The sequence below is a fragment of the Sphingobacterium faecale genome (assembly GCF_016746095.1).
GTDB lineage: Bacteria > Bacteroidota > Bacteroidia > Sphingobacteriales > Sphingobacteriaceae > Sphingobacterium > Sphingobacterium faecale.
Genome location: NZ_JAERTY010000004.1, coordinates 230687 through 346029, shown reverse-complemented (window position 1 = coordinate 346029; position 115343 = coordinate 230687). Strand labels below are relative to the sequence as shown.

At 42.1% G+C, this 115343-nt stretch carries 111 protein-coding genes (2 of these 111 running past the window's edge); 61 read left to right on the top strand and 50 right to left on the bottom strand.

The genetic code is table 11. The features are described 5' to 3' along the window. Positions 1-173: the 3' portion of an asparagine synthase (glutamine-hydrolyzing) gene (gene asnB, locus JKG61_RS09505; protein WP_202102732.1), read on the top strand. 1780 nt of this gene lie to the left of the window's left edge; the window shows 173 of its 1953 coding nt (coding positions 1781-1953); the start codon falls outside the window, past its left edge; it ends in the stop codon at positions 171-173. 51 nt (positions 174-224) lie between these two features. Here the strand turns inward: asnB and JKG61_RS09500 are convergent, their stop codons facing one another. The 3 genes from JKG61_RS09500 to JKG61_RS09490 form a co-directional block, all read right to left on the bottom strand. Beyond that, a complete protein-coding gene (locus tag JKG61_RS09500) occupies positions 225-1073 on the bottom strand; it encodes a universal stress protein (protein WP_202102731.1) in 849 nt (282 codons plus the stop codon). An 18-nt stretch (positions 1074-1091) separates the two neighbouring features. Next, the gene (locus tag JKG61_RS09495; RefSeq protein ID WP_202102730.1) at positions 1092-2789 is read right to left on the bottom strand and encodes a BCCT family transporter; all 1698 of its coding nucleotides are present in this window, start codon (positions 2787-2789) and stop codon (positions 1092-1094) included. A gap of 263 nt (positions 2790-3052) precedes the next feature. Further along, positions 3053-3589 carry a DUF4142 domain-containing protein gene (locus JKG61_RS09490; RefSeq protein WP_202102729.1) on the bottom strand — a complete coding sequence of 179 codons (537 nt, stop codon included), beginning with the start codon at positions 3587-3589 and terminating at the stop codon, positions 3053-3055. Positions 3590-3781: 192 nt separating this feature from the next. Between JKG61_RS09490 and JKG61_RS09485 the strand changes: the two genes are divergently transcribed. The 3 genes from JKG61_RS09485 (at position 3782) to JKG61_RS09475 (ending at position 5663) form a co-directional block, all read left to right on the top strand. After that, complete coding sequence (locus JKG61_RS09485) at positions 3782-4438, top strand: OmpA family protein (RefSeq protein ID WP_202102728.1); 657 nt, start codon at positions 3782-3784, stop codon at positions 4436-4438. Positions 4439-4456: 18 nt separating this feature from the next. Next, positions 4457-5062 carry a PRC-barrel domain-containing protein gene (locus tag JKG61_RS09480; RefSeq protein ID WP_202102727.1) on the top strand — a complete coding sequence of 202 codons (606 nt, stop codon included), beginning with the start codon at positions 4457-4459 and terminating at the stop codon, positions 5060-5062. Between the two features lie 238 nt (positions 5063-5300). Next, positions 5301-5663 (top strand): response regulator, encoded by a 363-nt coding sequence (locus JKG61_RS09475; RefSeq protein WP_202102726.1) that lies wholly within the window; start codon positions 5301-5303, stop codon positions 5661-5663. Between the two features lie 76 nt (positions 5664-5739). On the opposite strand, the gene JKG61_RS09470 is transcribed toward JKG61_RS09475, so the two are convergent. Then, complete coding sequence (locus JKG61_RS09470; RefSeq protein ID WP_202102725.1) at positions 5740-6210, bottom strand: PA2169 family four-helix-bundle protein; 471 nt, start codon at positions 6208-6210, stop codon at positions 5740-5742. Positions 6211-6366: 156 nt separating this feature from the next. Here JKG61_RS09470 and JKG61_RS09465 point away from each other — a divergent pair, with 156 nt between their 5' ends. Continuing rightward, the gene (locus JKG61_RS09465; protein WP_202102724.1) at positions 6367-7107 is read left to right on the top strand and encodes a DUF72 domain-containing protein; all 741 of its coding nucleotides are present in this window, start codon (positions 6367-6369) and stop codon (positions 7105-7107) included. A 139-nt stretch (positions 7108-7246) separates the two neighbouring features. Further along, positions 7247-7978: a DUF421 domain-containing protein gene (locus JKG61_RS09460; protein ID WP_317192402.1), complete on the top strand. Its 732-nt coding sequence runs from the start codon at positions 7247-7249 to the stop codon at positions 7976-7978. A 2-nt stretch (positions 7979-7980) separates the two neighbouring features. On the opposite strand, the gene panD is transcribed toward JKG61_RS09460, so the two are convergent. Genes panD through JKG61_RS09445 form a run of 3 tightly spaced genes read right to left on the bottom strand, consistent with a single transcriptional unit; the run spans position 7981 to position 10368 of the window. Continuing rightward, positions 7981-8349, bottom strand: coding sequence for an aspartate 1-decarboxylase (gene panD / locus JKG61_RS09455; protein ID WP_202102723.1), 369 nt, complete (start codon positions 8347-8349; stop codon positions 7981-7983). Between the two features lie 2 nt (positions 8350-8351). After that, positions 8352-9407, bottom strand: a complete 1056-nt coding sequence (locus JKG61_RS09450; protein WP_202102722.1) for a DUF6695 family protein — start codon at positions 9405-9407, stop codon at positions 8352-8354. Next, complete coding sequence (locus JKG61_RS09445; protein WP_202102721.1) at positions 9394-10368, bottom strand: cysteine synthase family protein; 975 nt, start codon at positions 10366-10368, stop codon at positions 9394-9396. The genes JKG61_RS09450 and JKG61_RS09445 overlap by 14 nt, the downstream gene beginning before the upstream one ends. Positions 10369-10555: 187 nt before the next feature. Here JKG61_RS09445 and JKG61_RS09440 point away from each other — a divergent pair, with 187 nt between their 5' ends. The 4 genes from JKG61_RS09440 to JKG61_RS09425 all read left to right on the top strand — a co-directional run bounded on the left by JKG61_RS09440 (position 10556) and on the right by JKG61_RS09425 (position 13108). After that, positions 10556-10939: a YidH family protein gene (locus JKG61_RS09440; RefSeq protein ID WP_202102720.1), complete on the top strand. Its 384-nt coding sequence runs from the start codon at positions 10556-10558 to the stop codon at positions 10937-10939. A gap of 59 nt (positions 10940-10998) precedes the next feature. Beyond that, positions 10999-11982: a YihY/virulence factor BrkB family protein gene (locus JKG61_RS09435; RefSeq protein ID WP_202102719.1), complete on the top strand. Its 984-nt coding sequence runs from the start codon at positions 10999-11001 to the stop codon at positions 11980-11982. A 118-nt stretch (positions 11983-12100) separates the two neighbouring features. After that, a complete protein-coding gene (locus JKG61_RS09430) occupies positions 12101-12733 on the top strand; it encodes a YciE/YciF ferroxidase family protein (RefSeq protein WP_202102718.1) in 633 nt (210 codons plus the stop codon). 120 nt (positions 12734-12853) lie between these two features. Continuing rightward, positions 12854-13108 carry a hypothetical protein gene (locus JKG61_RS09425; RefSeq protein ID WP_202102717.1) on the top strand — a complete coding sequence of 85 codons (255 nt, stop codon included), beginning with the start codon at positions 12854-12856 and terminating at the stop codon, positions 13106-13108. Here the strand turns inward: JKG61_RS09425 and JKG61_RS09420 are convergent. From JKG61_RS09420 to JKG61_RS09410, 3 genes are all read right to left on the bottom strand, one after another. Then, positions 13105-14211 carry a sensor histidine kinase gene (locus JKG61_RS09420; RefSeq protein ID WP_202102716.1) on the bottom strand — a complete coding sequence of 369 codons (1107 nt, stop codon included), beginning with the start codon at positions 14209-14211 and terminating at the stop codon, positions 13105-13107. The genes JKG61_RS09425 and JKG61_RS09420 overlap by 4 nt on opposite strands. Before the next feature lie 99 nt (positions 14212-14310). After that, complete coding sequence (locus tag JKG61_RS09415; RefSeq protein ID WP_202102715.1) at positions 14311-16557, bottom strand: ATP-binding protein; 2247 nt, start codon at positions 16555-16557, stop codon at positions 14311-14313. A gap of 37 nt (positions 16558-16594) precedes the next feature. Further along, positions 16595-16750 (bottom strand): hypothetical protein, encoded by a 156-nt coding sequence (locus JKG61_RS09410; protein ID WP_202102714.1) that lies wholly within the window; start codon positions 16748-16750, stop codon positions 16595-16597. A 189-nt stretch (positions 16751-16939) separates the two neighbouring features. Here JKG61_RS09410 and JKG61_RS09405 point away from each other — a divergent pair, with 189 nt between their 5' ends. Together JKG61_RS09405 and JKG61_RS09400 are read left to right on the top strand one after the other, a co-directional pair. Beyond that, positions 16940-17140 carry a hypothetical protein gene (locus tag JKG61_RS09405; protein ID WP_202102713.1) on the top strand — a complete coding sequence of 67 codons (201 nt, stop codon included), beginning with the start codon at positions 16940-16942 and terminating at the stop codon, positions 17138-17140. A gap of 259 nt (positions 17141-17399) precedes the next feature. Continuing rightward, positions 17400-17663: a hypothetical protein gene (locus JKG61_RS09400; RefSeq protein ID WP_202102712.1), complete on the top strand. Its 264-nt coding sequence runs from the start codon at positions 17400-17402 to the stop codon at positions 17661-17663. 13 nt (positions 17664-17676) lie between these two features. On the opposite strand, the gene JKG61_RS09395 is transcribed toward JKG61_RS09400, so the two are convergent. Next, positions 17677-18177, bottom strand: coding sequence for a hypothetical protein (locus JKG61_RS09395; RefSeq protein ID WP_202102711.1), 501 nt, complete (start codon positions 18175-18177; stop codon positions 17677-17679). A gap of 266 nt (positions 18178-18443) precedes the next feature. Here JKG61_RS09395 and JKG61_RS09390 point away from each other — a divergent pair, with 266 nt between their 5' ends. Then, positions 18444-18662: a hypothetical protein gene (locus JKG61_RS09390; protein ID WP_202102710.1), complete on the top strand. Its 219-nt coding sequence runs from the start codon at positions 18444-18446 to the stop codon at positions 18660-18662. A gap of 57 nt (positions 18663-18719) precedes the next feature. Here JKG61_RS09390 and JKG61_RS09385 read toward each other — a convergent pair whose 3' ends face one another. Then, positions 18720-18881, bottom strand: coding sequence for a hypothetical protein (locus JKG61_RS09385; RefSeq protein WP_021072029.1), 162 nt, complete (start codon positions 18879-18881; stop codon positions 18720-18722). Positions 18882-18908: 27 nt separating this feature from the next. Further along, positions 18909-19523 carry a hypothetical protein gene (locus tag JKG61_RS09380; RefSeq protein ID WP_202102709.1) on the bottom strand — a complete coding sequence of 205 codons (615 nt, stop codon included), beginning with the start codon at positions 19521-19523 and terminating at the stop codon, positions 18909-18911. Between the two features lie 180 nt (positions 19524-19703). On the opposite strand from JKG61_RS09380, the gene ligD reads away from it, so the two are divergent. Continuing rightward, complete coding sequence (ligD, locus tag JKG61_RS09375; RefSeq protein ID WP_202102708.1) at positions 19704-22124, top strand: DNA ligase D; 2421 nt, start codon at positions 19704-19706, stop codon at positions 22122-22124. A gap of 2 nt (positions 22125-22126) precedes the next feature. On the opposite strand, the gene ku is transcribed toward ligD, so the two are convergent. Then, a complete protein-coding gene (ku, locus tag JKG61_RS09370; protein WP_202102707.1) occupies positions 22127-22882 on the bottom strand; it encodes a non-homologous end joining protein Ku in 756 nt (251 codons plus the stop codon). Between the two features lie 93 nt (positions 22883-22975). After that, a complete protein-coding gene (locus JKG61_RS09365; protein WP_021072025.1) occupies positions 22976-23482 on the bottom strand; it encodes an RNA polymerase sigma factor in 507 nt (168 codons plus the stop codon). A 278-nt stretch (positions 23483-23760) separates the two neighbouring features. Here JKG61_RS09365 and JKG61_RS09360 point away from each other — a divergent pair, with 278 nt between their 5' ends. Then, positions 23761-24285 carry a hypothetical protein gene (locus JKG61_RS09360; RefSeq protein ID WP_202102706.1) on the top strand — a complete coding sequence of 175 codons (525 nt, stop codon included), beginning with the start codon at positions 23761-23763 and terminating at the stop codon, positions 24283-24285. A 167-nt stretch (positions 24286-24452) separates the two neighbouring features. On the opposite strand, the gene JKG61_RS09355 is transcribed toward JKG61_RS09360, so the two are convergent. After that, entirely contained in the window at positions 24453-24782 is a 330-nt protein-coding gene (locus JKG61_RS09355; protein WP_237249424.1) for a four-helix bundle copper-binding protein, read from the bottom strand. Positions 24783-24994: 212 nt separating this feature from the next. Between JKG61_RS09355 and JKG61_RS09350 the strand changes: the two genes are divergently transcribed. Then, a complete protein-coding gene (locus JKG61_RS09350; RefSeq protein WP_202102704.1) occupies positions 24995-25210 on the top strand; it encodes a hypothetical protein in 216 nt (71 codons plus the stop codon). A 16-nt stretch (positions 25211-25226) separates the two neighbouring features. Here the strand turns inward: JKG61_RS09350 and JKG61_RS09345 are convergent, their stop codons facing one another. From JKG61_RS09345 to JKG61_RS09330, 4 genes are all read right to left on the bottom strand, one after another. Next, complete coding sequence (locus JKG61_RS09345; RefSeq protein ID WP_202102703.1) at positions 25227-26315, bottom strand: DNA topoisomerase IB; 1089 nt, start codon at positions 26313-26315, stop codon at positions 25227-25229. After that, positions 26296-26634, bottom strand: a complete 339-nt coding sequence (locus JKG61_RS09340; protein WP_237249423.1) for a DUF7218 family protein — start codon at positions 26632-26634, stop codon at positions 26296-26298. Before JKG61_RS09340 ends, JKG61_RS09345 begins: the two co-directional genes overlap by 20 nt. 162 nt (positions 26635-26796) lie before the next feature. Next, positions 26797-28602: a glycoside hydrolase family 15 protein gene (locus JKG61_RS09335; RefSeq protein ID WP_202102702.1), complete on the bottom strand. Its 1806-nt coding sequence runs from the start codon at positions 28600-28602 to the stop codon at positions 26797-26799. Between the two features lie 69 nt (positions 28603-28671). Then, positions 28672-30858, bottom strand: a complete 2187-nt coding sequence (locus JKG61_RS09330) for a bifunctional alpha,alpha-trehalose-phosphate synthase (UDP-forming)/trehalose-phosphatase (RefSeq protein ID WP_202102701.1) — start codon at positions 30856-30858, stop codon at positions 28672-28674. A gap of 228 nt (positions 30859-31086) precedes the next feature. Between JKG61_RS09330 and JKG61_RS09325 the strand changes: the two genes are divergently transcribed. Next, the gene (locus JKG61_RS09325) at positions 31087-31974 is read left to right on the top strand and encodes an SDR family oxidoreductase (RefSeq protein ID WP_202102700.1); all 888 of its coding nucleotides are present in this window, start codon (positions 31087-31089) and stop codon (positions 31972-31974) included. Positions 31975-32032: 58 nt separating this feature from the next. On the opposite strand, the gene JKG61_RS09320 is transcribed toward JKG61_RS09325, so the two are convergent. Beyond that, the gene (locus JKG61_RS09320; protein ID WP_202102699.1) at positions 32033-32530 is read right to left on the bottom strand and encodes an RNA polymerase sigma factor; all 498 of its coding nucleotides are present in this window, start codon (positions 32528-32530) and stop codon (positions 32033-32035) included. A gap of 414 nt (positions 32531-32944) precedes the next feature. On the opposite strand from JKG61_RS09320, the gene JKG61_RS09315 reads away from it, so the two are divergent. Both JKG61_RS09315 and JKG61_RS09310 read left to right on the top strand, forming a co-directional pair. Beyond that, on the top strand, positions 32945-34009 hold the full coding sequence (locus JKG61_RS09315) for a hypothetical protein (RefSeq protein WP_202102698.1): 1065 nt from the start codon (positions 32945-32947) through the stop codon (positions 34007-34009). Between the two features lie 4 nt (positions 34010-34013). Further along, positions 34014-34679, top strand: a complete 666-nt coding sequence (locus JKG61_RS09310; RefSeq protein WP_202102697.1) for a response regulator — start codon at positions 34014-34016, stop codon at positions 34677-34679. Between the two features lie 59 nt (positions 34680-34738). Here the strand turns inward: JKG61_RS09310 and JKG61_RS09305 are convergent, their stop codons facing one another. Then, the gene (locus JKG61_RS09305; protein WP_202102696.1) at positions 34739-35206 is read right to left on the bottom strand and encodes a PA2169 family four-helix-bundle protein; all 468 of its coding nucleotides are present in this window, start codon (positions 35204-35206) and stop codon (positions 34739-34741) included. Between the two features lie 211 nt (positions 35207-35417). Between JKG61_RS09305 and JKG61_RS09300 the strand changes: the two genes are divergently transcribed. The 7 genes from JKG61_RS09300 to JKG61_RS09270 all read left to right on the top strand — a co-directional run bounded on the left by JKG61_RS09300 (position 35418) and on the right by JKG61_RS09270 (position 42960). Next, positions 35418-35588, top strand: coding sequence for a hypothetical protein (locus tag JKG61_RS09300; RefSeq protein ID WP_202102695.1), 171 nt, complete (start codon positions 35418-35420; stop codon positions 35586-35588). A 9-nt stretch (positions 35589-35597) separates the two neighbouring features. Then, on the top strand, positions 35598-36803 hold the full coding sequence (locus JKG61_RS09295) for an NAD(P)/FAD-dependent oxidoreductase (protein WP_202102694.1): 1206 nt from the start codon (positions 35598-35600) through the stop codon (positions 36801-36803). A 150-nt stretch (positions 36804-36953) separates the two neighbouring features. Beyond that, positions 36954-38102, top strand: a complete 1149-nt coding sequence (locus JKG61_RS09290) for a porin (protein WP_202102693.1) — start codon at positions 36954-36956, stop codon at positions 38100-38102. After that, a complete protein-coding gene (locus tag JKG61_RS09285) occupies positions 38077-39558 on the top strand; it encodes an anion permease (protein WP_237249422.1) in 1482 nt (493 codons plus the stop codon). The genes JKG61_RS09290 and JKG61_RS09285 overlap by 26 nt, the downstream gene beginning before the upstream one ends. A 13-nt stretch (positions 39559-39571) precedes the next feature. Then, on the top strand, positions 39572-40228 hold the full coding sequence (locus JKG61_RS09280) for a succinate dehydrogenase cytochrome b subunit (RefSeq protein ID WP_202102692.1): 657 nt from the start codon (positions 39572-39574) through the stop codon (positions 40226-40228). 17 nt (positions 40229-40245) lie between these two features. Continuing rightward, positions 40246-42162, top strand: a complete 1917-nt coding sequence (locus JKG61_RS09275; protein WP_202102691.1) for a fumarate reductase/succinate dehydrogenase flavoprotein subunit — start codon at positions 40246-40248, stop codon at positions 42160-42162. A 51-nt stretch (positions 42163-42213) separates the two neighbouring features. After that, positions 42214-42960, top strand: a complete 747-nt coding sequence (locus JKG61_RS09270; RefSeq protein ID WP_202102690.1) for a succinate dehydrogenase/fumarate reductase iron-sulfur subunit — start codon at positions 42214-42216, stop codon at positions 42958-42960. A 284-nt stretch (positions 42961-43244) separates the two neighbouring features. On the opposite strand, the gene JKG61_RS09265 is transcribed toward JKG61_RS09270, so the two are convergent. Then, complete coding sequence (locus JKG61_RS09265; protein WP_202102689.1) at positions 43245-43628, bottom strand: hypothetical protein; 384 nt, start codon at positions 43626-43628, stop codon at positions 43245-43247. A 165-nt stretch (positions 43629-43793) separates the two neighbouring features. Next, a complete protein-coding gene (locus JKG61_RS09260; RefSeq protein WP_202102688.1) occupies positions 43794-44072 on the bottom strand; it encodes a DUF4342 domain-containing protein in 279 nt (92 codons plus the stop codon). 184 nt (positions 44073-44256) lie between these two features. On the opposite strand from JKG61_RS09260, the gene JKG61_RS09255 reads away from it, so the two are divergent. Continuing rightward, on the top strand, positions 44257-45489 hold the full coding sequence (locus JKG61_RS09255; RefSeq protein WP_202102687.1) for a DEAD/DEAH box helicase: 1233 nt from the start codon (positions 44257-44259) through the stop codon (positions 45487-45489). Positions 45490-45497: 8 nt separating this feature from the next. After that, the gene (ispE, locus tag JKG61_RS09250; protein ID WP_202102686.1) at positions 45498-46304 is read left to right on the top strand and encodes a 4-(cytidine 5'-diphospho)-2-C-methyl-D-erythritol kinase; all 807 of its coding nucleotides are present in this window, start codon (positions 45498-45500) and stop codon (positions 46302-46304) included. 17 nt (positions 46305-46321) lie between these two features. Here ispE and JKG61_RS23165 read toward each other — a convergent pair whose 3' ends face one another. Next, positions 46322-48454: an ATP-binding response regulator gene (locus JKG61_RS23165; RefSeq protein WP_202102685.1), complete on the bottom strand. Its 2133-nt coding sequence runs from the start codon at positions 48452-48454 to the stop codon at positions 46322-46324. A 138-nt stretch (positions 48455-48592) separates the two neighbouring features. Here JKG61_RS23165 and JKG61_RS09240 point away from each other — a divergent pair, with 138 nt between their 5' ends. Genes JKG61_RS09240 through JKG61_RS09230 form a run of 3 tightly spaced genes read left to right on the top strand, consistent with a single transcriptional unit; the run spans position 48593 to position 50215 of the window. After that, a complete protein-coding gene (locus JKG61_RS09240; protein ID WP_237249421.1) occupies positions 48593-49159 on the top strand; it encodes a YeeE/YedE family protein in 567 nt (188 codons plus the stop codon). A gap of 4 nt (positions 49160-49163) precedes the next feature. Continuing rightward, on the top strand, positions 49164-49574 hold the full coding sequence (locus JKG61_RS09235; protein ID WP_202102684.1) for a DUF6691 family protein: 411 nt from the start codon (positions 49164-49166) through the stop codon (positions 49572-49574). A gap of 8 nt (positions 49575-49582) precedes the next feature. Next, on the top strand, positions 49583-50215 hold the full coding sequence (locus JKG61_RS09230; RefSeq protein ID WP_202102683.1) for a Crp/Fnr family transcriptional regulator: 633 nt from the start codon (positions 49583-49585) through the stop codon (positions 50213-50215). Between the two features lie 27 nt (positions 50216-50242). Here JKG61_RS09230 and JKG61_RS09225 read toward each other — a convergent pair whose 3' ends face one another. Continuing rightward, on the bottom strand, positions 50243-50821 hold the full coding sequence (locus tag JKG61_RS09225; RefSeq protein ID WP_202102682.1) for a PhnA domain-containing protein: 579 nt from the start codon (positions 50819-50821) through the stop codon (positions 50243-50245). A gap of 163 nt (positions 50822-50984) precedes the next feature. Between JKG61_RS09225 and ypfJ the strand changes: the two genes are divergently transcribed. Next, entirely contained in the window at positions 50985-51848 is an 864-nt protein-coding gene (gene ypfJ / locus JKG61_RS09220) for a KPN_02809 family neutral zinc metallopeptidase (RefSeq protein ID WP_202102681.1), read from the top strand. A gap of 2 nt (positions 51849-51850) precedes the next feature. On the opposite strand, the gene JKG61_RS09215 is transcribed toward ypfJ, so the two are convergent. Together JKG61_RS09215 and fabG are read right to left on the bottom strand one after the other, a co-directional pair. Beyond that, entirely contained in the window at positions 51851-52828 is a 978-nt protein-coding gene (locus tag JKG61_RS09215; RefSeq protein ID WP_202102680.1) for a LuxE/PaaK family acyltransferase, read from the bottom strand. A gap of 692 nt (positions 52829-53520) precedes the next feature. Next, the gene (gene fabG / locus JKG61_RS09210) at positions 53521-54264 is read right to left on the bottom strand and encodes a 3-oxoacyl-[acyl-carrier-protein] reductase (protein WP_202102679.1); all 744 of its coding nucleotides are present in this window, start codon (positions 54262-54264) and stop codon (positions 53521-53523) included. A gap of 390 nt (positions 54265-54654) precedes the next feature. On the opposite strand from fabG, the gene JKG61_RS09205 reads away from it, so the two are divergent. The 4 genes from JKG61_RS09205 (at position 54655) to JKG61_RS09190 (ending at position 58838) form a co-directional block, all read left to right on the top strand. Next, positions 54655-55068 (top strand): CBS domain-containing protein, encoded by a 414-nt coding sequence (locus tag JKG61_RS09205; protein WP_202102678.1) that lies wholly within the window; start codon positions 54655-54657, stop codon positions 55066-55068. Between the two features lie 361 nt (positions 55069-55429). Beyond that, positions 55430-56977 carry a malate:quinone oxidoreductase gene (locus JKG61_RS09200; protein WP_262896197.1) on the top strand — a complete coding sequence of 516 codons (1548 nt, stop codon included), beginning with the start codon at positions 55430-55432 and terminating at the stop codon, positions 56975-56977. Between the two features lie 179 nt (positions 56978-57156). Next, positions 57157-57759 carry a nicotinamide riboside transporter PnuC gene (pnuC, locus tag JKG61_RS09195; protein WP_202102677.1) on the top strand — a complete coding sequence of 201 codons (603 nt, stop codon included), beginning with the start codon at positions 57157-57159 and terminating at the stop codon, positions 57757-57759. A gap of 2 nt (positions 57760-57761) precedes the next feature. Continuing rightward, positions 57762-58838 carry an acyl-CoA dehydrogenase family protein gene (locus JKG61_RS09190; RefSeq protein ID WP_202102676.1) on the top strand — a complete coding sequence of 359 codons (1077 nt, stop codon included), beginning with the start codon at positions 57762-57764 and terminating at the stop codon, positions 58836-58838. A gap of 2 nt (positions 58839-58840) precedes the next feature. Here JKG61_RS09190 and JKG61_RS09185 read toward each other — a convergent pair whose 3' ends face one another. The 7 genes from JKG61_RS09185 to JKG61_RS09155 are packed head-to-tail and all read right to left on the bottom strand — an operon-like array spanning position 58841 to position 65122. Continuing rightward, positions 58841-59635 carry an integrin alpha gene (locus JKG61_RS09185; RefSeq protein WP_202102675.1) on the bottom strand — a complete coding sequence of 265 codons (795 nt, stop codon included), beginning with the start codon at positions 59633-59635 and terminating at the stop codon, positions 58841-58843. A 10-nt stretch (positions 59636-59645) separates the two neighbouring features. Continuing rightward, on the bottom strand, positions 59646-60635 hold the full coding sequence (locus JKG61_RS09180) for an LLM class flavin-dependent oxidoreductase (protein WP_202102674.1): 990 nt from the start codon (positions 60633-60635) through the stop codon (positions 59646-59648). A gap of 53 nt (positions 60636-60688) precedes the next feature. After that, positions 60689-61870 (bottom strand): THUMP-like domain-containing protein, encoded by a 1182-nt coding sequence (locus JKG61_RS09175; RefSeq protein WP_202102673.1) that lies wholly within the window; start codon positions 61868-61870, stop codon positions 60689-60691. Next, on the bottom strand, positions 61863-63131 hold the full coding sequence (locus tag JKG61_RS09170) for an aspartate kinase (protein WP_202102672.1): 1269 nt from the start codon (positions 63129-63131) through the stop codon (positions 61863-61865). Before JKG61_RS09170 ends, JKG61_RS09175 begins: the two co-directional genes overlap by 8 nt. 41 nt (positions 63132-63172) lie before the next feature. Continuing rightward, positions 63173-63976, bottom strand: a complete 804-nt coding sequence (locus JKG61_RS09165; protein WP_202102671.1) for a DUF3298 and DUF4163 domain-containing protein — start codon at positions 63974-63976, stop codon at positions 63173-63175. Continuing rightward, positions 63977-64432 carry a GNAT family N-acetyltransferase gene (locus JKG61_RS09160; RefSeq protein WP_202102670.1) on the bottom strand — a complete coding sequence of 152 codons (456 nt, stop codon included), beginning with the start codon at positions 64430-64432 and terminating at the stop codon, positions 63977-63979. Further along, the gene (locus JKG61_RS09155) at positions 64433-65122 is read right to left on the bottom strand and encodes a YggS family pyridoxal phosphate-dependent enzyme (RefSeq protein WP_202102669.1); all 690 of its coding nucleotides are present in this window, start codon (positions 65120-65122) and stop codon (positions 64433-64435) included. Between the two features lie 162 nt (positions 65123-65284). Here JKG61_RS09155 and JKG61_RS09150 point away from each other — a divergent pair, with 162 nt between their 5' ends. Genes JKG61_RS09150 through JKG61_RS09140 form a run of 3 tightly spaced genes read left to right on the top strand, consistent with a single transcriptional unit; the run spans position 65285 to position 68742 of the window. Further along, on the top strand, positions 65285-65875 hold the full coding sequence (locus tag JKG61_RS09150; protein WP_202102668.1) for a DUF4296 domain-containing protein: 591 nt from the start codon (positions 65285-65287) through the stop codon (positions 65873-65875). Beyond that, a complete protein-coding gene (locus tag JKG61_RS09145) occupies positions 65876-68257 on the top strand; it encodes an endonuclease MutS2 (protein ID WP_202102667.1) in 2382 nt (793 codons plus the stop codon). Between the two features lie 50 nt (positions 68258-68307). Then, positions 68308-68742: a hypothetical protein gene (locus JKG61_RS09140; protein WP_202102666.1), complete on the top strand. Its 435-nt coding sequence runs from the start codon at positions 68308-68310 to the stop codon at positions 68740-68742. Positions 68743-68744: 2 nt separating this feature from the next. Here JKG61_RS09140 and JKG61_RS09135 read toward each other — a convergent pair whose 3' ends face one another. The 4 genes from JKG61_RS09135 to JKG61_RS09120 all read right to left on the bottom strand — a co-directional run bounded on the left by JKG61_RS09135 (position 68745) and on the right by JKG61_RS09120 (position 72006). Beyond that, entirely contained in the window at positions 68745-69596 is an 852-nt protein-coding gene (locus JKG61_RS09135) for a helix-turn-helix domain-containing protein (RefSeq protein ID WP_202102665.1), read from the bottom strand. A gap of 69 nt (positions 69597-69665) precedes the next feature. Continuing rightward, positions 69666-70340: an ankyrin repeat domain-containing protein gene (locus JKG61_RS09130; RefSeq protein WP_202102664.1), complete on the bottom strand. Its 675-nt coding sequence runs from the start codon at positions 70338-70340 to the stop codon at positions 69666-69668. A gap of 10 nt (positions 70341-70350) precedes the next feature. Beyond that, positions 70351-71682 (bottom strand): amidohydrolase, encoded by a 1332-nt coding sequence (locus tag JKG61_RS09125; RefSeq protein ID WP_202102663.1) that lies wholly within the window; start codon positions 71680-71682, stop codon positions 70351-70353. Between the two features lie 105 nt (positions 71683-71787). Continuing rightward, positions 71788-72006 carry a hypothetical protein gene (locus JKG61_RS09120; RefSeq protein ID WP_202102662.1) on the bottom strand — a complete coding sequence of 73 codons (219 nt, stop codon included), beginning with the start codon at positions 72004-72006 and terminating at the stop codon, positions 71788-71790. A 286-nt stretch (positions 72007-72292) separates the two neighbouring features. Here JKG61_RS09120 and JKG61_RS09115 point away from each other — a divergent pair, with 286 nt between their 5' ends. From JKG61_RS09115 to JKG61_RS09075, 9 genes are all read left to right on the top strand, one after another. Beyond that, entirely contained in the window at positions 72293-73024 is a 732-nt protein-coding gene (locus JKG61_RS09115; RefSeq protein WP_202102661.1) for a histidine kinase, read from the top strand. Further along, a complete protein-coding gene (locus JKG61_RS09110) occupies positions 73014-73742 on the top strand; it encodes a LytR/AlgR family response regulator transcription factor (protein WP_202102660.1) in 729 nt (242 codons plus the stop codon). The genes JKG61_RS09115 and JKG61_RS09110 overlap by 11 nt, the downstream gene beginning before the upstream one ends. A 117-nt stretch (positions 73743-73859) precedes the next feature. Next, the gene (locus JKG61_RS09105) at positions 73860-76130 is read left to right on the top strand and encodes a cation:proton antiporter (RefSeq protein WP_202102659.1); all 2271 of its coding nucleotides are present in this window, start codon (positions 73860-73862) and stop codon (positions 76128-76130) included. A gap of 125 nt (positions 76131-76255) precedes the next feature. Continuing rightward, the gene (locus JKG61_RS09100) at positions 76256-76837 is read left to right on the top strand and encodes an RNA polymerase sigma factor (RefSeq protein ID WP_202102658.1); all 582 of its coding nucleotides are present in this window, start codon (positions 76256-76258) and stop codon (positions 76835-76837) included. Positions 76838-76920: 83 nt separating this feature from the next. Next, complete coding sequence (locus JKG61_RS09095) at positions 76921-78093, top strand: FecR family protein (protein WP_202102657.1); 1173 nt, start codon at positions 76921-76923, stop codon at positions 78091-78093. Positions 78094-78183: 90 nt separating this feature from the next. Further along, on the top strand, positions 78184-81864 hold the full coding sequence (locus tag JKG61_RS09090; protein WP_202102656.1) for a SusC/RagA family TonB-linked outer membrane protein: 3681 nt from the start codon (positions 78184-78186) through the stop codon (positions 81862-81864). Positions 81865-81885: 21 nt separating this feature from the next. Continuing rightward, positions 81886-83334 (top strand): RagB/SusD family nutrient uptake outer membrane protein, encoded by a 1449-nt coding sequence (locus JKG61_RS09085; RefSeq protein WP_202102655.1) that lies wholly within the window; start codon positions 81886-81888, stop codon positions 83332-83334. Between the two features lie 75 nt (positions 83335-83409). Then, complete coding sequence (locus tag JKG61_RS09080) at positions 83410-84606, top strand: thioredoxin family protein (RefSeq protein WP_202102654.1); 1197 nt, start codon at positions 83410-83412, stop codon at positions 84604-84606. Between the two features lie 22 nt (positions 84607-84628). After that, positions 84629-85774, top strand: coding sequence for a TlpA disulfide reductase family protein (locus tag JKG61_RS09075; protein ID WP_202102653.1), 1146 nt, complete (start codon positions 84629-84631; stop codon positions 85772-85774). Positions 85775-86262: 488 nt separating this feature from the next. On the opposite strand, the gene JKG61_RS09070 is transcribed toward JKG61_RS09075, so the two are convergent. The 11 genes from JKG61_RS09070 to JKG61_RS09020 all read right to left on the bottom strand — a co-directional run bounded on the left by JKG61_RS09070 (position 86263) and on the right by JKG61_RS09020 (position 98985). Further along, complete coding sequence (locus JKG61_RS09070; protein ID WP_202102652.1) at positions 86263-86937, bottom strand: LytR/AlgR family response regulator transcription factor; 675 nt, start codon at positions 86935-86937, stop codon at positions 86263-86265. Continuing rightward, complete coding sequence (locus tag JKG61_RS09065; RefSeq protein ID WP_202102651.1) at positions 86934-88358, bottom strand: sensor histidine kinase; 1425 nt, start codon at positions 88356-88358, stop codon at positions 86934-86936. Before JKG61_RS09065 ends, JKG61_RS09070 begins: the two co-directional genes overlap by 4 nt. 171 nt (positions 88359-88529) lie before the next feature. Beyond that, the gene (locus JKG61_RS09060) at positions 88530-89306 is read right to left on the bottom strand and encodes a glycerophosphodiester phosphodiesterase (protein ID WP_202102650.1); all 777 of its coding nucleotides are present in this window, start codon (positions 89304-89306) and stop codon (positions 88530-88532) included. A 147-nt stretch (positions 89307-89453) separates the two neighbouring features. Next, positions 89454-90005 (bottom strand): hypothetical protein, encoded by a 552-nt coding sequence (locus JKG61_RS09055; RefSeq protein ID WP_202102649.1) that lies wholly within the window; start codon positions 90003-90005, stop codon positions 89454-89456. Between the two features lie 9 nt (positions 90006-90014). Further along, on the bottom strand, positions 90015-90551 hold the full coding sequence (locus tag JKG61_RS09050) for a collagen-like triple helix repeat-containing protein (RefSeq protein ID WP_202102648.1): 537 nt from the start codon (positions 90549-90551) through the stop codon (positions 90015-90017). 20 nt (positions 90552-90571) lie between these two features. After that, the gene (locus JKG61_RS09045; RefSeq protein WP_202102647.1) at positions 90572-91033 is read right to left on the bottom strand and encodes a collagen-like triple helix repeat-containing protein; all 462 of its coding nucleotides are present in this window, start codon (positions 91031-91033) and stop codon (positions 90572-90574) included. 4 nt (positions 91034-91037) lie between these two features. Next, on the bottom strand, positions 91038-92093 hold the full coding sequence (locus tag JKG61_RS09040) for a metallophosphoesterase family protein (RefSeq protein WP_202102646.1): 1056 nt from the start codon (positions 92091-92093) through the stop codon (positions 91038-91040). A 10-nt stretch (positions 92094-92103) separates the two neighbouring features. After that, positions 92104-93639: a SusD/RagB family nutrient-binding outer membrane lipoprotein gene (locus JKG61_RS09035; RefSeq protein ID WP_202102645.1), complete on the bottom strand. Its 1536-nt coding sequence runs from the start codon at positions 93637-93639 to the stop codon at positions 92104-92106. A gap of 11 nt (positions 93640-93650) precedes the next feature. Then, positions 93651-97127: a SusC/RagA family TonB-linked outer membrane protein gene (locus tag JKG61_RS09030; protein WP_202102644.1), complete on the bottom strand. Its 3477-nt coding sequence runs from the start codon at positions 97125-97127 to the stop codon at positions 93651-93653. Between the two features lie 117 nt (positions 97128-97244). Then, positions 97245-98360 (bottom strand): FecR family protein, encoded by a 1116-nt coding sequence (locus tag JKG61_RS09025; protein ID WP_202102643.1) that lies wholly within the window; start codon positions 98358-98360, stop codon positions 97245-97247. 46 nt (positions 98361-98406) lie between these two features. Then, on the bottom strand, positions 98407-98985 hold the full coding sequence (locus JKG61_RS09020) for an RNA polymerase sigma factor (RefSeq protein ID WP_202102642.1): 579 nt from the start codon (positions 98983-98985) through the stop codon (positions 98407-98409). A 311-nt stretch (positions 98986-99296) separates the two neighbouring features. On the opposite strand from JKG61_RS09020, the gene JKG61_RS09015 reads away from it, so the two are divergent. The 13 genes from JKG61_RS09015 to JKG61_RS08955 all read left to right on the top strand — a co-directional run. Further along, entirely contained in the window at positions 99297-100478 is a 1182-nt protein-coding gene (locus tag JKG61_RS09015) for an N-acetylmuramoyl-L-alanine amidase (RefSeq protein WP_202102641.1), read from the top strand. Positions 100479-100606: 128 nt separating this feature from the next. Then, a complete protein-coding gene (locus JKG61_RS09010) occupies positions 100607-101347 on the top strand; it encodes a dienelactone hydrolase family protein (RefSeq protein WP_202102640.1) in 741 nt (246 codons plus the stop codon). A gap of 4 nt (positions 101348-101351) precedes the next feature. Further along, positions 101352-101741, top strand: coding sequence for an acyl-CoA thioesterase (locus JKG61_RS09005; RefSeq protein WP_202102639.1), 390 nt, complete (start codon positions 101352-101354; stop codon positions 101739-101741). 256 nt (positions 101742-101997) lie between these two features. Next, on the top strand, positions 101998-102588 hold the full coding sequence (locus JKG61_RS09000) for an RNA polymerase sigma factor (RefSeq protein WP_202102638.1): 591 nt from the start codon (positions 101998-102000) through the stop codon (positions 102586-102588). 44 nt (positions 102589-102632) lie between these two features. Next, complete coding sequence (locus JKG61_RS08995) at positions 102633-103751, top strand: FecR family protein (protein WP_202102637.1); 1119 nt, start codon at positions 102633-102635, stop codon at positions 103749-103751. Between the two features lie 215 nt (positions 103752-103966). Continuing rightward, positions 103967-107413, top strand: a complete 3447-nt coding sequence (locus JKG61_RS08990; RefSeq protein WP_202102636.1) for a SusC/RagA family TonB-linked outer membrane protein — start codon at positions 103967-103969, stop codon at positions 107411-107413. A 40-nt stretch (positions 107414-107453) separates the two neighbouring features. Beyond that, positions 107454-108881 carry a RagB/SusD family nutrient uptake outer membrane protein gene (locus JKG61_RS08985; RefSeq protein ID WP_202102635.1) on the top strand — a complete coding sequence of 476 codons (1428 nt, stop codon included), beginning with the start codon at positions 107454-107456 and terminating at the stop codon, positions 108879-108881. A gap of 17 nt (positions 108882-108898) precedes the next feature. Next, entirely contained in the window at positions 108899-109648 is a 750-nt protein-coding gene (locus JKG61_RS08980) for a DUF4843 domain-containing protein (protein ID WP_202102634.1), read from the top strand. 11 nt (positions 109649-109659) lie between these two features. Continuing rightward, positions 109660-111150 carry a PKD-like family lipoprotein gene (locus tag JKG61_RS08975; protein ID WP_202102633.1) on the top strand — a complete coding sequence of 497 codons (1491 nt, stop codon included), beginning with the start codon at positions 109660-109662 and terminating at the stop codon, positions 111148-111150. A 37-nt stretch (positions 111151-111187) separates the two neighbouring features. Continuing rightward, a complete protein-coding gene (locus tag JKG61_RS08970; RefSeq protein WP_202102632.1) occupies positions 111188-112255 on the top strand; it encodes a TlpA disulfide reductase family protein in 1068 nt (355 codons plus the stop codon). A gap of 1 nt (position 112256) precedes the next feature. Continuing rightward, positions 112257-113525: an amidohydrolase family protein gene (locus JKG61_RS08965; RefSeq protein WP_202102631.1), complete on the top strand. Its 1269-nt coding sequence runs from the start codon at positions 112257-112259 to the stop codon at positions 113523-113525. Positions 113526-113958: 433 nt separating this feature from the next. Next, complete coding sequence (locus JKG61_RS08960) at positions 113959-114471, top strand: RNA polymerase sigma factor (protein WP_202102630.1); 513 nt, start codon at positions 113959-113961, stop codon at positions 114469-114471. A gap of 77 nt (positions 114472-114548) precedes the next feature. Continuing rightward, positions 114549-115343: the 5' portion of a FecR family protein gene (locus tag JKG61_RS08955; RefSeq protein WP_202102629.1), read on the top strand. Its footprint extends 213 nt past the window's final position; only the first 795 of its 1008 coding nucleotides appear in the window; it begins with the start codon at positions 114549-114551; its stop codon lies beyond the right edge, outside the window.

Here is a 115343-nt window from a genome sequence, read left to right as displayed (position 1 = left end):
CTTATATGAACGAAGAAAGTATAAGAGAAGTAGGGGTATTCGATATAAAGAAACTGAATACTTTTGTGGATCTGTACAAAAAAGATAAAAATCCGGTTTCGTTGACCCGAAAGGATGCTTTATTGAACCATATCCTTGGACTTCACATCCTTTGGCATAAGTTTGTGAAATAGTGGTATCCTTTAGCTATGTGTTCTGCACATAGCTAAAGGATATATTAAAAATTACTTGACTACATAGATCGCTGACTGAAAGGGCTCTTTGTTGATCAGTTCATTGGTGGTGCTACCTAGAAAAATAGAGGGAATACTGTTACTGCCTTTAGCAGCTAGAACGACTAGGTCTGCCTGAAATAACCTGCTCTCCCTAGCGATGATATCGGCGACACTCTTTTCTTTTCGATATTGGGTTTTTAATTGCCAATCCGGTGGTATGTTTAGTTTTTTGCTGAGCTCTGCATACTGTGTCTTTGCGAGCTTTTCGGCTTTCAACTGTGTTGCCTCATCATCGATGAAGGGGAAGAATACACTCGGTATGTTGTATACTTTCAATATCTGTACCTGGCTGGCGCCCAACATTCCGACTTTATACTTTACTTTGGAAAAGGTAGCACTGAAGTCACTCGGTATAAGCAACCGCTCTATAGCAAAAGTATGCTCCTTGGGTACCAATAGAATATCGGCCTGAGATAGTCGTATAAGCTTTTGTGCCATGGCACCAGTGCCGTTTTCGGCAGTCTTCCATCCCAATAGAACCGTCGCTGTTTCCTTATGCTTTTTTACCCATTCGTTGATCCCGAATTCAGTATTGTCGCCCTCTAAGAGGGTGAGAGTGTATGTGGTCTCATCGTGGAATACCTGCTGTACTTTGTGTTCTAGATTGCGCTGTATAATGGGGGCGATCTGTATGTCTTCGAGCATCTCGGTGAGGAGTTCGTCCAATTCGGATACTTTGATGTTGTGTATAAAATGGATGTGTCCGATATTATAGTGGGACTGCAGCTGTCTGGCGTAGCGTATCAATGTGTGGTCGTGATCCGTAAGGTCTAATGCGACGACTAATATCTTGTTCATGTTTCTGTCTTTTTTTAATTACTTGTTATCGCTATCCGTAGAAGGTGTTGTATCTAATCGTGCTACAGTTCCATTCGATAGTTCGATGTCTTTTTCTTCTGCAGGATTGATGGCCTGTTCTTCGCGCATGATCTTGGTGATGGAAGCTTTGTACGATTCGGTCTGCTTCATCTTGGCGCGTCGCTGTTCCATGGTATAATCTTCGCGTATACCGATAAGAAGGGATACACACATGATAACCAATAGAATGGCAAATGGCATACCCGATATCGTAACAGCAGCCTGTAAGGTATTGAGGCCGCCACCGGTCAGTAGTGCTGCGGCGATAATCCCGGATAGGGATGCCCATAACACACGCTGTATGGCAGGTGTACGGCGCTGCCCACCGGAGGTAATGCTGTCTACAACCAGGGCGCCTGAATCGGCGGAGGTGATGATAAAGCTACAGATCAGGAGCATGCCTAGGATCTTGAAGATAATGGCGAAAGGGAACTTTTCGAAGAATACAAACAGCGCGGTAGAGATGTTTTCCTTGACGGCATCTACAAGTGCATAATCACCGCCGATCAACCCCTGCATGGTGGTGCCACCGAAAGCGGAGAACCAAAGGAAGGTAACTAAGGCGGGTAGGAGCAGTACGCCTAGGACAAATTGCTTGATGGTACGCCCTCGGGATACACGGGCGATAAAGGTTCCTACGAAAGGAGACCAGGAGGCCCACCAGCCCCAGTACATCAGCGTGACATTATTGTGCCAGTCGCTTTCGCCATAATTACCGGACCATGTAGCCATATCCACAAAGTTGTGAAGGTAGCTTCCGATATTCTGGATATACCCTTTCAGGATAAAGGCGGTAGGACCGAGGAATAAAACGAGAAGGAAGAGGACAACGGCAATGCCGATGTTGAGTTCGCTGAGGAATTTGACCCCTTTATTGACGCCAGAGACTACTGATATAGTAGCGATCCCAGTGATAGCTAGGATAATGCCGTATTGGAATAACAAGGAAGTAGGGATACCAAATACGTGGCTCATACCAGCATTGATCTGGCCTACACCAAAGCCCAATGTCGTAGCAAGGCCGAATAGGGTGGCTACTACGGCGACGACATCAATGGCATCGCCCATCCAACTGTAGATACGGTCGCCAAGAATAGGATAGAAAACCGAACGTATCGTAAGAGGCATCTTACGGTTGTAGGTAAAATAAGCCAATGCCAGACCGATTACAGAATAGATGGCCCAGCCATGGATACCGTGATGCAGAAAGGAAAAGTTGATCGCCTCCTGGGCGATGAGTGAAGGATCGGCATCAGGTGCAAGCCGGGGCGGATCGATAAAATCCCGTACAGGATCCGCAATACTGAATAAGACAAGTCCATTCCCGATTCCGGCACTGAATAACATGGCAAACCAGGCTATTCCTTTGAACTCGGGCTTGGCGTCAGGGCCACCGATCCGTACATCGCCATATTTGCCAAAAGCTAGATACAGACAGAATAGAATAAAGGAGTTGACAGAAAGGGTGTAGATCCATCCTCCATTTTCAGAAACAAAATCCTGCATGCGCGCAAAGGCGACTTCGGATTCTTTGTGGAATAATAAAGCGAGGGTCACACTGACGACAATAATGATCAGCGTGGGGATGAAGACTGGTTTGTGTACAACAAATCTTGATGTTTTTTGGGGTGTTGATGATGTTTTTTTTGCAGACATAGATTCTATTTTATTAAACTCTCGGCATAGAAAACACGAGTACCGTAGGTAGATCAGACTAAAAAAAATATATTCCCGTATGGCAGCATACAGAAAAACACTTTTGTAAAGCAGTGATGAAACTCGGTTTAAAAAGAATGTCTAGATCACTAGCAATCTAAACATAATAAGAGCATGCCAAAGGCATTTTAATATAGTTCGTCAGCAAATATAGGCTTTTCGGGGCTGATTGTCAATTATAGGTTAGAGATTAACCCTATAGGCTACTTCTGCGCTAAGATCTCTTTTGCTTCACTGAGGTGTGATTCGAGCACAGGCAGGGTTGCTCGGGCAAATGTTTGTATATCGTAGTCGTAGACTTCATTCTCGTTTACACTTGCGATTCGGAACAGATTGACGGCTTCCTCATGCGAGCTCACCATCAGTTTTGCAAAAGCGAGATCAAATTCGGAAACTTCTTGCTGCTGCAACTCACTGAATTGTTTCTGATGGCTAGGCAGCAGCTCTTCAGAAACTATCCAGCTATTGGCAACGGACATTTCTTTTATCTCTTCGGAGGTGCCGTTGTGTTCTTTTACGATCTCTTCACCATAGTCCTGTACATTGTCCGCTTGGCCTTTTTGTACGGCTAGATTGCCAGCGGCGATCTTGAGTTGTAAGGAACTGTGCGCTTTATTGATAAAACCTTGGTTATCGTTGTAGGTACTATTGTCGTCGTGGCAGCCATAGAATAGGCCAGATGCCGTCAATACGACCGTAAAATAATAGATGATCAGTTTTGTCTGGAGAATCGTATTCATAGTTCTGCAGTTAGTGTGCTATTCTAGAACAGCTATGTACTAAAAAAGTTCACAATTGATTATCAGTTTGTTAAATATGAGGTTGGACTAGAGAACGCAGAGTGGATTTCTGCTTTAAATTAAAAATTGGTTTTGAACTTTTGCGGTCGGCTCCTGTTCACTTCAATAAAATAACGCTAAAAAGAAAATGATATGGCACATTTAGAAGTACAAAGAAAGAATCGGACGGGCTGGTGGCTATGGTTGTTATTGGCAATAGTCGCACTGATTGTCGTCATCATGTGGATACGGGGGCATAATACCGAAACTACTAGAGATACTGCAATAGTGGATAGCAATGCAGACCTCACTTCGGATCAGGTGGAAGCTATTGCGATCACCGAGCCCGATTGGAACAGCATTGATTTCAATGCTCCGGCAACGACGGATACAGAGATTACAGATCCGGATATTTCTATACGGAAGGGTACGGATTACACCATTTATACCCTGGGAGAGAATATACTGTTCCCAAAAGATCAAAAGAATATACAGTCTGCTTCGGAACCGAAACTGAGAGCGATCGCCACAATTCTTAAAAAGCGATTTGATGGCGCGTACGTAGGAGTATATGGAAGCGCAGATGCTACCGGTAACTCTGCCCATAATAATACACTGGCGGCCGATCGTGCAGCGGAAGTTAAAAACTGGCTGGTCGACCATGGCGGGATAGATTATGGGAAAATTTCTGTCCATTCTATTGGTGAACGACAGCCTATTGCAAGCAATAAGACGGCGGAAGGCAGGGCGCAGAATCGCAATGTGCAGATTGTGGTATTTGAAGATGCAACACGAGAAAAGGGAAATTAACTAAAAACGACTATGGATATGGAACATCAAGAAATAAGAAATAACCACCTGATCGAATTGACAGGCAGTGATTATGAGATTGTAGATGCAGAGCCTGATATCAGGGGCTGGGATGTCAAAGACTTACAGGGAAAGAAAATCGGCGAAGTAGATGAGCTTTTATTTGATGAGGTGTCGCAGCTTGTGCGTTATATCGTGATAGAGGTGGATTATGACAACTATTCCGCGGGTTTGGAGAAACAGATTCTGATACCGATCGGAATAGCAACATTTAGCAAGGAAGAGACCAACGAGGTAGACCATACGCCATCTGCGATTGTAGACGATTCAGTGCATCCTGAGAATATCCCGCTACATGATGGCAGCAAGGTGACATACGACCCAGATGCGGATGTGGTAGTCGTACCGATTACCCTGCAACAGGTGATGCAACTGCCGTCTTACGATCCGGATTTTGTAAGTCCGAGCGATGAAATTGCTATTCGAAAGGTGTTGGAGAACACAGCCGTACAGAATTTTGTGATTACAGCAGGCGATTATGACCCAGAGGTATTCTATGACCACCCCCATTTTAATGGACAGCGGCTATCAAATATAGGGCGTATCGGTCCAGGACATTATTAGACGAATTGACCCATCATCCTGCTTCGCTACCTATTTAGCGGAAGTGGGATGATGTTTAAACACGTATAGTAGTGCAGTACTATCGCGTATTTTTACCCTTTTTAATTAAAAAGAAATATTTTTTTTAAACCAATTCACCTGTTTTACGATCTATACTTAATAATACAAATCATCCTGCTCTTTAAGATGAATCTTTTATATCGGGTTGAGATATTTTTAGCGCTGAATCCGAACTAAGATGGACAATAAAATACTGATCTGCGATACGAACCGAGACTTGGTACAAGTGCTCAAAACCATATTGTACGAACTCACACCTGCTCATGTGCTATCCGAAGCCACGATTAAAGATGTTTACCAGCGAATACTTTTAGACCGGCCGGATGTACTGATTGTAGATCTGGGAATGCCGAATAGAAATGCGGATAAGCTGATGCAGGATATACGACATGAAGCTGGGAAGATTGAGCTACATATCATCTCGCTATCGGCTACGGCAGAAGGGATGCGGTTAGCTTTAGCTGCTGGGGTTGATGTATCTTTGGCGAAACCTCTGGATTTAGAGGAATTATTGGGCGAGGTAAACCTCGCGCTCCAATAATTTGCGTTGTTCGATGGCTAGATTGTCTGATTGAGTTGTCCGGTGCCTATAAATAATAAACCGGATCATAGCAGAGTTATTCTGAGATGCTGTTATCTTTCCATTCTTTCAGCTTATTATAGGTTTCTTGCTGAAGATTTGATTGCCGCTCCATAATCGTCACTAGCTCTAGTGGTGCGCCTGTAGATTCCTCTAGGGCCTGTCGGTATACTTCGCTGAATTCCTGTTCTCCCTGATCGCAGCTATCTAGGATAGAAGCTAGAGTGTGGGACGAAAGGGTCGATTTTAAGGTCATCCAGGCGCGGAACAGTTTGCCGCTATCCCGGGTGTTCTCTGTGGGCTCGCTACCACTTTGTACTACCAGCGGTGCTAGTTCGTTTTTGAAGGTCAGGGATTGGTCCCTTAAGAATTCAAAAGCCTGACGTAGGCCAGTCGCTTCTTTATTAGGGAGCAGGGCGATGGCCGTTTCATAGCCCTCAATACGGTCATTGTTGATTTCGATCAATCTGTTGATTAAGGCTGTGTGATTGTATAACGTATTTTTCATGATGTTTTTTTATAAATGAACAGTTCTAATCCAGAATCGTTGTCATCGTATACTTGCATAATCCTAAAGGACGTAAATGGGAACAGTTTTAAATAGTTCTGAACCAAGCAGTGATTGGGGTGTTAGATGGGAAGGAATAAGGTTTATTAACAAAAAATGAAGAAAGTGAAAAAAGAGGATTGGCATATTGGTTGTTCGGGGTTCTATTATAAGGATTGGAAAGGTAAATTTTATCCCAAGGATCTACCACAGAAGGACTGGTTGGATTATTATTGCAGGCATTTTGAAACCTTGGAGTCAAATGTGACTTTTTACCGCTTTCCACAGCTTACTTTTTTACAGAACTGGTATAAGCGGACACCGGAAAAGTTCCGTTTTGCGGTTAAAGCACCGCGCTTGATTACGCACTATAAGAAATTTGTAGATACCCAGACTCTGATGGCGGATTTTTATAATACGGTGCAGCATGGCCTAGCTGAAAAGTTAAAGTGTGCGCTGTTCCAGCTCCCTCCCAGTATGGCATACGATGATATGATACTCCAACGGATTATAGATGCTTTGGATAGTAATTATCCAAATGTATTAGAGTTCAGGCATGCGAGTTGGTGGCGACCGGAAGTATATGAAAAGCTAGGAAAGCACAACATCACTTTCTGCGGGATGAGCCACCCTAAACTGCCGAACGAAGTGGTCGTGAATACATCTATGGTCTATTACCGGATGCACGGTAGTACCAAGCTGTATGGATCTAGCTATACGGATGAAGAACTGAAGGAGTTGATCAAAGCGATCGAGGTACACCCAGAAGTGCAGGATAGCTATATCTATTTTAATAATGATATGGATGGACACGCGATAGAAAATGCAAATCGACTAAAAGAACTGCTTTATAAGTAAATGATAATAAAATAAAAATAGATATGAACGTTTAGCGATTAGGGCTGTTCTATCTGCAGGAGTGATCGATATACCGGTTATTCTCCTAGAACTTACTAATACGCAATGTTAGCAAGGTTTAAAACAGTATTAATGATTGGTGGTGTTTCTTATAGGGACACCACTTTTTTGTACAGAAGCAAATGTTATGATTGAAATGGACGACCTTATAGGCCCTGATTCTCAAGGGGACTTTCTGATAGAGATAGCTATCCGAACGGTAATCATGTTTGTACTGATTCTCACGATCCTCCGTCTCTCAGGAAGAAGGGGCGTACGCCAGCTTACGGTTTTTGAGGTGGCTATTATCATCAGCTTGGGATCGGCAGCGGGTGACCCTATGTTTCAAAAAGATCTACCGATTGTATACGCTGTTATTGTCTTTGCCTGTGTGATGCTGGTGTACAAAACCATTACCTGGCTGGCATCTCGTTCTGAAAAGCTGACCCATGTGCTGGAAGGCAAGGTATTATCGATAGTCAAGAACGGCACATTCGACCTGCAGCACGAAGATGATAATAATTTTTCCAAAATGGAGTTTTTTGCGGAGTTGCGCAACCTCAATGTGGAGCATCTCGGACAGGTCCGTGACGCCGTACTGGAGGTAGACGGTACGCTGAGCGTATTGTTCTACGCCGATGAGGAGGTGAGGTACGGGTTGCCCTTATTTCCGACATCTTATAAAAAGGTAAATGTCAGCACGACAGAGGGACCTTTTGCCTGTATGTATTGTGGTTGTATAGTTGGCGAGCACAATAAAGATTTTCCGCAATGTAAACGTTGCGGAAAATCGAAATGGGCTAAAGCCTTAAATACAAAAAGATACAGTTAATTTCAATAATCGTATTTTTCTATGGATTTAATCTGGTTGTTACCCTCGGTGAATACTAAAGTTGGCTGAAATGTGTCTGCTTGTTCTGGAGCCATGCTTACGAACGAAAGTATATGTACGGTATCACCAACTTGAGCATGTAGAGCAGCGCCACCATTCATGCACACTTCGCCACTACCTCTTTTTCCGGGAATAACATAAGTCATAATCCGGCTGCCGCTTATCGCATTGTTTATATATACCTGTTCATATTTTTTGATCCCGGCTGCGTCTAGCAGATCGGCATCGATGGTGATAGATCCGTTGTAAGAAACGTTTGCTTCGGTAACTTTGACCGTGTGTATTTTGGCTTTTAATAGGGTAAGTTCCATGTTTAAATTACTTTTAAGGTTTTGTTATAATAAGTGTTTTCTCTTCTTTTTAATAAGTGTTTAATCCCACATTGTATTATGGTAAAATAGCTTCCGTCCATTTGCATGGTTATCTCAAAAGGCCGTTTTAAATTTAAGGACCGTTGTGGGCACCAGGTACTTAACCGATTGATCAATAGCCCTTCTGCATTGTAACTTTCTACCAGGTAAGATTGCTCGTCTGCGGTATTCAGAACTTGGAACCACATGCCTTCACCAATTCCTCCGAGCCACTGGGCGTTATCTTGGAGATGAGATGGGCGATTGGGGCGATCTAATTGTCCATTGTTTGTGTCACAGCCTAAAGTATCGGACTGTGTCAGAGAGAAGTTATCTTTTAACAATTGCCAGTGCAGGCGAAGAGATCGAAAACGATTGGTCCTCCACTGCTGTAGTTTGCCGTGCTCATAGCAGTAGATAAAGCTCTCATTATGGGTATTGACGATGTTGCTGATAGGACTTGGCTTTAATGTTTCCGGATATTTCAATTTGTGTATCCGACTGTCATTGAATACCATTCCTGCTAGGAGCACCTGAGCTACAAAGCGTGAGCAACTGTTGTTACCCGGAGCAAAGGCTCCATATGGCACTGGGCCTTTGCTGGTCATCTGATCTGCATATTGTTTGGAAGCTAAATAGGAAATACCGGGTACAATCGAAAATAGTAACCTACCACCACCATGTGTTGCATCTTCTAAAGTAGTAAGCTCTGTGAGGATAGAGATGATATTTTCAATGCTGCCCTTCGCGAACTTTGCTTGGGTATGTAGGTGTAATCGCGAATCAAAAATCTTCGATCTAGCACGCCCATCGCCACGCGGAGTCACATAACGTCCGAAATCATAATAGTCGATTTCGCCAGTACTACCTGATACCAATAGAATGGCGGCATGACCTACTTTGAAATTTAGATTTTTGACAATACCGCATTTTTTTAAAAATGCCATCCAACGTTCATCACCGAATGCTGTTTTATCTGGCCATGCCAACGGAATTGCAAAATCATTAAAGCTTATCATACTGTACTTGTTTTTCTTTTAAGTTAGGGTAAAGGCTATTCAGATAACGATCGCCATAATCGGCGAAGAGTAGTACAATATCTTTCGGGGGATGTAGGTCGGTATGCTGAAGGTATTTTTCAAGTCCAACGAGAACCGCTGCGCTGGAGAACCCCAATAGTGTACCGGTCGCTTCATAATAGTCGTGAGCACATGATATGGTCTCTTGACGGCTCACCTGAAGAATGTCATCGACATGACTGGCCGTAAATGTACCTGGAATGAATCGACGACCTATCCCATCTATTTTGTCCATAGTGGACGTTTTTAGCGATGCGGTGCCATGTACCTTATAATATTGAAGTATAGAACCTTTCGGTTCGATACCGCATATTTGGATATTATTACTTTTACTTTTTAAGTATTTACCCACTCCCGATATCGTACCGCCTGTACCGATCCCCGCAAAAAAATGGCTGATTTTACCATGACATTGTTCCCAGATCTCAGGACCTGTTGTCCTATAATGAGCTATTGGATTTTGCGGATTGTTATATTGATCGGTAAAAAAAGAAAAGGGCGTATTGGCGGCGTATTCAGCTGCTTGGTATTGTGTCGATAGCAGATCATCGATTCCGTTTGAATTGTCACACGTAAAAATTTGTGCATCAAGCTGCCGTAGAAGTTTAAGTTTTTCGCGGGCGCAATCTTTGGTGACAAAAATACAGCATGGGTATCCTAATTGCTGTGCTATTTGCGCAATACCAATGCCTGTATTTCCGCTACTTGCTTCAACAATAGTGTAACCAGATTTAAGTCTACCGCTTTTAATTGCATTTTGAATCATATGCCAAGCCGGGCGATCCTTGGAGGTTTTATTGAGATTATAGTATTCTTTTTTGATCAGTATATTGCATTGATGTCTTTCTGAGAGATAAATGCATTGTTGTAGGGGGGTATTTCCTATGGTGAATGTATCCAAATGTTGTCGGGTTAAGTATTTACATTTTTTATAATTATAAACGATTTAGTATAGGATCTAGTATGTAGTTCCTGTCAGTTTATAATTTCTTAACAGTTGGCCAGTATAAACGTTTTGAAAACTTAATGTAACATTATATGTTCATTAAACGGTTTCATCTATAAAAAACAAGCAATTCTGAAAATGTATGACAAATACGGATAGTTCTAAGAAAGTAAACGATCACCTAGCCAATGAAAGAACATTTTTATCCTGGATACGGACCAGTTTAGGAATAATGGGTTTCGGATTTGTAGTCGTTAAATTTTCACTGTTCATGCGGCAGATTACGGCTATGCTGAGTCCGCAGACGAGTGAGCCAGAATCTCACGGGTACTCCAGCGAGGTCGGTACGGCAATCGTAATCATCGGAGCCGTCACCGCATTGTTGGCTTACCTCAAATACCGAAAGATCGGAAAGCAGATAGAAGAAGGAGAATTTGTGCCCATTTCCTCTATTATCAGTGTTATAGCGATATTGATTGCAGTGATCGGTTTTATACTGAGCTGGTACCTCGTCGATAGTTTTTAATTGTTTGTGAACTATTCAGGACCTTTAGTGGTTCTGTAAATGACACACCTGGGATAATTATGGCAAAAGAACAGAAAAATATAATCAAGACACATTTTACAATATTGAAGAATACCGTACTGGGATTTATGAACGAGTCGGCTTTAAAGTACAGCGCTTCTCTAGCGTATTATACGGTCTTTTCCGTCGGACCGATTTTAGTGCTGATGATTTCGCTAGCCGGTATATTTTTGGGCGAGGAAGCGATTCAGGGAAAGGTATTTACGGAGCTCAGGGGGCTGATCGGGAGTAGTGTCGCCCTACAGGTGCAGGATATTATCAAGAACCTGTCACTCTCCGGTAAGTCGAATATGGCGCTGATCATCAGTGTGGTCACCCTATTGATAGGGGCTACAACGGTATTTGGCGATATCCAGAATTCCATTAACAATATCTGGCATGTGCGACCAAAAGTCAAAAAAGGATGGCTGAAGATTGTAAAGGACCGCTTGCTATCCTCCTCACTGGTCATCGGACTTGGCTTTTTACTGGTGGTGACGCTGATCGTCAATGGTATCGTGATGGCATTGACCGACCGCTTGCAGCATTTCTTTCCGGATACTTCGGTACAATTGTTTAATGGGATTAATTTCCTGGTGTCTTTTGGCATTATATTCCTCATGTTCTGTATCGTATTTAAGGTGTTGCCGGATGTGAATATCAAGTGGCGGACGGTTCGTTCGGGTGCCTTATTTACGGCTGTTCTCTTTGTTATCGGCCATTTCCTTATCGGTCTGTATATCGGAAATTCGGATACGGAAAGTACATACGGTACAGCCAGTGCGATTGTGCTGATTTTGCTATGGGTGTATTATACCTCAGCGATTCTCTATTTTGGTGCAGTATATACCCGGGAATATGCGATCTGCAAAGGAACACCCATAGAGCCTTCGGAATTTGCGGTTTATGTAGAGGTGAGAGAAATAGAACGGGAAGTGCGTGTGGTACCGCCAGCGCCTTTGACTGAAGGTGATAAGGAAAAGGGCAAACGGGATGAGGTGTAGGTGTTTGTACGTAATCTGTCGTAAATAATACGGATTTGCGCCGGTCTGGCTCAACGCCGTGGACTGTTGGGTGTTCTCCAACTAATTATAAGCATTAAATATTTAAAAATTGAGAACTATGGCTACGACAACAAAGACCCCGACAAAAACTCAAACCAAGACTGGGACTAAGAGTGCAGACACTAAAGCAAAGACAACGGCAAGTACTGCAACTGGTAAAAATGCTCCAATGAAAGAGGGACAAAAGGAAAAAGCAAAATCAGGCGCGGCAAAGAGCTTACAGGACTTATTTGAAGATGGACTGAAGGATATATTCTGGGCCGAGAAAGAACTGTTGAAAGCATTGCCTAAAATGGAGAAAAATGCAACTTCCGAGCGATTGAAAAAGGCAATTACGCAGCATATCGAAGAGACGGAGATGCATGTACAGCGCTTGGAGCAATGTTTTGAGAGTATGGGACAAAAGGCAAAAGCAGAGAAATGTGATGCTATGGCCGGGCTGATTGACGAGGGAAAGAGTATCATGGAGGAAACGGAGGTAGGGGCTGTGCGTGATGCCGGCATCATTGCAGCAGCGCAGAAGGTGGAGCACTACGAGATCGCAACGTATGGTACGCTGGCTGCATTTGCAAAGGTATTGGAACTGGAAAAAGCACTGAAACTATTGCTGCAGACATTGAAGGAAGAGAAGAAATGCGACGAACTACTGACCAGTTTGGCAGATACTAATCTGAATTCGAAAGCAGAATAATATAAACAAGCTATTAGGCCACCCAGCATGACGATTCTCCACTATTAGATTGTTTTACACGCTGTTTGAACAAGATGAATTCAGGGTGGCCTATTTATTATTTATAATACGTTACTCCTTATGGAACAGGTCCTCAATCAACGGAATATTAAAGTGATAAAAAGTGTGCAGGCACCGGATAAGCTGACTCATACAGAGGTGTTGTATGGGGAATATGCAGATGACGGGCAGGTATTAAAAGTCCTACGAGATTTGGAAAATCAGTATAGTGAAAATCCATCGTATGAGAAACTGCACGGTTATAAGGAGCGGTTATCATTAAGCTTTAGACACCGGGATTCGCAGGAAATCATTAGCTTCAGTACCGAGGATTAATTATTCTCCAAGGCACTCAGGTCAGGAAAAAAAAGACGTACTAGGGTGCCCTTTCCTTCTTTGCTCGAGATATTGATGGTGCCCCGGTACCGCTCGAGAAGACGTTTGACCAAGCAGAGTCCGATGCCGGTACCCTGCTGTTTGGTGGCATTGCTACCACGCCCATATACACAGAATATCTGCTCCAGTTCATCCTCTGGAATACCAATACCATTGTCTCGGATAAAATAAACTACGCCTTTGTCAATCTGCTCACTATAGATTTCGATTTTGGGCTGCTGTACGCAGGTAGAATATTTGACTGCGTTGCTGATGGTATTAATGAATATCTGATAGATTGCACCGATATCACCGTATAGGGGTAGGAGTTGTCCCAAGGAAATATTGCCCTTGAATTGGGGATAGAGTAATTTGACTTCTTGACACCATGTGGCTATACGCTCGTCGAGTTGGTTCATCTCCTGTACATTGGCGATCGAACGGGCTATGCTGAGCTGTACGGTTTGATTGACGATATTTTCGACATTGTTGAGCGCTTGGGCGATGGTGTCGTACCACTGTAGATTATGGAAGGCGAGTACATCTTTTTGGCTTTTTAAAAAACTAATCCCCATTTTCGCAATGGATAGGGGATTTTTAAGGTCATGGGAAAGGGTGTAGGTGAGTGTTTCCAGATCGTTGTTGAAAGACAATTGCTCCTCGCGTAAGCGGAGTTGGCTAGTGGCAATCTGATGTTTGGTGACATCCGTAGCGGTATGCAGGATGGCGTACGTATCACCTTCTGAATCGACAAGCGCTTTGTATTCAAAATCAAAATAACGGATGTATTTGCTATCTCCATCTACGATCACAGCCGGTGTATCTGTCGCACGGTACGTGATACCGGTATGCCATACCTTTTGTAAGATGCTGGCAAATCCTTCTTCCGTAAAACCGGGAAAAACCTCTGAAAAATATCGGCCTAATATCTCTGGACCTCTGCGCCACATATCCAGCATGGCCGCATTGGCGTAGGTAATCCGTAAATCTGCTGTATCATAGATAGCCGTGGCTAAAGGGGAATGATCCAAGGCGTCTAATAGATTCAGATTTATGTTTTTCATAGTGCATAGGGTATAACTCAATCTCTTACAAGACACAAATCATGCCAATCGCGTGAAGTTTATGGGGATAGGATATTTGAAAGGTGTTGTAAATGAGTGTTATAACGTGTTTTTGTGATACTGCTTATTCCTAGTTTGATTTTCTCGTGCGGTACCTTCTTCAGATTCCTTCGGCAGGTCTTTAAATTTTAAAATAAACAGCGAGCCTTTGCCCAGATGGCTTTCGATCTGAAGCTGTGCCTGTAGCCGGTCGGCGATACGCTTGGCTACGGATAAGCCTATACCTGCGCCTTCAAATTCTAAGGCATTGCTCGTCCGCTTGAAAATTTCGAACACAGTATCCAACTCATCTGCAGGAATACCAATACCATTATCGATGATGCGGTAGGTGATATGCCCTTCCCCTTTATGGCTTTCTATATGTACTTGGGGGTGTTGTTTTCTACTGCTGTATTTGATGGCATTGGTCAGTACATTGGAAAATAACTGGTAGACCAGGTTTGTTTCACCTAAAAAAGGGTGTAATCTGCCAATTTTAATATCCATCGCAGTATTGGGATAAGCTTTTTTACCATCTGTAATGATTTTATGGATCAATACTTCGGGGTCGACCAGACGTGGGGTGAAGTCGAAGCTTTTGGATTTTGAAAATTCCGAAATCCGTTGCATCATATCAGACATGAGCTGAACGGCATCTAGTACGTTGCCGCTTATTTTTTTTAGAAATTCGTCTGGAAGGTTATTGCGTTGTTGGATAATCTGGGCCGCCAATTTGATCGCCGAAAGTGGATTTTTGAGGTCATGGCTCAGGGTATGGCTATAGGTGTCAAGTGTACTGTTCAGTTCGACGAGTTTTTCATTGAGCACCTGGATTTCTGACATACGCTTCATGACTGCATCCTGTACGGTATAACGCATGCGTCGCATAAACAACAGCTCCCGTTTTTTCCAGGATGGGGACTGGCCCTGTGCTGTCTGTTTCCAGGCTTCGAAAGAAGTACGTGGGGAGGGATAGTTTAGTCCCGTACTCGTGTCATAGCGGTAGTGTTTCTCGGGATTGCCTGCCCATGTTTCTTCGGCTTCAATAGCCTTACGGAACCAATACAGGGTCAGTCGGGGAATATTTAAAATGTCGACCTTGGCTACGCCCGGAAATAAAGGTCCATCCTGATTGTCTACTTGTATCTGCTGATAGGCAGCAAGTTCTTTTTTACCTCGTTGGCTAATGATCTGCTGTATCTTTTCGAAATGCTCCCGGTCGGGGCATGAGCCGTAGCGGTAAGTGCCTTCGGGATGATAGATGATCAGCCCATCCGCGCCGGCCATCTCACACATAGGGTCCGCATGATCGCACAGTACAGTCCGGATATCCGGATTTACCAGTAGTTTTTCCTTGAGATCCAGTTCCAAGGTTTTGATACGCTTATTGTATTGTAAATCTAAATTGCGCTGATAGGCCAGAAACCTATTTACAGTATATTGTACGAGGAATACGCTGAGATGCCGCTGGCCGAGGTCTATCATCCTGGGCTTACGGTGCTGGCAGGTGACCAGCCCCCATAGATGTCCGTCCACTAAGATGGAAAAGCTGGCACTGGCCTCTACTTCTGCGTTACGTAGGTATTGTAAGTGTATAGGGGATAGTGCACGGATGCTGCATCGCCCGAGATCGAGTGTGCCAGTATCTCTGCCCAAAATAGGATAGGTAGGAGCATTGACGTCTACAGTGTGCCTCGCAATAAATTGGCTGTACAACTGTCGGGCCTGTGCTGGAATATCGGATTCGGGGTAGCGATAGCCTAGCAAAGAGTTCATATCATCGGCAGTTTTCTCGGCGATCACCTGACCGCTACCATCATCCATAAATTTGTAGATCATCACACGGTCGAAGCCGATAACATGGTAGATGCTTTCGCATAGCGCAAACCATAGGTTTTCGCCGGCCGCATCTAAACTACGTGCATGAGAGTATAATTTAGTGCTACTAGGTTTGGAAGGATTGCATTGCTCAAACTCCAGATAAAGTAACTCCCCCCGTTGATGTATACTTAGGTAAAAGGGCGTTCCTTGGATGGTAACTTCGGATACCTCCCGGAATAAGGGGTCTTTTTCGAACGAGGAAAAGAGTTGTTGGAAATTGATCGGAGCTAAGGATAGTTTGTTCAAGCAGACGGCAATGGGAGTTCCTAAAAGATCCTGGGCCGAAAGGTCTAACCATTTTGCAACGTTCTCACTTGCAGCCGTGCAGGAGAGATCCGGATCGAATACCAATAAAAAACCAAACTGTTGAATTCGACCACAAAGATGAATCTGTTCATCTTCGCAGCGCATTGATATTTTATTCATAGCGAGACCTCCAAACGTTAAATATAGGTTATTATATTCACTTTTCAAATTTGCCTTCTCTAGGATCATCAACTAGAGAATAGCCCCGTAGTCCGGTTCGGTACAACTGTACTAACCGTTTGCTGTTCTTTGATTTAGAAGGATGCTTGTCTTCTTTTTTACCCTTATCGCTCCTTTTCTGTTTCTCTTTCATTATCTGTAGTATAAGGCGTTTGAACTAAATAACTTCTTTTTTGGGGCTTGGTTCGTAACAATATGAAAGATGCGTGTTTATACTTACTGATAGCCGTATAAAACACCCTAATTTCTCTTTGATTCAACCCTGGAGCTATTGTGTTGTTCGCTATGGAGAAACAGAAACTTATATATAAACGATAAAGCTATGAAACAGATCTTATTCAGTATAACTATGCTCGTTGTTTTAGGAACAGCAGCATGTGGAAACAGGGACAATACAACGGAGGGTGCGGATAGAAGTGAGCGTATGCCGGATAATACTTACGATAGTCCGATCGATACGTCGGCGACATCGACAAAAGATAGTATTGACAGTCTGATACCGCCTACGCCTATCATGCCCTGATATAGTCTGTACTTTTAATTTAAATAGAAAAGCGGAGCAATTGCATGTCAGCAAAGCTCCGCTTTTGTCCATAAATGAGCATTAAATTTAGAAAAAATGAAACGAAGAAACGCGGTGCTCCTCGCACTCACATCGCATGCTAGAGTTAATAATGCGAGAGGAAAATAACAGGGTAACGGTAAATGTGAAAAAATGTTAAAACCCAATGAACTCTTTCTCTGTTGGCTTGTTGTTATAAGTAACAATTAAGCTGATAAATATGATTAAGAAACGTGTTAGAGACCTATTGGTCAATCTCAAAATGGAAGGATATGATATTCTTAAAGCCTATGTGGGGGCACGGGATTCGGAAACATACTGGCTTCCTGAAAAAGCGGATAGTCTACAGGATTATATGCTGCATTGTAAGGTCACTGGTTCGGAAGATGCGCCATTGCTACGCATAGATGATGTGCTGCAGACGGAATCACCTCAAGTGCGTTTTGATGGTATTGTACATTACCGCGGAAAAAGCGTACGCTAACAGATAATAAGTTTTAGATGCGCAGATTTTTTTGTTGCGCCTCATTAAGCAGCTGATTGGAGACGAGAAAGTCTTTTATCTGTTTTTTTAATGGTGCAGAGGGAAGAGATTCCCAATGCTGGGTAATCTGATCCACATCCTCTTGGATATTGGTGTTGTATTTAAGTATGCCAGGTGCATGTTGTTGGATCGTGAGGCGTAAGAAGTGGATCTCCGGATCTCCATAGCGTTTTTGTAAAGCGCTGTCCATAAGTTTTTTTCCTTTTTTAAAGCTGTTGAGTTTGCTCAGTGGTGCACTAAGGTATTGGGCCCATAGCATATGGTAGGCTCCATGGTAGGCCATTTCTATAGGAGATTCACCGGAAGAATCTTTTATGCGTTCTATTTCCTGCTTACAGATGGATTCTTCCTGACTCGCTGCAAGGTAGTTTTTTCTTAACTGATTGACATTGGATTGGAGCGATATGCTGGTCGCGAATAACAGGCTAAGGCCGTAGTAAATTATCATATTCATAGAAAAGTTGTTTTAATGAAGTTCCAGTCGCCCAGAGGGGCTAGCTGGAGGTTTTAGTAAAAACGTACGATAGGTAATATGGTTCATTTGCTTGATTATTAACGTATAAAAAGCGCTTAAAAGGTGTAAGATACATCGTGTAACGTATAAATACTGGAAAAACAATTTAAAGCAACCAATGTTTTGCTGATGTGTTCGAAAGCTGTAAAAGAAGAAAATTGAAGTTTAACATAGGTAGGGTTAAGAATAAATAAAATGTAAGGACTATGGCGACAAAAGATGAGAATAAATTGGTAGGGAATAAGATGCAGAAAACCAAAAAGGTGCGCTTGAGCAGTGAAGGGAAGGTGCTGGAGGGTGTAGATGCCAAACATGACGGTGATGCAGAAGCAGGAGTGGATCCCCAAGACGAACAACTCAATGATATGCCCAACGATCCAACGGATAGACCGCTCGAAAAGCGGCATAAAGAAAAAGGAACCTAGGTTCCGAGTATAGCTGTTATAATGGGAAGCGTGTCGGATAATACCGGCACGCTTTTTTTATTCCTCGTGGTTGTCTACCTGATTCGGATTAGGAGGAAGTGGATTAGTATCTTTTTCTGGACGCTTGCCTGTATTATCCTCTACCTTGGTCTTCTGATTGCGGTCTTTGTACTCTTGCTCTTTTTCCGTTGTTGTTTTGTTGTTTTTCTCGTTTTTCATGTGTTCTATTGTTTTAAAAATTTTAAATTAATTACTATTCATTGTCCTACTGTTGCCCAATCCATCGACCAATGCTTGCCATTGTGGGAAAGAAGCACCCATTTTGGCACCTAGTCCTACCATGAAATTTCTGAAATTGTCAAGGATGGAGCTGTTGTCGGTATTTATGATTTCATTGCGTCCGGCGTAATGAATGAAAATACGTTTGCCTGTCTGTTCTAATAAAATAGACGAAGTAGCAAGACACTTAAAAAAATGTGCGGTATCGGTATGCTCATTTGTGGGATCAGGACTAGGCCTTAAAGTAAGAGTAAGGCGCTGGTTTTGTTCTTCGCTCTGCTTGTCTATGCTTTCTACCTGTACCCAATCGTAGCCATCGGCTGAAGGTAGACTCGGCCCTGGAATGTCAATACGTATATAGTCTCCTCTTTCGACGGTCCGGTCCAAGGGGAGGCCGAAGGAATCCATAATCTGAAATTCGGCAGACGGTCTACCGGTAATCTGATGCCAGTTGTTGATATCGAGCATTTTGGTTTTTGCTTGCTCGAAAAAACGTTCTGAATCCTGTAAGCTCGGGAAATCTATGGTCTTAAAACAGTCTAAGGCCTTGCCTTCAATCTGTTCGGGAATAGGTGTTCGCATTATGTTTCTATTTAATGTTATACGCCATGAACGGTTAGGTCAGTAAGAAGTTGTGGGATGAAATACGTAAATGTGAGCGATAAGTACGTGTTAAAGGCTTGTTGTATCGCATTTAGTTTGTTGTTTTTATGAACCTTAGGCATCTTTAAGTGTTCAGCACTTAACATAAAGACTGACAGCATGGCCAAATTAGAGACATATACAAGAAAGAGAAATTTTGAAAAGACGGATGAACCTCAGGGAAAGAGCCCTTTAAAAAAGCAAGCTAAACATAAATTGCGCTTCGTGGTACAACGTCATCATGCCTCACGGCTACATTATGATTTCAGATTGGAGTTGGATGGTGTTCTGAAAAGTTGGGCGGTGCCGAAGGGACCATCACTGTATCCAAAGGATAAGCGCCTTGCCATGCAGGTGGAGGATCACCCTGTAGATTATGCCTCTTTTGAAGGAAATATTCCTAAGGGAAATTATGGAGCTGGTACAGTGCATATTTTTGATTCGGGCTACTATGAGTTTACAGATGCGGAAAATGAAAGGGATTTTTTGAAAAATTGGGAAAAGGGCTCAATTAAGTTTAAACTATGGGGTCATATTTTACGTGGTGAGTTTGCTTTGGTACGTATGAAAGGAGGCGATGAAAAAGCATGGTTGCTGATCAAGCATCAGGATAAATACGCTACAGATAAGCCGTATAATAGTGAAGATAGGGTAGTTGAACCGGTAAAAAGCGCTGGACTGGCATTCAAGAGTGGGCCTCCTCCAAAACCGATGTTGACCAAGCTGGTTGAGAAACTGCCGGAGGGAGGGGATTGGCTGTATGAAAAAAAATATGATGGGTTCCGGGTACTGGCGGTACATGATAGCCAAGGCACGCATCTTTACTCCCGTAATGGGAAGCTGATGAACCATCTATTTCCATCATTAGTAGAGGAAATTGATGGGTTGGATCGGGATGTTTGCTTGGATGGGGAATTGGTGATCGAAGATAAGGACAAAAAAGCCCACTTTCAGCTGATAGCCAGTGGGGAGCCTATCCCTAGTGCACTGGAGTTACATTATTATGTATTTGATATCCTGCGCTTGGAGAAAGAAGAAGTGACTGCCTATGGCTTGGAAGAGCGTAGAGATTTACTAAATCTACTGCTTAAACGGATGGATGGAGTGAAGGTTATACAGAAAGTAGAGTCACTGAAGGGGAATAGCGTAGAGGTACAGCAGATTGCAAAGGATAACAACTGGGAAGGTATAGTGGCCAAAGAAAAGGATAGCCGTTACCTCGAAGGAACGCGGAGTACAAGTTGGGTAAAATACAAACTGAGGCATAGTCAGGAGGTGATTATTTGCGGTTATACCCGTCCTCAAGGGAGTCGGGACTTTTTCGGCGCATTGGTGCTGGGCCTCTATAAGGAAGATCAACTGGTTTATATTGGCAACTGTGGAACTGGATTTAGCGATGCTTTACTGCAGTCGCTCTATACAACGATGCAACGGTTGGAGAATGGAAGAAAGCCATTTGCCCGAGGGACAAAGGTGGCTAAGGAGAAGGAGGTGATCTGGCTAAAACCGATATTGATAGCGGAGGTATACTATTCGGAATGGACAAAAGAAGGACATTTAAGGCACCCCGTATTCAAGATGCTACGGGAAGATAAGAAAGCAAAGGAGATCAAAACGGAAGAAGCTATGGATATAGACAGAAAAGAAGAGACACTTAAAATCGGAGGCAAGACTGTAGAACTGACCAACCTGGATAAGGTCTACTGGCCTAAGGAAAATTATGTGAAAGGGCAGATGATCGCCTATTATGAAGAGATGGCGGATTGGATAATGCCCTATCTCAAAGACAAACCGATCTCTCTGCACCGCTTCCCGAATGGCATCGAGAAGGATGGTTTTTTTCAGAAGGATGTGGATCCTGACAAGATACCGGAATGGATCAAAACAGTACCTGTCCATGCAGAAAGTACCGGTAAAGAAATCGATTATATCGTCTGTAATGACAAACAGACGTTGTTGTATATCGCTAATCTGGGATCTATAGAAATAAATCCTTGGTTGGCCACTTATAAAAAGCCGGAGAAGCCCGATTTCGCGGTGCTGGACCTGGATCCTAATGGAGCAGACTTTGATGAGGTCGTCCGTATCGCTCAAGATGCTAAAAAGCTATTGGATAAGATAGGTGTACCCGCATTTCTGAAAACTTCTGGATCGACAGGATTACATATCTACCTGTATGTAATGGCGAAGTATGATTACGATATCGTACGCGATTTTATACAGTTATTGGCATCCATACTCCATGAGCGGCATCAGGAAACGACCAGTATCGTACGAGATCCCAAAAAGCGAAAGGGGCTGATTTATTTGGATTTTTTACAAAATAGAAGGGGGCAGACTATTGCTGCACCCTATTCGTTGCGGCCTAAGGAAGGAGCTACAGCAAGTGCCCCCTTATTTTGGGAAGAACTTAAGGTAGGGCTACAGATCCGGGATTTTAATATCCGGAGTATGCTAAAGCGTGTCAAAGATAAGAAAGATCCCTGGGAGGCAATCTGGGATAAGCCCGTTAATATCAAGCAGGCACTCGCTAGGCTGTGAGCTTAGGCTAAGCTGGCTTTTAACTTGGCCAGGAGATCACTAGATTTCGTGTGCTCTACGTTTATCTTACGGATAGAGGTATGTTTCCCTTTGGCTTTCTGCTTGATGATCTTGAGTAATTCTGCGGTATATTCGTTCTTGTATTTCGAGATGTCAAAAGGTTGGGAATGTTGTTTTATCAGTTGAAGAGCCATATCCATCTCTTCTTTTTTGATTTTCGTATTCTGGGGTAGGCGCAGCTCTTCGCTGTCGCGGATCTCTTCTTCAAACCGAAGCTTGTTGAGCAATAGGGAATTCCCATGAGGCTTGACCAAAGCAAGATTTTCGACGTTACGCATGACAAAGGACCCCAGACCTGCGGTCTTACTTTTTGTTAATGCTTTTAGAAGAAGATCATAGGCTTTTTCACCTCCTTTAGCGGGCTCAAGATAATAGGGCGTCTCAAAGTAAATGCTGTCTATTTCTTCGGTTTTGACAAAGGAATGCAGATTGATCATTTTGTTCTTTTCGGGACTTGCTTCCTCGAAATCTGCCCTTTCCAGCACAATATACTGTTCGTTAAGTAAATAGCCTTTCACGATATTGTTCCAGCTGACTTCCTTGCCTGTGGTTTCATTGACACGTTTGTACTTAATGTTTGACTTGTCTTTCCGATCCAACATATCCAGATCTAATGAACTGCTCTGTGTAGCACTGTATATTTTAATGGGTATGTTGACCAAACCAAAACCGATAGCTCCTGTCCATATGGCTCTCATAATATATGCTGTTTAGTATGCTAGTTGAACAAGTGAAATACAGGTTGGTTTTGGTCCACCCGTATTTCACCGTTTGTGAAGGTGTTGAAGGAATTATATGTATTGTGGAAACTGCTTCTGCAGTCCTTTTCGTATGAGGAAGATTCTGGATTTGATCGTACCCTCCGGGATACCATAGAGATCCGAGAGTTCTTTGTACTTATACCCATTGATATAATGGTCGAACATCTCTTTGTGCTCTTTTGGTAACTGGGTTAAAGCCTGTTTTACATCCTTTAGAGCGAGGCTTTTTTCGACGGTGTTTTCGGTAAAGGGCTCATGACAACCCAGATCTTGATATTCATTTGCCTTGTGGTTTTCATAGCGGTATTTCTGCTTACGGTGACGGTAATGGTTGATGTATATATTCTTCATGATAACAAACAACCAAGAAACTACGCGGGGGTTGTGAAAAAACTGATCAATGTACTTTAATGCGCGAAGCAGGGTTTCCTGTACCAAGTCCTGGATGTCTTCCGGATCATTGGTAAACTTGTAAGCAAGATTCTTCAATACCGAACGGTATTCATTGAGCTGTAAATTTAAATCTTTGTTTTCCATGTTGAAGTTGTTTTTAGATGTACCAGATCTGTTACAAAAAAAGTGCAAGAAGTATCCGATTTGATGCGTTTGGGTATTCGCACTGTCAAAAAGGATATATATACGGCAAGGCTGGAGAAAAATACCCGTTGTTAGAATCACTATCGCTCGCTGAAGCGTTCTTTCATAGGTATTTATGTCATTTTTTGTTCACAAAATACGGGTAGTTATATATAGCACCATTGTGCTGAACAATACGGTACGTCATTTGTTACTAAAGAAATAGATAACAACTAATTATGTATATTCAGGCTTTCGTACTCTTTTTTCTTTTTATAGTCCCAATACCACGCACTGAAGCGCAAAATGAGCAGGTGGAGGGTAGGGTGATCCGCAATATTGTATTTATGCGGACCGAAGGATTGGGAATGGCGGAGCTTTTTTATAACCATAGCAAGGACAAAAAGATTAGGGAACTGTGTAGTAGGATTAAGTCATATTATACCGCTACACAGCCGGATGCGGTAGAACTCTGTACAGGTAAGAATCTGCAGTTGGCAGAGTCGGAGTTTGAATTACTGTACGGCCGCTTGCAGAAGGGATTTGAAGGCTATGATCCCCAAAAAGAGGGGGCCTATCTCGAAGTCTGTGAGGATCATATTAACAAAAGTATTACCTTCTATACGCAACTGGTGCAGGATGCGGCTTCGGAGGATATCTCTTATTTTTCATTCAAAGCGTTGCCCGAATTGTTTAACCTGCAACAAGAGATACGCAAAGTAAGAAAACAGTATCCTAATCCACTTGCAAAGGTTAAACCCTAAACCCTATGGCAGGGGAGCTAATCTTCTTCTTGCGCTGTAAGGTAACCTCTAGCTATCTCCTGATCTGTTATTTGGCTCGATTTTATATCGGGAATACAAAAGAAATCCTATTAAAGTAGCCATGTGGTCGCACTAGCAAATTTACTTCAATAGGATTGTAGGATGTATTATGCTGCAGTACTCATTGACATGCATAGGTCTGCGCATTCCCGACACATACGTGCGCATTGGGCACAGTGCTCCATGCCATGCGCGGCATGTTTTTCGCACTCCTCAGCACAGGCATTACATAGCTGTGCACAGAGCTCGGCTATGGTATTTGAATAGCTGCTTTCTAGTTGCATAAGCTTGGCAGTAGTGTTGCATAGTGTAGCACATTCTAAATCTAAGCGTATACAGTCACGTAGCATATTGACTTCTGATTCTTTTAGGCAAGATGTGGCGCAGTGCATGCAGGCATTGGCGCACTCCAAGCATTTTTCTATACATTCTCTCATTTTTTCTTCCATAGCTTTTCTTTTTTTATGTAAAAAATAGGATTACTTAAACTGCGAACAGCTGTAGGTAGGATTGGTTCATAAAAAAGTAGATTCTAGGGTATCAGGTATTTATCACTACAGGGAGAGGCGTATAACTACCCGAATTAGCCTATTGAATCCAACTAAAGGCCTTTTGAACTGTTTGTATTTGTAAATAAAAGGAAAAGATCATGAAGAAAATAAACAGATACTTTCTCATCACAATAACCAGTGTTATATGGATGACCGGCTGTAAAGGCCCACAAAAAGATACTAGCGGTAAGCCAGGGCCGGTGACGGAGTCAGATAAGTCGAGGTATAACCTGAATCCGACAGATGAATTAAGGTATGGAACCTTAGATTCCGCCGACCAGGATAGTACGGATACGCTAAAAGATAGTCTGTAATATGATGCAGACTCTGCTACTGAACCTGGGCCGAATCTTGTAGTAGTTGTAAGAGTTTTCGTTTATAAGAGGGGTCGGAAGTAGGAGCCAGAGGGCGCTTGTTCGTGCGGTAAATCCAGGAATCGAGTTTTCCTGACAGGTAGGTTTCTAGAATATAGGGATGGATGTAATGACTTCGGGTGATCGCTCGTGTATTCCCAAGCTGCTCAGCTACAGCATCAATCACGGCCAGGAGCAGGTGCTTTCGATTTTTCTGGTTTGTGGGTGCTGTTGTTATTTGACGGAGGTAATACAGTGCAAGTATGCTGGCATACCAGGTACGCAGGGTCTTGCAGGTAAAATCTTCACCCATAACCTCTTTGATATATTGGTTCAGGTCTCCAGAATCTAAAGGAGTGGCTCTCTTATTCACATCATAATATTGAAAGAGACGCTGTCCAGGGATTTCTTTCACTTTATTAAGTTGGTTGATTAATGATTTTTCTCTGAGGTAGCTTTGTTGCTGGATTCCTTTTTTGCCAACAAACTTAAAAAAGACTTTCTGTGAAGAAACCTGTTTTAAGTGCCGGTTCCGAAGGGTGGTGAGACCATATGATTTGTTTTCCTTCTCATAGATGTCATTACCTACACGAAAGTAGGTCTTGCTCATAATGGCCAAAGCCAATGCACAGACATGTGTTTTCGATAATTCAGGCTGCTTAAGATCCTTTAAAATACGTCTGTCGAGATTGGATAATCTTCGCCCAAAAGCCTGTAAGCTATTAAACTTTGTTTTGTTGCGCAGGGCAACCCACTGTGGATGGTATCGGTATTGTTTTCGTCCGCGTGCGTCCAATCCGGTAGCCTGGATATGGCCGTTGGGTAGGGAGCATATCCAGACGTCTTGCCAGGCAGGCGGGATGACTAATGCCTGGATACGCTGAAGTATCTTTTCGTTTTTTAAGGGCCTGCCCTGAAGGTCCATATAGGCGAAACCAGAACCATGTCTTACGCGGGAGTAGCCTTTGCCATCGCATGTTATATAGCGAAGCCCTGCTTCTTGCAGGGCCTGTTTCGCTACAATAGCTTTGTCTGCTGTGGAGCAATTAGTGGTTTCGGATGGCATTGATCAATGTTGTTTTGTCCATATCATGCCGTCCGGTGATACCGATTTTTTTAGCTTCTTCTAAGAGTTCTTTTTTGGTACGTTCTTCCATTGGGCTACTTTTTCCTCCTCTTTTACTGGCACCGGGCGAATTGGCAATGCGGGCAGCTTTTTCTTTGCTGGCTCCTTCACGACGTAATGCTTCGTATTTGGCATCGTCTTTTATCTGTTTTCCATGGTTCTTTGTCATGCTCTTATTATTTTGTGTGTCTACATTGATCATGGCAATGATCAAGCTTCTCATCTGTCCTGCGGTAATTTTCAAATCTTGTATATCCATAATAGTATGTTGAGTTGTTTATGCTATACTAACTTCAAAAAACAGACCTAAATGGCAGTGCAGAATACTTGTTTTAATCTCAAAATGTACGCTTTTGGAACTGCGTATTTTTCGCAGTCGTGACGTAGAAACCGTAATAACAGAGAGCGATGCAAATTCGCACTAACTGTTGGTGTTGTCGAAAAAAGTAGGGCTATCAAGCTTGATAGCAATGCGATAGGCGGCGTTGACCAGTCCGACGTGGCTGTAGGCCTGCGGGAAATTACCCCATTGGCTACCATCGTAGTCATCGACGTCTTCACTGAATAGCATCAGGTGATTGGCAAAGGATAGCAACTGCTTGAACACTTCTTGGGCTTCATCGAGTCTGCCGACACAGGCTAATGCTTCGACGTACCAAAATGCACAGACCAGAAAGGTAGACCGTGGACGTCCAAAGTCATCTTTGTGAAGGTAGCGGTAGAATAATCCCTGATCGCCTTTCAATACTTTTTCTAATTGTTTGAGATGTTCTTTGGCTTTTTCCGAGTTGGGATCAAGGTAGCCCATCATAATAAGCTGTAAGGTCGAGGCATCGAGATCTGTGCTCTCATGGGCATTGGTATAAACCATACGCTCTGGGTCATAGCAGCTCTCGATATGCTGTGCGGCTTTGTTGCGAATTACATTGGCCTGCCTACTGATGTCTTCTAGGTCATATTGCCGTGCTATTTTCAAAGCTGCTGTGGCGCCTGCCCACTGAAAGAGGTTGGAATAGCAGTGCCGTTTTTCCATATTCCGGAACTCCCAGATACCGGCATCTTTCTCATCAATGGTGAGTTCCATCTTGCGGAGTATAAAACGTGTCCATTCGGCTGCAAAACCGGTGTTTTGGTGGCGGAAGCGATGATCGGTAAATAGGGGAAGTAAGGCTATCATGGCCTGCCCGTATACATCGTTTTGGATGTGCTCAGAGGCTTGATTGCCTATGCGGATGGGTTGATTGCCGAGGTATCCGCTAAGGGAATCCAGTATTTTCTCTTCGAGATCGGACTGGCCCAGGATACCATATAGCGGTTGTAGCCGGCCGGGATCCGACTGGGTGATATTGGCGATATAGGAAGCATAGCGTTCCATCTCTTCGAAATGACCGATATGGCTCAATGCCGTAAGTACGTAGTAACTGTCCCGGACCCAGCAGAACCTATAATCCCAGTTACGCCCCGCACCGGGATGCTCCGGCAGACTGGTGGTGCTGGCGGCGATTATAGCACCAGTATCCTCATATTGATGCAGTTTAAGGGCGAGTGCAGAGCGTATTACTTCCTTTTGATAGAAGGCCGGAATAGAAGCGTTTTTCACCCAGCGGTGCCAATATTGACGGGTACGGGTCAGGAAATCTTCGGCCGTACGCGCGATAGGCGCCTCAAAGGCATTGCTAAATGTCAGGATTAAATAGACGGGTTTATTAATCAGATAGCTTACGTCGTTGAAGAAATGACTGATGGGCATATTGGTTGCCAGGCGCATCTTGACTTCGCCACATTCAAACTGAATATGGTTGCTCCCTCTACTTTTTTGAAAGAAAGCTTCACCATAGTGGTATTTGGGATCACAGACTACGCGCACTTTGGGGTGGCCTGAGATAGGTTCTATCTTGCGGATTAAGACCAGTGGTTTGTAATAGCGTTCGTACTGCTCAAAGCGGGGGGCGAAGTCGGTGATACGGTAGCTTCCTTCGGCACTTTCTATTGTTGTGCATAGGATGTTTGTATTCTCGATATAATGTTGGCTCGAATGTAGGATATCTCCAGGAGGAGTAATACTAAAGCGTCCTCCTTTATGTTCATCCAGTAGTGTACCAAATACAAAGGAGTCTTCGAAAGACGGCCAGCATAACCAATTGATATTGCTGTCTTTGCCTACATGTGCGATATAGGCACAGTTTCCGATAATTCCGCTGTTGTAAAGATGCTTCTGTTTTGTCATATTGTCTAGTTTAAGTATTACAGGCCTTAATAATCAAAGGCCTGTTGAGAGGTCATTGTTTTTGTCTTTTTATCCACGGAGCTGCTGGAGCAGCGTAAGTACGTCCACTTGGTTTTCGATGTAGTACTGTGCCAGTGTCTGTTTGTTGCCGACTTTGACGGTTACGGCCGAATCCTGCAATTCGAAAAACATGTCTTCATCGGTGGAATCGTCACCCATGGCGAATATAAAATCGGGCTTGTACTGTTCTACAATCTCTAATGCGGCTTTTCCTTTGTTCAGTACATTGATTTTGACTTCAATTACTTTATCGCCTAGGAGTAGCTGGAGACCATACTGCGGTAGCAGGTAGCGTAGGGCATCTGCTAGTTCCTGAGCGCGCATAAGACCTAGTCCGGTATGCACCTTTCGGTAGTGCCAGGCCAGGGAGTAGTTTTTTTCTTCTATATTTGCTCCTGGTGTACGATTTGTAAATTTAGACATGATACGGCGCACCGGGGTTTTCCAGGCAGTAGGCATATCAGGTTTATCGCGCCACTGCCCATCAGGAAAATTGCTCCAGGCACCGTGCTCGCCAATAAGGAAGTAGTCGGTATTGCCAAACCACTTGCGTAAATCCGTATGCGGACGGCCACTGATGATGGTAATCTGATTTGCGGTATCACTTTGCAGATCGGCCAGAACCTGGAGTACTGCCGCAGTTGGACGCGCTGCATTGGCCTCTTTTTGGAATCCGACCAAGGTACCATCGTAGTCGAGAAATAGGAGTCTTCTTGTGGATTGGGCGAGTTTGTCTGTAATCTTTTTAAGGGTAGCGCCCTGTAGCTTTCTGCTGGCATGGGCTTTTTGCTCGCGCTTGATTTCATGTAGGCGGTTGAAAAATAACTTTACCCAATGGGAGATATTAAATTTTTTGACCAGTGTAATGTTGCTTTTCATCCGTTGCTGCTGTTCTCTTCTGGGCATATAGAGGGCAAGGTGTATTGCTTCTGTAATGTCGTCGATGGAATAGGGATTGATTTGTATCGTTTCCGGAAGCTCTTTGGCGGCGCCTGCAAATTCGCTGAGAATAAGTACACCATCCTGTTGTTGGGATTTGCTGGCGATATATTCTTTGCAGACCAGGTTCATACCATCGCGTAGGGAGGTAACCAGACAGATGTCTGCCGCAACGTATAGGGCAGAGAGGTCTTCAATAGATAGCGAGTTGTAGAAGTAGGTAATAGGGATCCATTCGTCCGAACCGTATACCGCATTGATATGCCCCACCATACGGTCGATCTCGTCGCGCAATAGCTTGTATTGGGCGACATTGTCGCGCGAAGGTACGACAAGCATGTATAAAACCACGCGGTTCCTTAATTCAGGATAGGTCTGTAGGAGATTTTCGTAGGCGGCGAGCCGTTCCAGAATCCCCTTGCTGTAATCCAATCGATCGATGGAAAGAATGATTTTTCGATTTTGATACTGCTCCTGTAGTGCCTGTACTCTAGAAAGCACATCGGCAGACTTGGACAGCTGCTCAAATTTTTCAAAATCGATGCCCATCGGGAATACCTCTACATGTACTCTACGGTCCCGGCAGCGTACGCTGTTGTTTTTGGGTGAGAGATGGAGAATATTTAAGCAGGAATTTAGAAAATGTTGGGCATCATGATAGGTATGGAAGGCGATAAGGTCGGCCCCCAACAGACCTTTTAGTAATTCATTGCGCCAGGGGATACATCTGAAAATCTCATCGGCAGGAAAGGGGATATGCTGAAAGTAGCCAATGGTCAGGTAATTGTTCTGCTGTCGTAATAATTGTGGAAGCAGCATCAGTTGATAATCATGGACCCATATCTCATCTTTTTCGGTGATATGCTGTGCTAGCGTAGCATCGCAGAATTTTTGATTGACTTGTTGATAGGCCGCCCAATAGGACTTGTCAAATACAGCGTAGGATAATCTGTAATGACAGATGGGCCATAATATTTCATTCGAAAAGCCTTCATAGTAGTCTTCCAGTTCTTGGGCACTCAGGAAAACCGGGATGAGGTTATGTCTGGCCAGTTCTTCCCGAATGAGCTGTTCTTCTTCCGTAGTCTCCGGGATATACCCTGGCCAGCCGACCCAGATACTTCCGCCTTTTTTATAGTAAGAGCCGAGACCTGTGGCGAGACCGCCTTCGCTGGGAATAAAAAGTAGTTTACCATCCTGTTTTTCGATACGTATAGGTAATCGATTGGAGATGATTATAGTTCGTTTTGTTTGCATACAAGGTAAGGTGATAGGCCAAGATTGGCCTGAATAGATGTAACTATATTTATTAACGTCTCTTAGGAGGAATAGTTTGTAAAAGATGGGGGCGATTCAGGTATAAAGGCGGAAAGGGGTATTTATTACGGTACTGCCACTAGGGGTAAATACCTGTACCTCTAATTTTATTAACAATTTGATGCCGGAGCTGTTCATTGTTAACTTTTGAACTTAAAATAAAACACTATGAAAACAGAAGAAAATAATCCAATTGATAAATACGCGAAACCGCCCTTTGAAAAACAGGACCAAGCTGTACCCGGTATCTCTAGTGCGATGAGTCCAGTTCCTGATCATGGCGAAGAATCCTATGAAGGTGGGGAGGTGTTAAAAGAAAAAGTCGTTCTTATTACAGGAGGAGATTCGGGTATAGGTAAAGCTGTTGCAATCGCTATGGCTCGGGAAGGTGCAGATATCGTAGTAGCGTACAAAGAAGAAATTGAGGATGAAGATGCTCTTGATACCAAAGCCTGGGTAGAAAAAGCAGGTCGCACCTGTGTATTGATTCGCGGAGATATTCGCTCAGAATCACACTGTGAGACGATTGTCCGTACTTGCGTGGCTGAATTGGGTAGGATCGATGTCTTGATTAATAATGCAGCGTACCAGATGACGTATAAAACCGTAGAAGAAATCAGTGCATCGGAATGGAATAAAACTTTTGAAACGAATATGAGTGCTATGTTCTATCTGGTAAAAGCAGCGAAGAAATATATGAGACCAGGAAGTAGCATTATAAATACGACTTCCGTGAATGCATATGATCCAAACCCTACGCTCTTGCCTTATGCAGCGAGTAAAGGCGCGATTCAGAATTTTACAGCTAGCTTGGCACAGCTATTCTTAGAGGATGGTTCGGGGATACGTGTCAACGCAGTAGCTCCAGGGCCGGTATGGACCCCTCTGATTCCGAGTACTATACCCGATCACGAGAAATTTGGAGCCAATACGCCTATTGGTAGGCCAGGGCAACCTGTAGAAATTGCGCCGGTATATGTATTCTTAGCCTCGGATGCGGCGTCTTATGTGTCTGGAGCAACGATTCCTGTTACAGGGGGACGTGTTACGATTTAAAAAAAACCGTCCTTCCATAAAATTATAGAAGGACGGTTTATATTCCTTTATATCGGTATTAAGACACATAGCCGCTAAGGCTTTCCTTTAATAATTTACGGGCCAGATGTATCCTTGTTTTTACGGTTCCTTCAGGAACTTGTAAGTATTCCGCAATCTCATTGTATTTGTATCCTTCTACAAACATGGTGAAAGCTTTGTAGTTGGAGGCGGGTAGCTTGGAGAGTGCTTCTTGTATATCTTCCATCACAAATTTTGATTCGCCACCGTTCCTCGATGTCTTCTCAAAATGTGTGGTATGTTGGAGCTCCGATTCTATAGTCCGGTATTTGACCTGTCTACGGTATTTATTAATGTAAATATTTTTCATTATCGTATAGAGCCAAGCGACCAATTTGGGGTTGTGAACAAACTTCTCCAGATAATTGAGAGAACGGATAAATGTCTCCTGGACCAACTCTTCTTTTTCATAAGGATCGTTCGTGAACTTCTGCGCTATACTATTTAGAATAGGGCTGTTTTCTAAAATCGTCAAGTTTAATTGTGCTGTTCTCATATCGATATTTTCTAAGTTGTAAGTGTATGTTTGTTTATTGGAATACATCAAATATGATGCAGGATTATTGGCATAAACGGATGCAACTCGATCTTGCTAAAGCGCTGCGGGAGAAATACGGTAGATCAGGTATATGTATTTTTTTTGTTTTAAATATCTGTTTTACAATTTGTTGTGTTTTGTTTTTGTGCTTTATGTAGAGACTTCTGTCACAATTGGCATGCTTGCCCGAATTTGAAAAGGGGTGTTTTTGCGTTTGATATCAGGTAAAAATATTTTCGGGCACGTATAAACCGCAAAAAATAAATTAATAACAGGTATTTAATAACGGAGAATAGGTTTGGTTTTTGCTTCTTCACCATATTACTCCGTTGCTATGCTAGGTATTGGAGAAGGTATTAATCTTTCGAGTGGATGGAGATACACAGAAAACAAAAGGAACAGGAGCTCTTTGAACGGTCAAAGCTGATGATAAACCATCGGCCGAACGAAGTTTTCGTTATGAAAGAGGTATTTCCACATGGGGCACAGGGCACAATGCTGTTGAAGAATTCCTTTGAAATAACAGAAGCCAATGGACAGGTCTTGGAGCGAATGGGGTATGCTCATAAAAAGGATGTTCTAGGGAAGACCTTTTTTGAGCTTTTTTCTGGAAAAGAGAAGATGCGTTTACACTATTTTTTTGAACAAACAAACTTCGAATATCTTACGGTATTGTCGTATATACAGTTGCGAAAGAGTAAAGGCAGTACAAAATGGATCAGCATATATGGTAAGAAGGAGAAATTGGATGAAGGCAGTTGGGGTTATGGTATTGTTTTTTTGGACGAAGAAGATAGTTTTGCAACATTAACTACAGATAAATTCGATACCTTGTACCGTTCTTTTTTCGATATGTATGAAGCTGAGTTGGCCCAGATCGGACTGACGCTGCGCGATGATGTGGCACAGGAGCTTTATGCCCTTCGTGTGAGTATGCAGAATTTTATAATTTCAAACGGCTATGAAGATGAAATATCCGGGTTGAAGAAAAGATTGAATGATACGATTAGAAAGATTACAACGCTTTCTAATGACCTACTGCCGAATGTCTTTGTACACGTTGGCTTTTTACCGGCGATGGAAGATATGGTATTTGGTGTAAAACGATTGGGCTACGACCTCCGCTATAAAATCGATGCGCGGATAACGGATAAATCGCCTGAGTTTCAGTTTTGCTGCTACCGTGTTGTGCAGGCATTATTGCAGAGCTGGAAGTTAAATGCCCGCCCTTACGAGGCTTCACTTACAATAACCGTAAAAGGAAACAAAATAAATATTAACTTAAGTGAATCTAGGGGAATTGGAGAGGAGAGCTTTCAGCACTACCCAGAGTCTGTATTGCACAATGTGCACAATAGAATCGGTCTATATGACGGTACTTTGGAGGTAAATCGTGTTTCGGAAAGCAGTCAGGTACTAATAACGATGTATAACTAACAGTATGATTAAGATAATTTTGGTAGAGGACCATCTGGTAGTCCGCAATGGAATTAAGTTATTATTGGATACACAGGAGAATATGAAAGTGATTGCCGAAGCTAATAATGGTAAGGAGGCAATTGCTTATTTGGCGGAAGGGGTCGTCCCGGATGTTATTATTACAGATATCAATATGCCTGGTATGGATGGGCTGCAGCTGACTGAAAAGCTGGTGGAACAATATCCGGATATAAAAATTATTGTCTTGTCGATGTTGAATAATACGCAGAACGTCGCACAGGCATTTGAGAAAGGTGCTAAAGGCTATCTGGTAAAGAATGTGAGTTACGATGAGTTACTTTTTGCGATAGCGCATATCGGCAATGGAGGCCGCTATCTCTGTGAAGAGCTTGCGATGCTCTTGTTGGAGCGTGTTATTGCGCAACCTCCGGCCTTTGGGGGGTACGAGCGTGAGGAGGGAGGAGCAGATGCAATCGAACTCAGTGAGCGGGAACTGGAGGTGCTGCAGCTGATCAGTGATGGGTATACTAATGTGGAAATAGCGGATAAACTATTCTTGAGTAAACGAACGGTCGAAGGACACCGGCAGAATCTGATCGAAAAAACAGGAGTTAAGAATTCGGCTTCTTTAATTAAATACGCGGTTGTGAATAGGCTGGTAGAATAAGGATATATTGCCATTTATATAAAACGGTAATATATCCTTATCTGGTCTTTTGAAATCCATTATAGATCAATGTTGTCCCGCAATTCTTTGATGTGGTCATGCGCTTCGAGCTGTAAGCTGGCCTGGCTCTGTATAATCGAAAGAATGGCAGAAGAGATTTGTGCGTGCTTTGTCATCCCTTCTTTATATACTTTTTTGAATTCATCCTCCCCACGCTCGCAGCTCTCGAGGATTGCTTTTGCCGTATACGGTGCTACTGCAGATTTAATTTCCATCCATGTTCTGAATAGTTTACCACTGGTACGGGTATCTTCAGTGGGCATGTCACCCTCGCGGATAACCAAGGGCTTCAGCTCATTTTTAAACTGAATGGACTGGTCGCGGTATTTTTCAAAAATATTCTGTAAGCCATAGTTGCTCTCATCGGGCAATAAAGAAATAGCTTTTTCGTAACCTTCGATACGATCGTTGTTGATTTCTATAAGTTGATTCAAAAGGTCTGCTGTGTCTTGATGTAAGTTTTCCATATCGTTATTTTTTTGTTTGCATAGAATACAGTTGTAGGAGCATATAGTTGAGGGACAAATCGAATAGGGGTATTAGTTACGGGAGATCAGGTAAAAGTTCGGGGAGAGGTACCGTATTAACTGCAGGTCAGGGAAAAGTTTGTGCAAGTTCATATAGTGCTAAAAACTAAATAGGGATTGAGCTGTTCATTTTACACAAAAACTTAAGATCATGGAAACTAACGATAAAGAAGAATATGAGGGACAGGTACCGGAGGTGGTAAAGAATGAACCGGATGATAAGCCGGCGGGAAAGGGAATTATGTGGGCGATTGCTATTGCAGTAGTAATATTGGCCATTATCTATTTTGTGTTTTTTAAAAATGACGTAGGCTTTGATTAGTTAAAATTTATGGACTTGAAATCACCGGAGCCTTTTTGGCTTGTAAAGAATGGTTTGTTGAATTCTTATCCTTCCCTGAAGGAAGATATAGAATGTGAAATTCTCGTGGTAGGTGGCGGAATAACCGGGGCTTTGATTGCACATCAATGTATCGCTGATGGATACGATACTGTTCTAATCGACAAGCGGGAGATTGGCTACGGCAGCTCGTCCGCGACAACCTCTATGTTGCAGTATGAAATTGATGTTCCGCTGTACAAGCTGTGCGAGCTCATCGGTACCGAAAAGGCCTTATCAAGTTATATAGCTTGTTCAGAGGCCATTGATCAATTGGAAGATATTAGCCAGAAAATCGCTTCGAAGGCTGGTTTTGTACGGAAGCAGTCCCTGTATTTTGCGGCAAAGCAAAAAGATGTTTCAGGTTTGAAGAAAGAGCTGGAAGCACGGGTGGCGGGCGGCTTTGATGTAGAATGGATTTCGAAGGAGGATTTATCTCAGCGTTTTGGATTAGAAAAGACTTACGGAGGTATTCTGTCTCAGCAAGGGGCCAGTGTTGATGCTTTCTGTCTATTGCATGAATTATTGGCTTATAACCATAAGCGGGGATTGCGGGTCTTTGATCGGACGGAACTCAAAAAGGTGAGGCACCGTAAGGGGCATAGTCTCTGTACGGTAGGTCCGGAAGCAAAGATTCAGGCGCAGAAAGTGGTGTATTGTGTGGGGTACGAAAGTAAAAGCATGATCAAGGAAAAGTTCGTGAACTTATTGAGTACGTATGCCATTGTCTCAGAAGTGGATGCAGATGCCTGTCAACCGATCAGAAATCTACTGGCCTGGAATACAGATGCGCCCTATATTTATATGCGTTGTACGGACGATGGGCGTGTATTGATAGGAGGCGGTGACGAAAAATTTAGCAACCCAGAAAGGCGGGACGCCCTATTGGCACGTAAGGCGCGTAAACTCAGCAATAGTTTTGAACGCTTATTTCCTAAAAGGACATTTTATACTGATTTTTCATGGACCGGTACGTTTGGCGAGACCAAAGATGGGCTTCCATATATTGGATCCCATCGAGACTTTAAAAATGCTTACTTCGTACTGGGATTTGGAGGTAATGGCATTACTTTCTCCGTTGTAGGTATGGAAATGCTTTCTTTTTGGCTCAAGGGGAAGGTGCATCCCTTACAGGAGGCATTTGCCTTTGGTAGATAACATCGCTCATAAAAGCTGTTGTAGCTTGGCCAACCGTTACTTTCCGTAACGGTTTTTTTATAATTAATGTTTTTTAAAACAATTTGATGACAATTCATGTATCTACTATAACCAACTACTATATGAAAAACTGTAACTGTGTATTAGCCTATGAAAAGAACATGTCTTTACCTTTTCTTTTACTCCTTGATCGCCTTGCTGGGACCTGCACCTGTCTATGCGCAGGTACCGGATAGCACTTGGGGCAAAAAATTTGAAAATTACCCGACATTCAAGTTTAAAGGATTGTTTCAGGCTCGTTATGTGGTGAGTACCAATGAAGATGTAGATGTGGGAGGGCAGCATCACGAGGACCGTTCTGGAACTAGTAATTCTTTTGCGCTGAAGTATATGCGTGCGCAGGTTCAGGCTAAAATAAGCCAACGTACGGAGGTCGTGGCACTGGTAAATCTTGCCGATTTTAAAAATGATCCGAAGACCCGTGTACTGGAAAATGCCTACCTGAAATACACGTTTAGTCCTAAAGCGGCCATAACTGTGGGGCAGTTCAGGCCTTGGTTTGGTATTGAGGAAACAATTCCGGCAGACATTATTAAGTCATTGGACTGGTCGAACCAATATAGTGAATTTGGTAAGCTAGGCTGGACCAGCTTTCAGATAGGAGCTTCAATAGGAGGGACACTGCACCTCGGAAAGATGCCCTTTCAATATGCAGTCTCGGTAGTCAATGGAAATGGAAAGAACCAGGTCTCGGACAGCGACAACGGGAAGCAATATATGACGCGTCTAGTTTTTGGACTCTCTAAAAAATATGGCGTGAATATCGGGGTGAACGGCGGTGTAGGAGAGGTCATTAAAAAGGATGTATATGCCTGGGGGGCGGATGTTGTTGGCAATATTCCTTTTTCGGCCAAATGGAATCTAGACCTACAGCTGGAAGGTAAGCAAGCGACTAATCATGCGCTGTACAAAACTATTCCCGAGGAAGATAGGCCAAGTGATATCAATAGTTATCTCGTACGGGGTGTCTACTTCTTACCCAATTTGCGTTATCAGATCAGACACAAAAACTTAGGATCCATAGAGGCTTCCTGCCGTTATGAGTATCTGGATAGAAGCTTCAGCAGGGACTCTAATCCACGTCAGACGCTGACTCCGATGTTAGGGCTGGAGTTCTTGAAAGATTACGGCGCCCGTATACAGATAGGAATGCAGATGGATCGCTATAAGCATCAGGTAGCCAATACGACTACCTATAACGGCAACTTGTTTATTGTCCAGGTGCAAAGTAGACTATAAAGAAAGAGAAATAAATCATTTAAATATGAAAGAAATAAATATCAAGAGAGTAGGGATTACTTTTTTAATTGCGCTGGCGCTTTGGTTTACCCCAGCACCTGAAGGCGTGACACCTGAGGCCTGGCACCTGTTTGCCATATTTGCTTCTACAATTCTGGGAATCATCCTCAAGGCAGCCCCTATGGGGACAATGTGTATGATGGCCATCGGTTTTACGGCATTGACACAGGTCCTTGCTCCTGGCAACCCTGGTGCTTCTATTGTAAAGGCATTGAGTGGCTTTGGCGATAAGGTAATCTGGCTGATCGGTATTTCCTTTTTTATTGCCCGTGGTTTTATTAAGACGGGACTCGGAAACCGGATCGCTTTCCTTTTTATTAAGGTTTTTGGTAAAAGTTCGCTCGGACTAGCATATGGATTGGGCTTGGCAGATATGTGTTTAGCGCCAGCGATACCGAGCAATACGGCGCGGGGAGGAGGGATTATATATCCAATCATGAAGTCCATGGCGATGAGTTTTGGGTCTGTACCCGATGATCCGAAGACGCACCGTAAGCTAGGTTCTTTTTTGACACTCAATAGTTATTACATGAACTTGATTACCTCGTCGATGTTCCTGACGGGTACAGCCAGTAATCCGATGTGTCAAAAGTTTGCTGCCAATCTGGGGGTTGATATCACCTGGATGTCGTGGGCCGCGGCCGGTTTCATCCCTGGTCTTGCGGCATTTTTTATTGTACCGTTGGTGATGTATAAAATATACCCTCCCGAATTGAAAAAAACTGGTGATGCGCCTAAGATGGCGAGTGAAAAGTTGAAAGAAATGGGCCCTATAAAAGTCAACGAATGGCTGATGTTGCTTGCATTTTTTGTGTTATTGGCGCTGTGGATTTTTGGAGGAGCACTTTCCATCGATGCGACGACTACGGCATTTATCGGGTTGACGTTGCTGTTGTTGACGTCGGTTCTGACCTGGGAAGATGTGAAGGCGGAGAAAGGGGCCTGGGATACGATCGTATGGTTTGCTGTACTGGTGATGATGGCCAGCTCACTCAATGAGCTCGGTTTTATAGGCTGGTTTAGCGACTTGGTCAAAGTGCAGATCGGCGGGCTCAGCTGGATGGTAGCATTTCCGGTGATCGTATTAGTCTACTTTTTCAGCCATTATATTTTTGCAAGTGCTACAGCGCATGTGGCGGCTATGTATGCGGCCTTGCTGAGTGTGGGGATATCTTTAGGTATACCAGGAATGCTGCTGGCTATGATGCTGGGGTTCATGGGCTCTATCTATGGCGTGCTGACCCATTATGGACATGGGCCTGCGCCGGTGTATTTTGGTAGCGGCTATGTCGAGCTGAAAGCCTGGTGGCTAAGGGGACTGGAAATCGGTATTCTGCTGCTGGTGATCTATATGGCCGTGGGTGGATTGTGGATGAAAGTAATTGGTTATTATTAAAATATATATTGCGATGTTGACAACATTATCTCGTAAAATGCTTTTATGCCTGACGGGACTTTTTCTGGGGTTCTTTCTAATTATACATTTATTAGGAAATCTACAGTTGTTCCTGCCGGTAGAAGAAGCCCGTCTACAATTTAACTGGTATTCTCATTTTCTCTCAGGCAACGGATTGATAAAGATGGTTTCGTATGTGCTTTATCTCAGTATTATCGTCCATGTGATAGATGCCTTGATTATTACCTCAAAAAACAAAAAGGCTGCTAAGCCCTATCAAAAAGACCAAAGGGGGCGCGCCAGTAAGTGGTATAGCCGTAATATGGGCGTGCTCGGTACGCTGATACTCATCTTTTTGGTCATTCATTTTCAGAATTTTTGGTACGTGTACAAATTTGGGACACTACCGGTAGATAGCAATGGAAATAAAGACCTCTACCAGTTGGTTGTGACCACATTTCAGGAATGGTGGTATGTGGTTATTTATGTATTGTCCATGGTAGCACTGTGCTATCATCTCATTCATGGAGTGCATAGTGCACTACGTACCCTCGGGGTATTCCATCCTAAATATGTACGCTGGATAAAGGTTGCAGGTGCGGTATATGCTATCCTGGTCTGTGCAGGATTTGCCATGATGCCTATTTATATATTTATCACTACGGGTTAAACTTAAGATTGAACAGAATGAACTTAGATGCTAAAATCCCTGAAGGCTCGTTGGAGCAAAAATGGGAGAATTTTAAGAAAACGGCTAAGTTGGTCAATCCAGCAAACCGTAAGAAATTGGAAGTTATTGTAGTTGGTACAGGACTGGCAGGGAGCTCGATTGCAGCTTCGCTGGCCGAGATGGGGTACCAGGTGAAGGCTTTTTGTTTTCAGGATAGCCCAAGACGGGCGCATTCTGTCGCTGCACAGGGAGGGGTAAATGCCGCCAAAAACTATAAGAATGATGGCGATAGTGTGTACCGTATGTTTGTAGATACCTTGAAAGGAGGGGATTTTAGGGCCCGTGAAGCAAATGTATACCGTATGGCGGAATGTTCGCTGAATCTCATCGATCAGGCTGTAGCACAGGGCGTTCCTTTTGGTCGGGAATACGGTGGTTACCTAAATAACCGCTCTTTTGGTGGGGTACAGGTGAGCAGAACTTTCTATGCACGTGGGCAGACAGGACAGCAGTTGCTTCTAGGCGCTTATCAGGCGTTGATGCGGCAGGTTGGAAAAGGAACTGTAAAGCTGTATTCGCGGCATGAGATGCTCGATCTGGTATTGATCGATGGAAAAGCTAGGGGGATCATCGTGCGTAACCTTGATACAGGTGTTTTAGAAAGGCATGCCGGGCATGCGGTTATTTTGGCTACAGGAGGATATGGGAAGATATACTACCTATCTACATTGGCAATGGGCTGTAATGGATCTGCCATATGGCGTGCACATAAGAAGGGAGCTTTGATGGCCAGCCCGAGCTGGATACAGATCCACCCGACTTCCCTGCCACAGTCAGGAGACTATCAGTCGAAGCTGACACTTATGTCCGAATCGCTCCGTAACGACGGACGGATATGGGTACCGTTGAATACGGGTGAAACTAGAAAGCCAAATGATATTCCCGAAAATGAACGGGACTATTATCTGGAAAGAAGGTATCCTGCATTCGGTAACCTGGCACCTCGTGATATATCTTCTAGGGCTGCCAAAGAACGGATTGATGCTGGTTTTGGAATCGGGCCACTGAAGAATGCGGTGTATCTTGATTTTGCGAAAGCCATCAAGGAGCAGGGACGCGCTAAGATTGAGGAAAAGTACGGTAATCTGTTTGATATGTACCGCAAGATTACGGGATTTGATGCCTACGAAGAACCGATGATGATTTCACCCTCTGCGCACTTCTCTATGGGGGGACTGTGGGTAGACTATGAGTTGATGACTACGGTGCCTGGACTGTTTGCTTTGGGAGAGGCTAATTTTGCAGATCATGGTGCCAATAGATTGGGAGCCAACTCCTTGTTGCAGGCCTCGGTAGATGGGTATTTTATAGCGCCTTATACGGTAGCGAATTACCTGTCGGGGGATATACATACCGGAAAGATCGATGATCAGCATCCAGCGTTTGATAAGGCACAGGAAGCCGTAGAAGCAAACCTCAGGAAGCTATTGGCTATTGCAGGAAATAAGACGGTGGACTATTACCATAAGACATTAGGGAAGATTCTATATGACTATTGTGGCCTGGCACGTAATGAGGCAGGCTTGAAAGGGGCTATTGTGGAAATCAGAAAACTCCGTGAGGATTTTTATAAAAATGTTAAGATACCGGGAGACTCCATTATGATGAACAGTGAATTGGAAAAGGCAGGGCGCGTATCTGATTATTTGGAGATTGGTGAGTTGATGTGTTTTGATGCATTGAGCAGAAATGAGTCCTGCGGTGCGCATTTCCGGGAAGAATATCAAACTACAGAAGGTGAAGCCATGCGGAATGATGCCGAGTTTCAGTTTATCTCCGCTTGGGAGTGGGCGGGGGCGGACGCTGATCCGGTCCTGCATAAGGAGGAACTTACATTTGAAGTATTAAAGCCTATTGTGCGCAGTTATAAGTAACATTAAAAGTCAGACCGATCTGGCAACAGACGGCTCAGAAAGGAATTATATATGAAGTTAAATCTTAAAGTTTGGCGTCAGAAAGACCGGGAATCACAAGGTAAATTGGTTGATTATGTGCTTGAAGATCTAAATCCGCACATGTCATTCTTAGAAATGTTGGATACCCTGAATGAACGCTTGATACTGACGGGGGATGAACCTGTCGAATTTGACCATGATTGCCGCGAGGGGATATGTGGACAATGTGGAATGATGATAAATGGTATTGCGCATGGACCGCTCCAGAATACGACTACCTGCCAGTTGCACTTACGGTCTTTTACAGACAATGAAACGATTTTTATAGAACCTTTTAGGTCACAGGCTTTCCCTATAAAAAGAGACTTACGGGTGGATCGTTCGGCATTTGATCGGATTATTTCAAGTGGAGGATTTGTATCTACGAATACTGGACAGGCTCCTGATGCGCATGCATTGCCGGTTAGTCATCAGGTTACTGAAGAGGCGTTCGATGCGGCCGCTTGTATAGGATGCGGTGCCTGTGTGGCGACTTGTAAGAATAGTAGTGCAGCCTTGTTTACGTCGGCAAAAATAAACCATCTGGTATTGCTCCCTCAAGGTAAAGAGGAAAGACAGGAAAGGGTAATCCGGATGGTGGAGCAGATGGATGCAGAGGAATTTGGACACTGTTCGAATACGGAAGCATGTGAAGTGGAGTGTCCACAAGGTATATCGGTTCTGAATATCGCACGGATGAACTATGAATACAATCGGGCGCTGACGCGGAGAAAGTAATTGGGCTAAGGAAGTAATTAGTAAAAAGAGGAAGGTGATTTACATCGCTTTCCTCTTTTTTTTGTAGTTTTCCAACGCACAGAAGACTACTTATTAAACATGTATAATTTTGAAAAATCTAATTCTACTTTGTGTATCAGTCGGTCTGAAGTTTGAAATAAAGGTTTTCAAACGGGGAGAATGAAAACCTTTAATAACCAATTATAAACCTAAATTATGATGATACAAATATAGTGTATTTATTACACTAAGTAAAACTTTCTTTGTATTTTTTTTGATACGACTTAACGTTTGCAATCCGCTAGCCAACCTCTGCCATCTTTTGTAAAGGCAACGGATAGGTTGGAAGCTGTTACTGTAATGGTCCCGATGCCATTATCGCTGAACATAATAGTGTTGTTATCTCCCTTTTTCATGGTGATATCTTTAATGCTTGGAATCCCATTTGAAAAGTTAAAAGAGTACGTGTCACCAATCTTGGTGACCGTTACCGAACCATTTGTTGATGGAACATCGGTGTCTCCGTCTTTTGTGCTTTTAAAGGAAACGGTACCTTCGTACTTCCCAATAAATAGGTCATTGTCCGCTGGATCGTCATCTTTGCTGCATGATGCTAAAGTAAATACTGCAATGAACAATAGGCTTAAGATTTTAATTGTCGTTTTCATATGTGTGTAATTAAGTTGTGTGTTACAAAACTGATGTCACACGCATAGGACAAGTGAGGTGCCATTCGGTTCATCTCAACATTGATCTTAACACATAATTAACGAAATTTTATTTCTTTTCGATAAACTAAAGCAAGCATTGAAGCTTGCAGGGGCGTTCCGTTTTTACTTAGCATCTATTGCCTTTTGGCCATTCACATTATCCTGGATCTCGCGTTCGACAGTTACTTTAATCACACGAAGTAAGACTAGTGCAACGATTATAACAGCGACGAAAGGAAAGATTATACCGATGAGCAATCCAAATATCAGTGGAATACTTAACCACTGTTTACCTTCGCTGGAGGATACGGTAAGTTTGCTGTCCTGTACTACTTTGAAAATATTCTGAACACCGCTTGTTATGTTCTCATTATTGAAATCAAATGTTGTTTTAGTAGCCATATCTTTTTGTTTTTATTGTTTGTATAGTCCAAAGGTAGTATGAATGATGAATCTGGCACAGCATAAATAGGTTAGCCCGTAGAGCGAGTCGGTAAATCTGGAATTTTGGTCGGTAAAGAGCACGGGATTATTGCCTAAAAATTAGTAACTTCGATTAATTTTATAATATAGATATTTCAATACATTGAGATTTGACGAATTTGGCTTCATCCCTACATTGGAAGAAGGGCTCGATACCATGGGCTTTGTAGAAGCGACACCCATACAAGAACAGACCATACCGGTTATATTGGATAATGAAGATTTAATAGCTTGTGCGCAGACAGGTACAGGCAAGACTGCGGCATATTTGCTCCCTATTTTGCATAAGAATGGGCTGGAGCCAAGAGAACGCGTCGATACCATTATACTGGTGCCGACACGGGAACTGGCCCTGCAGATCGACCAGCAGGTTATGGGACTGGGGTATTTTACAGGTACGACTTCTATCGCTGTATACGGCGGAGGAGACGGTATGGGTTATGAACAGCAAAAAAGAGCTATCCGCGAAGGTGCTAATATTATTGTAGCGACACCTGGTCGTCTGATCAGTCACATGAGTTCGGGTAAGTTTGATTTTACGCATCTAAAGCATCTTATTCTCGATGAAGCAGATACGATGTTGGATATGGGTTTTTATGACGATATTATCCGTATTATCAGCTACCTGCCGCAAAAAAGACAGACGTTGTTGTTCTCCGCTACCATGCCGACCAAAATCAGGGGGCTGGCAAAGAAAATCTTAAACAATCCGAAAGAAATAAACATCGCAATATCCAAGCCTTCTGAAGGAATAGATCAGCATGCTTACCTCGTCTATGATGAACATAAGAATGCACTGCTACAGCATATTCTTAGGGATCCGAAGTACAGCACTGCAATTGTATTTGCTTCTAAAAAGGAAATCGTCAAAACATTGGCCCGGGATCTTAATAAAAGCGGTCTGGCTGTGGAAGGCTTCCATTCGGATCTGAACCAATCGGAACGGGAAGATATCATGAGCCGATTTAGGGCCAAAAAGATAAATGTGTTGATCGGTACGGATGTCATTTCACGAGGGATCGATATTGTGGGAATTAGTTTGGTTGTCAATTATGATGTGCCACCAGATCCGGAGGATTATGTGCATAGAGTGGGGCGTACAGCACGTGCAGCGACTACGGGAACAGCGATTACTTTTATAAATGTCAAAGATCAAGCTAAGTTCTCTCTTATCGAAAAGTTGGTTGAATATGAAATCCGTAAAGAGACATTGCCTGAAGGATTTGAACCAGGACCAGCCTACGAACCTCGATTAAAGAGCAATAACAAGAGAAAGCGGAAGCCTTTTAATAAAAAAGGTAATTTCAATAGACCGAAGAAGGCTTCTTCGCAATAAGTTTAGCTATGATTTCATTTGCAAATGCTAAAATCAATCTAGGTCTTCTGGTCACTGAAAAGCGGCAGGATGGCTATCATAATATAGAAACTGTTTTCTATCCAGTGAAGCTGTACGACGTGATCGAGTTGACACCAGCGGAAATAATGACCTTCAAATCGGATGGGTTGTCTATCCCTGGAGGAGGAACTAATCTCTGTGAGAAAGCATTTGAGCTATTGAATGCTGACTATGGGATTGCTCCAATGACTATCCACCTTTTAAAAAATATTCCTATAGGAGCAGGTTTAGGAGGGGGCTCTTCAGATGCAGCTCAGGTTCTACAAATGCTTAATAACTACAACTCGCTACATCTTTCCAAAGAACAGCTTGGTAAGTATGCAGAGCAACTGGGAGCAGATTGTCCCTTTTTTATCGAGAATAAGCCTGTCTTTGCTTCAGGGATAGGTACTACATTTGAAGCCATAGAGCTGGATCTATCCGGTTATTTTATCGTTATTGTGAAGCCGGATATTCATATCTCAACAGTGGAGGCCTATCAGTGTGTGGTACCGCAAACTCCTGTCCTAGACGTGAGGAGGGTAATCCAATTGCCTATTCAGGAATGGAAGTTTCATCTTGTCAACGATTTTGAAATCGGTGTTTTTGAAAGGTATCCTCAGATTGAGAAAATAAAGCATCTGCTGTATGAAAGGGGAGCTGTTTATGCTGCTATGTCGGGATCTGGCTCAGCGGTATTTGGAATTTTTGAGAAAGAAGTCGATCTGAATGAATTAAATTCTTTAGGAACGGTGTATTATCCGGTTGACCTTTAATACACCGCTCATTGTTTTTATATACCACCTTTCACCTTACTTAAGGCCGTCACGAGATTATTTTCGCTGATAGGCTTATTAATGACACCATCAAAGTAGTACTTCTGGTTAGACTTTCCTTCTAGAAGCATATTTTCCGCGGTACAGACAAAAACTTTGGTATGGACCGTGTTATCAGTGGATTTGATGCGGTTTAATATTTCCCAACCGTCGAGTTCTGGCATGATGAGATCGGTTACGACGACGTCGACCGGATTTGATTTTAAGTACGCCCAAGCCTGCTGACTGTTGTCGAAGAGACGTACATTTTGATTGTTACCGAACAATTGCTGTATAAAGAACAATCCGATGCGACTATCGTCGATGAATACGATTTTAAGGTCTTTAGGCAAGTCCGCTACCGATAATTGCTGTAATCCATCGGCTTCTATATGGCTTTTTTTAATAGGAACATCAAAAGTAAAAGTCGTTCCTTTACCAGCTTCACTGACAAAAGAGATGGAGCTGTTGATCTGTTCACTTAGTATTTTTGAGATATATAAACCTAATCCAAAGCCGCCTGATTTGTTTTTATTGTCTGCGATATAGTATTTTCTGAATATCTGGTCTTTCTTGCTATCCGTAATACCAATACCTGTATCAATTACACGGATGAGGATCCGTTTTTTATCTCCCGTTTTTTTGATCTCGGCTTTAATCGTTATAGTGCCTTTCTGTGTGTACTTAATAGCATTTGATATGAGATTGGAGAGCACCTGCTTGAAACGAAAAGCATTTCCCCAGATCATTAGATGCGGATCTATTTTATTGTCGTTGATCAACTGTAGTTTTTTGGTCTCGGCTTGGTACTGATGCAGGGCTATGCAGTCTTCGATCAGTTTAAAAGGTGATATATAACCAAATTTGATGTCTAAAGAACCTGCTTCCAGTTTGCTCAGGTTTAGTATATCATTGACCGTACTATTGATGACGTTTATATCGTTGTCGATAGTCTGTATGATTTCTTTGTCGATAGTTTTCGCATCATTGTTGTTCTTTAGTAAACTAACTACGCCCTGCAGCGAGACCAGGGGAGAACGCACTTCGTGACTGATATTAGCTAGAACGTTGGTCTTTTCTTCTGCAATTTTTGAGGCATAATCTTTTTCATCCAAAAGCTTACGCTCATAAGAAGCCACTTCATACTGGTAGTAGATCAAGAATACAATCATCAGCAACATGATGGATAACGCTATGATTAGTTGGTTTCCGAAGTTGGATGAGTTTTCTTTATATAGTGCAAAGTCTTGTTCTTCGACCTTGCGGATTTCATCTAATTCTATTTGTCTCAGGTTCTCAATGCCTATTTTTAAATTGTTCAATAGGCTATAGTTGGAAACGATAAGTTCTTTTTCGGCTTGCTGAAGCTTTTGAAATACCCGACGTAGGTCACGTAGATTATTTTTATAAATTCTTTCATTCGTTGAAATCAGTTGATCGATATTGCGTTGTACTAGATCGATCTGATTAACATTCAGTACCTCGTTGGTTTTCTGATTGACTAAAGTATCATTCTTGGCTTTAAAAATGCGGTTAAAAAGACCTTCTTTTTTCTTTACCACCGTGTCTTGCTCCTGCGCTATTTGTAGCGTATCCCGAAGTATTTTGCTGATGATCGAATCGGACTGCGTAATACGCGGTTTTTGTGAGTTTGTACTTGTTTTATTGGTCAGTACCTGTAAGGAATCCTGTGCGTAGTAAACGATATCGTCAACCTGTTTCTTTAGTGCAGCGTAGTGTAATGCCAAGCTACCTTCGGTGACACTATTGCCCTGTGTGTTTTTTATTGGATTACTTTCTATCGGAAGTGCGGCTAGGGAGTCTACTACGAGCTTAATGGTGTCCAATTTAGCACGGTAACCATTAAAGTCGTTTTTATCGAAGCTTATGGTATATAAGCGGAAGAGATTATCGGCTTCGCTGAAAGTTGAAAATAGCTTGTACAATGCAGGAGACTGTAGGTGACCGGAAGAATAGGCGGCATTGAGTCTGCTCTCTACTTTCTTGTACTGTAGGTATTGATAAACGAATATCGTACTTAGTATAGCGAATGATAAAATAAGGCTGAATAGTACTATTCTCCTTAAAGTTAAATTTGATTTGTCTGACACGGGCTTAGTCTTTTTTGCAGTATAAAATCTAATAGAATTAAAATATTAATATACTGTGTGTTAATTTTGATTTTTGCCAATGCAAATGTAACAAAAGTAACCGAGTTAATTAAGTATGCTGATTATATTTGTGCAGATATGAAATTTTTTTTACATATGGAATGGATTTATGACGCTTGGCCCTGGTATGTAGGAGGCCCATTGGTAGCATTGATTATGCTGGCATTGATTTATTTAGGGAAGAGCTTTGGGTTTTCTTCTAACTTTCGGACGATGTGTGCGCTGGCAGGCGCTGGCAAGTCCTGTAACTTCTTTGATTTCGATTGGCGTGCTCAACGCTGGAACTTACTGTTTTTATTGGGGTCGGTAATCGGGGGGTATGTTGCAGTTCATTATTTGTCGGATAATCAAGTACCAGCGATTTCCGCAGACACTATTGCCCAGTTGAAGGCGATGAACTTTGAGAGTGCGGGTAACGCTTACGTTCCTACCGAGATATATGGTGATATGTCTTGGTCGAATATAGTGTTATTGATCGTTGGAGGTTTGTTTATCGGATTTGGTACACGCTACGCAGGAGGTTGTACTTCTGGACATGCCATATCAGGGTTGAGCGATTTGCAGTTGCCATCGTTAATTGCAGTGATTGGTTTTTTTATTGGAGGCTTGCTTATGGTTCACGGCTTGTTCCCCTTAATTTTTTAAGTTTATGAGACAACTTGTATTTATAGTTTTAGGTGTTCTTTTTGGTGTGGTAATGTACAAAGCCGAAGCGGCTTCTTGGTTCCGGATATATGAGATGTTTAATTTCCAGTCTTTTCATATGTATGGTTTTATGGGAAGTGCACTGGTAATAGGAGTGACAGGGGTGCAGTGGATGAAACGTTCGGTCAAGAATGTGGATGGAGAGCAGATCTCTATAGTGCCAAAGCAAAAATCCATAGTACGCTATTTGGTAGGGGGGATCTTTTTTGGTTTAGGTTGGGCGCTGGTTGGTGCCTGTCCTGGTCCAATGTTTGTTTTGCTCGGTGCTGGGATATTACCGATGCTGATAGTGATTGTCAGTGCTTTATTTGGTACCTTTATCTACGGCCTTGTAAAAGATAAATTGCCGCATTAGAGAATAGTATGCAGATAAAGGAGATTTTAGAGAATTATTACCCCGAACAGTTTGAGCCTGGACTCGTTGATGAAATTGGGGATGTTGCTCAATTAAAACATTTTCAACCTCAGGATATCCTAATCGATATGGGAGAGACTGTTACCGTGATGCCCATATTATTGGATGGTGCCATAAAGATAATGCGGGATGATTATGGGGAAGGTGAATTGTTGTTGTATTTTCTAGAAAAAGGAGATACCTGTGCGATGACTATGGCGTGTTGTCTAGGTGATAAGCAGAGCAATATCCGTGCGATTGGCGAGACTGAAGGTAGGGTGCTGATGATCCCTGTGCAGAAAATGGAGGATTGGTTGGCTAAATATCCGTCTTGGCGTAAATATGTGTTTGATAGTTACAATAACCGAATGGATGAGATGTTGGAGGCTATAGATAATCTTGCTTTTAACGATATGTCCGGAAGGCTGAAGAATTATCTGCTAAATGTTGCTACCATCAATAAAGGTAATGCTGTCCATAAAACACATCTGGAAATCGCTAATGAACTTAACAGTTCTCGTGTGGTGATTTCTAGACTGCTGAAGTCTCTCGAAAAGGAAGGTTTTCTGGTTTTGAACCGAAACGTAATAACTATTCAATAAAAAAAGGAACTTTAGTTCCTTTTTTTATTATCCTTTACGCAAATACTTAGTGAGTATCACAATGGTCTGCCCCTCTATTTTACCTTCTATCTGTTCAATATTATCAGGTACCAAACGTATGTTTTTAACAACTGTTCCTAGTTTGGCATTTAGCGATGAACCTTTCACGTCTAATGTTTTAATCAATACGACGGTGTCTCCCTCGTACAGTCTTGTGCCGTTTGAATCCTGGTGGAAATCAACAGTACCGTCTTGCTCATGATCGCCTGTTTTCTTTGCCCACTCTAGATTGTCATCATCCAGGTATAGGATGTCCAAATTATCAGCAGCCCAGCCTTCATTGCGCAGTCGGCTCAACATACGCCAAGCAACCACCTGTACAGGAGCGTACTCCGACCACATCGTATCCGACAATACTTTCCAGTGTTCTGGATCGATTTGTTCTCTTTTCTCTATTTGTGACTTGCATACCTCACAGACCCAGATACTGTTGTCCAAGTTGGCATTGGAGGTAGGTGGAACTTCATACGCAGATAAGTCTGAAGTGCTCGCACATAGCTCGCATTTATTTCCACTTCTTTCGGCTAATAACTTTTCTAAACTCATGGGCCAAATATACGATTTTTTAATGAAAGGTTTTGTGTTCTTATGTCTTTGTGTTGAAGATACTTGATGTTAAAGATGTCAATAAAAAATGTAAGTTTTTTGTTTTCCTTTGGCAAAGAATTTGATGTATAGATGAAAAGATTTTAACTTAAATATAGAAATTATGAAATGGCAAGGTGGTCGACAAAGCGGTAATTTTGAAGATAGAAGAGGCATGTCTTCGGGCGGAAAGGTCGCAATTGGAGGTATTGGTGGTGTAATAGTCCTATTGATTGGGCTTTTTATGGGGGGGGACCCAAGTCAGCTGTTGCAGCAGATGGGAGCGGGACAAGAAACGACAACAGGAGAGGTGCGGGAATTGAGTGCAGAGGAACAGCAGTTGACCGAATTTTCGCGGGTGGTGCTGCAGAGTACCGAAGATGTATGGGGCAAGTTGTTCCGTGAACAGGCAAACGCCGATTACCCACCGACTAAGCTTGTTGTGTATGACCGAAATACCCCGACAGACGGATGTGGAATGGGGCAATCTGCCTATGGCCCCTTTTATTGTCCAGCGGACCAGACGATTTATATGGACCTGACTTTCAATGACGAATTGAAGCAACGTTTTGGTGCCAAGGGAGAGTTTGCGCTAGCCTATGTCATAGCGCACGAAGTAGGCCATCATATTCAGAATATCTTGGGGGTGCTAAAGCAAACGAATGCGATGCGTGCAAAAATGTCCGAAAGGGAGTATAACAAAATCTCTGTGATGACGGAATTACAGGCTGATTTTTATGCGGGAGTATGGGCACATTATGTCAACAAGAATTCGGATATCGAATTGACATATGCGGATATTGTCGATGGTATGCAGGCGGCTGCGGCTGTGGGGGATGATCATATCCAGGAGCAGGCGCAGGGGCACAGTAACCCCGAGTCCTTTACGCATGGTACTTCTAAGCAAAGGACTTATTGGTTTAAGAAAGGATACGATACCGGTGATCTGAATGCGGGAAATACCTTTGATGATCGTAGCCTGCAATAGCTTTATTGCACCAGCAGGTTACAACCACGAATGTCGGCATTGTCAAACCGGCCAAGGATTTCGAACGATTCATCTGGATGAATCTTGCCCAAGTCCTGCGTTGCGATAAAAGAACAGGAATAATAGTTTGCGAGATCAATCACATTGATAGCCCCTGTTCTTTTATCGGATAACAGCGTCAGGGGATCATTGGTATCTCGAATAAGGATTTTCATCCATGGTGGTGTTCGGAAGATGCCATCTCCATAGGAGTATCCCTGGGACAGCAACTCAGTCATACCGTATTCGGAATGTATTTCTTGTACCCCAAAACCTCTTTTCAATTGGAGATGAAGCTCTTCGCGCACCATCTCTTTGCGTTTTCCCTTCATGCCACCAGTCTCCATGACAATGAGTTCCGGAAAATCAATGCTGTGGTCATCTACAAAGTCGAGTAAGGCATAGGTGACACCTATCAATATCGTTTTTGTCCCTTTCTGTTGTAGGCTTTTCAGCGTATCGTAGAGCTCTTGGTGGTTGTATAGAAAATAGCCGCTTTCTGATTGCTGTGAAGATTGTATCAGGTCATCCACCATGTAGATGAGCGATGATCCCTCACGTTCGAGGTAGGCAGGAAGTAGCGCCAGAATAGCGGTCTCTGCCACGTCTCCGTAAAATAGATCAAAGGCTTTCCGGTAGCTGTCGATATACCAATGTAGATCGGGAACCAGGTGTTTACTGTTGATCATTCCGGTCGTACCCGAGCTGCTGAATACCATCTCTGGTCTACGGTTTTCGGCTACGACTTGCTGTGTTTTGAAAAACTGAATGGGCAGAAAGGGAATCTGTCTATAGTCGATGATTGTCTTTGGGGCTATGCGCAAGGCTTGTATATAGTCTCGGTATACGGGGGTGTGCTGGGCCTGAAAGTTGAAAACCTGTAGGGCAGTTGTATTAAAATCGTCCGCTGTCTGTATATTGAAAACTTGTTGCCTTTGCATATTGACTACAAACTTAATCGAAAAAAACAGAAAAAGCGGTAAAAAAAGTGACTGTTTGTTGGCTTTCAGTGATTGCCTTTTGGTGAGGAGTGATCACTTGTTGGCTTTTAGGGGGTACCTTTTAGGGAGGACTGATCACTCGTTAGCTCTTAGGGATTGCTTTTTGGGGAGGAGTGGTCACTTGTTGGCTTTCAGTGGTTGCCTTTTGGTGAGGAGTGATCACTTGTTGGCTTTTAGGGGGTACCTTTTAGGGAGGACTGATCACTCGTTAGCTCTTAGGGATTGCTTTTTGGGGAGGAGTGGTCACTTGTTGGCTCTTAGTGATTGCCTTTTGATAAGGAGTGGTCACTTGTTGGCTCTTAGTGATTACCTTTTGGCAGGGAGTGGTCACTTGTTGGCTTTTAGTGATTACTTTTTGGTAAAGAGTGATCACTTGTTGGCTTTTAGTGGTTACCTTTTGGTAAGGAGTGATCACTTGTCAGCTTTTGGTGATTGTCTTTTGGTAAGGAGTGGTCACTTGCCAGCTTTTAGGGGGTGCCTTTTGGTAGGGAGTGGTCACTCATTTGCTTTCAGTGGTTTCTGTTTGGCAGAAAGTGGTTACCGATTTGCTCGAAGTAATCACTTTTTTGGGGTAAAAAGCAATTTTAAAGTATAAGTTCTTTTGACCTGAAGGTCAAAAGAACTTATACGTTTTATAACATACCTCCATCTACGGGAAGTACCTGTCCGGTAACATAGGCGGATAGATCCGACGCCAAGAAAAGACAAGCATTTGCAACATCTTCTGGCTCACCACCACGTTTTAGCGGAATGCCGGCTTCCCATCCTGCAACAACTTTAGGGTCTAGTACATCGGTCATCTCTGTACGGATAAATCCTGGAGCGATGACGTTTGCTCTGATATTTCTAGAGCCCAGTTCTTTCGCTACAGATTTGGTAAAGCCGATGATACCAGCTTTGGAAGCAGCATAGTTTGCCTGTCCTGCGTTGCCTTGTACACCGACTACGGAAGACATATTGATGAAGGAGCCTTTTCTGTTTTTCATCATCACTTTGGAAGCAGCTTTCGTAACGTTGAAAATAGATTTGAGGTTGATGTTGATGACATCGTCCCAGTTTTCTTCGGTCATACGCATCAAAAGACCATCCTTTGTAATTCCGGCATTGTTGACAACAATATCCAGTGTACCAAACTCGGTAACGATATCATTGATGAGTTGATCTGCTTCATCAAATTTGGAAGCATCCGAGCGGTAGCCTTTTACTTTTGTGCCAAAAGCCTGCAATTCACTTTCTAAAGCTTGTCCTTTTTCTACGGACGATAGGTAAGTGAATGTCACATTAGCACCATGTTGTGCGAACACTTCGGCTATCTTGCGGCCAATTCCTTTGGAAGCACCAGTGATTAAGGCCGTTTTTCCTTCGAGTAATTTCATATGTATATTATTTGTTTTTTATCTGTCCTATGGAATATCTACATGGTAGCTGTCTATACTTGTACGTGCTGAGCTGCGTAGATAGTTCATATGTATTCTGTAATTCGCAAAAATAGATAAATTTTGACATAACCTTAAGTTTATTGAAAAAGGAATCTCATATTTTAAAATGCGAATCAGTGTAACGAGCCAAGACTTCCATCAGTTATTAAATTTGGAGCAAAACGGTAAAATCAGAAAGAAATTAAGACAAGCATTCAAGTTACAAATAATAATTAACATATATCTGTTTGTAAATCATTTTTATAAGTGATTTATATCCTGTTTTTAGTGTATAAAGATGCTGATATTTGAGTATAGAAATAAAGGAAATCACTAAAATAAAATAGTATGAAACAGCGAGTCCCTGTATCCGAGATTATGACAAGAGAGTTGGTTACCCTAACTCCGAAAGACAGTTTGTATGATGCAGAAAAACTATTTAAAAAACACCATATCCGTCATCTTCCAATTGTTGAAGATAAGAAATTGGTGGGCGTTGTAAGTTACTCTGATCTGCTGAAAATCAGTTACGCCGATGTAACAGAAGAAAATGATATTGAAGCTGTGGTGTATGATATGTACACTATTCCTCAGTTAATGGCCAAAACACCGGTTATAGTAGGGCCTGATGCAACGATTAAAGAAGTAACAGAGACGCTATCCAAGGTTACTTTCCATTCGATACCAGTGGTGAAAGACGAAGAATTGGTGGGAATCGTTACCACAACAGATTTATTGAAATACTTTATTGATCAATACTAGTAGTCTGTCGTATATTGTAATGACCTCCTTCGCTTCGGCATAGTAAGGAGTTTGGTAATCCCATCGGTTTTAAATCGGTAAGAAAATGAGGAGATGTACACTATATACTTATCTTCTCATTTTCATTTTACACAGCTTCTGATTTCTTCGTTTTATCCCCTAACTAAGCCGTATAAATACTTAACTGCAGTCTATGGATATTTCTCTTCTATCATTCCCAATGTCTCGATCGTATTCAATGATCAATTTTGAAGCAGTTGTGCTATTAAAGCTGGCTTGAGCAGTTACTCTATTTTTTTAATTCAAAATAGAGCTGGTTTCTCCGAATAAAATGTGGTGGAAATGAGAGAATTTTGACAAAATGATTCGTAATAACGAAAAACGAATGTTAATTTTGCAACAATTTAAAGAAGTCATGGGCAAGAAAAAACAAAATACCGAAGTTGACGTCGTTCTGATAGGTGGGGGCATCATGAGTGCAACACTGGGAGCATTGATCAATGAGTTAAATCCAGATATCAATATCGAGATTGTCGAGCGTTTGGATGTTGTTGCAGCAGAGAGTTCGGATGCATGGAATAATGCAGGGACAGGTCACTCGGCCTTATGTGAATTAAATTATACCCCAGAGCAGGCCGATGGTTCGGTCAAGGTTGAAAAAGCCATCAAGATAGCAGAGCAATTTGAGGTTTCGAAACAATTTTGGGCTTACCTTGTAGAAAAGGGAGTTATCCAAAATCCTTCTCATTTTATCCGTCAGGTACCCCACATGAGTGCTGTATTTGGCGAAAAAGATGTACGTTTCTTGAAGACACGTTTCGAAACGATGGAAAAAGAGACTTTGTTCAAGGGAATGAAATATACAGAAGACAAATCCCTATTGGAGCAATGGATTCCATTGATGATGAAAGACAGAGCTGCTAATGAACCAATGGCTGCTACAAGAATGGATATTGGTACGGATGTGAATTTCGGGGCACTGACCAAGGATCTGATTAACTACCTTCGCACGAAGGATAATATTAAGTTATCCCTGCACCAAGAAGTAAAAGATATCGAAAGAGAGGATGATGGACGTTGGGAAGTGGAGGTGAAAGACCTTAAAACGGGAGAGAAACGAGAAATTAAAGCGCAGTTTGTATTTATCGGTGCAGGCGGACACTCGTTATTGCTGTTAGAAAAATCAGGTATCCCTGAAGCTAAGGGCTACGGTGGATTCCCGGTGGGCGGACAGTGGCTACGTTGTACAAATCCTGAGATCATCGCTCAGCATCGTGCCAAAGTATATGGCAAGGCATCCGTAGGTGCACCTCCGATGTCCGTTCCACATTTGGATACACGTTATATTGATGGCAAGCAAGCATTATTGTTTGGTCCTTATGCCGGTTTTTCAACTAAGTTCTTAAAGCAAGGCTCTTATTTTGACCTTCCAGCTTCAATAAAGCTATCGAATATAAAACCGATGTTGTCTGCAGGTCTGGACAATCTTCCGCTGACCAAATATCTGATTACAGAGGTCATGAAAAAACCGAAGGACAAGTTGGACGCTTTGAAGCAATTTATGCCTACTGCGCGTTTGGAAGATTGGGAGATAGAGAAAGCAGGTCAACGGGTACAGGTTATTAAGAAAGATCCGAAACACGGCGGTGTTTTAGAATTCGGTACCGAAGTCGTATCGAGTGCCGATGGTTCGATAGCCGCATTGTTAGGAGCTTCTCCTGGGGCATCTACCTCTGTAGCGATTATGATACAGCTGTTAAAGCGGTGCTTCCCAGAACGTGCAAAATCAGATGAATATCGGAAAAAACTGCGTGAGATGATACCTTCTTGGGGACAGTCATTGAACGATAATCCGGAGCTGTGTGCAGAGATACGTTCGCATACACACCACGTATTGCAATTAGATTAATATTAAAAATAGACATTTTTAATGGGGTGCGGTTCCATATCAGTTGATGGTACGGAACAGAAGCTGAGATTATACCCAATCCTACTTTGGTGGGAGGAACCTGATCCAGGTAATGCTGGCGTAGGGAGTAATTTTTTCAAAATAGCATTCCTGTAAATTATGTCTTCGATACATTGTTTATGGATACTATTTTAGAGAATATAATTGACGCCTTCCTACAGACCTCTTGGTTGGAGCGTTTTTCTGTACTTTGTGGTATTATACAGGTACTGCTTTCCAAAAATAATAAGGTTTCTAACTATTTCTTTGGCATTATGGGTATAGTGTCGGGGATGTATGTGCTGTTTGGCGCCAAGCTCTATGCAGAGATCGCATTGAATATGTATTACCTGATTATGAGCATTTACGGATGGTGGTATTGGACCCACAATATCCAAGCGAGACAACAGCCAATAACGACCTGTAGTGCCCAAGATTGGCGCGTGGTGGCTCTGATCAGCCTAGTAGGTTTCGGTTTGTTGTATCTGATATTGGAACATGTAACAGATTCGGATGTACCTGCATGGGATGCTTGGGTGGCCGCTACGGCTTGGGCAGGTATGTGGTTATTGGCCAAGCGAAAGCTAGAGAATTGGATATTGCTCAATATCAGTAATCTGTTTGCTGTCCCTCTGTTGATTCATAAGAATCTTTATTTATTTGCTGGACTTACGACCTTTTTATTTACAGTCGCGATATTCGGCTATTTTAACTGGCGTAAGCTGATGAATACCCCAAAATGAGTATGATGATAAGTGAAGAAGCTATACAGCTTATAAAAGATAAGCAAGCCCTGTCTATCGACAGCAAGACACTGGTCGACGAGCAGTTGTCTCTGATATATGATAATAACTGGTTCAATATATGGGTTCCACAGATACTGGGAGGTAAAGAACTGAGTCTGCAAGATGGGTTAGCATTGCTCGAGGAACTGGCTTATTGGGATGGAGGATTGGGCTGGACGGTGACTTTATGTGCTGGGGCGAATATGTTTGCCGGGTATCTGGACAAAGGTCTGGCGACAAAGGTTTTCGCAGATCGTAAAGTTTGTTTTGGAGGATCTGGACGTGCTACCGGAAAAGCAGTGTGGGATGGAACGCAATATAGTATAACAGGCTTTTGGAGATTTGCTACCGGTGCACCACACTTATCCCATTTTACCTTGAACAGCTTTGTCTACGATGGCGATACAGCTCGTGTGGATAAGGACGGCACCCCCGTATTCTACTCTTTCTTCGTCCCTCGAGACAAGGTGTTGATTCACTACGATTGGGATTCTTTCGGATTGGCTTGTACAGCCAGTCATAGTTTCTCGTTAGAAAATGCAACTGTAGAAGCGCATCATGCTTTTCAAATCGATCCCCAGCACCGCATTGACGATAACGTGCTCTATCGGATACCATTTATCCCTTTCGCAGAGTTGACATTATTGGTCAATTATATGGGCATGTATAGACGTTATTTGGATCTGGTGGAAAAGTTCTTTTTTGAGAAATCTGCAGATGAGAACTGGCAGACTAAATACGGTAAGGACTATTTTAAGCGCCTAGATGGACTGCAGCTGCAGTTGGAATCCGATAGGGCCAAAGTCGCAGCGCTTACCGAGCAGCTGTGGGCACTGGCGCTTCAGGATTCCCCATTGGATGGGACGCTGGCATCCGAGATCACATCTAGTGCCCGTGGAATCGTAAAACATATCCTTGCGGATGTCGTGACACTTTTTCCTTTACTGGGTATTCATGCTGCACAGAATGGTCAGGAGATCAATACCGTGTTTCGCAATATATTTACCGCAAGCCAGCACAGTTTGCTGAATACATAAGGCTAACAGTCGAACTGCACATTGCCATCATAGGCGTACGCGCTGCCAGATAATATGATGATCATGCGTTGCTCCTCGTAGTCCCGTGGGCTGGAGAAGATGAAGTCAGGAAGTCCATCTTTATCTAGGTCACCGATAAAGGCTAGCTCGGTAGCGGTATCGTTGTATTGCGTTTGGTCTATGATCGTGCGTATATATTGACCGTTTTTATAGAGTTTAAGCGTATATCTTGCATGGGGATTGCCGCGCTCCTGATCTTTATGGAATTGGATACCCGTGGCCTGCAGTTTGTAGTTGTCGCGCTGAAAGGTGAATTCGAAAGGTGTGCCTGGTTCAATGATCGGATTTTTGAAAGCTACGCTATCGACCGCCCCTTTCTGTACAGTGGGGATATTGAAGAAGACAAGTACGTCTTCTTTGGGGACAATGGTCTCTGTGGGTAGGCCGGAACAAGGTTCTTCATCTTCATTTTCGATATGGTAGGAAGCAGATTGGATATGGTATGAGCCGTTTTTGTGATGCAGCTCTAACCAACTTCCATTGATGATTTTGGAGACATCGTTATTCTCCCATACCCTATAGGTCGAGGGCAATAAAATACGGCCATCTATAATCGAATCAACATCTGCACTGTAAACGATCTCTTTGCCAGGAGCAGCGAGCGAGTCTATTGGAGCTTGCTCTGCGACTGTATCCTGTTTCGGGAGGTCCTCCGTCTGTTGCTGTTTGTTATTTGATTTATTCTGACAGGCCATCACCATAGCCGCCAGTAAAAAGAGATAGCCGTATTTTTTCATGTCTAAATATCTATAACAAGGCACTCGCGATGATATCGAAAGATTCCAATCGCTTTGCGTCATCAAAGATATAATTTGTCGTCATTATTTCATGTGCTTTGTGTTTTTTAGCAAAAGCTAATACCTCCGTCTGAATCGATGATTCGGTCCCTATAAATGTACAGCTCACCATCCGATTTACAGCTTCTTCTATTTCTGGAATACCGTGATAGATGGGTTTTTCCGTAGGCGGAGACAGTGGCTTGCGAAGGTTAGTCAATATACCGGCAAACATGTTAAAGAGACTGGTGGATAGGAATTGTGCTTCTTCGACACTTTTCGCTGCCACGATATTGACACAGATCATGAAATAAGGTGCAGCCAGTGCAGGGGAGGGCTTGAAATTACTGTAGTATATTTCAGACGCCTGTTCCAGCATGGCAGGGGCAAAATGTGCCGCAAAGGCATAGGGTAATCCCAGCTCAGCCGCCAGATAAGCACTGTCCGTACTGGACCCCAATATATAGATCGGCACATCGAGTCCTTCACCTGGAAATGCCCGGACTTTGGCATCCACATTGTTTTCGTCCAGATAACGTTGCAGTTCGAGTATATCATCCTTAAAGTAGAAGGATGTATTCAGGTTATTGCGGCGCAGGGCCATAGCAGTAAGCTGATCAGTGCCGGGGGCTCTACCCAATCCCATATCGATCCGGCCCGGATAGATACTCTCCAAGGTGCCAAACTGTTCGGCAATGACCAGTGGGGTGTGGTTTGGCAGCATAATACCTCCGGAACCTACACGTATCGTCGACGTTTTGCCCGCGATATGTCCGATGAGCACAGCAGTAGCCGAGCTAGCGATATGCGGCATATTATGGTGTTCGGCAAGCCAGATACGGTGAAATCCTAAATTTTCTATATGTTGAGCACCGGTTACAGCTCGTTGTATTGCTTCTGAAGCATTACTATTCTTGCAAATGGTAGCCAATTCTAGTGCTGAAATCTTTATTTTTTCCATAGAATAAAGATACAAGAAATGAAAAACAGGAATTGTAATGGCTTTGTCTTTTCTTAGACTTTGTGCCCATGTATGACAATAGGATTACCCAGATAGTCGGTGGTGAAAAATAAATATTCGTTTCCTCCATCTTTGATTTTGAACTTTTTCTTGATTTCTTCGACTTTCATGGGGAAGTTTTTGGCCGATACATTTGCTTTCTCCAGAGAAGTTCTTTTTTTGAAAGCAGATAGTTCGAACACCTCCTGTATAAGGAATGCCCTTCCTGGGAAGTCTGGTTCCAGGTCGCTGGAGGTGTACAGATGCGAGTGTGTATGGAGCTTGAAAAGATTGAATCTCTTGGCTACAGTTTTAAAAGCTCCTGCTTTGGTGATACTGACATCGGGATCATACAGGTAAGTCAGGGGCTGTGAGGTACGTATCAGGGTTTGTTTCTCTTCCTCTTGTGTCAATACGAGCGTTTGTATCTGATCTAGAAAAAGACGTATAGCTACGAGTTTTGGAGCTTCCGTGTAGTTGGCATCCTGAATAAAAAGCAGTTCCTTGCAGTCGCTGTCGACGCTGATGATATAGATTAATTTAACATGTTTGAGCTTTTGCAGTGCCGTGCTGATATCAAGGAGAGGGGACAGTTTGCATATCGTAAAACGGGATTTGCGAAAGAACATATCCTGTGCTGCGATGATATTCGGTTCGCAATCTTCCAATAGGAATACCTTGGCATGGTTGATCCGTCTGGAGGGGTCGATGAGAATATAATCCAGGGATCCATCTTCCTGTTGTTGGACAAAATCGACACCATTGGTAGCGATACATACCACATTGTTCACCCCCAATACCGTAGCATTGTGCTTGACAATCGCTGAAAGTCGTTCATTAAGCTCACAGTGGACGACAATCTCCGCTTCTTGGGCCATGTAACAGCTGTCTACGGCAAAGCCCCCTGTGACATCGACGACCTTGCTGCCTTTGGTTATCAGCGTCTGCTTGATGAGTGCGGTATGTTCCGAAGAGCACTGTTCGAGATTGATTTTGTCGGGATAATAGATGCCGGCAGAGAAGGCCCAGGTAGGCAGTTTTTTTACTGCACGCTGCCAACCATCGATCTGCGCTGCGATTTCGGACGAACTCACATCGCTGAATGGACTTTTCTTTAAAGCGATTTCACTGGGAGATTTTTCCCGGTTAACTTTAATGTAAGCTTGTACTTCTTTATCCAGTATACGGTTATTCATCAATATTTTTCACTAACATCTGACAGGTATAACTGTCCTTAAGTTCGCGAATTATTTCCTTATTTACTAATACTCGATCAATTGTTTGCTGATTGTAGTAACGGATGGTGATCAATTCCAAGCCACGGGCTACCGAAACTTTATATCTTTTCTCCAATTCGACCAATAGTGTCTCTATGTTTTTACCGGTATCATCTATAGCGACCGAAAAGCTGATCGCACTGTTGTGCATCATATTGACCTTGATACGGTGCTGGTGGAAAAGATTGAAGATATGACTAAGATTGTCCTCCACGATAAAAGAAAAGTCCCGCGGCAGTATACTGATAAATACTTGGTCGACTTTAAAGATAAAGGAAGGCACGGGCAAGGTTTGATTAGTTGTCCTGATTTTTGTACCGGGGCTTTCCGGATCTAAAAATGATCGTACGCTTAGTGTTATTTTTTTGTTCTGAAGTGGTTTTATTGTTTTTGGGTGTATTACGGTAGCACCGTAGTAGGTCAGTTCGATCGCATCTGTATAAGACAGTTCTGGGATAAGTTCTGTTTTTTCGAACCATTTTGGATCGGCATTCAACACACCAGGTACATCCTTCCAGATGGTGATATCTTCGGCATTAAGACAGGATGCAAAAATAGCAGCAGAATAATCTGACCCTTCTCTACCCAATGTGGTCGTAAAGTTTTCCGAGGTAGATCCTATAAAACCCTGTGTCACGATAACCTGATTGTCTAATACGCTCGGTAGGTCTCTCCTTATTTTCTCTTCTGTAAGAACCCAGTTCACTTGTGCTTCGCGGTAGGTATTGTCGGTGTGGATATAATTTCGTGCATCTATCCATTGTGTAGGAATTCCTATGTAGGAACAATAAGCAGCAAGTATTTTAGAGGAGACCAACTCTCCGATAGATACAATTTGGTCGAAAAGATAATCGTAGGTATCCTGAGGTTCTTCTTCAAGGATCCACTCTATTTCTACAAAACAATTGTTAATATCGTCAAATATAGGGTGGTCAGTAGAGTCGAACAGGTTCTGTAAAATGGTGAAATGATCTGTTTTTACTTCAGCCAACAGCTCAAAAGGATCGTTGCTACCCATATAGTAAGCTTGGGTAAGTTCTTCCAATTTGTTTGTTGTTTTGTTTATAGCAGAAACAACAACAAGTAGTTCAGAAGACTTGTATTTTGATAATATAGAAGTTACATTTTTTATGTTATCGGCACTTTTTACAGATGCGCCACCAAATTTAAAAACCTGCATTAATGTGTTATATAAGAGTTGCGGTTAGTTGAAGCTATCTATTATCGAATACTTTTAATATACCTTTTGGCCCGTGCGTTTAGTATCTCCTGCACTTCTTCATAGGGGATTTCAATTGTTGTAATCCCGTCAGCATAAGGCCTTATCTCATACTCGTTGTAATAAATAATCAACTTATCTTTCGTGAGGCCAAAGTTATCATTTAATGCGAATATTCCATCTTCAAAGAAAAAATCTTTAGAAAGATTACTGGTATCCGACAGGTCTTCCTGTCTTCGGAAATGCTTCTCTGCCAATTTGGTCAGATCTTTTAATTTCCCGGTTACAATGAGGTCGGTCAACTCCATCTTTTTGAAGAGGTCTAAATCGAAGACAGCAAAAAAAGTAAGGTGGTTGCCATGTGCTCCGCCGGTATATTGATCTATCGAAGTTTTCAAAGTGAGAAACAGAGGGGTATTAAGCACAATCCTGGTTTCGGAGTCTTTGTACCAAACGGCATTGACATAAGTGGTACTATTTTCTTCGACGAATTCATTATATGCATCCAAGAATGAACGGGCCGCTTCTTCAGCATTGTTTTCCCGTTCGACAAATATGGATGCATTGATGATTTCATTCATCATTGCATTTTCAAAAATAGGATGCGTTATCTTGTAGTATGCTGTATCTGTATGAGTAGAGTCTCCTAGGAAATAAGAGCTGATTTCTTTTTTTGTATGGTATACATAATCAAGTGTATCCAGTGCAGGTAAATCCGTATGTGAAGTGTGTGGAGTGTTCTTCCTCTGCTCATTGGCACAGGACAATGTAGAAATAAAAATCAATAAGAGTATTCCAATCCGCATTTACTTATCAAAATTTAAGCTTACATTAATCCATTCTCCATCGAGTGTCGCACGGTACGATTCATAAAATTTGATGGCCGGTGTGTTCCAATCCAATACCTGCCACATCATCCCCGAATATCCTTGTTCCTTGGCATAGGCGATTGTACGGTCCAAGAGCATCTTACCTACGCCTCGGCCACGATAAGGCTCATTGATGATCAGGTCTTCTAAATACAGGCGTCTGCCTTTCCAAGTTGAGTATCGTATGTAAAAAAGCGACATACCTATCACCTCAAGACCATCTACAGCTACAAATGCCCACCATACGGGACTAAGTCCAAACCCAGATTCTTCAAACTCTTCCATGCTGACCGTTACAGCATCGGGTGCTTTCTCAAAAATAGCAAGTTCCTGAATGAGCGCCATCATCGCTGGGCAGTCTTCTTGGCGTGCGCTACGTATTACAATTGCCATTTACTTCGCTTTAAAGTGCTTTACGATTCGTTTGCCGAAAATAGTACTGCCTAATCGGACCATATTACTTCCCTTTTCTATCGCTAGCCTGTAGTCGGAAGACATGCCCATAGATAGCGTGTCAAAACTGTCTTCCTTTCGGTAATAACTTACTTTAATACCGTCGAAAAGCATTTTCAGTTCGTAGAACTCTTCTTTGATTTCTTTTTCTTTTTCCGTATTTGTTGCTATCCCCATGAGACCACGGATACGTACGTTTTTCATAGCTTTGAAATCCTCGCTTTCCAATAGCTCTATGACTTCAGGATGGTCAAGGCCGAATTTAGTATCTTCTTGAGCGATATCTACCTGTAAAAGACAATCAATAATGCGATCATACTTGCTCGCATGCTTGTTTATCTCTGACAATAATTTCAAAGAGTCCACGGACTGGATCATACTGATAAAAGGAGCAATATATTTTACCTTATTAGTCTGTAAGTGGCCAACCAAGTGCCATTGGATGTCTTTTGGTAACTTTTCTTGCTTTTCTACTAGTTCCTGAACCATGTTTTCACCAAATATGCGTTGCCCTGCATTATAGGCCTCTTGTATGTCTTCTATAGGTTTGGTCTTAGAAATAGCTACTAATGTGACAGCTATAGGATTTAATTCTTGTTGTACTTCCTGAATATTTGCAGTAATGTCCATGTATTCGAAAAATTATTTTTGGAGATATGATCTACAAAGGTACCTATTACAAAGGCATTTTGTAAATTTGTACAAATTTAAATAATGCAGCGCTCATATTATATAATTATACTATTGTTTTTTTTGTTTATTTCCTGTGCAAAACAAAAGCCAAAGGGTGTATTGTCTGAAAAGGAAATGACCGAGTTGATGACGGAAGTTTCACTTGTCGACGCGTATTTGAATACTTTGCCGATAGATAGTGGTCGTAAAGTGATGCCGGTGTTGTACGAGCATGCTTTTAGAAAGTATAAGTTAGACTCTGCATTGTTTATCCAAAATCTTGATTATTATCTTGGGAGCCCCATATTGACAGAAAAGATATATACCAATATCAATAAAACACTTTCTGAAAAGGAGAGGGGATACCAGCAGCAAGACTCTGTCCGGAATGTCATATTACAGGATAGTATACAGCAGGCAATGCGACTACAGCGTTATACAGCTATGATGAAAGATCTGATCACCAATGTGCATCTGGATAGTACTTTGTATACCTACACGCAATATGGCGCTGATTTCTTGACAAAGGCAGACCTTCAGGTCAATGCTTACGGAATTCAGGTTCCGGTAATAACGCCTCCACCTCCGGTATTGGATAGACCTAAACAGGAAGAAGAAAAAGTTGAAGAAGAGTATCTTGATACGGTGAAGGGCGTTGAAAGACCAGATACCAGTAGACTGAAAAAGGTACTGCGAAAACCTACTAATTAAATGATTTATCCTCAGAATGCTATAGAGAAACTAGGCTTTACGGAGATTCGTGAACTAGTTAAAGAAAAATGTTTGAGTGAAGCCGGGCGGCAGATGGTCGATAAGATACAACCTCAGGTAAAAGCAGATCAGATCGACCGCTTTTTAAAGCAAACCAACGAATTCAAAAACTTACTGACACATGATGCACCATTACCGGTGGATCATATATATGCGATAAAGCCTTTGGCCGAAAAGGCCAAGGTGGAAGGAGCTTTTCTGAGCGAGGAAGAGTTCTATCGTATATTATTGTCGCTAAGGACTGTCTATGCTATTATTAGATACTTTAACGAACGAGAAGGGCAGTATGCCCACTTGGAGTTGTTGTTTGAGCACCTCCCTATAGAGAAGGCTATTGTGCGTTCGATCGAGCTGGTGCTGGACGATAGGGGGCGATTGAAAGACAATGCTTCCCGACTGTTGCTTGATCTTACGCAGCAGATTACAAAAAGTGAACAAGAAGCACGTAAGCGACTGGACAGTGTATTTAAGCAGGCTCAAGCCCAAGGCTGGACGGCTGATGGCAATCTCACCATTCGGGATGGCAGGATGTGTATTCCTATCCTTGCCGAGAATAAGCGAAAATTGAAAGGCCTGATCCACGACGAGTCAGCGACTGGACAAACGGCTTATATCGAACCCGAAGAGGTATTCCACCTCAATAATAAAGTCCGGGATCTGGAGTTTGAGCGTAGGCGAGAGGTGATCCGTATACTCACCGATCTGACCAGCGAGCTGCGTCCGCACGTGCCTTTATTGTTGGCTTATCACGGCTTGTTGACCAAATTAGATTTTGTGCGGGCAAAGGCACTATTTGCTATCGATATCCAGGCCAATATGCCTATTCTGACCAAAGATGCGGGAATCAACTTGGTCCAGGCCAAGCATCCCTTGCTGTTGTTGAATGCCATCCGGGACAAATCACATACGGTGGTACCGTTGAATATCAAAATTGATGATACAGATCGTATTATCTTGGTTTCAGGTCCCAATGCTGGTGGAAAGTCGGTCTGTATGAAGACGGTAGGATTATTGCAATTGATGCTTCAATCGGGATTATTGATCCCGGCCGATGATACCTCCTCTATGGGCGTCTTTAAGCAGATCTTTGCGGATATCGGTGATGACCAGTCCATCGAGAGCGACTTGAGTACCTACAGTGCGCATTTATCGAAGATGAAGCATTTTTCGACTTTTGCCAATGCACGGACGTTGATTCTGATCGATGAGTTCGGTACGGGGACGGATCCACAGTTTGGAGGTCCGATTGCCGAGGCGGTATTAGAGCAGTTGAATAAAAAACAGGTTCGAGGTGTGGTCACCACACACTACTCCAACCTCAAGCTGTTTGCCAGCCATACAGATGGATTGGAGAATGCATCGATGTTGTTTGACAATACCCAGATGAAGCCCCTGTATATTCTACAAGTCGGTAAGCCAGGGAGCTCCTACGCCTTTGAGATTGCACAGAAAATCGGTCTGTCGAAGGAGATTTTGGAATCCGCTAAGACAAAGATCGGTGTACAGCAGAAAAAGGTTGATACCCTTTTGGTTGACCTGGAAAGAGACAAAAAAGAAGTGTTAGACACGAAGTTTGCTGTGACCAAGCACGAGAAGGAACTTATTGAGCTGAAAGCCAAATACGAGTCCCTGCAGGCTTATATCGAAGAGAATAAGAAGGAGATCCTGAAGAAAGCAAAGGAGGAAGCAAAGGTTATCCTGAAGGATGCCAATCGCTTGGTCGAGAATACGATATCGGAAATCCGGTCGGTAAAGGCAGATAAAGAAAAAACGAAAGCTATCCGTTCCAAGCTCAACCAGACCTTGGATCAGCATAGTGTCGCTACGACCAAGCTTAAAGAAGCGAAAGCATTGGTGAAGAAAGAGTCGGAAGGTTTTGAGGTCGGCGATTGGATACGGATTGATGACTCAAGCTCTGAAGGGGAGATTATTGAAGTAACCAAGAATAACAGTTTGATTGTTGCTTTAGGTGAGCTTCGTACAGTGGTCAAAGCAAATCGTGTGACGAAGTTGCGCAGCAAAGAGAAATCAAAGGCTATAAAGCGTATCGGGGGAGTCTCGACCACATCTGCAGCCGATTTTCATCCGGAAGTAGATGTTCGGGGGATGCGAACAGACGATGCTCTACATAAGATTGAACTTGTATTGGATAGAGCGGTAATGATTGGATATCCTTCATTAAAGATTGTGCACGGCAAAGGCGATGGTATATTACGTAAATTTGTCCGCGATTATTTGCGGAAATATAATCATGTAAGCCGTTTTGAAGATGAACACGCCGATCGTGGAGGAGATGGCATTACTTATGCTTATATTGGATAGTCGAAGTGTTTTTTGTATATAAAATTTTAATGTATTCTAATAAAGGATTTATGAGAATTGTTTTTAAAGGATTTTTCTATATGTTGGGCTTGGGATGTTGTCTGACCGTAGCGTGTAACTCGGCTAGTCCTGAAGAAGGTAAAGATACGATAGCTGGGGAGTACCTGTTCCAATCGGAAGGCGATACGATCAATATGGCTCTACAGCAAAAGAAAGACTCTGTATTTGGTGATCTTAACTATGCCTTTTCGGGTAAGGACAGAAATGTTGGAAGGATCAATGGTGTATTGAGAGATAGCGTTATTACGGGCGAATATAGTTTTGTCTCCGAAGGTATTCCTTCTGTACGACAGGTCGTTTTTAAGCTGACAGAACAAGGGTTGATAGAAGGTTATGGTGAGATAGAAGAAAGTAACGGTAAGATGGTGTTTAGCGATTTAGAAAACCTAAGCTTTGACCATGGTATGATACTAAAGAAAAAATAGTATCAGATTCCTTCTTTAAATTCGGAGGGAGTCATCCCTGTCCTTTTCTTGAAGAACTTGGAGAAGTTGGCATGGTCGTAAAATCCTAAGCTATAGACGATGTCTTTCAAGGATAGTTCAGAACTTTTTAATAGTCTTTTTGCCTCTAAGATTAATCTATCCTGTATAAGGGAAGATGCGGAAACATCGAGTGTCTTTTTGGTCAGTATATTAAGGTAATTTGGTGTGATATGTAATTTGCCGGCGTAGAAAGAAACGGAGCGCTCTTCGGTATAATATTGATCAATATAAGCTAAAAATTTTGTGAGGATAGGCGTAGAACTGTATTTTTCAAAGTCATTGAATTTAGCTGCAGCACAACGGCTTAATAACAGAGCGATCAATTTGATTCGTGTTTGGACGATATCCCATAATATGTCTTTTTTTGATATTTCATCACGTATAGCAACAAATTCCTGGAGCAATAAAGTATAGTCTTCAGCGTGTATTGCAATAACAGGGTGGTTTTGGTAATAGCGCGTAGCGAATCTTAAGTTCGGGATAAAGTGCTCAAACCACCCACGGCTTATCATGAGCTGATAACCTATTCCGTTTTCCCCTATCTGCCATTCGTGTACTTGCCCTGGAAATAGTAAATGAATCTGATTGTCTTCAATAGGGTAATTTACAAAGTCTATACTGTGTGTTCCACTTCCTTTTTCAAAGAGCATAATAATAAAGAAATCGTGTTTGTGTGGAGACTCTATGAGCCGCTCTCCCCGCAGTTCATGGTACAATAAATCGCGATCATTCGTGAGGTTTTCATTAAATTCCTGGAGCCCTAAAGTAGGGAAGAAGTCAGAACCCTGTTGCATATAGTGTCATTTCCTATAAAAATAGACATAAAATAATAATCCCTATGCTTAGCATAGGGATTTAATGTGTTACTTTAACAATTGTGCAATTTTATGATAGCCTTTCGCTTCTGCATGTTGCAGCGGTGTTCGATTATCATGATCAGGAATGTCTAATTTTGCGCCCGCATCTTTTAGTATTTGTACAATCTGCTGGAATTTTTCTGTACCATCGCCCAATATTACAGCTTCCATTAGTCCCGTCCAGCCAAGTCTATTGACATGATCGATAGGAAAGTCTTTGGTGTTAGCTAATAATCGAACAGTTTCCACGTGCCCGCGTTCACAGGCCGGAATTAATGCGGTACCATTATATCTGTTGAACACATCAAATCGCGCTCCGTTTGCAAGATATAACTTAACCAATTGGGTCTGTCCACTGGCACCGGCATATAGAAAGGGACTGTCTTGATTGTTGGCCTGTCTATTGACATCGGCTCCATGTGCTACCAGAATTTTTGCAAGTTCGGATTGTTGGTTGTTGGTAGCGATAAGCAATAGAGATCTTCCATTACTGTCTTGGGTATTTACGTCGGCTCCATTTGATAAGGCCTGTTTTAACGCTACGATGTCCGTTTTAAGGACCGCAGTTAATATATCATGTTGTTGCATGTTGTCTTTATTTGTTGTGTTATGCTGTGGATGTTCCGCTTGACAAGCCACTGTAATGACTGCTAATATTGATATAAATAATATTTTTTTCATAACGCGGGGATTAGTATACAATATTTCCTTTGTAAATAAGTGATTTAATGTCTGCTATACGAGAAACAGCTTCCGCTGAACAGGTTGCATTTACAAGTATAGCATCTGCCTCTTGCCCGACATTAGGCCATTGTTTTGTCCCTTTGTCATCCAGCGGCACAATACCTGCAGTCGCTAATTTTAAGGTGCGTGATAGCGCAAACTCACTGGTATATCCATATAATTGTGCAGCAAGATTAGCTTTTTGCAATACGCTACCACTACCAAAGGTATTCCAGTGATCTACAATGCTATCGTTGCCCAATAAGACATTGACGCCATGTTTTAAGAGAGCAGGAATAGGCATGGTCAGCCCTCCAAAAGGGACGGTAGATACTATACCGACCTTCGAGTGCGCCAGTTTTTCCGCGAGTTCCTCCTGTTTGGTACTGTCGATACGACCTAGTACAAAAGCGTGGCTGAGGTAGGTTTTACCCTTTAAAACCGGGTTTTCCTCCACCTTTTGGATCAGATATTCTACCGTCTTTAAGCCAGATTCGCCAGACTCATGCAAGTGTATATCGATTCCTTTATTATGGTCCAGTGCCAGTTGTACCGTAAAGTCCATCGTCTTCTCGATAGCTCCATCTATAGAATAAGGGTCTACACCACCGATAAAGTCAATATCCATCTTCGCGGCTTCCCGCAGGTAAGGGGCCGTATCGGTATAAAACACACCGTGCTGTGGGAAAGCAACCAGTTCAGCACCGAATCCGTTCTTCTTGTTTTGTAATGCCTGCTCTAGATTCTTCAGAGAGTCCAACTTGGATGTGGGTTCTATATTGACATGACTGCGGGCAAAAGAGGTTCCCTTCGACTGTAAGAGCTCGATAAGTTTTTCCGCCTTGTACGTCGATTTTTCCAGCAACGAAGGCAATATCTGCTGTTCGAGCGCTATCATACCTTTGACACCTCCACCCGTTCTCCTGGTAGCTTGCCAACGCTCGCCGTAATAGGTCTTGTCCAAGTGGATGTGCATATCCTTGAAGGAGGGGAGCAAGAGCATTCCCTTGGCATCGATAGCATCGGCGATATCCTCCTGCTGAGCGCTTATCTTGGTAAATCTGCCATTCTCGATCTCCAGGGCAAAGAGAGCCGTCTTGGTAGCGATAATCGTATCGCCCTCGTATTCAAAGCCAGTCTCCAGTCGAACATTTTTTAACTTCAGTTTTTTTGTATTCATGACTGTATTATCGTTGTGTATGCGATCTGCCGCCAGTAGGGTAGGTCCCATAGTGAGACCTGCTACAGTAAGGGCTGAACTCCGGATGAAGTCTTTTCGCGTTATAGGATCACTGTTCATTTGCTGTTTTTATACAAAAATAGCACACGGCATGCGGAGTTGTAGGTACATTTTATCACATTGTCTGTACGATTTATAGCTTAGGAGGGTTCTTCCAGTAAATCACTACTCTTCGTATAGCCGAGAAGCTTCAATACCGTGCGTGGCGAGGCTGGAAACTATTTCAGTATGGTCCAGTCGTATTCCTTCCACAATCAACAGGTTGTAGATCGAGTCAAAATCAATCTTCCAGTGTCGAATCTTAGCGATACGCTGCAATGCATCTTGTACTTTTTGTGCTAATTGGGGCGTGTTGATGTTTGTTTCAAAAATGAGTTTTTCCATGATTATTAAAATTTTAATACGGGACATCAAAAGTGTACCGTTACGTGTATTAATCCTGTCGAATTATTGTTGAAGCATGCTTAAATTACGTATAATCTAAGAAAGAAAAGGTACGCCTTGCGATAATATGTAACATGTAGGTCGAAAAATGTAATAACTTCCAGCGGAAAAGGGCGTTTTGTAAAATGTGTTTTGGTCAGGGCCTGTTTTTGCTTTTGAAATTCGGGAATATGCCGCTTTTTATCTAAGTTTGAAGGAAAACAAGTCTTAAACGGTATCATTATACATGTCTGAACAGCTGCTATATATCCTTGTTGCTATCCTTGCGACGCTAGTGGGGACACTTGCGGTGTATGCCGTCTTTTTAAGTCGTGAAAATCGGAGAATAAGACTGGAAGGCAAGCGCCAAGAGGATATTTACAAACGGTTAAACGATCGATTGGATGATGTACACCGTACCGAATTGAACCCACATCTCTTAAAGAATTCGTTAAATGCCATCCTGTCACACGCTTATCAAACTTACTTTACGATGGACAAGTTGGCTCAGGTACTGGACTATGTGCTGTATGAAAGCCCTAATAAGTTAGTCTCTCCCAAAGAAGAAGTCGCATTTGCCCTCAATCTGATCGAGATCAATAAAATAAAATTGAGTCCTTTATTCGATATACAAGTCAAGGTAGACGTAGAGGAAGAGCATGAACCGTTGTTCTCGGCACCCGTGATGATTCCCCTGATTACCATTGACCTGATCGAAAATGCCTTTAAGCATGCGGATATACAAAGTGCAAATTCTTTTATTGCGATCGCTATAAGCTTCGAAAACGGAATACTGGAGATTACGGTCAATAATACGATTTCGAAGAAATCCCCACTGGCCAAAAGAAAGGGAGGAATCGGCAGTAAAGCTTTAGAAGAGCGGTTGATGCGCTATTATGCCGGAAGGCATGAACTCCATCGGTTTGTCGAAAACGACATCTATAGCGCCTATTTGCAAATTCAATTATATGAGTCATAATAGATTACGGTGTATTATCCTCGACGACGAGATACCCAGTTTAAAATTTCTGAAGATATTACTCGACCAAGTGGAAAATGTGGAGATTGTCAAGGTCTTCAACGACCCTTTGGCCGTCGTGCGGGAGTACAAGAAACTCGAGTTCGATTTTTGTATCTTGGATATCGAAATGCCGCAATTGACAGGCTTTGATCTGGCCGAGATTCTTCAGGAGTATCCGATAATTTTTGCGACTGCTTATAAGCAATATGCGAGCGAAGCCTTCAATATCAATGCTGTAGATTACATCACCAAACCCATTTCTTTACAGCGGCTTAAGCAGGCTATAGACAAGGTCAGGATACAGGTCTCCAAGAGTGTGTCCGAGCAGCCATATGCGCAGTTTAACACCGACAAAGGCAAGGCACTGATTCACTTTGACAGGATTCTCTTTATACGCAATTCCGATGTAGACAGCAGAGACAAGGTTTTCTTTTTTGATGACGATACCGATGTGATGGTCAAAAACATCAGTTTCGGTGGCTTGCTCGCTATCTTGCCTATGTCTGGTTTTGTCCGTATTAATAAGCGCGAGATCATCTCCTTGCGCATAGTCAAGTTCTTCAATTCAGAAGAAATCGTGACCACCCTAAAAGACCAACTGGACAAGCCCTTGGTCTTGGGCTTGAGTGAAACATACCGCAAAACCTTTATGGAATTGATCACAGCAGGAGGTTAGTTACATTTTTTATCGGCCTTGTTACATTTTTTGACCCACACCTTGCGAGGTATCCAAGCTCCATCAACTTAATGGTATTTTTGTGATTCACTAGAGGAGCACAAGCAGGATAATAATATGAAGAATTATAAGAATACGATATTCTACGTGGTTTTGGTCGGGGGTCTGTTGGCCGTGATGTATGGTGTCATCGTACTAGGTACGCGGTTACAGGATACCGAGGCTATCGTCGGTAAGGCAGTCAGTGTGAGTGCATGGCAGGATTTTGTAGATTCTATCCAACACAGTCTCAGACACCCCTTGGCGATATTGTTAGCGCAGATTGTCACTATTATCATTGCGGCTCGCATTATGGGCTGGATATGTATTAAGATCAAGCAACCCGTCGTGATTGGGGAGATGTTGGCCGGAATTATATTAGGACCTTCCTTGCTTGGGCTACATTTTCCAGAAGTTTCGGCGGTATTGTTTCCGATAGATTCGTTGAGCAATTTGCAATTTCTGAGCCAGATCGGACTAATTCTATTCATGTTTATTATCGGTATGGAACTCGATCTGAGCGTGCTCAAGAATAAGGCACACGATGCCGTCGTGATATCGCATGCGAGTATTGTTATTCCCTTTACGCTAGGGGTAGGGTTGGCCTACTTTCTATATCAGCACTATGCTCCGGCCAATGTAGAGTTCTTGTCCTACAGTCTGTTCATAGGGATTTCCTTAAGTATTACCGCATTTCCCGTTTTGGCGCGGATTATCCAGGAACGGGGTCTTCAAAAATCCAAATTGGGTGCTTTGGTCATCACTTGTGCAGCGGCAGATGATATTACTGCTTGGTGTATCCTAGCTGTGGTTATTGCGATTGTGAAGGCCGGCGCGGCCACGAGTGCGATCTACACCGTTTTTTTGGCCGTGGCCTACGTGTTTGTGATGATCAAGATAGTCCGTCCGTTTTTACTGCGTATCGGTGAGTTGAACTCCGCTAAGGAGAGCTTGGGCAAACCAGTAGTCGCCATCTTTTTCATTGTTCTCCTGCTTTCGGCATACGCCACGGAGGTCATCGGCATACATGCACTTTTTGGAGCATTTATGGCTGGAGCGATAATGCCGGAGAGCAGTCGCTTCCGCTCGATGTTTATCGAGAAGGTAGAAGATGTTGCAGTCTTATTGCTGCTGCCTTTATTTTTTGTATTTACCGGTTTACGTACGCAGATCGGTCTGCTCAACGATGTCGAGCACTGGCTGATTGCAGGCGTCATCATCCTAGTTGCTGTCGTAGGCAAGTTTGTCGGCAGTGCGCTGGCAGCGCGGTTTGTCGGACAGAGCTGGAAGGACAGCCTGAGCATTGGCGCGTTGATGAACACCCGGGGCCTCATGGAATTGATCGTCTTGAATATCGGGTATGATCTGGGGGTGTTGAGTGCCGAGCTCTTCTCCATGATGGTATTGATGGCTTTGGTGACGACTTTTATGACAGGTCCGTCGCTCGATCTTATCAATAGATTGTTTAAGCCCAAGAAAAGTGCGGTCGGCAGCCGGATACAGGACAGAACAAAGTTTAAAATACTTCTTTCCTTTGCGAAAAGCAGTACCGGTATATCCCTTTTCCGATTGGCGAATGGTCTTACTGCACAATCCAAAGACAATTCCGTGATCACGGCCCTACATATCGCCCCCTCCAATGAGCTGCATCACTATGAGGTCGAAGAGCAGGAAGAGGATACTTTTAGAGAGATCAAAGAAGTGGCCAAAAAACTGGAGCAGTCGATGTCCTCCGTGTTTAAGATATCTGGAGATATCGATACCGAGATTATCCAAACCACACGCGAGGAAGATACGGATCTCCTATTGTTGGGCGTGAGCGAGTCTATCTACGAAGGAAGTATCTTGGGACGGTTCCTGGATTTTACCTCACGTATTATTAATCCAGAAAGGTTGCTGCATACTGTCAAACAGGCCGAATCTCCTTTTTTGACCTATAGCCGCAATGATCAGATCAATGCACGGGTAACCTCCGCTGTAGGTATTCTGATCGACAAAAACTTTATGCATGTAGATCAGGTGATCGTTCCTGTTTTTCAGCCCCAGGATATATTCTTGCTGACGTATATCCAAAAACTCATCCATAATAGTGACTCCCAGGTCATTGTTGTTGATTTTAAGAATGTATTGAAAAACAATGAGGTATTTCGTGAGCGACTGCGCCAATTGGAGCAACAGGCTCCCAACCATTTGGTGATATATACGGATCAGGAAATCACCCCAGATATGTTGGCAAAGCAGGATTTGATGCTTATCCATCTCACTGTTTGGGAAGAGCTGGTGGCCAAAGAAGTCGCCTGGCTGAAGGATGCACCATCGACTTTATTGCTGATTGACAAGAAGAAATAAGAGGGGGCAATCTACTCCCCCAAAAAAATAGTTGCCGGGCAACTGTCTCGAATAGACATCTTTTTACGTTATAATTCTTAGATTTGGGGAATTTTGATGTGCAAAGAGTCCTAGAAAATAATAAGATGAACCAGGTAGTTGTGGATTTTCAGGCGGGTAACCCTGAAGCCTACCAGCATATCTTTCATCTTTTCTATCGTCCTCTTTGCTTATTTCTCTCCAAAATGGGGTTGAATAGCTTCGTGACAGAAGAGATCGTTCACGATACCTTTTTGAAGCTGTGGAACAAAAGCGCTGATTTTTCAGAAATTAACAGTCTGCGTTCCTTCCTGTATGTCAGCTGTAAGAATGCAGCACTCAATCTGTTAGATAAGGAAAAAAGATTGCGGATCAAGGAAGAAGGCTATCAGCACAGTCAAGACTGGGTAGATTTTCCAGTGACCCAACAGATCATCTATATGGAGACTATACAGGAGATACATCAGGCGATAGGTACCCTGCCGGATCAATGTCAGAAGGTGATACAGCTCTTGTTTATCGAGGGGTATACCCCCCAGGAAGTAGCGGACGAGTTGGGGATCAGCAGCAGTACAGTTTACAATCAGAAAATGCGTGGCGTCCAGCTGCTCCGTAATGTGCTGAACAAAGATCAGCTATTCGTTTTTACACTTCTTTTTGCAGATATCCTATACAGTTCTGTAAAATAAAGGCGTTGATTACGAGTTGTTTGTAATTCTTTTCAGAAACTCTTTAGAGATTTCAATCCCTTTTTCTGTTATACAAGGTGATTATGGTTAGATATCCACAGCAGATAACAAATATTCTATCGGCGGCTCATCTCAGGGAATGGACGGCGGAAGAAAAGGCATTGGTGGACGCTTGGCTACTGGAAGACGAGCATAACCAAGCTGTGCTAGATGCGATATTGAACAAGCAACAATTGTCCAGAGACCTGGAGCTATTCCGAAGTTTTGATGTGGAAAAGGCTTGGGAAAAGCAGCAGTCCTTGTTGAAGGTCGATTCCCATCCGAGCCGGTTTTCAGGCGGATATCCATGGAGGTATTTTTTCTATATGGCTGCTTCTGTTGTTATCATTCTAGGCTTGGTACTTTTCGTCAATCAAGATGAGACCACGCCGCAGCAGGAGCCGATCGCGGCGATTCAGCCGGGGGCGAGCCAGGCAACGATACGGCTTGCCGACGGTACGGTGGTAGCTTTGAGCGATGCCGCTGATGGCTTGTTGATCAACGAGGGTCTTGTATACGAGGATGGAAAAAAAGTACCTGGCATTACCAGTACTAATTTTTCGTCTTTCGAAATGAGTACACCACGAGGAGGACAGTATCGGATGACACTTCCGGATGGCACTAAGGTATGGCTGAATGCTGAGACCAGTCTGGCTTACCATGAAAACGCAGAGGAGCGGCATGTGGACATGACAGGAGAGGCCTATTTTGAGGTAGCTCATAAGTCCAAGGAAAAAAGCGTGCAATCGGGAGAAGCAAAGCCATTTAGGATATCCAGCAATGGTCAGGAGATTTCCGTTTTGGGAACCCATTTTAATGTTAAGTCTTATCAAGAGGAACAAAGAAGCTATACCACCTTACTGGAAGGTTCGGTTCAGATCACTGCTGCCGAAGGTCAGCTCTTATTGACTCCCGGAGAGCAAGGTATTGTTCAGGGCAATTCGTTGCACAAAGCAAAGGTCGATGTGGCTGCGGTAATGGCTTGGAAGGACGGGGACTTTGTGTTTAATTCGGAGCGTCTGGACGAGATCTTACGTCAGGTAGGGCGCTGGTATGACGTCGATTTTAGAATCGAGAACGAAGCTTTAAAGGCGGAAAAGTTTGAGGTGATGGTACCTCGTTTTGGCCAATTGAAAGAGCTCCTCGAGTTGTTGCAAAAAACCGGAAAGATTAAATTCAGATATGAAGACAGAAATATATATGTAAAAGATAAATAATTTTTAAAAGAAAGTAAGGTAGAAGCGATTGCGGCGCCTCTACCCGAAGGCCTAAAACTGTAGTACAACAAATTTTTAAAACCTAATCAAATGTATGAAAATTATGGACAAGATACCCCTGTCTCTAAGGGTTATTTTGCGGGATTAAAACAAGTTGTCTGCTACCATCTGCTAAGAGGTAGTAGGACATGGAGGAGAAGAATTATGCGAGTGTCATTGACTTCGATTTTTATGACGTTTTGTCTGATGCAACTTTCTGCCAGCGGTATCGCTCAGCAAGTTACATTAAAGGCAAAGTCAACATCAGTACGCCAGGTCTTTATGGCGATCAACAAGCAGACGGGATACCACTACGTATGGTCTGCCCGTGATGTAGATCCGAATACCAAGATATCGGTCGATATCGTGCAAAAGCCACTGGATCAGGCTTTGGTTTCGATTTTGAACAGCCTAGATCTGAGCTACGAAATTGATAATAAAACCATCGTAATCAAGGAAAAAGGGAGAGTTGTATCCAACAACACGGCAAATAGAGTTAATGCTTTGGCGGAGGTACAGCAAAAACAGGTATCCGGCCGTATCGTAGATGCGCAGGGGAAGCCGGTTCGTGGGGTTAGTATCCGTGTCAAAGGAACAGAATTAGGTACGGTGACCGATGAACAGGGGTACTTTAAGTTCAATCAGACCGTCGATGCCGGACAAAAATTGGAGTGTTCTTGTCTGGGCTACAAATCCATGGAAGTGACGGCGTCTACCAATATGGGGACGATTGTACTTCAGGATCTGAGTGCCGAAGTCGAGACGGTAGATATCGTGGTTAACACGGGTTATCAAAAAATCAGTAAAGAACGTGCCGCAGGTTCGTTTGCGCAGATTACATCCAAAGATATGGAAGGTAGGCTGCAGACCAGCTTTTTGGAAAGAGCGGAAGGCTTGTTGCCTGGTATGAGCCTTAATTTGAATACTTCATTACTTAACCCTCAGAATAAAAATAATTCAGTAGGGATTGAAGTTCGTGGTAGAGCGACACTTAATGCGGAAGCAGCTCCCTTGATTGTTGTTGACGGCATGCCTTATCAAGGCGATCTGACAGCGCTAAATCCCAATGATATCGAAACGATGACCGTGTTGAAGGATGCCTCGGCAGCCTCTATTTACGGAGTGCGTTCTTCCAATGGGGTTATTGTCATTACGACAAAAATGGGAAAAGAAGGACCTGCTAGGATCGATTACTCTAACACGTTATCTTTTAAAGGATTGCCTAGTAAAAAGTACCAAAACCAAATGAGTTCGGCAGAGCTTGTAGATTTCCAAAGGCAAATGTTTGGGTACAATTCAACGGATTATTCGTCGATACAAAAAGAGCGATATATGAACGATGTATACCTGATATTGCATGAGCATAAGGCAGGTATGTTATCTGATGCGGAATTGGAGAGTAAGCTAGATGCGTATCGTAATAGAAGCCGCTGGGATAATATGGATGAGTTTTTGAACGGTACCATAATGGACCAACAGCACAATCTATCGCTCTCGGGAGGTACCGATCGTTACAAATACAGTTATTCCTTGAATTATACGCAGCCAGGAGAATATAACAAAGGACGTCCAGTGAATAAGGGGATCGGTTTTAATGTCAAAAATAGTGTAAAACTTACCGATTGGATGAATGTGAACCTGAATGTATTGGGTAAGAATCAGAAACAAGATGGTGATATAGGTTTTAATTATTATGACAACTATGTAGGAGGTAGAGCTTCTTATTTTATGCTTCGCAATGCGGATGGCTCACCAACACAATGGTACAGTGATAAGTCACAGTTTGAAATAGACCGACTAAATGGTCTTGGGCTAGAAGACGAGAGTTATATGCCTATTGAACATGTTAATAAAACCCATGTCAACTTCTTTAACAAATACCTCAATATTAATGTAGGGGCTAATTTTAAGCTAATGAAAGGCTTAACTTTTGATCTGATGTACCAGACCGAGCGTACCGAAGGATACAAAGCTACCACCTACGCGAAAGACAATAATACGGTAAGCCGTCAAATTAATGACGCTACGCAGATAGATAAAGATGGAATCATTAAGCGTAACGTACCACAGGGTGCGCAATTGTCAGAGCGTCGCAATGATATTAACTCGTATACCTTACGTGGACAGTTGAATTACGAAAATACCTTTGGAGATAAGCATGACATCAATGTGATAGCTGGAGCAGAGCGACGTCAGATCAATAGTCGTTTTACCGATCTATACAAATACGGCTATGATCCGAGTTCTTTAGTGTATAAAGGTATTAATGAAGACTTATTCGGTGTTAATTTAAAAAACACAGAGTCTTTGTTTGGAAATTACACACTAGAGAAAAAGGAAAAAGGTTTTGAGGATCTCTTAGATCGTTTTATTTCGTTCTATGCTAACGGGTCTTATACCTACAATCGTAATTTAACATTGTCAGCTAGTATTCGTATGGATCAATCCAACCTCTTTGGTACGGATGTCAAGAATCAGTATAAACCATTATGGTCAGTTGGGGCTTTGTATAAATTACCTACGTTCGAGCAAGATTGGCTGGATCGCTTGGCAGTACGTATGACTTATGGTGTAAATGGTAACGTACCTAAAGGTAATGGCCCATACCTCATATCTCAGGTCAATTCACGATTAAATTACTTTACAGGAGAAATGCAGGCTGGTATTACATCTCCACCCAATCCTTCTTTGCGTTGGGAGCGTACCGATATTTTCAATTTTGGTATAGATGTTTCCGTATTTAATCGATTGACAGCCTCAGTAGATATTTATAACAAAAGTACAGCTGATTTGTTAGGACCTACAGCAGTGGATCCTACTTTAGGTTGGTCTGTCGTGAACATGAATTACGGTAATATGCGTAACCGCGGGATCGAGGTAGCCTTGAATGCTAAAGTAATACAGTACGATAATTTTAGATGGAATTCTACATTGAATTTTAGCTATAATAAAAATGAAATAACAAATCTTTATACCCAGCAGAGCACGCCTTACAGCTACTATAATACCGTACAGGAGCGTGTAGGTAAGCCAATAGGTAGCTTGTATAGTATTGACTATGCGGGGCTTGACGCTACAGGAGCGCCACAAGCCCGTAAGGCGGATGGCACACTGGTCAAGACAACACAGCAGTTGAGTGTAGATGATTTGATCTATAATGGTACGACTATTCCTCCCTATAGTGTAGCTTTCCGAAATGGTTTTGACTATAAAGATTTCTCCTTAAACTTTATGTTTATTTTCAATGGTGGTCATGTGATGCGTTCCGTACGACCAGAGCCTTTGACTAAATATCCGATGTTGAATTATACAGCCAACTTTGACAGACTTTGGTTAAACTACTGGAGAAACCCTGGTGACGAAGTGGATGCCGATATCGGTCCGCGTTATATGGCTGGTGCTTCTAACACGGTAACGGATATTTACTCTGCAGGCGATCGATTTGTGGAACGTGCGGATTATATCAAGTTGCGCGATATCTCGTTAAGCTATAATTTACCAGCCAAGTTAGTAGAAAAAACACCATTGCGTTATGTTCGTATTACCGGTCAGGTGATGAATGCGTGGCGTTGGGCAGCTAACAAGCACAATATCGATCCAGAAGTATGGTTCGGTTATGGTAGAACTCCCGACAATTTAAAGCTTCCTGAGGGATATCGTCCACCGGATTCACCAACGAGAGGTGTTTTGGCTCCAGTAACTTACAGTTTCGGTGTATCGGTTGGTTTATAATTCATTTAATTATCAAAAAACATGAAGAAAATATTTTCTATAGCTTTAGTAGCTTCTATATTCCTTTCAAGTTGTAACTCTTACCTGGACGTGAAGCCTAAAGGGTTTACGATACCCGAGTTGCTCAATGACTATCAGTTACTTTTGAATGATCAAGGTCTGATACGTGCCTCGCCAGTGTTTTCTAACTACATAACGGACAACATTCTGTCAGGCACTAGGGTTGACGTGAATAGATCAGCAAGTTTTGACTACTATTCGACATTCCAAAAGCGTTTGTACACTTTTGAACATGGTCCGATATTCGAGGATGGACAATATGAGATTTATTGGGAAACTGCATATTCTCATATTTTTACGTTCAATGTTATTATTAATAACGTACTCGCTGCCAAGGATGGTAAGGAGTCTGAAAAGAAACGAGTGTGGGCAGAAGCGAAAGTAGGTAGGGCTTTTGAGTATTTATCTTTAGTCAATATCTATAGTAAGCATTATGATGCAGCTACAGCAGATACGGATTTAGGTGTGCCTTTGGTACTTACTGAGGATATTACAAAGACCTATGAGCGTGTATCAGTAGCAAAGATTTACGAATTGGTACGACGTGATTTAGAAGACGCTTTACCTCACCTTGCAACCCATTCAAATAACAAGTACCAAGCCCTAAAGTCTGTTGGATATGGTTTTCTAAGTAGAATGGCTCTATATCAGGGGGACTTTAAAGCGGCCTTGGAAAATGCCACCGAAGCACTGAAGCTGAACGATTATCTGGAAGATTATAATCTGTATACGACCAAGGAAAAGTCTACTTGGGGAAGGGTACATCTAAAAACAGATGTGGACGAAGAATTTCCAGAAATCAGAGATAACAATGAGGTTCTTTGGGGACGAATGGGGACAGCATCAAACGGATCATTAAATACAGAGGTCTATGCTTCAAATGATTTGATGGATACTTACAAGCGTAACTTGGATGCAGATGCTAAGGACATGCGGTACGAATTATTTTTCTGTCGTGACAGTGCTTCTTTCGGCGCAAATGTAATCCGCTTTCCTGGCCGGGTGCTATGGGCGCCATGGATAGACTTTAACACTGGTTTCGGAACGCCAGAGCTGTACCTGATCGCGGCAGAAGCCGAAGCCCGTATTGGCTCTACAGCAGAAGCATTGCGTTTGATTAACACGTTAAGAGATAAACGTATTGAAAACAATAAGCCTATTACGGGTTTGAACAAATATCAGACTTTGCAGCTGGTTTTGGACGAACGCAATAGGGAAATGCCATTAACAGCGAGTACGCGATTGATTGATTTAAAGCGTTTACACCTGACGGGCGACCTAACCAAGGATATCGTGCATTACGTAGAAGGAGAGGAATTCCGTATGTCATCGGGTGATGCACGAATGATCTTTCCTGTTGCCCCCAAGGCATTGGATATTAACCCTACCATGCCACAATACGAAAGATAAATCCAAAGGCGTATTACCAAGCAGATCGAGCAAAGGTAATACGCCTTTAACAATTTTAAAAGCAGATTAATACCTATGAACCGTATTATATTTAGTTTAGTTTTCCTTGTGGCTTGTACGATTGTACAGGCCCAAGAAGCTATCAATTTTCAAAAAATAAGCCTTTCTGAAGCCAAGGCACAAGCGAAGGCAAGTGGCAAGTTGATATTTATCGATGGTTATACCTCTTGGTGTGCTCCCTGCAAATGGATGGAAGGGAATGTCTTCAATCAGACCGATGCAGCCAAGTTTTACAATGCTAATTATATCAATATCAAATTTGACTGTGAAGTAGGAGAGGGGATCGATGTGGCCAAGCATTACAATATCCGTAGTTTTCCGACTTATCTATTTTTGGATGCAGAAGGTGAGTTAATGTATCGCTCGCAGTCTCGGATGGAAACACAGGATTTTATCGCCGAGGGCAAGCGTGCGTTAGATCCTAACTTTCAGATTCCGACTATTCGTGCCCGTTACGAGGCAGGTGAACGAAGCCCTAGCTTTTTAGCCGCTTATATTACGACGATGACCAAGGTGGATCCCGCTTCGACAGCGGAAGCTAAAAACGCTTTGGATGAAATTGCGGATCCTTCCTTCTTAAAGTCCGAGGCAGGCTGGAGCATCATTGAACTATTTGGACAAAGTCCAAAAGACAAGTATGGTAAATTCTTTATGGACAATCGCCCATATTTCAAAGGAATACTTTCAATCGAGGTGTTTGAGAAGAAAGAAGCTCATCTGATGAAATATGCGATGTATGATTATATCCGTACTAAGGATGAGGCACAATTTGAAGAAGGCTTAGCTTATTTTTCAAGTAAAACGGACGAGGCGAGTCAGGTCGATGCAGCAATGTTTAAGGTCGAATGGATAGGAGCTCATGGTACCGATAAGGAATTTATCGATTATACCAATCAGTTGCGCAAAGGCTTGTTTAAACAGGAGGACGAACGGTTAAGCTTTATCGCTCGACGCTATTCGGGTAAGTATGGAACAGGCAAAGAGCCTTCTGCAAAAGTACTGAAGCAGTCTTATGTGTTGGCAAAGCAAGCCGTAGCCCTAAATGAGAACTCCTATTCCAATCAAGGTACTTTTGCAGAGATCTGCATCAGCTTAAAAAAGAAAAAGGAAGCGGTAAAAGCAGCTGAAGCTGCACGGGCTTTGGCAGAGCTGGAGACCTTTAAAATTGTAAAAATAGCCGATGCATTATTAGCTAGAGCACAGGCTATTTAGTTCTTATAAATCAATAGATACGATGAAGAAGATATTTTGGAGCTTACTCGTTAGTGCTTTGGCATTTCATAGTGTGTCTGCACAGGAGCATGATTTTAGTATTAAAATTAAGCCAGGGAAAGATGTACCAAAGACGGCAAAAGTCTTTGTTCGTTATTTTATAGGTCGGGACTTGGTACTGGATTCGGTGGTATTTGATGGGAAGGCACAGACCTATAAAGGGAAGGCAAATGAAGCGACATTAGTTAACCTATATTACTCGCCATCGGGTACCTCTTTTTTCAGCAAAGGCCGTGTCGGTGCTTGGGATAAAGTCAATCTATATGTCGATAAAGGGGTAACTAAAGTAGATTTTAAGCAGAAAATCGCAGATGCTAAAATTGTGGGAACGGCTATACAACGTGATTATGCAGGCTATGCGCAACATATGCGTACACTGGATAAACAAATGGACGAACTTATGGGCGAGCGTTCAAAGTTCTATCAGCAGCAAGGTACTGATACCGTTGGAATGAAGCAAGTTATCGGTCGTATTGAAAAACTAGAACAAGAACGCAATAAAGCAAAGGAACAATATATAAAAACTCATCCTAGTTCTTTTTTTAGTCTTTTGGCATTAAAAGAATTAGCAGGATACGATATTGATACCGATTACATCGAGCCATTGTTGTTATCGTTGTCTCCACAGTTGCAAGCGCAGCAGAATGGAAAGCAGCTGGCATCGGATATTGCAGTCACCAAGATCGTAGGGATAGGCAAACAAGCGCCTTTGTTCAGCCAGCCCGACACCGAAGGACGCATGATCAATTTAGCCGATTTCAAGGGACAATATGTGTTGGTCGACTTTTGGGCATCCTGGTGTGGACCATGCCGCGCAGACAATCCGAATCTGGTAAAAGCTTACCATGCTTTTAAGGATAAGAACTTCACTATTTTGGGTGTTTCTTTGGATAAAGAAGGTAAAAAACAAGATTGGTTGAATGCCATCGAAAAGGATGGACTGCCTTGGCATCACGTCAGTGAGCTGAAAGGATGGAGTTCCGAAGTTACGGCTATGTACGGTATTAAAGCTATCCCACAGAATTTTCTCATAGATCCTAGTGGTAAAATTATAGCGAAGAACCTGCATGGCAATGCACTGGCAAAAAAACTAAGCGAAGTATTGTAACTATTGTAAAGGGGAGTACGTTGTATTCCCTTTTATTTCGTTACCTTTATTTAACATAATAAATATTACATGTTACATGTTTTGCTATTGGGAGTTCAACTTTTCCTTAGACTCTCTGATGACATCTTTAGAGACACTTCAAAACGAAAACCCCAAACTCTTTTGCGGCGTAGACACTTTGTCTTTTGAAAGAGATCCTACCGGACCTTGGTATGAGGTACAATTCTGTTATGACAATAAAATCGTGAAGACCCTTATTAGGGCGTACGGAAAGCAAGCGACATTGGCCCTCGTTAGTCTATCTAATAAAGACGATTCCAACATCAAACTTATAAACAGAGATTTTGGTTTTTGGGCAAATAGGAGTGCGATTCAAGCATTCGAAAACAATGTAGTTCATGCTCTCCATAAAGATCAATCAAGTCATCGAGTTTTATCCGTAATAGTAAGCAAAATCCAGAGATGATCTATCATGGCGTATAGGAAAATCAGAGAACGGTATTCTTGACTACATTGCTATACGAAGCACTAATTGGAATTACATGAGATGCTATTGATAGCTGATGGCGTTCTATTTTCGAAACTTTGTCCAAGTTAACTATGAAGGAACGGTGTACCTGCTGAAATACTTCACTAGGCAGCTGCTCTATGATTTCTTTGATGGTCGACCGGGTCAGAATTTCGGCCGTCGGCATTACATATTTCATATAGTTGCCGGTAGCTTCGATAAATAATATTTCATCAAAATTCAATTTTACGATATTGTGGCCATCTTTAATATAAATATGAGTAGGATTCTTTCTCTTAGACTGTAGTATTTCATAAGCTTTGTTGCATGTTTTCAAAAACCTACTGAATGCAAATGGCTTTAACAGGTAATCCAGTGCTTCCAGTTCGAACCCCGTTATCGCATGCTCAGAATAAGCTGTAGTGAAGACCAATAGGGGTTTCCGTACCAAACTATTGTAAAAATCGATGCCAGATATATCTGGCATCTTAATATCTAAAAATAGTACATCTACGTCATTTCTATTTAAATATTCTATTGCTTCAAAAGCATTCACAAACGTAGCATCCAACTGTAAAAACGATACTTTGGCAGCATAGTTTTTTATTATATCTAACGCAATCGGTTCATCATCAATAGCTAACGCTTTAATCATCCTTGTTTATCTTTATTGAGGTTTAATGTTAAAAATACAAAAAATTCAGAATTAGTCTTCTCCATATGGAGCTCATGTTGTCCATTGTATATCATGTTCAGTCTACTTTTTACATTATCTAAGCCGATCCCTGATTTGTTCTGTTCCAAGTCAGTCTCTGGACCGATATGAATACTGTTGTAGACACTAAGTTTTACGGAGCTATGCGCTATATAGAGCTGGACTCTTACCCAAGAAGGGCTATTAAGGCTTATACCATGCTTAAATGCATTTTCAATAAATGGGATTAGTAACATCGGAGCAATCTGCAGATTTTCTAGAGTGTCTTCAGGTAGATCGATTGATATCTGGATGGAAGGCAGGTTGGCTATCCGCAATTGTTGAAGCTCTATATACTCTTTTATATAAGCTATCTCCCGCGCTAATAGAATGGTATCCTGTTGATTTTCATGTAGCATAAAACGCATCATGTCTCCCAGTTTCTGAATTCCTGAAGCAGTTTTCTCTGCATTTTCTTGTAGAGCCAGTCCAAAGAGTGTATTCATTGCATTGAAAAGAAAGTGCGGGTTGATCTGAGATTGTAATAGTCTAAGATCTGCCGCCGTCCTTCCTAGTTCTTTCTTTAATCCCACGATTTGATAATGTTGTTTTCTATCATGGTTGTACAATATGTTTGCTAACCAAGTCATTAATGCACCGAGTATGATACAAAAGATAATATTAAAGCCGTCAAAGGAATTGTATGTATGGTTAAAGCTTTTTACTACAATCTCCATCAGGCTGGAAAATAGAATGATACAGATTAGATTGATCAAAAGCGACATTACTATAGCCACAGTTCTCGGACTTTTATTCGCTTCCAGATAGGGTAGAAGAAAGTAATTGTGTGTGGCAAACAAAAGATAGGAAAATGGTATCGACAACGCAGCTAATGTACATATATATACGTTGACATGGAAAGCGATCGGTATCAGAAGAAACGTACCGACCATAAGCGCTATCAAAAAGTTTCTTAACGTTTTCGCTACGATAGAGTTATTTCTTGATAGACTGTTTAATCGGAGGATAACAGTTTTTATTGCTGTGTAAGACAATAAAGCCAACAGGAGTGATCCGGCTACTACAAACGGAGGAGCTGATTTGTAGCGAGGCAATTGGTATATCGACTGTATGACATAATGAAGGGATGATTGTATCAAAAAGATACATGTTATCCAGATTACCCACTTAGACATTTTTTGTGCTGAGAAAAAATTCGGGTACACATATAGCAAATAAAGACTTACCATCACGTATGCCGTCAATAGATGTAGTTGTAGGGCTACCTGCTCTACTTTATTGAAAATGTTACTTGCTGTAACCACCAGTAAAAACAGATATACAAAAGTTATTAATAAAAATTCTACCCAGCGTTGTTTCATAGTTTTATCCTTTAGTTTTTCTAATTATTTGCACAAGAATAAATAGAAGACTAATGTATTCAAATTAAATGTGATGGGCGACGTGTTTTTTGTGATGAGTTAGTTTTCATAAAAAATAAGCCTTGGCTTATGCAATGGCCAAGGCTTATTTTTCCGCTGTCAGTAATACCTCTAGTTTTCTTTCAGAGTTTCAAATAGCAAATGGGGGTGATCTGTAGTGATATAGTCAAAATCCTTGTCCACAAACCATTTCATATCGTCCGCCGTGTTGACAGTCCATACGTTGAGCTTTATTCCGAGATCTCGGAAAGATTTGATTAATGCAGGGTTCTCTAGATATACTTTATAATTATAGTCTACTGCATAAAAGCCATCTGTTTTCAATTGCGCAGGTTCTTTGTCATGTTTCCAATTCACATAGGTGATTTTTGCCTTTGGATCTAATTTTTTGATGAGTTTGCAGCCTTCATAATCAAAGCCTATGTAATCTACGTAAGTCTCTGCTTTCATTTTTTTGACAAGGTCTACGCAATGTTGGGCTAACTGTAGTGTCCGTTCTTTGTTCAATTTTGAAGATTTAAACTCAAGTACCAACCGTGTACCACGCTGCTTCATGCCTGTGCTGATATATTCTTTCAGGGTAGGCATCCTTTCTCCGTTAGAGAGTTTCTTTTTTTTCAGTTCCTTCCAGTCTGAATTTTCGATAGAGAGACCATCGATCGTAGGATCGTGGTGCACCACAGCGATATTGTCTTTTGTTAGCCATACATCAAACTCCGATCCCCCACATCCTATTTCAATAGCTTTTTTCAAAGAAGCGATACTGTTCTCCGGTATATGCGGAGCAGTCCAGGCGCCTCTATGCGCAATCACTGTAGTTTTTGTCTGACCCTGTGTATGCATCACCAGTGTACAGAATAGTATCAATAAAATAATGTTTTTTTTCATATGTGTATTATTTTTTCATGATCCCCCGGCTGGCGGACTCATGGGGTGTGTGCTTCACTAAATAGGAGTATTTCATAACATATTTCGTAAAGTAGGTTGTGTAAACCTCCACCCTGAGCGATCGAATCCTTAAGGTGGAGGTCTTTATTAAAGCTCTATTTTGAGCATTTCACAAAGTTCAACGTATGCCTGTCCCGTCGACTTGCTTTTAGCCTGTATGGCTTTTGCTGCTATCGTTTTATTGGGAGGTATAATGATATATCTGAACATGGTTGAGCTGGGGTCCCAGCTGCTGTATAACCATATCTGCCCCAGTTCTAATCGCTGCGTCAAACTTTCACTATCAGTTAGATAGTCCGTTTTGAAAACCTGTCCGTCTCTCTTGAAATACACGATAGTCGTTCCTTTCGTTAAGATCTCATTAGAGATAACCGGTTCGCTCACTGTAGCTCTCCAGTAGCCCGTATTCAAACTGGTGAAATCATAATATTTCCAATCGGAGTAATACACATTTCCCAATCCACCACCTTTTCCTGGATCGCCCTTGTTGCCATCGGTTCCTTGGTCACCCGGTTCTCCTTTCTCTCCTTGAGTCCCCATTGGGCCAGGCAGTAAGGGCTTTCTGCAATTAGTTAGGCATATCGACACTACTAATCCAATCCATAGCAATACATGGATGTTTGCAACTTTTGCTTTCATTGTCTTTTTTTAGTTGTTAAAACCATATATTTTTTGATACTCCTTATAAGAGGGACGTTTTTCGGTCCGCATTCCCATTGAGGTACTGCTTAAAGATGTCGACTTGGCACCTGCAGGAATAAGAATATATCTGAATTCAATAGTTGATGCATCAAACGTACTTTGAAGCTGTATTTTACCCATAGACACCGACTGGATAATGTTTGCACTGTTGGTAAAATAGTTCAGTTCGTAGACCGCACCATCTATTTTTACATATACGGATACATCGCCTTTATCCAATATCGCTTCGGTGATGCGGTTATCGGTTATGTTGGCAGACCATTTCCTTTGTGCACCGGTGAAAGTTTGTGTGCTCCAGTCCGACACGACTACGTTGGCTCCTTCATCATCACCATTTTCGCCTTTCTCACCCGTATTTCCTTTCTTGCCAGGGTCGCCCTGTTCTCCCTGTGGTCCAGGAGGGCCGACAGGCGATTCTTTCGTACATCCCACAGCAGAGATAAGTAGTGTTAGGCAGATCAGGTATATAAATTTATTTTTCATAACTCGTGACGATTAAATGTTTAACTCTTATTTGGGTCTATGATCACAAACCTGAATTTTGCGTTTGCTTTATAGGTACTTTGTATCTCTACTTCACCAACAGAAATCTTGGAGATGATCTTATTTGTAGAAGCATAGGTCCCTTTATAAGGTAGTTTATAAAGATAATTTCCGCTATTGTTGAAAAAGTAGACATGTACAACATATTTGTCGAGTACTTCCTGTGTGATTTGAGGAGCGGCAATCTTAAACTTCCAATCCGTACCGGATCCTATAAAAACTGCGTCCGACCATTCCGAGCCAAATATCTCAACATTACTGATATCTGAATCATCACCATTAGGTCCCTTATCTCCCGTAGGTCCTTGCGGTCCCTTCACTCCATTTTCACCAATCGGTCCCGTATTGCCGTCTTTTGTACAGGATGACGAGCCGATTAGTAGGGCTAGGACTACGCCCCATAGTATAGTGTGCATCTTCATTTCCTTAAAATTTAATTATACGGTTGTCAATATTAGAAGAAGGACTTTGCTGATCTACATACGTATAGTATTTGAGGTCGTACGGAGTCGGAGCTATAAAGTTAGATTTCCTTCCCTGGATCTTTATTTCTCTGTCTGGCCCATCGAAGTCAATGATTGCGAACAGCGAATCATCATAAGGAGCAGACTCTTTCATGATCGGATAGTTGGCTTCTACACTCGCTGGAAACCGTCCAGAGACTGTTGGATGGTTTTTGCCGACATAAAAATAGGAAGCACTGTTGACTTGTATATGACTGACCTCATCGATATCAATCAACCAGTTTTTGTGCAGGTGTCCACTGAATGCCGCAATGATTTTTTTACCCTTTTTATTTTCTTCTTTCAGTATCTCTTGTACCTCTTTACTGTTGCCTGCCGAACCGTTGAATGGCTGGTGCGAGAATATAATGCAAGGTTTGTCCGTCTTGCGTAGATCTTCGCGCAGCCAATCCAGCTGTTCTTTCGATACATAGCCTATTTCGTTTGCAGGGTGTTTCGTATAGTTTTTAGCGTTGTAATCGGTGTATATTCCGCCGCTCTTGATGTAGTTTGTGTCCATTACCACCAAGTGAAAGCCATTGTTGTCAAAGGAGTAATAGTTGCCCAGCTGTTTTTGGTTTACATAAGTCAGAAAATCACTCTTACTTGCAGTGTCCATATCATGGTTGCCCAGTACATGGTATTTGGGGCCTTCGAAAGAGTTCCATATCTGCATGAAACCGTCATTTTTAAAATGAGGATATACAAAGTCTCCGATCTGGATTATCAGGTCTACATTACTTTGTTTGGCCGTATCAATAAACTTTTGCAGATATAGATCTGCATCAGGGAAGAAGTCTTTATGTACGTCCGTAATAACGCCAATCCGTAGCTTGCCCTTCGTGGTTATAGGGAGGACTTTGCTGGGAATTTCTACGGTTGGACCATCTGTACCTTTAGAACAAGATAGTAGTGTTGTTCCTAACAGTGTTGATCCGAGTCCGTAAGATAGATTTTTGAGAAATGTTATTCTTTTCATTGTCATGATTTTATTGGTAAGGAAAAGGTTGGGGATTCCGAAGGTTGTCCGAACCTCTTAATAGCCACATTTTTGAAAATATTTGATCTCCGCCCGGAAGACGCGAGATTGCAGTTGTTACATTCGCTTTATTATCAGTCAGCTCGCCCAAAGGATATAGATACCGGAGTGGTAGCTGCCCATTGTTGTACAAGGTCGATATATCAGGCGTAACGTAGGCGGCAAAATCAGGATACCCCGTACGCCTTAGCTCGAAATAAGGTTCATATCCTCCTTGCATAAAGAAGTTTAAGAACTTTTGGGTGATAATTTGTCCCAACTTCTCACTATCGCTTCCTGCAAGCTGCACTTTAGGTTGTTGAATGAAAGACGAACCTCTGTTTTCTAGTCCAAAATACTTGAAAGATGCTAATATTCCGTTTTTGTAATGCTGCGCTACATCACCGTTTATCCATCCTCTTAGTGCCGCTTCCGCAAGTATAAATTCCTGCTCGGGATACCCAAATATCATAGTCGGAGGGCCTATAGGTTCGCGGTGGTATCTATTATTTACCCGCGATATCTTTTTACTGTCCTCGTATTGATAATTTACATTGTTCTCCTTATTGGGCCACGGATTTGTCCCTGCATAATTTTGCAGATTGTTTGGGTCAAGATTTCCATTTTCGGCCAAGATTGTAGGTTGAGCAAACTTAGTGAGGCGATAGTCATTTCTATCCTTCATGTACTCCGCTGTAAACTGAGTGATTCGATAGCCTGATATAAAATTATTGTCAAGGTACAAGTAATAGTTGTTCGGATTATTGCTTTCGTCGCGTATGGGCGAGTCTTCGAGGTACTCCATAATCGGGTTTTCTATAGGATTGTTGACGATGTCTGCAAATCTGCTTGCGATCGTCGTACCTTTTAATTGTTGTTGTTGGCTCAGATTTATCAGAACTTTCAGACGATAGCTGTTGATCATTTTTCGCCATTTTTTGAGGTCTCCTCCAAAAATGATATCACCCGCTATAGTTTTGTCTCCCAGTTTGGAGAGCTCGTCATTTGCAGTAGCCAATTCTTCCAATACCTTGACTATAATCTCCTCTTGTTCGTCATATTTAGGTTGCGTAATCCCTTGGTTTATCTTGTTGGCTTCGGAATAAGGGACATCACCATACAGACGCGTCAATGTAAATATCCAGTGTGCGTCGAAGAAGCGGGCCAGCGACAGGTACTCGGGTTGGTTCAGTCGTTCCGCTTCATACTTCATGCTGTTCGACACCGTCAGAAAGCGGTACTCCCCGTTAAAGTTACGACGTAACCAATTAAGATGGCTTCCACCAAAGCGCCAATCTATAAAGTAGCTGTCGAGCTGCCTGTTCAAACCAAAATAGTCTGGACTAAAGGTATATAGGCAGAGATAAGTCAGCAGGTTGTTCGGATTGATAACTTCTGATCGATTTGGGTTTTTGCTGATTTCGTCCATATTGCTACGGCATCCCGGCATAGCGATACTAAGCCCCACGACAAGAATAATGAGTGTTGTTTTGTGTATATGTGACATAGATCTATCTTTTAGAATTTGACGTTTAGATTTAAACCGAGGTATCTTTCTGTCGGATAACCGAGTGTACTTACATTACCATCGGGGTCCTCGTGCGGTAATTTTTTCCACATCAGAACATTGTTTCCGATCAAGGACACATTGGCCGATTTGAAGGCTTTCCAATGAACCAGGTGTTTATCCAATGTATAAGTGATGGCTATATCTCTCAGTTTGATGAAACTGGCATCGTACACATTCCACCCTTTCGTCATGCGTCCGCCGAGACTACCCATTTGTCGCATCCAGTCTTTGTACATAACTGGGACAGTGCTTTTCTCGAATACCCGTGTGTCTTCAAGGATTTCGCCGGTAGGGCTGTATTTAATATCGCCACTGCTCACTACGACAGCATCGGTCGGGACAAAGGATGGAACTCTATCCCAATCTTCTTCTCTCTCTAGGCTGGCGGTACGCTTGTCGGCGCCAGTTTCAAGCATGCGGGCATTTAATTGGGAGTATATCAGACCTCCGAATCTGCCACTGACATTAAAGCTTAGGTTCCAGTCCTTATAACGGATATTATTTGTCAATCCAGCTTCCCATTTGGGATCTTTATTGCCCATATTACGGCTGAATTTATCAACCAATGGCAGTCCGTTATTTCCGACTACAAAGTTTTCGGTGCCGGGTTCACGCATATATACAGTAGCGTAGAAAGCATCAGATCTGTCACCGATCTTAAAGTTTCCGTAATTATATTGATTGTTATAGATATCATATAGTACGGTTTTAAAGCTCGAGAAATTGGCAGATGCTTCCCAGGAAAAGTCCTTGTTTTCCTTCAGCTTCCCACTTAGGATAAATTCATATCCATCTCGGAGATAAGCATTCCCATTCGTCAGCATCTTGCTGTGTCCAGAAGGGTGGGGGATATTGACTTCCTGTATCCAGTTTTTGTCTAATGTATTGAAGTAGGAAGCATCGAGGCGGAGCTTATTATTAAAAAAGCGAATATCAAATCCCATCTCGTACGAATCTGTCATACTCGGTCCTATATTAGGGTCGATGACTCTATCTTCTGGGGCAAATGCTGGTTCCGAGCCCCAGACTTGTGACAGGTAATAATTGGTCGATAGATTATAAGCATCCATATCACGACCTACGTTTACCCAAGATCCACGTACTTTTAAGAAGCTAATAGGTTCAGGTAATTTTACAAGATTGGAAACAATGATACTGGACGACACCGAAGGGTAGAAGTAAGATCTATTGTTCTTTATCAGTGCCGAAGACCAGTCGTTCCGTCCCGTAAAGGTCAGGAAAAGTGTAGCATCCCAATCCATGGTCAGTGATCCATAAAGACCATACATACGCTTGTCAGTGCGGTAGTTGGATACGGTAGCCTGTTTTTTCGAATTTGTAAAATTGTAGACATCGGGTACTATCAAGCCACCATTGGTTTCACCGGTCATGGTATTTCGATCCAGTTCATTCCAGTTTACACCAGCCATCGCATCCAGGGACCATTTTCCAAACTGTTGCTTTGTGGTTACCATGGCATTGATATCCAGGAGTGTCTCATCATAGGTTGCCTTGCTGTACTTGCCAGTCTCGCCGTTTACCCAAGCATAAGGTTGAAAAGTTTCATTATTGGTGAACTGATAGTCATTACCTGCTTTTAAGATGAAATGTGTGTTTTTTCCAAAATCATAATCAAAGTTAATAGATGATATCACCCTTTTTTTGGCGTAAGGCCTGATGTATTCATAGGCAATGAACCACGGGTTTTGGAACCATGCATAGTTATAATTGCGCTGTTCATATCCTTCCCGTCCCTCTTTCCAGTAGTTTCTCAGGTCCATGATATCCGTATTGGCTCCCATATACATTACCGTGTTATAGAACACCTGGTCATTGGCATATCCTACTGGAGGGTAATTGTCCGTAAACAGATTGCTATAATTAACATTCACGTCTACCTTCAACCGCTTTCGGATGGTGTAGTTACCGCCCACATTAAGTCCTATCTGGTTGACTGAAGTATTCGGCACCATACCCTGTCTGTACATCTGGTTAACGCCTATACTGTATCCACCGTCTTTTAGACGTTGCGACAGTGTTACATTATTATTGGTCGTAGCCCCACGCTGTAAAAACCGCTTTAGGTTATTTTTATTGGACACCCAGGGCAGTGGTATCAGCTCGCCCGTTGTCGGGTCTTTAGGGCTATTGTATTGAGGCGTTTCCCAATATCCGCTTGGTGTATTAGGATCTTTTTGATTTAATTTGGGACCCCATATCCAGATATCATCATACAATCCACCTCCTTTACCATCTTTGAAAGCATATTGACCAAATTCGCCTTGTCCATATACTTCCTGCACTTCCGGAAACGAGATAAAGCCAGCAGCCAACATATTGGATGAATTGACCGCTATTTCTACCTCATCGCTCTTTCCTGAATTTTTAGTGGTAATAACTATAGCCCCATCAATACCTCTCGAACCATAGAGGACCGATGCCTGCGGGCCTTTTAGAACAGTGACACTTTCTATATCATCGGCTGCTATACCTCTAAAGCCAACATTTACAGGGTTACCATTTACGACGTAGAGCGGCTCTCGTCCGCGGAGCGTGATAGCAGCATCCTGTAGTACGCCCGATCGGCTGTTGACACGCAGGCCAGCGACGCGCCCTGCCAACATATCGATTACCTTATCTGATTTTACTTTTTCAAAAACGTCTCCTTTTACATTTTCAACAGCATAGCCGAGACTGGATTCTGATTTTTTCAACCCCAGTGCTGTTACCACCACATCTTCCATTTCTTCCAGTTGAGGATGCATTTGAATTCTCAACGGCTCATTGCTTACAATTGAAACTGTTTTAGTTTCATAGCCTACATAACGGATAGTGATTACATCTCCGGTTTTAGCCGCAATACTAAACTTACCAGCCTCGTCCGTCAGGGTATTCTGCTGTGCACTGAATACGGAAGCCCCTATTAAGGGAACTCCTTTTTCATTGGTCACTTTACCTGTTATGGGTTGTTGAGCTATGGCCCCTGAAGAGGAAGAAACTATTTCATTGATGACAATGACTCGATCTTTTACTTTCCAGGAAAGCTGAATTTCGGGGAGTACCTTTTCCAACAGTTGTTCCAGTGGCATTTCGTTTACGACGAGCGATACCCTTTTGTCCTTTACAATAGAATGGTCGTATACAAAATCATAAGCAGTCTGTTTTCTGACCTCTCTAAAGAAATCGATGACACTTATCGACTTTTTGTTTAGAGTGATGCGTTGAGCATTTACGTTTGGGCTGGCATGTACCAATACAGCTCCCAAGAATAAACTTAGCAAAGTGATACGCATAAAGACATGTTTAAACGAGAGTATATTGGTCCTATATAGCGGATTTTCGACTCTCGAAGTGGATGACCGATATCCTTTTCCGTTTATAGGAATAAGGAGACCGATCAACGGTTTGAATAAAATTTCATACATTTGATTTAAAGTTTTACGGTTTTCCGATTTGTGTTGCTACTAAATTTGATCATCCGAAAGACTGACGATCAGGAGTGTTCCCGCACTTCTGATTTTTTGTTTTTGGATGGATTGGGATTACATGATTTTTACCCGTATCCTCCTTTCTTGATTATTTGAGTTTACTTCTAGTTTAAATTTTACTTTGCCCGTCATTTCCAGTATATTCAATACCGTATCTAATGGTTTGTTTCGTGCTACCATGCCACTGATCCGCAGATCATTTTCTTTTTGGTCATACACGATATCGACATTGTACCATCTTGATATCTGGGACATAACATCATTGATCTTCGTATCTACGAAGCTGAAATCTCCATTTATCCAAGCCGTGTATTGACTCTCGTCAACCTGTTTCTTCTGGATAGCATTTTTACTGTCCACTATAGCTTGTTGTCCCGGCTCGAGGGTGAGATGTCCCTGTGGGCAAGATATTTTTACAGACCCCTCTACCAATGTTGTTGCCTCGAGATTTTTTTCATATGCTTCTACATTGAAGGAGGTGCCGAGTACGGTGATTTCCTGCTTTTCCGTTTTGACTATAAAAGGTTTGTCCGCATCATGAGCTACTTTGAAATAAGCTTCACCCTGTAATTCGATACGGCGTTCGCTGCCTCCAAAATGGATGGGATACTTGATTTTGGTTTCCGCATTGAGCCATACCTTCGAACCATCAGGTAGCAATAAGGTATAAAACCCACCCTTAGGAGTTTCAATATTATGATTAGCTATATGGTTTAGCTTTACGTTATCCGCAGCACTGTAGATTATTTCGCCATTCGCATTCTTTGAAATCTGTATACCGTCTATTGTAGTAATTAAGCTATTGGGCTGCAATTGATCCAGACTTATTTTTTCTCCGTTTGCCAGTGTCAGTATGGCCGTACCTTGGGCGGGGAGTATCTTTATATCCTCCAGCGATACCAATTCAAAATGAGAACTATTATTCCATAGTTGCCATGTTACTATCGATCCTGCCAGCAGCGTTATGCAAGAAGCGACAGCAATCCATCTGCGCCAATTTTTGGATAGTTTTATAGGGCTTTTATGAATGTCATATTGTATACGTTCTAATACACCCTTTTCATCAAAATCAGGCGAATAAGTCTCGCCCTTACTTTCCATTAACGAGAAGTAATCACGGATAGCTTCTTCCGTCTTTGATATATCTTTAGCGTTCTTTTTATCTTTCATCTACCTAACTAGACGAAATAAAAGATAGGTGCCCCCAAAAGAAAAATTAAAAAATATAAAATATAATAAACATTAAGATGTCTAACTTGTTGGAAAGCGCTATTTTAAGTTTCTTAATTGCTATAGTTGTCTGGTTTTCTACGGTTTTGGGAGATATTTTGAGTCTTTGTGCAATTTCATAGTTACTTAGCTGCTCTTCTTTTTTTAAGAAGAGAATCTCTCCGCATCGTTGAGGAAGCGCTTTGATACCTTGGTTCAGCAGGTCATTTACTTCTTTCTGTAGCAGCGCAGAATCTGTTCGTTCGCGAGCGATCAAATCTTTCACCTCCTCGATACGGATATGTACCTTTTTGGACCGTAGTAGGTCTATGACTTTATTGCGGGCGGCTCTATAGAGGTAGCCACGGATATTAGAAATCTCCAATTCCTTTCTTTTTATCCAAATTGTTGTAAATACCTCTTGTATGATGTCTTCGCTACAGTTGTGGTCTTTGATCAGGTTTAAGGTTACCGTAAAAATAGAATTACTGTACTTATGATAAAGTGTAGCAAACGCACTTTGATTGTCCTTTACAATCTCATTCCATAAGACCTCATCCGATTCCAAGTTTTCTGTCGACTCCATTTTACAAAGCTGTATGACGAATTACCACAATTAGTATTAAAATAAGATTGTTTCTGTGTTAAATTTATGCTTATTGGTTGTTTCGACGTTATTCTACTACGTAACTACTGACAAATATAGCGGTATAGTTTATTAAATCAAAAAGGGGATTAATAACATTTTCCCGGAAGACTCCAGCCTGTACATAGATCTAGCGGATGTCCTTCTGTTTAAGTCTGACAGCAGTTCTTGTCAGCGCCGTATAGTTTTCAGTCTATTAGGCATAATTAGAAGTATTTCCTTAGCTTTGGAATAAATTGAATATGAAACCTATGAAAACCTATATTTTGCCTATTTTTTATGCCGTGCTAATTGCTATTAGTTTAATTGGGCACGTATATGCTCAAAAAGCATGGGTCGGAAGAACAACAGGCGGTTTGCCCTATATCGAGTATAGCGGCGGTATGGTAAGGTTGGGAGCCGATAAAATGGGTTTTATAGATACAGATGTACGTGTAGTGGTTCTCGATTCGGTGGAGAATAGATATAAGATCAGGTTGTCAAAAAATTGGGAAGCCTATATTCCTAAGCATTTTGTGATCCGAGGTGGTCAATTGTCAGACAGCGTTACTTCTGCCGATGTCTTGAGTGGCACCTGGCATTTGTCGGCCAAAGATAACTATGATGTACTGACTATCAGTTTACCAGATCGACTACCGTACCGAAGTTATCAGGTTGTAGAGCCCAATAAAATTATCGTTGATGTATTTGGAGCGACTTCCAATACGACATGGATCACGCAATTGAAAAAAGCCCGTATAGTGAAGAGCGTGTACCGTGAGCAACTGGAGAAAGATGTGTACCGTATACATATCGATCTCGAAGGAAAGCAAAACTGGGGCTATTCCATCAATTACGACAATACGTCTTTACGCATATCGGTAAAGCATGCTCCAGCTAAAAAAGGAATCAAAAATCTCTTTATAGCCATTGATCCAGGGCATGGTGGTAATGCCAAGGGAGCAGTCAGCCCAAATGGTACAGAAGAAAAGATCTATAACTTGAAATTTGCTAAAGAGTTACAAACATTATTACACAAAAAGGGCGTGAAAAATGTTTATTTGACGCGTACCGAAGATATTGATATAGCGACTACAGACCGTGTACTCAAGCTTAGAGAGGTAAAGCCAGACCTGCTGATCAGTCTACATCTGAATGCTTCATCCCGTACAGAGGTAAAGGGGGTAAGTACCTACTACCATCATAATGGAAGTAGGGGTGTTTCAAAATATATATTGGATGAAATGCTCGATTTGGGATTGAATGAATTTGGTCTGATCGGCAATTTCAATTTTCTGTTAAATTCGCCTACCGAATACCCTAATAGTTTGGTAGAAATCGCTTTTTTAAGTAATCCGGAGGATGAGCAAAGGATACTAAACGAGAAGTTCCATAAACAGACAGCGGACAAGATTTATAAAGGAATAGTTAAGTGGTTGAAAGAAGTACAATAGTTTGACTGTATTTGTTTGAAAACAAACAAGATGTTTTATTTATTGTCACTGGGATTTAATTAAGCTAAACTACCGTTGATGATTCAAACAATTGTATGGTCAAGTTGTTATTTTAGGAAAAAGTAGGTATGAAATATTTAGTATTATTACCCCTGTTAGTGGGCTCTATCACTATTCAGGCACAGAACCTTAAGTCGGTCACCTATACCGATGGTACTCAAAAGCTCCATGGTATGGTCAGTGCTCATGAAGGAAAGAATCTTCCGGGAGTACTGATTTTACCCGCATGGAAAGGTATAGATAATGAAGCCAAACAGGCCGGTCAAGATCTTTCAAAAGAAGGATATATTGCTTTTATTGCGGATATTTACGGAGAGGGGAACATTCCTGAGGACGATGCTGCCGCAAGCAAATTGGCCGGACAGTATAAGAATGATTATAAAGCTTATCAGAATCGTATTCAACTTGCCTTGGATGCCTTGATAAAACAAGGTGCTGATCCACTAAAGATTGCCGTTATCGGCTACTGTTTTGGAGGTACCGGCGCCCTTGAAGCCGCTCGAGGAGGACTTTCTGTACAAGGTGTAATCAGTATTCATGGCGGGTTAGCCCGTGCAGCAGACCGACCAATTTCACTGATCAAAGCTAAAGTCCTGGTTGAACATCCAGCGGAAGACAAGTCCGTCAGTAAAGCCGACTACGATAGCTTTATTAGTGAGATGAATACCGCAAAAGCAGATTGGCAGATCATCAACTATGCCCATTGCGGGCATACCTTTACCAACCCCGAGTCGGCCGATTATAATCCTCTGATGGCCCAGAGAGCCTGGAAACACACACTTCTGTTTTTAGACGAACTATTAAAGTAATGAAATGCAGTATATACATACGATAGAAATTAAAGTAAGTGCCGGACACCTAGATCACAACAATCATGTCAATAATGTGCAGTTTGTCCAATGGGTAGAACAGGCTGCAGCCGAGCATTGGGATATCCTAAAAGTTGAAACACCTTACCAAAACGATTATTGGGTGCTATACGACCATCATATTCAGTATAAGAAACAGGTGTTTTTGGGGGATACCATCATCGTTAAAACCTATCCTGAGGTGCCCGAAGGTGTCAAACAGCCACGAAAGGTCGAGTTTTATGTCAACGATAAGCTTATGGTAGACTCCCGTACACTATGGGTGCTTTGCGATAGCGAGACCAACAAGGTGTGTAGACTAGGAGCAGATTGGTTAGCTCGTTATGGTTTTTAGAGTTTAATCAAGGGTTTTACTTAAGTTTTCAGTTTCTACTAGGGCGTAACTCTTCAAAGTGCACGATTCATTGTTTATTACATAGTAGTAAGTTCCCTTAACGAACTCCAATATCTAAATATAGTAAAAATTGATATATTAATCAGCTTGCCTTACTTACTCGCTAGCTGTATCTGTTTATTATTGCATCACATCAAGAGGTTAAAATTGAAAATTTGTATATTGGACAACTAAATTAAATGAACTGATCAAAATTATGTCGATTAAAGAGGCTTCCAATGAACAACTGTTGCTGAAAATAGCTTACGGTGATGAATTGGCTTTCACCACTTTATATTATCGTCATCGTAGAAAAATTTTTACTTTTTGCTATTATATTCTACAGTCTGAGCAATATGCTGAGGAGGTTGTACAGGATGTTATGTTGAAATTGTGGGTCATGGGCGAGAAAGCCTGTGAGATAAAGAATTTTGATTCTTGGTTGAGGCAGGTGAGTAAAAACAGAGCAATTGATCTTTTAAGAAAGCAAGAAGCCGATAGCATTCATACTGAAAATATACGAAGAATTAACAGTGGAGACAGCTTTAATAACACCGAGGAAGAGGTCTTGATGCGTGACGCGAGGAGATTGTTAGAAGAAGGCATAGCTAGCCTCCCCGAACAACAACGGAAAGTATATATCTGTGTCGAAAAGGAAGGCTTGAATGTAAATGAAGTAGCCAAACTACTGAATATTCAGGTTTCTACAACACACTCCCATCTTAAGTTAGCACGAAAGGCACTAAAAATTCATCTATCAAAATACTTCGATTTAATTATTGTAGGTCTTCTTTTAAAATTTTTTTAGATCCCATTACCTAGATCTTCATTCTACTTCGTCTTATAGTATATATGGATATCGAACGCTTAAAGTATTTATGGTCTACGTATCAACGCCAGATGCTCTCTGTTGAAGAGGAGAAACAATGGCGTGATTTTTTGAGAAGCAAGAATAAAACCAAGTTATTCCAAGATTTTTTGGATGCGGTTTGGGAGGATATCCCCCAAGAGCTACAAGAAAAAGATGTAGTGTCTGAACAAGCGATATCCATCATTACGCATTTACCACAGTTTAAGAAAAAGCGGCGCTTGTTTTCGTTTTACTGGGCATCTGCTGCTGCGATTCTTATTATAGGTATGATCTGGATGTTTTGGGGCAGAAAAGAACTTCTTGTAGAACCAGGTATGAATAAAGCAAGCCTTACCTTACCTAACGGTGATCAAATAATTCTTGATGAACAGAATGGAGGGCTTTTGGTCGGGGCAGATGGTTTGACTTATGTAGACGGATCCAAGGTACTAGATGAAAATAGTGATTCAGCGATTCAAACGATGATTTTAAAAACTCCAAGAGGAGGCCAATACAAAATTCAATTGGCCGATGGAACAAAGGTATTCTTGAATGCAGATTCCCGGCTCGTATATCCAAGTTCTTTTTCTGGGGTTGGCGAAAGAAAAGTTGAACTCCAAGGCGAAGCTTATTTTGAGGTGACGAAGGATACTGAGCACCCCTTTCTCGTGATATCTAAAGGGCAATCGATTCGTGTACTTGGTACTAAATTTATGTTGTCTTGTTATCCTGATGAGGAGACAAGCAAAACAACATTGCTTGAGGGAATTGTGACCGTAAAACACCAAGACAAAGAAATTAGGTTAGAACCGAATGAACAAACTGTTCTAAACGGAGACAAATTGGATAAAGTTGATATAGACGCTTCCGAAGAGTTGGCTTGGATCAATGGCGAATTTATTTTTAATAAGGAGTCTTTAGCTTCAATCATGAAGAAACTCGCCCGATGGTATGATGTGGATGTGGTCTTTCAAGATTCAGAGTTGAAGAACGAATATTATGAGGGCGTTTTGAATAGATTTGACAGCATGAAAAAGGTGTTGGACAAGTTAGAAGCAACCAACAGTCAGGTAAAATTTAAAATCAGTAATAAACAAGTATTAATATATAAAACAAAATAATAGGCTTATGAGAAAGAACTAACCAAAGAAATATGCCTTGAACAAAAAGAGGAATCTGAATGCGCTAACATTCAGATTCACAGATTCAATGGCATAATTATGAATGTGCAAAAATTACTAACCATTAAATAACACTTATTGTCACTCAAATGTATAAAAAAAATACACATGATGGGCTATGCCTGAAAATGGCCTGGCCAGAATTTTGGCGAATTATGAAATTATCCGTTTTTCTACTCTTTATTGGCTTGTCCTACGCCACTGCAAACAGCCTGGCCCAGGAGGTAACGATCTCGAAGAGCAAGCTTACATTTAAAGATGTGTTTAAAGAAATTAAAAAGCAGACTGGCTATAATTTTTTATGGGGTGCAAAAAATGTACAAAGTTCGGCAGAGATTCTTGTTGATGTACACAACTTGCAACTCGGACAGGCGCTGACCACAATTTTAAAGGATTTACCTTTACAATACGAAATAGTAGATAAAACAATTTTAATAAAAGAGGATCGGCAAAAAAGAATAGCCAACAATTCTAAAAACAAGGTGATATCTTCTCAGGCTAGTACCGGATATGTTGTAGAACAACAAACTATAGAAGTCAGCGGTACGGTAATTGACAGTCTTAAGAAACCCATTTCAGGAGTTAGTATTCAGCTTCTTAATGCCCAAGCCAAACGTATTGATCTAACTCGGACAGATGCTACCGGTAAGTTTTTATTCAAAAATGTTCCTCCGGGAGCCTCATTACTTATTACCTCGCTTGGCTATAAAGAGTTTCGAGCTGTTGCGAAAGCCAATATGGGTATCTTAAAGCTCGAATCCGTATCTCAAGAGATCGATGAAATTGTTGTTACAGGTATTTTTGAGCGGCCAGCAGGTACCTACACAGGGGCCGTGAATACCTTGACGGCGGAAGATATCAAACGTGTGGGCAATCAGAATGTACTAGACGTATTGTCTGTACTGGATCCAGGAATTCAAATGTTACAAGATTTGAGTAATGGTTCTGACCCCAATAAGATGGCAAATATGCGCTTAAGAGGTGCTTCCAGTATCCCGACGACAGAAGATATTTCGGGCTTAGTACGGAGTAATATAAGAGCGAATAAAGACATGTATAATGCCTATGATAAGAAGGTGGACGATATTGCCAATATGTACTCCAACAATCCGAACCTTCCTTTATTTGTGCTAGATGGATTTGAGGTACCTCTACAAAGGATCAATGATTTGGATATCACGGAGGTTAATAGCATTACTATCTTAAAGGATGCTTCTGCGACGGCTATATACGGATCTCGAGGGGCCAATGGGGTTATCGTCGTAGAGCGAATCAAGCCCAAGGAAGGTACTATGCTCTTCGGATATAAAACGGATTTTACATTTAGCTACCCAGATCTTCATGACTATCGTTTACTAAATGCTCGTGAGAAATTAGAAGTAGAGAAGCTGGCAGGTGTATATACAAGCTCGAACACTGACAATCAAACAGGGCTAGACATGTTGTACAATGCTCGATTGAAAGAGGTCCTTCGCGGGAGAGATACTTACTGGCCGTCACTACCATTGCGAAATAGCTTAAGTCAAAAGCATAGAGTGACTATGGATGGTGGTTCTGGTGTTGTAAACTATGGAGTAGATTTTTCGTACAACCGTAATAATGGAGCAATGAAAGGCTCATCCCGAACATCGTACAATGGTGGAATCAATCTAAGCTATCGAGGAGAAAAGATACAGATACAGAATCAATTGAATGTGCAGTTTACCGATGCTGTCAACTCGCCCTGGGGGTCTTTCAGTCAGTATACACGCATGAATCCCTATTTCTCACCATACGATGAGAATGGTAATATTATCCCCCAATTGCAGGGGAAAATAGTCTCTCACCAAAGTGCGATATACAACAATGTATATAATCCTGTATTCAACACGAGCCTAAACGGAAAGGATTTCAGAAATACCCGTAACCTGATCAACAATACAGCATTGACCTATAAGTTCAAACCCAATTTGACTTTACGTGGCCGTTTGTCTTTGACCAATCAAAGCGATAATAGCGAGATCTTTCTGCCGGCAGAACATACCACATTTAAGCAGTTGGGGACAGATTTATTCAAGCGAGGTGCCTATACAGCAGGTTATGGTAAGCTATTCAGCTACGATGCTAATTTAGATTTGAATTACAACCTGACTATTGATAAACATCAGTTGTTTACCACATTAAGTGCTCGTGCCAATGAGAATAGCAACGAGAATGTGATGGTTCAGGTGGAAGGCTTACCCAGCGCGCTAACAGACTTTATCTTTTATGGGCGCAAATATGTCAACGATAGACCCGGAGGATCTGAGTCCACCATACGTACGGTAGGCTTTTTAGGCAATGCAAACTATGCTTACGACAACCGCTATTTATTGGATTTCTCTTACCGTCTTGACGGCTCATCCAGCGTAGGGGCAGATCGTCTATTTGCACCATTTTGGTCGGTTGGAACAGGTTGGAATCTTCATTCAGAAAGCTTTTTGAGCGGACTGCGTCAACGCGGAGCAATCAACCAGCTGCGTATACGCTCTTCAATTGGGGTAACCGGTGCGCAACAGTTCGATTCTTATATGGCTTACCGTACCTACAATTATAATTTGGATGAGAGTTACCTGAGTAATATAGGTGCAAACTTACTGAATATTGGCAACGACAATTTAACTTGGCAGAGCACCCGTAAGTTTAACTTAGGTCTAGATATTAGTACCCTGCAAAATAGATTACATATCAATGCAGACTATTACAATGATTTTACAGACAAGTTTATTGCTGATTTTAGCTTGCCATTATCCACCGGTTTTTCTACCTACAAAGGCAACTTAGGGGCTATCAAGAGCAAGGGCTACGAAGTGCGGGCGAGTTATCAAATAATTCAACCGCTCACAAGCAAAGATTTCGGATTGACATTAATGGCCAACTTAGGAAACAATAGGACCATAGTTGATAAGATTTCAGATGAGATGAAAGCCCAAAATGAAAAGCTACAAAACATGACCAACGAGCAGACCCCTTTTACGCGATACGAAGAAGGAAGTTCCATAGATGCGATATGGGTCGTGCCTTCCCTTGGTATAGATCCGACAACAGGGCAGGAGCTGTTTCTGAAAAAAGATGGGTCGGCCACATATATATGGGATGCTAACGACATGGTGTCCGCCGGCGTTTCAACTCCGAAATATAGAGGAACTTTCGGTTTCAATATCACGTATTACGGTTTCCAATTAAATGCTTATTTCAGTTACCGTCAGGGGGGGCAGTTATTCAATCAGACCCTATTGGATAAGATCGAGAATGTCAACCTGGTGGATAATGCAGATAGACGAGTGCTTACTGATCGTTGGAAGCAGGTCGGAGATCTTGCTTATTTTAAACGTATGGAAGTAGATGGCTCGAGAACAAATGCTTCTTCTCGTTTTGTACAGAATGATAATAGCTTGGATATGACATCAGCTTCATTACTGTATCGTTTTGATGACGCTAAGGTCAAGCGTTTTGGCCTACGTAATTTCAATGTTGGTTTTTACATGAATGATGTATTCAGATTGTCAAGCATCAAGGTAGAACGTGGCTTGGATTATCCGTTTGCACGTAATTTCTCTTTGTCATTACAGACTAGTTTTTAACACAAGAATCTAAATGATCAGCATTTAAAAATATATAGAAATGAAGATTTTTAAAAATATACTTTGGTTGGGATTAATGGGTACGTTGTTATTGCCTAGCTGTCAAAAATACTTAGATATCAAGCCCAAATCACAGATCAAACAAGAAGCCCTTTTTGAAACAGAAAAAGGTTTTATAGATGCATTGGCGGGAAGCTACACCCTTATGTCGAGACGAACATTATATGGAGATAATTTGACCATGTCTTTCTTGGACGTGTTGGCCCAGCGTTATCGTGTCGATAAGACCACTTCGCCCTACTGGGATATGGCACATTACAGTTATGAAAATGATGGGGCAAAATTATCCGTCAAGCAAACAATTCGTTCGGTATTCGCAGGGGGGTATGAGGTGATCGCTAATGTTAACAACATGCTCGATCATATGGATACCAAGAAAACTCTTTTTCAGGGCGATCATTACAATCTGATCAAAGGGGAGGGCTTAGCGATACGTGCACTTATGCACTTTGATATGTTGCGGCTGTTTGGTCCCATATATAAGCAAGAGAAAGATGGTCTGGCGATTCCCTATAGAGTCCATATTAGCAAAGAAACCCAACCCTTATTGCCAGCGATCGAAGTAGCAGGATTGATTTTGAAGGATTTGCTAGAAGCCGAAACATTGTTGTCTAAAGATCCTATTTTACAGGGAGGTACTAGCATATACCCTGAGTTTATGATGGAGTTTCGAAAGCACCGGATGAACCTAGTAGCTGTACAGGCATTGTTGGCACGTGTATACTTATACGTTGGGGACAAAGCAAAAGCCTTTGACTACGCAAAAAAAACAATAGGACAGGGTACTTTTACATTTGTCACTTCTTCAGATGCATCTGCTGATGGCGCATGTCGCGACCGTACCTATAGGTTTGAACACTTGTTTTCAGTCGAAATCAATAATATGAAACCCTACACGGATGCTTATTTCAATACAGCACCAACTACTTACGAAAATGAGGTGTTGAGTAATGACGAATCGGTCATTAATGAATTGTTCGAACGGTCCAGCACAGATATACGTCGTATTAATCTTTGGGAGCGTAAAGATGGTAAGCTAGTTCATTCTAAATTCTGGCAGTTAGAAACACAGATAGGTGCTTGTAACTGGGCAAAAAACTTTGTTCCAGTGATCCGGATTTCGGAAGTCTATTATATAGCAGCGGAGGCCGCGCCGACCATATCGGAGGGCGTTATGTATCTTAATGAAGTACGGTCAAATAGAGGTTTGGATCCTATATCCAACAATGTCTCTGCCGAAAATTTTCAGTTGGAAATCCAGAAAGAATATCAAAAGGAATTCTTTAGTGAGGGGCAGCTCTTTTATTATTATAAGCGTCAAGGCCTAGCACAAATACCCGGTACGACTATTAGTGCCGACAAAAAAGTGTATCAGCTACCTTTACCTGTTGAAGAACGTAGTTTGTAACCTAAGAATTTAAAGAAATGAAGAAATTTGGATTATATATAGCATTAGCACTATCCGTGAGCTCGTGCAAACAAGAAGCGTTGTTGAGCTATGATGAGCAGCCTCGTGTATACTTTAATCTGCATAGAGACGAGCTGATGACGCCTAGACCTGGTTCATTTGCTACAAATATATTAGTGGATTTTGCGCCCAAGCACTCTGATGTTGTAACAGATACTCTATTGATACGCGTACAGGCGTCTGGCCCACTTGCTTCAGTGGAGCGCTCCTTTGATTTTAAAGTATTACCAGCCAAGTCAGATGCAGTAGAGGGGATTGATTACAAAATCCTGAATGAAAAGTACCTTATGCCTGCGGGTAAGAACGATACCATTGTTCGACTGGTGATGTTGAGGAGTGATGGCCTTAAGAAGAAACAGGTACAGGCTTCTTTTCGATTGACCGCCAATGAACATTTTGAACTTGGCCCCATTGCCGATACGACACTCAACCCCTATAGACGGGTACAGGAGTTCAAAGTGAGGGCAAGGGATATAGTCTTGAAGCCAACTAATTGGGAGTCGTTTATACAAACCTATTTTGGTGTGTACAGTGAGGTGAGGTATCGATTCGTTATCGATGTACTTGGCAAGATGGAGTTTCCATCTACGACCTCGGCAAGCACCATGCGTACGAATAAAACCAAATTGGTCAATGCCTTGAACACGTATAATGCTACGAATGAGAAGCCGTTGACGGATGAATTTGGACAGCTGATAATTTTTTAACACAATGAAAGATGAAGAGAATTAACTTTATATATATAGCGATCGTATTATTCTTGCAATCAATTCTTTTGAACAGTTGCCTCAAGAATGAGTTATCGGACTATGACCATAGTATCGTACCCGAGTTGCTTTTGGAATCAGGATTGGAAGATAAGTACCTGTTGAACGTGGGGGACGAACTAAACTTGGTCTCTGATTTAAGCAAAGAGGGATTGAATCCTGCCGATTACACATTTAAATGGAGCTATTACCCTAAAGCTCCAAATACTCAAGTGATTCCTATAGAAGTAGGTACAACTGAATTTTTAAATCTGAAAAGTGATATGGCTACAGGACTGTACTATTTGGTATTGGAGGTGACTAATAAGCAGAGCGGTATAAAATATTTCCGAAAAATGGAGCTTATTGTAAAACGTCTCACATCCGAAGGCTGGTTGTTACTGACTCACAAAAATAATCAAACGAATCTTTCTATTGTGACACCCGATGAATATGTATTGAAAGACTTCCTTGTACATTCAAGTCTATACCCTATGCATGAAAAGCCCTTAGAGATCATTTGTATGAATGACTGGGATGACATCATTCAGCCATTAGCTATTCGGACAGCAGCACCTCAGATCTATTTTATCGACCACAATACAATGGAAGTAAAGAGCAATGCAAATGATGCATTTACAAGTACAACTAGTGCAAAATTTGATTTCTTCGGCTCGGATATGTGGTATGGTTTATATTATATGCGCGATACAGACGGCAACTTCTACACTGCTTCTAGAGGTATGGGAGAGAGCGATAATTTTCCGTTCGGTTTTAGTAATGCCTTGCTGGGCAACCACGTCCTAGCCCCTATGATGATACCGACGAGTTCATCGTATCCGATTCAGGCCTTATTATATGATCAGGAGAATAAAAAATTAGTATACCATCCGACCTCTGGTCCTGAGATAGAAAGTTTCCAGCCTGCTGGTGTGGGTGCTGCTTTCGATATGAACGACTTTGATGAGAATATCAGATACGCGGCCAATGGGGCGAGTGGTTCAAGTTATATTGTAGGCGAGAAGAACGACAAATACACGTTGTACGAAATGCGTCTCGACAATGGTTTGAATCAATATCCCGCTGTTGGTAAGGTGGATCTGATAGCTCCTAACGGGAAGGAATTTACACATTTTGCTTTGTCCGGTAAAAATCCACTTCTTTATTTCATCGCTGGAAACCAGTTGTATGTGTACAAGATGAATGATAAGCAGTATGTAGCGTTGTATACATTTCCGGCCGGAGAAGAAGTAGCCGCGTTGAAGATGTTGAAAGAGCCAATAATACCACCTACTATTCCTTTTGCGGAAAGTAGGTTGGGGATTGCCACCAATAAAGGCATTGAAGGTGTGTTTTACACTTTTGATCTGTCTCCGACGGGAGTGCTTAAAACAGGTAGTTTCAATAGTCGGATTGGTGACTTTTCGCCTATTGTGGATATTGTGTACAAAGAGTCCAAGTAATATTATTATGATGCATCAGATTAAAAAAATATTAACAATGCTTTTGGTATTATCGGTACTGGGAGTCAGGGCACAGCACAATTATGAGATAGTGGGCTATTTAGAGTCTGGGAGTTCCTCGGACTCCATTTACCTTCAGGTGTATGATAAAGTGCCTAAAATTCTTCAACATACTAAGGTTGAAAATAGGAGATTCGTGCTGAAGGGCACGACTGAGGTTCCTAGACAAGTGACCATCAAAGTCAAAGGCTGGCGTCGCAGCCAGGAACTGTACGTAGAGCCTGCTGGCAAGTATTCAATCCAGCTAAATGAGGACTGGAAACTGCACAATGAAGTGATCGGAGGACAGGAGAATGCTATACGTAAAGCCTATGAAAATGATAGCAGGTTGTTGCTCGACACCCTGCAGATCTTGGGACAGGAGTATGAAAAAGCGACAGATGACGAAAAAATTGACCTAAATGAAAAAATGACCCTAGTCAACCAGCGTTGGGATAGTATTAAAAGAGCTTATATACAGGCCTACCCGCATTCTTTAGCTATATTAGATGTTATGCGGCCACAGTTGGAAGTGATGAGTTTTGAACAGCTCGAAGAGTTGTTGAATTTGTTTTCCGATAATTTGGCTTATGCTTCTACCTATCAGCACTTGTTGGATCGGTATAAAGAAAAGAAAGACGAGCGATTGGTGGGTACTGAGGCTCCATCCATAGTTGCCAAAACAGTGACCGGTGAAAATTTTAACCTTTCACAATTGCGTGGTAAGCTTGTACTGCTTGATTTTTGGGCCAGCTGGTGTGCACCTTGCCGTGTAGGCAATAAAAATCTTAAGCCAATCTATGCACAATATAAGCACAAAGGTTTTGAAATTGTATCGTTCTCTATGGACGATAAGGAGAAGTTATGGAAGGATGCCATAGAAAAAGACGGTATTCCCTGGATTCACATCTCAGATCTTAGCGGGTTGAAGGATAGTCGTACTGCACAGGACTATCATATCCGAAGCCTGCCCACGATCTATCTGATCGATACGGATGGTCGTGTAATCGCTCAAAATATAGATAAAGAAGAGTTAGTTGGAATTTTAGAGGCTAAATTAAGATAAGATGAATTTTAAATCAAGTTTGCGGCAGTTGATTTTGGCCGTAGTGTTAGCTTGTGGTACAGTATCACTGGTTAGCGCTCAGACTGCACGCGCTATTTTGCTGAAAAATGCAACAATATTAGACGGCCGTGCCCAGGTGAGACCCTATCAGGGGTCTATACTTATAGAGGATGGGGTCATTAAAAAAATTTCGAGGGCAGATATCAAAGCCGATGCCGCTATAGAACAGATCGATTGTACAGGCAAATACCTTGCTCCAGGTCTGTTTGATGCGCATATTCACCTGTCTACCATGGACCTGTCAGATTTGGATAAGGCCCGCGCCTACACCGATGTCATTTTGAAGGGGATGATCAACCATGGTATCACGACAGTTCGGGACATGGCTGGCAATGCCCCTTATCTCGAACAGTATAAAAAACTAATCGCCGAAGGAGTAAAGCGAGGCCCGGATATTTTTCATGCGGCACAATTTGCAGGTCCGAGTTATTTTGCTATGTTTAATAGTGGGAGTAAGATCAGAATGGGGCGATCGCCTTGGGAGCGTGCTATTGCTGATACCACAGATATCGCCAAAGCTGTGAAAGAAGCCAAGTCCTCTGGAGTGACTGCTATCAAGACCTATGCCGACCTACCGAATGGATTGATGCAACAGATTGTAAAAGCTGCGACCAAGGAAGGTTTGTTGGTCTGGAGTCATGCTACGGTATTCCCGATTCAACCCACAGATGCGGTTCGGCTCTCCGTTAATAGCATTTCGCATGCCGCAGATGTGATTTTCGAGCAGATCCCTGCTGATAGTCTTACGCTCAGTTATGCGTGGGATCAGGTCTATAAAGGTCTCAAAGTAGATGTTGCAAAGTTGAACCCTTTATTTGCGCTCATGAAGAAAAATAACGTATACCTAGATCCAACCATATTTCATGCTACCAATAACAAGCTGCACTATGCGATTGAGGTCAGTAGACTTGCACATGAGGCAGGAGTTAAGATTGTTTGTGGAACAGATTGGATCTACCCCGAAGACGATGCCATGGTGCCTCTCTATGACGAAGCACGTATATATAACCATGATGTAGGGATGTCAGCCTTAGAGGTGTTGGAAAGTCTGACTTATAATGCCGCATTGGTGACCGGACTCAAGGATAGGGGATATCTGGCAAAGGGGCTACGGGCAGATATTCTCATTCTGAACCAAGATCCGAGGGCTGATGTTAAAGCCTTATTCTTGCCCGAGATGGTATTTCAAAGAGGAAATAGGGTGAAATAGGCTCTACGTCTATATGTAACCCCATAAAGCACGCCCTGTTCATCTGAGTAGGGCGTGCTTTTTCTGGATCTTTTGATCAAAGCTGTCGAGAGATTCCTTAGAAGAGACCTGCGTATTCTGCTCGGTCTTCGCTTTCAGCAATTCGTTTGCCCGCTAGCCAATACGATCTTATTTAAAAACTTGAGAAGGATTTGCTGTACATATGTTTGAAAATCCCAAAAAAAATTATCAAAAATCGCGGAATTTGGTAAGTTATATTAATATCGTTGATTTGCCATACGATTGATTGTAGAATCTTTGCTTTGTTAAAAGGTATTTCTATATTTATTAACTAATTGAATTTTACAACCTTGAAAATCATTAGGTGTTAAAAAGTATTATGAATAATCCGACAAGAGATATTGTAGACTAACTATTGAATCTAAGAATCATTATGTATTTAGAAATTGACGAAGAGAGTTTTAAAGAAGTATTTAACAAATACTATGATAGAATTTATTCAGGATTTTATAAAAAAACACAGTCGTATGAAGTAGCTCAGGATTTAAGTCAGCAAACCTTTATTAAGTTTTGGAAATATCGTGATACTTATACAGCAGATTTAACTATCGAAATTCAGTTATTTAGGAAGGGTAAGTTGGTTTTTATTGATTGGTTGAGAAAGGAAGCAAAAGAAAGGCAGCTGATTGATAATTTGAAACGAAATGAAACCATCCCTGTGAATGACCTTTCATTGGATATGAGGGATTCTTTAAATCACGCTATAAGTCAATTATCCACAGTTAGAAGAGAAGTATTCAAATTGGCTTATATTGAAGGATACTCACATAAGGAAATTGCTGAAAAAATGAATATTTCTGTTAGAACAGTAGAAACTCATATCTATAAATCCGTTCAACAATTAAGGAAAGTTCTCGCCTTAATTTACATTCTTCTTCATATCTGAAAAATAAATCTTTTTTCGAGTACGTAGTTATGCTTTATCAAACGTATATAAGTGTAAAGTGACTCAAATTATAAACTGTGAAAAAAGATTTGTTAAAAAAATTCATCTCTAATCAATGTCCTTATGGAGAGTGTGAGTCTATAGCACGCTTTCTAGAAGCGAATGAATATGAGTTAGATCAAATTGACATTTTTGAAAACCTTCAAAAATCAGAACTGATTTCTATTTCACAAAAGGAAAAGAGTAGAGTCTTTAAATTGATTGAACCTAAGCGCAATAAATTCGTTGTTTTTAAAAGAGTATTGGCGGCGGCTTCAATATTATTATTTATTGCTTTTTCATTTTATTTTTTAAAAGAAAGCGAAAAAAGTAAAGAGATTGCACCCCAGGTTTGGATAAATATTGTAAATACTAAGGGAATCAATCAATGCTATGTCTTACCGGATAGCAGTCGAGTCAACCTCGATCCAGGCTCCCACATATCTTATCGTGCTGATTTTGCTAGAAATCGGGAAGTAATTCAAAAAGAAGGTGACGTTACTTATAGTGTTTTTCCAAATGAAAAGAGTCCATTTCGGGTAGTCAACCAAGGGGTTCAAACTAGAGCTATTGGTACAATGTTCAGAATATCGACGTATAACGAAGATCATCTGATGGTTAAGTTATTGGAAGGTAAGATAGTCGTAGAGGATTATAATGAAAAATATCCAAACAAAGTATTTTTAAAAGAACCAGGTACGTTGCTCATCAATATTGCAAATTTCAGTCATAAAATAGTTCTTGACAATAATATTTCCACCAAGCAAACAAGGTTTAGGAAAGGAGCTGAAACTCTACCACCTAATAGCTCAATCGCTTGGTCAAATCGGCTT

Bases quoted from the DNA above. Each gene is read 5' to 3' on its own strand.
- JKG61_RS09165 (WP_202102671.1), bottom strand. From the start codon at position 63,976: ATGCGGATTGGAATACTCTTATTGATTTTTATTTCTACATTGTCCTGT.
- JKG61_RS08980 (WP_202102634.1), top strand. From the start codon at position 108,899: ATGAAGAAATTTGGATTATATATAGCATTAGCACTATCCGTGAGCTCG.
- JKG61_RS09120 (WP_202102662.1), bottom strand. From the start codon at position 72,006: ATGGAAAAACTCATTTTTGAAACAAACATCAACACGCCCCAATTAGCA.
- JKG61_RS09435 (WP_202102719.1), top strand. From the start codon at position 10,999: ATGGCAAAAGAACAGAAAAATATAATCAAGACACATTTTACAATATTG.
- JKG61_RS09185 (WP_202102675.1), bottom strand. From the start codon at position 59,635: ATGAAAAAATACGGCTATCTCTTTTTACTGGCGGCTATGGTGATGGCC.
- JKG61_RS09160 (WP_202102670.1), bottom strand. From the start codon at position 64,432: ATGGCAATTGTAATACGTAGCGCACGCCAAGAAGACTGCCCAGCGATG.
- JKG61_RS09065 (WP_202102651.1), bottom strand. From the start codon at position 88,358: ATGAAACAACGCTGGGTAGAATTTTTATTAATAACTTTTGTATATCTG.
- JKG61_RS09325 (WP_202102700.1), top strand. From the start codon at position 31,087: ATGAAAACAGAAGAAAATAATCCAATTGATAAATACGCGAAACCGCCC.
- JKG61_RS09070 (WP_202102652.1), bottom strand. From the start codon at position 86,937: ATGATTAAAGCGTTAGCTATTGATGATGAACCGATTGCGTTAGATATA.
- JKG61_RS09075 (WP_202102653.1), top strand. From the start codon at position 84,629: ATGAAGAAGATATTTTGGAGCTTACTCGTTAGTGCTTTGGCATTTCAT.
- JKG61_RS09030 (WP_202102644.1), bottom strand. From the start codon at position 97,127: ATGTATGAAATTTTATTCAAACCGTTGATCGGTCTCCTTATTCCTATA.
- JKG61_RS09035 (WP_202102645.1), bottom strand. From the start codon at position 93,639: ATGTCACATATACACAAAACAACACTCATTATTCTTGTCGTGGGGCTT.
- JKG61_RS08965 (WP_202102631.1), top strand. From the start codon at position 112,257: ATGAATTTTAAATCAAGTTTGCGGCAGTTGATTTTGGCCGTAGTGTTA.
- panD (WP_202102723.1), bottom strand. From the start codon at position 8,349: ATGGAACTTACCCTATTAAAAGCCAAAATACACACGGTCAAAGTTACC.
- JKG61_RS09385 (WP_021072029.1), bottom strand. From the start codon at position 18,881: ATGAAAAACGAGAAAAACAACAAAACAACAACGGAAAAAGAGCAAGAG.
- JKG61_RS09015 (WP_202102641.1), top strand. From the start codon at position 99,297: ATGAAAACCTATATTTTGCCTATTTTTTATGCCGTGCTAATTGCTATT.
- JKG61_RS09475 (WP_202102726.1), top strand. From the start codon at position 5,301: ATGGACAATAAAATACTGATCTGCGATACGAACCGAGACTTGGTACAA.
- JKG61_RS09270 (WP_202102690.1), top strand. From the start codon at position 42,214: ATGAAGTTAAATCTTAAAGTTTGGCGTCAGAAAGACCGGGAATCACAA.
- JKG61_RS09310 (WP_202102697.1), top strand. From the start codon at position 34,014: ATGATTAAGATAATTTTGGTAGAGGACCATCTGGTAGTCCGCAATGGA.
- JKG61_RS09140 (WP_202102666.1), top strand. From the start codon at position 68,308: ATGAGAATTGTTTTTAAAGGATTTTTCTATATGTTGGGCTTGGGATGT.
- JKG61_RS08990 (WP_202102636.1), top strand. From the start codon at position 103,967: ATGAAATTATCCGTTTTTCTACTCTTTATTGGCTTGTCCTACGCCACT.
- JKG61_RS09045 (WP_202102647.1), bottom strand. From the start codon at position 91,033: ATGAAGATGCACACTATACTATGGGGCGTAGTCCTAGCCCTACTAATC.
- JKG61_RS09110 (WP_202102660.1), top strand. From the start codon at position 73,014: ATGAGTCATAATAGATTACGGTGTATTATCCTCGACGACGAGATACCC.
- ligD (WP_202102708.1), top strand. From the start codon at position 19,704: ATGGCCAAATTAGAGACATATACAAGAAAGAGAAATTTTGAAAAGACG.
- JKG61_RS09240 (WP_237249421.1), top strand. From the start codon at position 48,593: ATGAAATTTTTTTTACATATGGAATGGATTTATGACGCTTGGCCCTGG.
- ispE (WP_202102686.1), top strand. From the start codon at position 45,498: ATGATTTCATTTGCAAATGCTAAAATCAATCTAGGTCTTCTGGTCACT.
- JKG61_RS09290 (WP_202102693.1), top strand. From the start codon at position 36,954: ATGAAAAGAACATGTCTTTACCTTTTCTTTTACTCCTTGATCGCCTTG.
- JKG61_RS09170 (WP_202102672.1), bottom strand. From the start codon at position 63,131: ATGCAGGTTTTTAAATTTGGTGGCGCATCTGTAAAAAGTGCCGATAAC.
- JKG61_RS09365 (WP_021072025.1), bottom strand. From the start codon at position 23,482: ATGGAAAACAAAGATTTAAATTTACAGCTCAATGAATACCGTTCGGTA.
- JKG61_RS09440 (WP_202102720.1), top strand. From the start codon at position 10,556: ATGACAAATACGGATAGTTCTAAGAAAGTAAACGATCACCTAGCCAAT.
- JKG61_RS09320 (WP_202102699.1), bottom strand. From the start codon at position 32,530: ATGAGAACAGCACAATTAAACTTGACGATTTTAGAAAACAGCCCTATT.
- JKG61_RS09350 (WP_202102704.1), top strand. From the start codon at position 24,995: ATGAAGAAAATAAACAGATACTTTCTCATCACAATAACCAGTGTTATA.
- JKG61_RS09200 (WP_262896197.1), top strand. From the start codon at position 55,430: ATGATTCGTAATAACGAAAAACGAATGTTAATTTTGCAACAATTTAAA.
- JKG61_RS09330 (WP_202102701.1), bottom strand. From the start codon at position 30,858: ATGCAAACAAAACGAACTATAATCATCTCCAATCGATTACCTATACGT.
- JKG61_RS09360 (WP_202102706.1), top strand. From the start codon at position 23,761: ATGTATATTCAGGCTTTCGTACTCTTTTTTCTTTTTATAGTCCCAATA.
- ku (WP_202102707.1), bottom strand. From the start codon at position 22,882: ATGAGAGCCATATGGACAGGAGCTATCGGTTTTGGTTTGGTCAACATA.
- JKG61_RS09025 (WP_202102643.1), bottom strand. From the start codon at position 98,360: ATGAAAGATAAAAAGAACGCTAAAGATATATCAAAGACGGAAGAAGCT.
- JKG61_RS09410 (WP_202102714.1), bottom strand. From the start codon at position 16,750: ATGAAAGAGAAACAGAAAAGGAGCGATAAGGGTAAAAAAGAAGACAAG.
- JKG61_RS09420 (WP_202102716.1), bottom strand. From the start codon at position 14,211: ATGAAAAACATAAATCTGAATCTATTAGACGCCTTGGATCATTCCCCT.
- JKG61_RS09230 (WP_202102683.1), top strand. From the start codon at position 49,583: ATGCAGATAAAGGAGATTTTAGAGAATTATTACCCCGAACAGTTTGAG.
- JKG61_RS09355 (WP_237249424.1), bottom strand. From the start codon at position 24,782: ATGAGAGAATGTATAGAAAAATGCTTGGAGTGCGCCAATGCCTGCATG.
- JKG61_RS09295 (WP_202102694.1), top strand. From the start codon at position 35,598: ATGGACTTGAAATCACCGGAGCCTTTTTGGCTTGTAAAGAATGGTTTG.
- JKG61_RS09425 (WP_202102717.1), top strand. From the start codon at position 12,854: ATGGAACAGGTCCTCAATCAACGGAATATTAAAGTGATAAAAAGTGTG.
- JKG61_RS09380 (WP_202102709.1), bottom strand. From the start codon at position 19,523: ATGCGAACACCTATTCCCGAACAGATTGAAGGCAAGGCCTTAGACTGT.
- JKG61_RS09450 (WP_202102722.1), bottom strand. From the start codon at position 9,407: ATGATAAGCTTTAATGATTTTGCAATTCCGTTGGCATGGCCAGATAAA.
- JKG61_RS08970 (WP_202102632.1), top strand. From the start codon at position 111,188: ATGCTTTTGGTATTATCGGTACTGGGAGTCAGGGCACAGCACAATTAT.
- JKG61_RS09430 (WP_202102718.1), top strand. From the start codon at position 12,101: ATGGCTACGACAACAAAGACCCCGACAAAAACTCAAACCAAGACTGGG.
- JKG61_RS09135 (WP_202102665.1), bottom strand. From the start codon at position 69,596: ATGCAACAGGGTTCTGACTTCTTCCCTACTTTAGGGCTCCAGGAATTT.
- JKG61_RS09050 (WP_202102648.1), bottom strand. From the start codon at position 90,551: ATGAAAAATAAATTTATATACCTGATCTGCCTAACACTACTTATCTCT.
- JKG61_RS09005 (WP_202102639.1), top strand. From the start codon at position 101,352: ATGCAGTATATACATACGATAGAAATTAAAGTAAGTGCCGGACACCTA.
- JKG61_RS09345 (WP_202102703.1), bottom strand. From the start codon at position 26,315: ATGCCATCCGAAACCACTAATTGCTCCACAGCAGACAAAGCTATTGTA.
- JKG61_RS09080 (WP_202102654.1), top strand. From the start codon at position 83,410: ATGAACCGTATTATATTTAGTTTAGTTTTCCTTGTGGCTTGTACGATT.
- JKG61_RS09095 (WP_202102657.1), top strand. From the start codon at position 76,921: ATGGTTAGATATCCACAGCAGATAACAAATATTCTATCGGCGGCTCAT.
- JKG61_RS09305 (WP_202102696.1), bottom strand. From the start codon at position 35,206: ATGGAAAACTTACATCAAGACACAGCAGACCTTTTGAATCAACTTATA.
- JKG61_RS09155 (WP_202102669.1), bottom strand. From the start codon at position 65,122: ATGGACATTACTGCAAATATTCAGGAAGTACAACAAGAATTAAATCCT.
- pnuC (WP_202102677.1), top strand. From the start codon at position 57,157: ATGGATACTATTTTAGAGAATATAATTGACGCCTTCCTACAGACCTCT.
- JKG61_RS09395 (WP_202102711.1), bottom strand. From the start codon at position 18,177: ATGAATATGATAATTTACTACGGCCTTAGCCTGTTATTCGCGACCAGC.
- JKG61_RS09090 (WP_202102656.1), top strand. From the start codon at position 78,184: ATGTATGAAAATTATGGACAAGATACCCCTGTCTCTAAGGGTTATTTT.
- JKG61_RS08975 (WP_202102633.1), top strand. From the start codon at position 109,660: ATGAAGAGAATTAACTTTATATATATAGCGATCGTATTATTCTTGCAA.
- JKG61_RS09020 (WP_202102642.1), bottom strand. From the start codon at position 98,985: ATGGAGTCGACAGAAAACTTGGAATCGGATGAGGTCTTATGGAATGAG.
- JKG61_RS08995 (WP_202102637.1), top strand. From the start codon at position 102,633: ATGGATATCGAACGCTTAAAGTATTTATGGTCTACGTATCAACGCCAG.
- JKG61_RS09175 (WP_202102673.1), bottom strand. From the start codon at position 61,870: ATGAATAACCGTATACTGGATAAAGAAGTACAAGCTTACATTAAAGTT.
- JKG61_RS09010 (WP_202102640.1), top strand. From the start codon at position 100,607: ATGAAATATTTAGTATTATTACCCCTGTTAGTGGGCTCTATCACTATT.
- JKG61_RS09490 (WP_202102729.1), bottom strand. From the start codon at position 3,589: ATGAATACGATTCTCCAGACAAAACTGATCATCTATTATTTTACGGTC.
- JKG61_RS09260 (WP_202102688.1), bottom strand. From the start codon at position 44,072: ATGGCTACTAAAACAACATTTGATTTCAATAATGAGAACATAACAAGC.
- JKG61_RS09055 (WP_202102649.1), bottom strand. From the start codon at position 90,005: ATGAAAGCAAAAGTTGCAAACATCCATGTATTGCTATGGATTGGATTA.
- JKG61_RS09400 (WP_202102712.1), top strand. From the start codon at position 17,400: ATGATTAAGAAACGTGTTAGAGACCTATTGGTCAATCTCAAAATGGAA.
- JKG61_RS09275 (WP_202102691.1), top strand. From the start codon at position 40,246: ATGAACTTAGATGCTAAAATCCCTGAAGGCTCGTTGGAGCAAAAATGG.
- JKG61_RS09415 (WP_202102715.1), bottom strand. From the start codon at position 16,557: ATGAATAAAATATCAATGCGCTGCGAAGATGAACAGATTCATCTTTGT.
- JKG61_RS09465 (WP_202102724.1), top strand. From the start codon at position 6,367: ATGAAGAAAGTGAAAAAAGAGGATTGGCATATTGGTTGTTCGGGGTTC.
- JKG61_RS09125 (WP_202102663.1), bottom strand. From the start codon at position 71,682: ATGAACAGTGATCCTATAACGCGAAAAGACTTCATCCGGAGTTCAGCC.
- JKG61_RS09335 (WP_202102702.1), bottom strand. From the start codon at position 28,602: ATGACAAAACAGAAGCATCTTTACAACAGCGGAATTATCGGAAACTGT.
- JKG61_RS09315 (WP_202102698.1), top strand. From the start codon at position 32,945: ATGGAGATACACAGAAAACAAAAGGAACAGGAGCTCTTTGAACGGTCA.
- JKG61_RS09265 (WP_202102689.1), bottom strand. From the start codon at position 43,628: ATGAAAACGACAATTAAAATCTTAAGCCTATTGTTCATTGCAGTATTT.
- JKG61_RS09480 (WP_202102727.1), top strand. From the start codon at position 4,457: ATGGAACATCAAGAAATAAGAAATAACCACCTGATCGAATTGACAGGC.
- JKG61_RS09085 (WP_202102655.1), top strand. From the start codon at position 81,886: ATGAAGAAAATATTTTCTATAGCTTTAGTAGCTTCTATATTCCTTTCA.
- JKG61_RS09485 (WP_202102728.1), top strand. From the start codon at position 3,782: ATGGCACATTTAGAAGTACAAAGAAAGAATCGGACGGGCTGGTGGCTA.
- JKG61_RS09495 (WP_202102730.1), bottom strand. From the start codon at position 2,789: ATGTCTGCAAAAAAAACATCATCAACACCCCAAAAAACATCAAGATTT.
- ypfJ (WP_202102681.1), top strand. From the start codon at position 50,985: ATGAAATGGCAAGGTGGTCGACAAAGCGGTAATTTTGAAGATAGAAGA.
- JKG61_RS09105 (WP_202102659.1), top strand. From the start codon at position 73,860: ATGAAGAATTATAAGAATACGATATTCTACGTGGTTTTGGTCGGGGGT.
- JKG61_RS08960 (WP_202102630.1), top strand. From the start codon at position 113,959: ATGTATTTAGAAATTGACGAAGAGAGTTTTAAAGAAGTATTTAACAAA.
- JKG61_RS09235 (WP_202102684.1), top strand. From the start codon at position 49,164: ATGAGACAACTTGTATTTATAGTTTTAGGTGTTCTTTTTGGTGTGGTA.
- JKG61_RS09340 (WP_237249423.1), bottom strand. From the start codon at position 26,634: ATGGATATACAAGATTTGAAAATTACCGCAGGACAGATGAGAAGCTTG.
- JKG61_RS09000 (WP_202102638.1), top strand. From the start codon at position 101,998: ATGTCGATTAAAGAGGCTTCCAATGAACAACTGTTGCTGAAAATAGCT.
- JKG61_RS09060 (WP_202102650.1), bottom strand. From the start codon at position 89,306: ATGAAAAAAAACATTATTTTATTGATACTATTCTGTACACTGGTGATG.
- JKG61_RS09145 (WP_202102667.1), top strand. From the start codon at position 65,876: ATGATTTATCCTCAGAATGCTATAGAGAAACTAGGCTTTACGGAGATT.
- JKG61_RS09300 (WP_202102695.1), top strand. From the start codon at position 35,418: ATGGAAACTAACGATAAAGAAGAATATGAGGGACAGGTACCGGAGGTG.
- JKG61_RS09180 (WP_202102674.1), bottom strand. From the start codon at position 60,635: ATGGAAAAAATAAAGATTTCAGCACTAGAATTGGCTACCATTTGCAAG.
- JKG61_RS09190 (WP_202102676.1), top strand. From the start codon at position 57,762: ATGATGATAAGTGAAGAAGCTATACAGCTTATAAAAGATAAGCAAGCC.
- JKG61_RS09215 (WP_202102680.1), bottom strand. From the start codon at position 52,828: ATGCAAAGGCAACAAGTTTTCAATATACAGACAGCGGACGATTTTAAT.
- JKG61_RS09130 (WP_202102664.1), bottom strand. From the start codon at position 70,340: ATGAAAAAAATATTATTTATATCAATATTAGCAGTCATTACAGTGGCT.
- JKG61_RS09040 (WP_202102646.1), bottom strand. From the start codon at position 92,093: ATGAAAAGAATAACATTTCTCAAAAATCTATCTTACGGACTCGGATCA.
- JKG61_RS09280 (WP_202102692.1), top strand. From the start codon at position 39,572: ATGTTGACAACATTATCTCGTAAAATGCTTTTATGCCTGACGGGACTT.
- JKG61_RS09100 (WP_202102658.1), top strand. From the start codon at position 76,256: ATGAACCAGGTAGTTGTGGATTTTCAGGCGGGTAACCCTGAAGCCTAC.
- JKG61_RS09405 (WP_202102713.1), top strand. From the start codon at position 16,940: ATGAAACAGATCTTATTCAGTATAACTATGCTCGTTGTTTTAGGAACA.
- fabG (WP_202102679.1), bottom strand. From the start codon at position 54,264: ATGAAATTACTCGAAGGAAAAACGGCCTTAATCACTGGTGCTTCCAAA.
- JKG61_RS08985 (WP_202102635.1), top strand. From the start codon at position 107,454: ATGAAGATTTTTAAAAATATACTTTGGTTGGGATTAATGGGTACGTTG.
- JKG61_RS09115 (WP_202102661.1), top strand. From the start codon at position 72,293: ATGTCTGAACAGCTGCTATATATCCTTGTTGCTATCCTTGCGACGCTA.
- JKG61_RS09470 (WP_202102725.1), bottom strand. From the start codon at position 6,210: ATGAAAAATACGTTATACAATCACACAGCCTTAATCAACAGATTGATC.
- JKG61_RS09390 (WP_202102710.1), top strand. From the start codon at position 18,444: ATGGCGACAAAAGATGAGAATAAATTGGTAGGGAATAAGATGCAGAAA.
- JKG61_RS09225 (WP_202102682.1), bottom strand. From the start codon at position 50,821: ATGAGTTTAGAAAAGTTATTAGCCGAAAGAAGTGGAAATAAATGCGAG.
- JKG61_RS09205 (WP_202102678.1), top strand. From the start codon at position 54,655: ATGAAACAGCGAGTCCCTGTATCCGAGATTATGACAAGAGAGTTGGTT.
- JKG61_RS09500 (WP_202102731.1), bottom strand. From the start codon at position 1,073: ATGAACAAGATATTAGTCGTCGCATTAGACCTTACGGATCACGACCAC.